The organism is Pseudomonas sp. ACN5, assembly GCF_002303975.1.
GTDB classification, from domain to species: domain Bacteria; phylum Pseudomonadota; class Gammaproteobacteria; order Pseudomonadales; family Pseudomonadaceae; genus Aquipseudomonas; species Aquipseudomonas laurylsulfatiphila.
This window is the reverse complement of the sequence record NZ_MRCP01000008.1, coordinates 1-112,898: the sequence shown is the minus strand read 5'-3', so window position 1 is coordinate 112,898 and position 112,898 is coordinate 1. Positions and strand designations below refer to the sequence as shown.

105 protein-coding genes and 1 pseudogene are annotated in these 112,898 nt (G+C 60.6%); 66 read left to right on the top strand and 40 right to left on the bottom strand.

What is annotated here, in order from left to right; all coding sequences use genetic code 11:
• Window positions 1–59: 59 nt before the first annotated feature.
• From folX to BSF40_RS16475, 4 genes are all read right to left on the bottom strand, one after another.
• Window positions 60–431 carry a dihydroneopterin triphosphate 2'-epimerase gene (gene folX / locus BSF40_RS16490; RefSeq protein WP_007970304.1) on the bottom strand — a complete coding sequence of 124 codons (372 nt, stop codon included), beginning with the start codon at window positions 429–431 and terminating at the stop codon, window positions 60–62.
• 2 nt (window positions 432–433) lie between these two features.
• Window positions 434–994: a GTP cyclohydrolase I FolE gene (gene folE / locus BSF40_RS16485; protein ID WP_095965870.1), complete on the bottom strand. Its 561-nt coding sequence runs from the start codon at window positions 992–994 to the stop codon at window positions 434–436.
• A 20-nt stretch (window positions 995–1,014) separates the two neighbouring features.
• Window positions 1,015–1,725 (bottom strand): dihydromonapterin reductase, encoded by a 711-nt coding sequence (folM, locus tag BSF40_RS16480; RefSeq protein WP_095965869.1) that lies wholly within the window; start codon window positions 1,723–1,725, stop codon window positions 1,015–1,017.
• A 188-nt stretch (window positions 1,726–1,913) separates the two neighbouring features.
• On the bottom strand, window positions 1,914–2,483 hold the full coding sequence (locus BSF40_RS16475) for an antibiotic biosynthesis monooxygenase (RefSeq protein ID WP_095965868.1): 570 nt from the start codon (window positions 2,481–2,483) through the stop codon (window positions 1,914–1,916).
• 223 nt (window positions 2,484–2,706) lie between these two features.
• Between BSF40_RS16475 and BSF40_RS16470 the strand changes: the two genes are divergently transcribed.
• A complete protein-coding gene (locus BSF40_RS16470) occupies window positions 2,707–3,666 on the top strand; it encodes a MerR family transcriptional regulator (protein WP_095965867.1) in 960 nt (319 codons plus the stop codon).
• Window positions 3,667–3,669: 3 nt separating this feature from the next.
• On the opposite strand, the gene BSF40_RS16465 is transcribed toward BSF40_RS16470, so the two are convergent.
• A complete protein-coding gene (locus tag BSF40_RS16465; protein ID WP_095965866.1) occupies window positions 3,670–4,275 on the bottom strand; it encodes a hypothetical protein in 606 nt (201 codons plus the stop codon).
• Between the two features lie 54 nt (window positions 4,276–4,329).
• On the bottom strand, window positions 4,330–4,806 hold the full coding sequence (locus BSF40_RS16460) for a PAS domain S-box protein (RefSeq protein ID WP_095965865.1): 477 nt from the start codon (window positions 4,804–4,806) through the stop codon (window positions 4,330–4,332).
• A 102-nt stretch (window positions 4,807–4,908) separates the two neighbouring features.
• Here BSF40_RS16460 and BSF40_RS16455 point away from each other — a divergent pair, with 102 nt between their 5' ends.
• The 4 genes from BSF40_RS16455 to BSF40_RS16440 all read left to right on the top strand — a co-directional run bounded on the left by BSF40_RS16455 (window position 4,909) and on the right by BSF40_RS16440 (window position 8,466).
• Complete coding sequence (locus BSF40_RS16455) at window positions 4,909–5,364, top strand: flavodoxin (protein WP_095965864.1); 456 nt, start codon at window positions 4,909–4,911, stop codon at window positions 5,362–5,364.
• A 226-nt stretch (window positions 5,365–5,590) separates the two neighbouring features.
• Entirely contained in the window at window positions 5,591–6,373 is a 783-nt protein-coding gene (locus BSF40_RS16450; RefSeq protein ID WP_095965863.1) for a class II aldolase/adducin family protein, read from the top strand.
• The gene (locus BSF40_RS16445; protein WP_095965862.1) at window positions 6,373–7,275 is read left to right on the top strand and encodes an alpha/beta fold hydrolase; all 903 of its coding nucleotides are present in this window, start codon (window positions 6,373–6,375) and stop codon (window positions 7,273–7,275) included. Before BSF40_RS16450 ends, BSF40_RS16445 begins: the two co-directional genes overlap by 1 nt.
• 279 nt (window positions 7,276–7,554) lie before the next feature.
• Entirely contained in the window at window positions 7,555–8,466 is a 912-nt protein-coding gene (locus BSF40_RS16440) for an SDR family oxidoreductase (RefSeq protein ID WP_095965861.1), read from the top strand.
• A gap of 74 nt (window positions 8,467–8,540) precedes the next feature.
• Here BSF40_RS16440 and BSF40_RS16435 read toward each other — a convergent pair whose 3' ends face one another.
• On the bottom strand, window positions 8,541–9,311 hold the full coding sequence (locus tag BSF40_RS16435; protein WP_095965860.1) for an N-acetylmuramoyl-L-alanine amidase: 771 nt from the start codon (window positions 9,309–9,311) through the stop codon (window positions 8,541–8,543).
• A 772-nt stretch (window positions 9,312–10,083) separates the two neighbouring features.
• Between BSF40_RS16435 and BSF40_RS16425 the strand changes: the two genes are divergently transcribed.
• The 3 genes from BSF40_RS16425 (at window position 10,084) to BSF40_RS16415 (ending at window position 15,956) form a co-directional block, all read left to right on the top strand.
• Window positions 10,084–11,877: a DUF1302 domain-containing protein gene (locus BSF40_RS16425; RefSeq protein WP_095965859.1), complete on the top strand. Its 1,794-nt coding sequence runs from the start codon at window positions 10,084–10,086 to the stop codon at window positions 11,875–11,877.
• A 23-nt stretch (window positions 11,878–11,900) separates the two neighbouring features.
• The gene (locus BSF40_RS16420) at window positions 11,901–13,268 is read left to right on the top strand and encodes a DUF1329 domain-containing protein (protein ID WP_095965858.1); all 1,368 of its coding nucleotides are present in this window, start codon (window positions 11,901–11,903) and stop codon (window positions 13,266–13,268) included.
• Window positions 13,269–13,409: 141 nt separating this feature from the next.
• Window positions 13,410–15,956, top strand: a complete 2,547-nt coding sequence (locus BSF40_RS16415; RefSeq protein WP_095965857.1) for a LuxR C-terminal-related transcriptional regulator — start codon at window positions 13,410–13,412, stop codon at window positions 15,954–15,956.
• A gap of 69 nt (window positions 15,957–16,025) precedes the next feature.
• Here the strand turns inward: BSF40_RS16415 and BSF40_RS16410 are convergent, their stop codons facing one another.
• Window positions 16,026–16,823, bottom strand: coding sequence for an IclR family transcriptional regulator (locus BSF40_RS16410; RefSeq protein ID WP_095965856.1), 798 nt, complete (start codon window positions 16,821–16,823; stop codon window positions 16,026–16,028).
• 163 nt (window positions 16,824–16,986) lie between these two features.
• Here BSF40_RS16410 and hmgA point away from each other — a divergent pair, with 163 nt between their 5' ends.
• From hmgA to maiA, 3 genes are read left to right on the top strand one after another with little or no spacing between them, the layout of a single operon-like run.
• Window positions 16,987–18,291 carry a homogentisate 1,2-dioxygenase gene (hmgA, locus tag BSF40_RS16405; RefSeq protein WP_095965855.1) on the top strand — a complete coding sequence of 435 codons (1,305 nt, stop codon included), beginning with the start codon at window positions 16,987–16,989 and terminating at the stop codon, window positions 18,289–18,291.
• Window positions 18,292–18,294: 3 nt separating this feature from the next.
• Window positions 18,295–19,599: a fumarylacetoacetase gene (gene fahA, locus BSF40_RS16400; RefSeq protein WP_095965854.1), complete on the top strand. Its 1,305-nt coding sequence runs from the start codon at window positions 18,295–18,297 to the stop codon at window positions 19,597–19,599.
• Between the two features lie 12 nt (window positions 19,600–19,611).
• Window positions 19,612–20,247 (top strand): maleylacetoacetate isomerase, encoded by a 636-nt coding sequence (gene maiA / locus BSF40_RS16395; protein ID WP_095965853.1) that lies wholly within the window; start codon window positions 19,612–19,614, stop codon window positions 20,245–20,247.
• Between the two features lie 120 nt (window positions 20,248–20,367).
• Here the strand turns inward: maiA and BSF40_RS16390 are convergent, their stop codons facing one another.
• Complete coding sequence (locus BSF40_RS16390) at window positions 20,368–21,171, bottom strand: SirB1 family protein (RefSeq protein ID WP_095965852.1); 804 nt, start codon at window positions 21,169–21,171, stop codon at window positions 20,368–20,370.
• Window positions 21,172–21,354: 183 nt separating this feature from the next.
• Between BSF40_RS16390 and BSF40_RS16385 the strand changes: the two genes are divergently transcribed.
• Complete coding sequence (locus BSF40_RS16385; RefSeq protein WP_007970336.1) at window positions 21,355–22,374, top strand: Glu/Leu/Phe/Val dehydrogenase dimerization domain-containing protein; 1,020 nt, start codon at window positions 21,355–21,357, stop codon at window positions 22,372–22,374.
• A gap of 260 nt (window positions 22,375–22,634) precedes the next feature.
• Here BSF40_RS16385 and BSF40_RS16380 read toward each other — a convergent pair.
• Window positions 22,635–22,874, bottom strand: a pseudogene (locus tag BSF40_RS16380) (YebG family protein); the annotation flags it as partial.
• Window positions 22,875–23,150: 276 nt separating this feature from the next.
• On the opposite strand from BSF40_RS16380, the gene BSF40_RS16375 reads away from it, so the two are divergent.
• Entirely contained in the window at window positions 23,151–23,651 is a 501-nt protein-coding gene (locus BSF40_RS16375; protein ID WP_015093539.1) for a phosphate-starvation-inducible protein PsiE, read from the top strand.
• On the opposite strand, the gene BSF40_RS16370 is transcribed toward BSF40_RS16375, so the two are convergent.
• Both BSF40_RS16370 and BSF40_RS16365 read right to left on the bottom strand, forming a co-directional pair.
• Window positions 23,648–23,965, bottom strand: a complete 318-nt coding sequence (locus BSF40_RS16370) for a DUF3509 domain-containing protein (RefSeq protein ID WP_095965850.1) — start codon at window positions 23,963–23,965, stop codon at window positions 23,648–23,650. The genes BSF40_RS16375 and BSF40_RS16370 overlap by 4 nt on opposite strands.
• Window positions 23,966–24,276: 311 nt before the next feature.
• Complete coding sequence (locus tag BSF40_RS16365) at window positions 24,277–25,653, bottom strand: L-serine ammonia-lyase (RefSeq protein ID WP_095965849.1); 1,377 nt, start codon at window positions 25,651–25,653, stop codon at window positions 24,277–24,279.
• Window positions 25,654–25,788: 135 nt separating this feature from the next.
• On the opposite strand from BSF40_RS16365, the gene BSF40_RS16360 reads away from it, so the two are divergent.
• The 5 genes from BSF40_RS16360 to BSF40_RS16340 all read left to right on the top strand — a co-directional run bounded on the left by BSF40_RS16360 (window position 25,789) and on the right by BSF40_RS16340 (window position 31,820).
• Window positions 25,789–26,736 carry a LysR substrate-binding domain-containing protein gene (locus tag BSF40_RS16360; protein WP_007970343.1) on the top strand — a complete coding sequence of 316 codons (948 nt, stop codon included), beginning with the start codon at window positions 25,789–25,791 and terminating at the stop codon, window positions 26,734–26,736.
• Window positions 26,737–26,950: 214 nt separating this feature from the next.
• Window positions 26,951–27,358 (top strand): HPF/RaiA family ribosome-associated protein, encoded by a 408-nt coding sequence (locus BSF40_RS16355; protein ID WP_007970346.1) that lies wholly within the window; start codon window positions 26,951–26,953, stop codon window positions 27,356–27,358.
• Window positions 27,359–27,593: 235 nt separating this feature from the next.
• Window positions 27,594–28,166 carry an RNA polymerase sigma factor gene (locus BSF40_RS16350; RefSeq protein WP_095965848.1) on the top strand — a complete coding sequence of 191 codons (573 nt, stop codon included), beginning with the start codon at window positions 27,594–27,596 and terminating at the stop codon, window positions 28,164–28,166.
• Window positions 28,163–29,152: a FecR family protein gene (locus BSF40_RS16345; protein ID WP_095965847.1), complete on the top strand. Its 990-nt coding sequence runs from the start codon at window positions 28,163–28,165 to the stop codon at window positions 29,150–29,152. The genes BSF40_RS16350 and BSF40_RS16345 overlap by 4 nt, the downstream gene beginning before the upstream one ends.
• A 238-nt stretch (window positions 29,153–29,390) precedes the next feature.
• Window positions 29,391–31,820, top strand: a complete 2,430-nt coding sequence (locus BSF40_RS16340; protein WP_095965846.1) for a TonB-dependent receptor — start codon at window positions 29,391–29,393, stop codon at window positions 31,818–31,820.
• Between the two features lie 156 nt (window positions 31,821–31,976).
• On the opposite strand, the gene BSF40_RS16335 is transcribed toward BSF40_RS16340, so the two are convergent.
• Window positions 31,977–32,852 carry a helix-turn-helix domain-containing protein gene (locus BSF40_RS16335; protein ID WP_095965845.1) on the bottom strand — a complete coding sequence of 292 codons (876 nt, stop codon included), beginning with the start codon at window positions 32,850–32,852 and terminating at the stop codon, window positions 31,977–31,979.
• A 151-nt stretch (window positions 32,853–33,003) separates the two neighbouring features.
• Between BSF40_RS16335 and BSF40_RS16330 the strand changes: the two genes are divergently transcribed.
• Entirely contained in the window at window positions 33,004–33,906 is a 903-nt protein-coding gene (locus tag BSF40_RS16330; protein ID WP_095965844.1) for a DMT family transporter, read from the top strand.
• Window positions 33,907–33,912: 6 nt separating this feature from the next.
• Here the strand turns inward: BSF40_RS16330 and BSF40_RS16325 are convergent, their stop codons facing one another.
• Together BSF40_RS16325 and BSF40_RS16320 are read right to left on the bottom strand one after the other, a co-directional pair.
• Complete coding sequence (locus BSF40_RS16325; protein ID WP_095965843.1) at window positions 33,913–34,422, bottom strand: DUF2165 family protein; 510 nt, start codon at window positions 34,420–34,422, stop codon at window positions 33,913–33,915.
• A 193-nt stretch (window positions 34,423–34,615) separates the two neighbouring features.
• Window positions 34,616–35,590 (bottom strand): D-glycerate dehydrogenase, encoded by a 975-nt coding sequence (locus BSF40_RS16320; protein WP_095965842.1) that lies wholly within the window; start codon window positions 35,588–35,590, stop codon window positions 34,616–34,618.
• 213 nt (window positions 35,591–35,803) lie between these two features.
• On the opposite strand from BSF40_RS16320, the gene BSF40_RS16315 reads away from it, so the two are divergent.
• Complete coding sequence (locus BSF40_RS16315; protein WP_095965841.1) at window positions 35,804–36,061, top strand: hypothetical protein; 258 nt, start codon at window positions 35,804–35,806, stop codon at window positions 36,059–36,061.
• A gap of 93 nt (window positions 36,062–36,154) precedes the next feature.
• On the opposite strand, the gene BSF40_RS16310 is transcribed toward BSF40_RS16315, so the two are convergent.
• From BSF40_RS16310 to norR, 4 genes are all read right to left on the bottom strand, one after another.
• The gene (locus BSF40_RS16310) at window positions 36,155–36,481 is read right to left on the bottom strand and encodes a hypothetical protein (protein WP_095965840.1); all 327 of its coding nucleotides are present in this window, start codon (window positions 36,479–36,481) and stop codon (window positions 36,155–36,157) included.
• Window positions 36,482–36,656: 175 nt separating this feature from the next.
• Window positions 36,657–37,115 carry an N-acetyltransferase gene (locus BSF40_RS16305; RefSeq protein ID WP_015093552.1) on the bottom strand — a complete coding sequence of 153 codons (459 nt, stop codon included), beginning with the start codon at window positions 37,113–37,115 and terminating at the stop codon, window positions 36,657–36,659.
• Between the two features lie 27 nt (window positions 37,116–37,142).
• Entirely contained in the window at window positions 37,143–38,045 is a 903-nt protein-coding gene (locus BSF40_RS16300; protein WP_095965839.1) for a chemotaxis protein CheV, read from the bottom strand.
• Between the two features lie 187 nt (window positions 38,046–38,232).
• Window positions 38,233–39,783: a nitric oxide reductase transcriptional regulator NorR gene (norR, locus tag BSF40_RS16295; RefSeq protein WP_095965838.1), complete on the bottom strand. Its 1,551-nt coding sequence runs from the start codon at window positions 39,781–39,783 to the stop codon at window positions 38,233–38,235.
• Window positions 39,784–39,939: 156 nt separating this feature from the next.
• Between norR and hmpA the strand changes: the two genes are divergently transcribed.
• Both hmpA and BSF40_RS16285 read left to right on the top strand, forming a co-directional pair.
• Window positions 39,940–41,121 carry an NO-inducible flavohemoprotein gene (hmpA, locus tag BSF40_RS16290; protein ID WP_095965837.1) on the top strand — a complete coding sequence of 394 codons (1,182 nt, stop codon included), beginning with the start codon at window positions 39,940–39,942 and terminating at the stop codon, window positions 41,119–41,121.
• Between the two features lie 271 nt (window positions 41,122–41,392).
• On the top strand, window positions 41,393–41,902 hold the full coding sequence (locus tag BSF40_RS16285) for a disulfide bond formation protein B (RefSeq protein WP_007970367.1): 510 nt from the start codon (window positions 41,393–41,395) through the stop codon (window positions 41,900–41,902).
• Window positions 41,903–42,453: 551 nt separating this feature from the next.
• Here the strand turns inward: BSF40_RS16285 and BSF40_RS16280 are convergent.
• Window positions 42,454–42,714 (bottom strand): hypothetical protein, encoded by a 261-nt coding sequence (locus BSF40_RS16280; RefSeq protein WP_041474780.1) that lies wholly within the window; start codon window positions 42,712–42,714, stop codon window positions 42,454–42,456.
• A 27-nt stretch (window positions 42,715–42,741) separates the two neighbouring features.
• Between BSF40_RS16280 and cyoA the strand changes: the two genes are divergently transcribed.
• The 7 genes from cyoA (at window position 42,742) to BSF40_RS16245 (ending at window position 48,890) form a co-directional block, all read left to right on the top strand.
• Entirely contained in the window at window positions 42,742–43,686 is a 945-nt protein-coding gene (gene cyoA, locus BSF40_RS16275) for a ubiquinol oxidase subunit II (protein WP_095965836.1), read from the top strand.
• Window positions 43,687–43,689: 3 nt separating this feature from the next.
• A complete protein-coding gene (cyoB, locus tag BSF40_RS16270; RefSeq protein WP_015093557.1) occupies window positions 43,690–45,720 on the top strand; it encodes a cytochrome o ubiquinol oxidase subunit I in 2,031 nt (676 codons plus the stop codon).
• Between the two features lie 3 nt (window positions 45,721–45,723).
• On the top strand, window positions 45,724–46,350 hold the full coding sequence (locus tag BSF40_RS16265) for a cytochrome o ubiquinol oxidase subunit III (protein ID WP_015093558.1): 627 nt from the start codon (window positions 45,724–45,726) through the stop codon (window positions 46,348–46,350).
• Window positions 46,351–46,686: a cytochrome o ubiquinol oxidase subunit IV gene (gene cyoD / locus BSF40_RS16260; RefSeq protein ID WP_015093559.1), complete on the top strand. Its 336-nt coding sequence runs from the start codon at window positions 46,351–46,353 to the stop codon at window positions 46,684–46,686.
• 11 nt (window positions 46,687–46,697) lie between these two features.
• On the top strand, window positions 46,698–47,585 hold the full coding sequence (cyoE, locus tag BSF40_RS16255) for a heme o synthase (protein WP_095965835.1): 888 nt from the start codon (window positions 46,698–46,700) through the stop codon (window positions 47,583–47,585).
• Between the two features lie 230 nt (window positions 47,586–47,815).
• Window positions 47,816–48,454 carry a DUF6036 family nucleotidyltransferase gene (locus BSF40_RS16250; RefSeq protein WP_172435719.1) on the top strand — a complete coding sequence of 213 codons (639 nt, stop codon included), beginning with the start codon at window positions 47,816–47,818 and terminating at the stop codon, window positions 48,452–48,454.
• Window positions 48,438–48,890 carry a hypothetical protein gene (locus BSF40_RS16245; protein WP_095965834.1) on the top strand — a complete coding sequence of 151 codons (453 nt, stop codon included), beginning with the start codon at window positions 48,438–48,440 and terminating at the stop codon, window positions 48,888–48,890. The genes BSF40_RS16250 and BSF40_RS16245 overlap by 17 nt, the downstream gene beginning before the upstream one ends.
• A gap of 100 nt (window positions 48,891–48,990) precedes the next feature.
• On the opposite strand, the gene BSF40_RS16240 is transcribed toward BSF40_RS16245, so the two are convergent.
• Entirely contained in the window at window positions 48,991–49,269 is a 279-nt protein-coding gene (locus tag BSF40_RS16240; protein ID WP_095965833.1) for a DUF3077 domain-containing protein, read from the bottom strand.
• A gap of 622 nt (window positions 49,270–49,891) precedes the next feature.
• Window positions 49,892–51,310 carry a PLP-dependent aminotransferase family protein gene (locus tag BSF40_RS16235; protein WP_095965832.1) on the bottom strand — a complete coding sequence of 473 codons (1,419 nt, stop codon included), beginning with the start codon at window positions 51,308–51,310 and terminating at the stop codon, window positions 49,892–49,894.
• Window positions 51,311–51,458: 148 nt separating this feature from the next.
• On the opposite strand from BSF40_RS16235, the gene BSF40_RS16230 reads away from it, so the two are divergent.
• The 10 genes from BSF40_RS16230 (at window position 51,459) to BSF40_RS16185 (ending at window position 60,771) form a co-directional block, all read left to right on the top strand.
• The gene (locus BSF40_RS16230) at window positions 51,459–52,559 is read left to right on the top strand and encodes a hypothetical protein (protein ID WP_095965831.1); all 1,101 of its coding nucleotides are present in this window, start codon (window positions 51,459–51,461) and stop codon (window positions 52,557–52,559) included.
• A 42-nt stretch (window positions 52,560–52,601) separates the two neighbouring features.
• A complete protein-coding gene (locus BSF40_RS16225; protein ID WP_095965830.1) occupies window positions 52,602–53,882 on the top strand; it encodes an acetyl-CoA carboxylase biotin carboxylase subunit family protein in 1,281 nt (426 codons plus the stop codon).
• 48 nt (window positions 53,883–53,930) lie between these two features.
• Window positions 53,931–54,425, top strand: coding sequence for a RidA family protein (locus BSF40_RS16220; protein WP_046040191.1), 495 nt, complete (start codon window positions 53,931–53,933; stop codon window positions 54,423–54,425).
• Between the two features lie 84 nt (window positions 54,426–54,509).
• Window positions 54,510–54,995 carry a cupin domain-containing protein gene (locus tag BSF40_RS16215; RefSeq protein ID WP_095965829.1) on the top strand — a complete coding sequence of 162 codons (486 nt, stop codon included), beginning with the start codon at window positions 54,510–54,512 and terminating at the stop codon, window positions 54,993–54,995.
• A 232-nt stretch (window positions 54,996–55,227) separates the two neighbouring features.
• Window positions 55,228–55,872: a glutathione transferase gene (gene yfcF / locus BSF40_RS16210; protein ID WP_095965828.1), complete on the top strand. Its 645-nt coding sequence runs from the start codon at window positions 55,228–55,230 to the stop codon at window positions 55,870–55,872.
• 32 nt (window positions 55,873–55,904) lie between these two features.
• The gene (locus tag BSF40_RS16205; protein ID WP_095965827.1) at window positions 55,905–57,245 is read left to right on the top strand and encodes a KamA family radical SAM protein; all 1,341 of its coding nucleotides are present in this window, start codon (window positions 55,905–55,907) and stop codon (window positions 57,243–57,245) included.
• Window positions 57,246–57,276: 31 nt separating this feature from the next.
• Window positions 57,277–58,149 carry a branched-chain amino acid aminotransferase gene (locus BSF40_RS16200; RefSeq protein WP_095965989.1) on the top strand — a complete coding sequence of 291 codons (873 nt, stop codon included), beginning with the start codon at window positions 57,277–57,279 and terminating at the stop codon, window positions 58,147–58,149.
• 21 nt (window positions 58,150–58,170) lie between these two features.
• Complete coding sequence (locus tag BSF40_RS16195; RefSeq protein WP_095965826.1) at window positions 58,171–58,929, top strand: TauD/TfdA family dioxygenase; 759 nt, start codon at window positions 58,171–58,173, stop codon at window positions 58,927–58,929.
• A 67-nt stretch (window positions 58,930–58,996) separates the two neighbouring features.
• Window positions 58,997–59,956: a diiron oxygenase gene (locus BSF40_RS16190; RefSeq protein ID WP_095965825.1), complete on the top strand. Its 960-nt coding sequence runs from the start codon at window positions 58,997–58,999 to the stop codon at window positions 59,954–59,956.
• 14 nt (window positions 59,957–59,970) lie between these two features.
• Complete coding sequence (locus tag BSF40_RS16185) at window positions 59,971–60,771, top strand: N-acyl homoserine lactonase family protein (RefSeq protein ID WP_095965824.1); 801 nt, start codon at window positions 59,971–59,973, stop codon at window positions 60,769–60,771.
• Window positions 60,772–60,885: 114 nt separating this feature from the next.
• Here BSF40_RS16185 and BSF40_RS16180 read toward each other — a convergent pair whose 3' ends face one another.
• Complete coding sequence (locus BSF40_RS16180) at window positions 60,886–62,316, bottom strand: PLP-dependent aminotransferase family protein (protein ID WP_095965823.1); 1,431 nt, start codon at window positions 62,314–62,316, stop codon at window positions 60,886–60,888.
• 400 nt (window positions 62,317–62,716) lie between these two features.
• The gene (locus BSF40_RS16175; protein WP_007970398.1) at window positions 62,717–63,421 is read right to left on the bottom strand and encodes a hypothetical protein; all 705 of its coding nucleotides are present in this window, start codon (window positions 63,419–63,421) and stop codon (window positions 62,717–62,719) included.
• Window positions 63,422–63,537: 116 nt separating this feature from the next.
• On the opposite strand from BSF40_RS16175, the gene BSF40_RS33070 reads away from it, so the two are divergent.
• Window positions 63,538–63,669: a hypothetical protein gene (locus tag BSF40_RS33070; protein WP_256589533.1), complete on the top strand. Its 132-nt coding sequence runs from the start codon at window positions 63,538–63,540 to the stop codon at window positions 63,667–63,669.
• Window positions 63,670–63,723: 54 nt separating this feature from the next.
• Here the strand turns inward: BSF40_RS33070 and BSF40_RS16170 are convergent, their stop codons facing one another.
• From BSF40_RS16170 to BSF40_RS16150, 5 genes are all read right to left on the bottom strand, one after another.
• Window positions 63,724–64,551, bottom strand: coding sequence for an ABC transporter permease (locus tag BSF40_RS16170; protein WP_095965822.1), 828 nt, complete (start codon window positions 64,549–64,551; stop codon window positions 63,724–63,726).
• Window positions 64,552–64,558: 7 nt separating this feature from the next.
• Window positions 64,559–65,431 (bottom strand): ABC transporter permease, encoded by an 873-nt coding sequence (locus tag BSF40_RS16165; protein ID WP_095965821.1) that lies wholly within the window; start codon window positions 65,429–65,431, stop codon window positions 64,559–64,561.
• Window positions 65,432–65,441: 10 nt separating this feature from the next.
• A complete protein-coding gene (locus BSF40_RS16160) occupies window positions 65,442–66,554 on the bottom strand; it encodes an ABC transporter substrate-binding protein (protein ID WP_095965820.1) in 1,113 nt (370 codons plus the stop codon).
• An 89-nt stretch (window positions 66,555–66,643) separates the two neighbouring features.
• Window positions 66,644–67,735: an ABC transporter ATP-binding protein gene (locus tag BSF40_RS16155; protein WP_095965819.1), complete on the bottom strand. Its 1,092-nt coding sequence runs from the start codon at window positions 67,733–67,735 to the stop codon at window positions 66,644–66,646.
• A 263-nt stretch (window positions 67,736–67,998) separates the two neighbouring features.
• Window positions 67,999–68,904, bottom strand: a complete 906-nt coding sequence (locus BSF40_RS16150; RefSeq protein ID WP_095965818.1) for a LysR substrate-binding domain-containing protein — start codon at window positions 68,902–68,904, stop codon at window positions 67,999–68,001.
• A gap of 279 nt (window positions 68,905–69,183) precedes the next feature.
• Between BSF40_RS16150 and BSF40_RS16145 the strand changes: the two genes are divergently transcribed.
• The 4 genes from BSF40_RS16145 to BSF40_RS16130 all read left to right on the top strand — a co-directional run bounded on the left by BSF40_RS16145 (window position 69,184) and on the right by BSF40_RS16130 (window position 74,317).
• Entirely contained in the window at window positions 69,184–70,788 is a 1,605-nt protein-coding gene (locus tag BSF40_RS16145) for a 5-guanidino-2-oxopentanoate decarboxylase (protein WP_095965817.1), read from the top strand.
• A gap of 81 nt (window positions 70,789–70,869) precedes the next feature.
• The gene (locus BSF40_RS16140; protein WP_095965816.1) at window positions 70,870–72,618 is read left to right on the top strand and encodes an amidohydrolase; all 1,749 of its coding nucleotides are present in this window, start codon (window positions 70,870–70,872) and stop codon (window positions 72,616–72,618) included.
• Window positions 72,615–73,565 carry a GTP-binding protein gene (locus BSF40_RS16135; RefSeq protein ID WP_095965815.1) on the top strand — a complete coding sequence of 317 codons (951 nt, stop codon included), beginning with the start codon at window positions 72,615–72,617 and terminating at the stop codon, window positions 73,563–73,565. The genes BSF40_RS16140 and BSF40_RS16135 overlap by 4 nt, the downstream gene beginning before the upstream one ends.
• Window positions 73,562–74,317, top strand: coding sequence for a class II aldolase/adducin family protein (locus tag BSF40_RS16130; RefSeq protein WP_095965814.1), 756 nt, complete (start codon window positions 73,562–73,564; stop codon window positions 74,315–74,317). Before BSF40_RS16135 ends, BSF40_RS16130 begins: the two co-directional genes overlap by 4 nt.
• Window positions 74,318–74,444: 127 nt before the next feature.
• Here the strand turns inward: BSF40_RS16130 and BSF40_RS16125 are convergent, their stop codons facing one another.
• Both BSF40_RS16125 and BSF40_RS16120 read right to left on the bottom strand, forming a co-directional pair.
• The gene (locus BSF40_RS16125; RefSeq protein ID WP_095965813.1) at window positions 74,445–75,965 is read right to left on the bottom strand and encodes a HAMP domain-containing sensor histidine kinase; all 1,521 of its coding nucleotides are present in this window, start codon (window positions 75,963–75,965) and stop codon (window positions 74,445–74,447) included.
• Window positions 75,962–76,681, bottom strand: a complete 720-nt coding sequence (locus BSF40_RS16120; RefSeq protein WP_095965812.1) for a response regulator transcription factor — start codon at window positions 76,679–76,681, stop codon at window positions 75,962–75,964. The genes BSF40_RS16125 and BSF40_RS16120 overlap by 4 nt, the downstream gene beginning before the upstream one ends.
• 284 nt (window positions 76,682–76,965) lie before the next feature.
• On the opposite strand from BSF40_RS16120, the gene msrB reads away from it, so the two are divergent.
• Window positions 76,966–77,484, top strand: coding sequence for a peptide-methionine (R)-S-oxide reductase MsrB (gene msrB, locus BSF40_RS16110; protein WP_095965810.1), 519 nt, complete (start codon window positions 76,966–76,968; stop codon window positions 77,482–77,484).
• A gap of 43 nt (window positions 77,485–77,527) precedes the next feature.
• A complete protein-coding gene (msrA, locus tag BSF40_RS16105; protein WP_095965809.1) occupies window positions 77,528–78,235 on the top strand; it encodes a peptide-methionine (S)-S-oxide reductase MsrA in 708 nt (235 codons plus the stop codon).
• Window positions 78,236–78,269: 34 nt separating this feature from the next.
• Here the strand turns inward: msrA and BSF40_RS16100 are convergent, their stop codons facing one another.
• Window positions 78,270–79,175, bottom strand: coding sequence for a LysR family transcriptional regulator (locus BSF40_RS16100; protein ID WP_095965808.1), 906 nt, complete (start codon window positions 79,173–79,175; stop codon window positions 78,270–78,272).
• A 102-nt stretch (window positions 79,176–79,277) separates the two neighbouring features.
• On the opposite strand from BSF40_RS16100, the gene BSF40_RS16095 reads away from it, so the two are divergent.
• Window positions 79,278–80,468, top strand: a complete 1,191-nt coding sequence (locus BSF40_RS16095; protein WP_095965807.1) for an aspartate aminotransferase family protein — start codon at window positions 79,278–79,280, stop codon at window positions 80,466–80,468.
• A 223-nt stretch (window positions 80,469–80,691) separates the two neighbouring features.
• Here BSF40_RS16095 and BSF40_RS16090 read toward each other — a convergent pair whose 3' ends face one another.
• Window positions 80,692–81,186 carry an adenylate kinase gene (locus BSF40_RS16090; RefSeq protein WP_095965806.1) on the bottom strand — a complete coding sequence of 165 codons (495 nt, stop codon included), beginning with the start codon at window positions 81,184–81,186 and terminating at the stop codon, window positions 80,692–80,694.
• A gap of 441 nt (window positions 81,187–81,627) precedes the next feature.
• On the opposite strand from BSF40_RS16090, the gene BSF40_RS16085 reads away from it, so the two are divergent.
• Entirely contained in the window at window positions 81,628–81,984 is a 357-nt protein-coding gene (locus BSF40_RS16085; protein WP_141249748.1) for a hypothetical protein, read from the top strand.
• A 667-nt stretch (window positions 81,985–82,651) separates the two neighbouring features.
• Here the strand turns inward: BSF40_RS16085 and BSF40_RS16075 are convergent.
• On the bottom strand, window positions 82,652–84,571 hold the full coding sequence (locus tag BSF40_RS16075) for an alkaline phosphatase D family protein (protein ID WP_095965804.1): 1,920 nt from the start codon (window positions 84,569–84,571) through the stop codon (window positions 82,652–82,654).
• 173 nt (window positions 84,572–84,744) lie between these two features.
• Between BSF40_RS16075 and BSF40_RS16070 the strand changes: the two genes are divergently transcribed.
• The 10 genes from BSF40_RS16070 to BSF40_RS31950 all read left to right on the top strand — a co-directional run bounded on the left by BSF40_RS16070 (window position 84,745) and on the right by BSF40_RS31950 (window position 93,206).
• Window positions 84,745–85,323, top strand: a complete 579-nt coding sequence (locus BSF40_RS16070; RefSeq protein ID WP_141249747.1) for a hypothetical protein — start codon at window positions 84,745–84,747, stop codon at window positions 85,321–85,323.
• Between the two features lie 113 nt (window positions 85,324–85,436).
• Window positions 85,437–85,700, top strand: a complete 264-nt coding sequence (locus tag BSF40_RS16065) for a hypothetical protein (protein ID WP_095965802.1) — start codon at window positions 85,437–85,439, stop codon at window positions 85,698–85,700.
• Between the two features lie 107 nt (window positions 85,701–85,807).
• On the top strand, window positions 85,808–86,788 hold the full coding sequence (locus tag BSF40_RS16060; RefSeq protein ID WP_015093595.1) for a quinone oxidoreductase: 981 nt from the start codon (window positions 85,808–85,810) through the stop codon (window positions 86,786–86,788).
• A gap of 13 nt (window positions 86,789–86,801) precedes the next feature.
• Window positions 86,802–87,650, top strand: a complete 849-nt coding sequence (locus BSF40_RS16055) for a TauD/TfdA family dioxygenase (RefSeq protein WP_007979208.1) — start codon at window positions 86,802–86,804, stop codon at window positions 87,648–87,650.
• A gap of 88 nt (window positions 87,651–87,738) precedes the next feature.
• The gene (locus tag BSF40_RS16050; RefSeq protein WP_095965801.1) at window positions 87,739–88,791 is read left to right on the top strand and encodes a 3-keto-5-aminohexanoate cleavage protein; all 1,053 of its coding nucleotides are present in this window, start codon (window positions 87,739–87,741) and stop codon (window positions 88,789–88,791) included.
• A 92-nt stretch (window positions 88,792–88,883) separates the two neighbouring features.
• Window positions 88,884–90,215 (top strand): MFS transporter, encoded by a 1,332-nt coding sequence (locus tag BSF40_RS16045; RefSeq protein ID WP_095965800.1) that lies wholly within the window; start codon window positions 88,884–88,886, stop codon window positions 90,213–90,215.
• Entirely contained in the window at window positions 90,212–90,874 is a 663-nt protein-coding gene (locus BSF40_RS16040) for a DsbA family oxidoreductase (RefSeq protein WP_095965799.1), read from the top strand. The genes BSF40_RS16045 and BSF40_RS16040 overlap by 4 nt, the downstream gene beginning before the upstream one ends.
• Window positions 90,871–91,197, top strand: a complete 327-nt coding sequence (locus BSF40_RS16035) for a Rieske 2Fe-2S domain-containing protein (RefSeq protein ID WP_095965798.1) — start codon at window positions 90,871–90,873, stop codon at window positions 91,195–91,197. Before BSF40_RS16040 ends, BSF40_RS16035 begins: the two co-directional genes overlap by 4 nt.
• Window positions 91,194–92,204 (top strand): YeiH family protein, encoded by a 1,011-nt coding sequence (locus BSF40_RS16030; RefSeq protein ID WP_095965797.1) that lies wholly within the window; start codon window positions 91,194–91,196, stop codon window positions 92,202–92,204. Before BSF40_RS16035 ends, BSF40_RS16030 begins: the two co-directional genes overlap by 4 nt.
• A 183-nt stretch (window positions 92,205–92,387) precedes the next feature.
• A complete protein-coding gene (locus BSF40_RS31950; RefSeq protein ID WP_256589547.1) occupies window positions 92,388–93,206 on the top strand; it encodes a hypothetical protein in 819 nt (272 codons plus the stop codon).
• Between the two features lie 23 nt (window positions 93,207–93,229).
• On the opposite strand, the gene BSF40_RS16020 is transcribed toward BSF40_RS31950, so the two are convergent.
• Window positions 93,230–94,264 carry an AraC family transcriptional regulator gene (locus BSF40_RS16020; RefSeq protein WP_015093601.1) on the bottom strand — a complete coding sequence of 345 codons (1,035 nt, stop codon included), beginning with the start codon at window positions 94,262–94,264 and terminating at the stop codon, window positions 93,230–93,232.
• Between the two features lie 356 nt (window positions 94,265–94,620).
• Between BSF40_RS16020 and BSF40_RS16015 the strand changes: the two genes are divergently transcribed.
• From BSF40_RS16015 to BSF40_RS15980, 8 genes are all read left to right on the top strand, one after another.
• Window positions 94,621–95,187, top strand: coding sequence for an alpha/beta hydrolase (locus BSF40_RS16015; protein ID WP_015093602.1), 567 nt, complete (start codon window positions 94,621–94,623; stop codon window positions 95,185–95,187).
• A 123-nt stretch (window positions 95,188–95,310) separates the two neighbouring features.
• Window positions 95,311–97,314, top strand: coding sequence for a DUF1302 domain-containing protein (locus BSF40_RS16010; RefSeq protein ID WP_095965796.1), 2,004 nt, complete (start codon window positions 95,311–95,313; stop codon window positions 97,312–97,314).
• A gap of 41 nt (window positions 97,315–97,355) precedes the next feature.
• Entirely contained in the window at window positions 97,356–98,714 is a 1,359-nt protein-coding gene (locus BSF40_RS16005; RefSeq protein WP_095965795.1) for a DUF1329 domain-containing protein, read from the top strand.
• Window positions 98,715–98,906: 192 nt separating this feature from the next.
• On the top strand, window positions 98,907–99,998 hold the full coding sequence (locus tag BSF40_RS16000) for a YCF48-related protein (protein WP_095965794.1): 1,092 nt from the start codon (window positions 98,907–98,909) through the stop codon (window positions 99,996–99,998).
• A gap of 16 nt (window positions 99,999–100,014) precedes the next feature.
• Window positions 100,015–102,534: an RND family transporter gene (locus BSF40_RS15995; RefSeq protein ID WP_095965793.1), complete on the top strand. Its 2,520-nt coding sequence runs from the start codon at window positions 100,015–100,017 to the stop codon at window positions 102,532–102,534.
• A 6-nt stretch (window positions 102,535–102,540) separates the two neighbouring features.
• Window positions 102,541–104,319, top strand: coding sequence for an acyl-CoA dehydrogenase C-terminal domain-containing protein (locus BSF40_RS15990; protein WP_095965792.1), 1,779 nt, complete (start codon window positions 102,541–102,543; stop codon window positions 104,317–104,319).
• A 23-nt stretch (window positions 104,320–104,342) separates the two neighbouring features.
• Window positions 104,343–105,986, top strand: coding sequence for a fatty acid--CoA ligase (locus BSF40_RS15985; protein ID WP_095965791.1), 1,644 nt, complete (start codon window positions 104,343–104,345; stop codon window positions 105,984–105,986).
• A 285-nt stretch (window positions 105,987–106,271) separates the two neighbouring features.
• On the top strand, window positions 106,272–106,616 hold the full coding sequence (locus BSF40_RS15980; RefSeq protein ID WP_095965790.1) for a potassium channel family protein: 345 nt from the start codon (window positions 106,272–106,274) through the stop codon (window positions 106,614–106,616).
• 136 nt (window positions 106,617–106,752) lie between these two features.
• Here BSF40_RS15980 and BSF40_RS15975 read toward each other — a convergent pair whose 3' ends face one another.
• The 5 genes from BSF40_RS15975 to BSF40_RS15955 form a co-directional block, all read right to left on the bottom strand.
• Window positions 106,753–106,974, bottom strand: a complete 222-nt coding sequence (locus BSF40_RS15975; RefSeq protein ID WP_095965789.1) for a formate dehydrogenase subunit delta — start codon at window positions 106,972–106,974, stop codon at window positions 106,753–106,755.
• Window positions 106,971–109,847: a formate dehydrogenase subunit alpha gene (gene fdhF, locus BSF40_RS15970; protein ID WP_095965788.1), complete on the bottom strand. Its 2,877-nt coding sequence runs from the start codon at window positions 109,845–109,847 to the stop codon at window positions 106,971–106,973. Before fdhF ends, BSF40_RS15975 begins: the two co-directional genes overlap by 4 nt.
• Window positions 109,844–111,403, bottom strand: a complete 1,560-nt coding sequence (locus BSF40_RS15965) for an NADH-quinone oxidoreductase subunit NuoF (protein WP_095965787.1) — start codon at window positions 111,401–111,403, stop codon at window positions 109,844–109,846. Before BSF40_RS15965 ends, fdhF begins: the two co-directional genes overlap by 4 nt.
• A complete protein-coding gene (locus BSF40_RS15960) occupies window positions 111,403–111,879 on the bottom strand; it encodes a formate dehydrogenase subunit gamma (protein WP_056855147.1) in 477 nt (158 codons plus the stop codon). Before BSF40_RS15960 ends, BSF40_RS15965 begins: the two co-directional genes overlap by 1 nt.
• 399 nt (window positions 111,880–112,278) lie before the next feature.
• Window positions 112,279–112,563 (bottom strand): DUF3077 domain-containing protein, encoded by a 285-nt coding sequence (locus BSF40_RS15955; protein WP_095965786.1) that lies wholly within the window; start codon window positions 112,561–112,563, stop codon window positions 112,279–112,281.
• Between the last annotated feature and the right edge of the window lie 335 nt (window positions 112,564–112,898).

Genomic DNA, 112,898 nt, shown 5'->3' with positions numbered 1-112,898 from the left:
AGCTGCAAGATGGATTGCGGTGGCTTCTAGCTTACCGCTTGAAGCTTCAAGCTTGAAGCTTAGCGGCTTGCCGCGAGCGTTATCGACACCGACTCGGCGAATCGCAGCGCGTGGGGCTTGTCGACCTCGACTTCGGCGTAGAGCACCGATGCATTGGCCATCACCAGGTCGAGAATTTCCTGGGTCAGGCGTTCGAGCAGCGCAAAGCGGTTGCCTTCCACGTGGGCGATGATCGCCTTGGTGATCGTGCGGTAGTTCAGCGCGTGATCGATGTCGTTGTCACGTACCGCTTCCTGGGCCGCGTACAGAATGGTGAGGTTGATCAGCACATCCTGCTTGTTGAGGATTTCATCCTCATTGATGCCGATGAAGGTACGCAGGCACAGGTCTTTGACCCGGATACGTGCCATGCCTGGCTGAAGTTGTGGCATTGCTACTTGCTCCGTCCAATCAATTGCAGGAACTCCTGGCGGGTGTTACTCGACTCGCGGAAGGCGCCGAGCATCACGGAGGTGTTCATGGTCGAATTCTGTTTCTCGACGCCGCGCATCATCATGCACATGTGCTGCGCTTCGATGACCACTGCGACGCCTGCCGCACCGGTCACCTGTTGCACGGCGTCGGCGATTTGCCGGGTGAGGTTTTCCTGGATTTGCAGGCGCCGGGCGAACATGTCCACCAGCCGCGCAATCTTCGACAGCCCCAGCACCTTGCCGGTTGGAATATAAGCCACATGCGCCTTGCCGATGAAGGGCAGCATGTGGTGTTCGCAAAGCGAATACAGCTCGATGTTGTCGACGATCACCATTTCATCGTTGTCGGAGGCGAACAGCGCGCCATTGACGATCTCTTCGACACTTTGTTCGTAGCCATGGCAAAGGTACTGCATGGCTTTGGCTGCGCGCACCGGGGTGTCGAGCAGGCCTTCGCGGTCTGGATTTTCACCGAGTCCGATGAGGATCTGTCGATAATTCTGGGGCAGGGATAACGTCATGTAAAATCCTCGCGGGACACTTACTTGATGTGCCTTCCGCCGTTGACGGTCAGGGTGGTGCCGGTGACATAAGGGTTGTCGAGCAGATAGCGCAGGCTCTGGTAGATCACTTCGCAGCCGGGTTCGATGCCCAGCGCGGACTTGGCCAGTGCCTTGGCGCGGTAGGTCGCGTCGTCTTCAGGGTTGAACAGTAGCAGGGCGGGCGCAATCCCGTTGACCTTGATGTCCGGCGCGTACCTGGCGGCGAAGGACAGGGTCAGGCTGTCGAGTCCGGCTTTGCTGGCGCAATAGCCGATGTGTTTGCTGCTGCCCTTGCGGGTCACGTCATCGCTGATGTGCACGATGTCGGCGGGGCTTGAGCGTTGCAGCAGATCGGCGCAATGCAGGTTGATCAGGTAGGGCGCCAGCATGTGCACGCTGAACATGCGGGTGAATGCGGCGGCGTCAGTGTCCGGTGTTTCGGCCAGCCATTCGGAGGCGTTGTGGACAATCGCCCGCAAACAGTCGGTGTGGGTTTTCAGTTCACTGATGAAGGCAAGGATCCCGGCCTCGCTGGCGAAGTCCGCGAACACGGCGGTGGCCCCCAGGTCGCGCAGGGCTTGTACGCCGGGCCGCTCGCTGCGGTAACTGAAAATCACGCGATGGCCGTCTTCCAGCAATCGCCGGGCGCAGTGCAGGCCGACACGCTGGCCGGCGCCGGTAATCAGGATAGGGGCTGCGGAAGAAGTCATGAACGGCTCGCGTCGCGGTGAGAGTAAAACTATACCAGCGACGGCAGCGCTCTACCTATTATGCAAAACGGGCCTGTGTGGGAGCGGGCTTGCTCGCGAAAGCGTTGTGTCAGCCGGAACAAATGTTGACTGACATACCGTCTTCGCGAGCAAGTCGGATCGCCGCACCGCCGCTCCCACAAGGGTTGTCAGTGGTTTTGGGTAGTGGGTTGTGCGGGCAAGGGCCGCGTAGAGGCACTGTTCAGCCAGGTGGCAAGCAGTCGAGTGGACAAAGGGATGAAGAAATAAACCATCAACGGCGTCAGGCACAGGGTGCTGACGAGCACGCGGGGCAGTAGCGCCATCTCGCCCAGCAGCGGCCCCAGCACAAAGTTGAACAGCAGCGAGACCGGAAAGAACGCCAGCCAGATCGCCACGGCCTGTTTCCAGCGCGGCGGGCGTTGGCCGGCGACGCCAAACCAGCCTTCGATGCCGCTGACCCGGTGTTCTGTCGGGTGGGCGAACAGGTCGCTGCCGCGTCCGAGCCAGGCGCTGCGAGAGACGGAATGTTCCCAGGCGTGCAAGGTCTGCTCGTCGGCGAAGCGGAAGATGATCTGGAATTCGTCGTCCTCGGGTGGCGGAGCGAGCACACCGGAGCCGAGGTAGCCGGGAAAATCGGTGGCCAGTTGTTCGCCTTCGCGCAGCCAGGCGATCAGGTCCTGATAACGTCCATTGGCAACGCGGCGCGCAACCATCAGCGTGACGGGTGAGGTAGACATTGTGTATCTCCATAAGGCATTTGCGTCGCTCCGGATAGGGGCTTCGCCAGACGCAGCGCCGGGGTGGTGGGCTGCGACTTGAAACAAGCAAGGATTATTCCTGATTCTGCCCGTGGCGTCTGTGACGTTTATCCGCTCATTCGCAGTATCGATTTTTTACGGAAACTTAACGGGGCGGGGGCGTTAGAATATCGGACGGACGATACAGGGATGTTTCAACAGGATGCCGATACATACAGACATTGCTTCAAGATCCACGCAGGCCGTCGCTCTTGAACAGGAAGAGCTGTTCCCCATTCGCGAGGTGGCGCGACTGACAGGTGTCAACCCGGTCACGCTTCGCGCCTGGGAGCGACGTTATGGCCTGATTGTTCCAACACGCACCGATAGCGGGCATCGACTGTATTCGCTGTCCGATATTGAGCGCGTTCGCAGCATCCTCGGCTGGATCGAACGCGGTGTTGCGGTCAGCAGGATCGGCAAGATCCTGGCCAGGACCGAGCAACACCAGGCATTGTCGCACATCATCCCCAACAGCCTCGTGGAAGCCGATTACGCGCAGTGGCAGCAGCAGGTTCTTGCGGCGGTCAACGGGTTTGACGACCTTCAGCTGGAGCAGGTCTACGGGCAAATCTTTTCCAGTTACGCCCTGCCGGTGGTGTTTCAGGACATTCTGATCCCCGTCTGGAAGCAGTTGTTGCAACGCCAGGACCAGTTCGGCGTAACCAGCGAGTGGCTGTTCCTGGATGGTTTTCTACGTTCCCGGGTCGTGCAGCGCTTGCTGTTGACGCGCGAGAAGCAACCGCATCACGTGGTCATCTGTGCCCTGGATGGTCACTGTCGGGAGCTGGAGCTGTTGGTCGCCGCCCTGTTCCTGAGTTCCGGGCCATCAACCATTCGCGTATTGAACATAGGTCAGCCATTCGAGGAGCTGGCGCTGATGTGTGAAAGGATCAAGCCCGTGGCACTGGTGCTGTTTTCCAATCATGTACCGAATGCCGAGTTGCCGCGTCGCTTGAATCGCCTGGCCATGGGCCTGGAGTGTCGATTGTTGTTGGCCGGTGATGCCTCTGACCTGGCGCAGGACAGCCTGGCCGGGTCATCGATCGGTTGCCTGGGCAATGAAGGGAAGGTCATGAGCCAGCGTCTGAAGCAGTTCCTGGCGGGAAATCTGGATACTTAAAGTTCAGAGATGCAGCGTTGGATGAGTCAAACGATGCTGTTGCAGGATGAACTGACGCAGACGCTCGGTTTCGTCCGTATCGCTCTGGTTCAGTTGATAGGCGTAGAAGCCCTGTTCGTTTTCTTTCTCGAAGGTGCCGCGCACGGCAATCCGCTCATAGCCTGAGGGGCTGAACCACAAGGCGAAATGCTTCGGTGGCTTGGTCTTGTTGCGAACCTCCAGCAAAACCCCTTTGCACGACACTTCGTGTACCCACAGGGTGCCGGGTTGACCCTGGGCGTTTTCCAGCGCTACCGGCTCGTCCAGTACCAGACGCCAAGGCCGGACCATGGGCCCGTCTTCATAGATGCTCGGCACGCCGAGACGCAAATGCATCGCATGAAACTCGTCTTCCACCAGGTGCAGGGGGAAGGTTATTTGCTGGTTTTCGAAGCTGGCTTGAATGGTGACCTGCTCATGGGCCGCCAGGCGGGTGAGCAGGTCACGGATTTGCGATCCACCGTTGACGAGCAGGCTCGACGTCGCATCCCGCACATTGAGTTGCGGGTTGTGTTGCATGGTCTGGATGAAATCCAGCTCATCCTGGGTCAGGAGTGCGTCACGTTGCATGGCCAGCTCGAAAGATATAATTACAAAGTCATTGGTGATTGTAATTACTGACCATTAATTCTGAGTTTCGTTTGCGCCGTTCGTCGCCTTGAGCGCAGCAAGCTCAGCCTGGAGTTCAGCCACCCGTCCCTCCAGTTGTGCCACGCGCTGTTGCGCCTTGACCTGCACGGTGACGTCTTTCTGCACACCGACAAAGTAGGTTTGCCCGTCCGCCGGATTTTTCACCGTTGAAAGGGACAGCTCATTCCAGAACGGTGTGCCGTCCTTGCGGTAGTTGCGCAGTATTTCCCGGCAGGAACCTTCTCGGTTCAAGGCGTCGCGAATCAATGGCAGGGCTTCCTGGTCGCGGTCCCCCGACTGCAGGAAGCGACAATCCTGATAGAGGATCTCTTCGCTGGAGTACCCCGTCAGGCGTTCGAACGCGGGGTTGACGTAAATGAGGATTTTGTCCTGATCGCCTTCCTTTTCGGCAATCACGATGCCGTCGTTGGAGGCATTGATCACCATTTGCAGCAGTTGAGCATTAATCATCGGAGCATCCTTTCCTGATTGATTGTCAATTGCATTCTAAAAGAATAATCACGACTGTGGTGTTAATATCCGGGTCTTTTACTCGGATTCAGGATCAGATTGATGAAAGTCGCCATCATTTCCGGCTCGGTGTACGGCACGGCCGAAGAAGTTGCCCGCCACGCCGCCAGCCTGTTGAAAGCCGCCGGTTTCGAAACCTGGCATAACCCGCGTGCGACCCTCGCCGACGTCCAGGCGTTTGGCCCAGAAGCCTTTCTGGCGGTGACCTCGACCACCGGCATGGGTGAGCTGCCGGACAATCTGCAACCACTGTATTCGACCATTCGTGACCAATTGCCAGCTGCCTGGCGCGGTTTGCCGGGGGCGGTGATCGGATTGGGCGATGCGAGTTATGGCGATACTTTTTGTGGCGGCGGCGAGCTGATGCGCGAATTGTTCGGTGAACTGGGCATTCGCGAAGTGCTGCCGATGCTGCGCCTGGATGCCAGCGAGAGCGTGACCCCAGAGACGGACGCCGAGCCCTGGCTGGCGGACCTGATCAGCGCACTGCGCACCTGACGTTACTCCGATATCCATGCCAGTCAGGGTTCTGACAGTACGGTAAAAAACTGCCTGTCAGACCATCGCGGGCGCCGGTCGTTTGACAGGGATCCATGGGTGGCAGGGCGACTGACTCGTAGGGTCACCAAGCTGGCTGCCAATGCAACTACACGAACCCCAAGGGCTGACTAGACTCGGTGAACATAGGAAACACTCCATAATAAAAACACCGAGGCTTCTTGCCGTGACTGTCGCTCCCATCCAATCGCCACACAGTGTCAAAGACCAGGTCAGTGCTGCCGAGTGGCAGACCCGCGTCGACCTGGCCGCCTGTTATCGTCTGGTTGCCCAACATGGTTGGGATGACCTGATCTTTACCCACATCTCCGCCAAGGTGCCCGGCACCGAAGATTTCCTGATCAACCCGTTCGGGCTGATGTTTCACGAAATGACCGCGTCGAGCCTGGTCAAGGTGGATCAGGCCGGCAACAAGCTGATGGACAGTCCTTACGAGATCAATCCGGCGGGTTACACCATCCACAGCGCCGTGCATGAAGTGCGTCACGATGTCGTTTGTGTGCTGCACACCCACACGGCTTCAGGGGTGGCGGTCTCGGCACAGAAGCAGGGCGTGCTGCCGATCAGCCAACAGTCGTTGTTCGTGCTTTCCAGCCTGGCCTACCACGCCTACGAAGGTGTGGCGCTCAACCATGAAGAGAAGGTGCGGCTGCAGGCCGATCTCGGTGAAAACAATTTCCTGATGCTGCATAACCACGGTCTGCTGACCTGCGGCAGCACCATCGCCGATACGTTCCTGATGATGTTTACCTTTCAGCGTGCCTGCGACATTCAGGTCATGGCACAAAACGGTGCGGCTGAACTGATTGCAATCGAACCACAGATTCTGGCCGGCGCCAAAGCCATGATCGCGGGTGTCACCAGAAGTGCTCAAGGAATGGGCGGAGCGCTGGCGTGGCCGGCGCTGCTGCGCAAGCTCGATAAACTGGACCCGGGTTATAAACTCTGATGGCACTTGCCGAGATTCCTCTGTGTGTCTGGCGCAAACGCAGCCAGACGTTCGTGTTCCGTGGCCACAGCATCCGTTACTGGACGGCGGGTCAGGGTGAGCCGCTGTTGCTGATTCACGGTTTTCCGTCCGCCAGCTGGGACTGGCATTACCTGTGGCAGCCATTGACCCAGCGCTTTCGCGTGATCGCTTGCGACATGCTGGGCTTCGGCGACTCGGCCAAACCGGCGAACCACGAATACAGCCTGCTGGAGCAAGCGGATCTGCAACAGGCACTGCTTGAGCACCTGAATGTCGAGCAGCCGGTGCACCTGTTCGCCCACGACTATGGCGATAGCGTGGCCCAGGAACTGCTGGCCCGGCATTACGAGTCGCGGGTGGAGCTGGCCAGTTGTGTGTTTCTCAACGGCGGGTTGTTTCCGGAAACCCACCGCCCGGTATTGATGCAAAAGCTCTTGCTCAGCCCTTTGGGCTGGATGATTGGCCGCGCCTTCAGCCGTGATGGCCTGGTGAGAAGCTTTCGGCAGATTTTCGGCCCGCAAACCCGTCCCAGTGAAAGCCAGATGGATGACTTCTGGAGCCTGGTCGAATGCCAGCGTGGGCCAAGGATCATGCACAAGTTGATCGCCTACATCCCGGAGCGACGCGTCTGGCGCAACCGGTGGGTGAGCGCGATGCAGCGCGGTGAAGTGCCGCTGCGAGTGATCGATGGCGGGGTCGATCCGATCTCCGGTGTGCATATGGTCGAGCGTTACCGGGAACTGATCCCGGATGCGGACACCGTGGTGTTGCCCGACATCGGTCACTACCCGCAGATCGAGGCACCTTGCGAGGTCCTCAGGCACTACCTGGCGTTTCGCGATCAACTGCTTTCCCCTCCGCGCAAAGTCGCCTGCTCCTGATTCGCAGCGTGAACCTGCTCTGCTTCTGTGGCGAGGGGGCTTGCCCCCGTTCGGCTGCGAAGCAGTCGTAAAACCTGTGTCCCGGATTGAATGCCTCAGGGCCGCTTCGCGACCCGACGGGAGCAAGCTCCCTCGCCACAAGGGCCGCGCAACCTGTTGACGCGATCATCATCCCCCAGCCTTATCGCGCACCATTCAGCCTCCCCCGTATTGATTGTGACCCGCTGCGCCGTGCCGGACACTCGGACTCATCGTCCCTTGGCCTGCTGGAGTCCCCCCATGAATGAGCCTGTGCGCTTCGAAGATAAAGTCGTGATCATTACCGGTGCCGGTGGCGGCCTGGGACGGGCGCATGCGCTGCTGTTCGCCAAACAGGGCGCCAGGGTTCTGGTCAACGACCTGGGCGGCTCGACCCAGGGCGAAGGCGCCAGCGCCTCGGCCGCCGCCCGCGTGGTAGCGGACATTCGCGAGGCCGGCGGCATCGCCGAGGCCAACCACGATTCGGTCACTGACGGTGACAAACTGGTCCAGCACGCCCTGGACGTCTTCGGTCGCGTCGACGTGGTGGTCAACAACGCCGGGATCCTGCGTGACAAGACCTTCCACAAAATGGAAGACGCCGACTGGGATCTGGTTTACCGCGTCCACGTCGAAGGTGCCTACAAAGTCACCCGTGCCGCCTGGCCACATATGCGCGAGCAGAACTACGGCCGGGTGATTTTCACCGCGTCGACCTCGGGTATCTATGGCAATTTCGGCCAGTCCAACTACGGCATGGCCAAGCTCGGTCTCTACGGCCTGACCCGCACCCTGGCCATCGAAGGCCGCAAGAACAATATCCTGGTCAACGCCATCGCCCCCACCGGCGGCACACGCATGACCGAAGGCCTGATCCCGCCGCAAGTCTTCGAACAGCTCAAGCCGGAACTGGTCAGCCCGTTGGTGGTGTACCTGGCCAGCGAGAACTGCCAGGAAACCTCCGGTTTGTTCGAGGTCGGCGGTGGCTGGATGGGCAAGGTCCGCTGGGAACGCAGCCTCGGTGTCGGGTTCGATCCACGGGCCGGCTTCTCACCGGAAGACGTGGCGGCGCACTGGCAGCAGATTTGCGACTTCGAAGGTGCGGCGCATCCGAAGGACAACATCGAAGCGCTGAAGGAAATGATGGGGAATTTGCAGAAGTATTCGCTCTGACATTGCCGGCAAGGTCACATTGACTGACCTTGCCGGTGGCTGCATCTGTCGGTTGGAAAATTGTTTGCCATCGATCAGCCGGAAAAGTATTTGAATACCAGTGCCTTCAGATTGGCGGCTGTCTGCGCATCCATTTTCCCGTCAAATTTTTCCGGGCGAAAATGCATCTGGAATGCCCGTACCAACTGTTGAAAACCACCTTCCGACGAGGCGCCCGAAACATCGTATCCATAGGACTTGAACAGCCCCAGCAATTCGCTTCGGCCTGGAACACCCGATGTGGTGTATTGGCTCAGATACTGGTCCCGAGTGGCTTCATCGAACCAGGCGCCGACGCCTTTCAGGTACAGCGCCTGCCAGGGAAACATTGGCCCCGGGTCGCTCTTGCGGCCGATTGAAATATCGGAGTGGCCCAACACCTGCGTCGGCGTGATATCCGGGTTGCGCTTGAGGATGTTCAGCGCCAGTAGTTCAATCGCGGCAATCTGCTCGGGGTGATACGGCGGGAAGGTGAATTGGCCTTTGTTGTCAGTCGCCAGGTTGACCACCTCAATGCCGATTGACGTGTCATTTAGATTGCTACGGTTACCCCACTGACTGACGCCCGCATGCCAAGCGCGATGGGTTTCATCCACCAGGTTGAACACTTCCTGCCCGGTATAACCGGCTTTCAGGTAGCTGGGGTCGGTGATATCCGGAACCAGATAGTGCGCGCTGACATTCGGGCCGGTCAGGGCACTGACAGAATTTGAGAAGTTAGCGGCGGTGTAATGAAGAATCAGAAAGCGTATTCGGCTGTTGAAGCTTCTGGCTGAGCGATACTTGTTGTAGTCGATGGGCTTCATGGTTGCACTCGCAATAAGTAAGTTTGCAGTCGGACGAAGATCAAGGTTGTTCGCCGACTTGCTGGTCAACTTAATGGCCCGAGTGCGATAGATGTTTACCTATGCTTGTAGTTGCTTTCTGAAAGAAATGTAGGAGCCAGCTTGCTGGCGATGGACTCCAGTGCGCCGCGTTTATCCGGTTCACACGCGTTATCGTTAACGACCATCGCTGGCAAGCCAGCTCCCACAAGGGACCGCGTCCGCGTCGTTTTTCACGCAATACCTGTAGGAGCCAGCTTGCTGGCGATGGACTCCAGTGCGCCGCGTGTATCCGGTTCACACGCGTTATCGTTAACGACCATCGCTGCGATGCGGCGACCCGACAAGCCAGTTCCTGCTGGGGACCGTGCCCGCGCTGAAAATGAGGCCCATAAAAAAGGCCGCTGCAAACGCAGCGGCCAAAGTAAGACGTTGGATCAGGAGCTACAAATCAACGTCAGTGAACACGGAGTGATGAACCGAATCCTCGATTCATCTGAAATCTTTCAGTCACGGCGCAGGCTCCGTGGCAGCCAGGTAAGAATAAGCCCTCGTTGCTGTAGGAAAAATACCAATTCCCGACATGCACTGTTGCAGCCCCGGCAACAGTCAGGATTCGGCTGCTCGACGTCCGGGTGATGACCCTGTGCCAGTCATCCTTTAGAGGTACACCACGAATACCTCCTTGGTGCGCTTATCGATCCCGATGCCCGGCAGTAGGGTGACGCCTTCTGTCACTCACCGGGGAAGACGCATGACAAAAACAACAATGCGCGCCATCTTCACACCGCAGGCGCTGGCGGCCGCGGTCGCATTGGGCTGCTGTGCCCAGGCTCAGGCCATTTCGTTCAGCATCGGGGAAATCGAGGGGACGTTCGACTCCTCATTGTCGGTCGGCGCGAGTTGGGGCATGCGGGATGCGGATGATGCTCTGGTAGGCACCGTCAATGGCGGTTCCGGTCAGTCTTCGACCGGTGACGACGGGCGCCTGAACTTCAAGAAAGGTGAAACCTTCTCGAAGATCTTCAAGGGTATTCACGACCTCGAACTGAAGTACGGCGACACCGGCGCGTTTGTGCGTGGCAAGTACTGGTACGACTTCGAGCTGAAGGATGAAAGCCGCCCATTCAAGGACATCAGCGATCACAATCGCAAAGAAGGCGCCAAGTCTTCAGGCGGACAAATCCTCGACGCATTCGTCTATCACAACTACTCCCTCGCCGATTTGCCGGGCACGGTGCGTGCCGGCAAGCAGGTGGTCAGTTGGGGGGAGAGCACCTTCATCGGCAACTCGATCAACAGCATCAATCCGGTCGACGTGTCCGCGTTCCGTCGTCCTGGAGCCGAGATCAAGGAGGGCCTGATCCCGGTCAACATGCTGTTCGCCTCCCAGGGCCTGACGGAGAAGTTGACCGTGGAAGGCTTCTATCAACTGGAATGGGATCAGACGGTCGTCGATAACTGCGGCACCTTCTTTGGTGTCGATGTGGTGGCCGATGGCTGCAACAAGGGCTACACCGTCGCCAGCCCGGCCATTGCACCCTTGCAGCCGATTGCGGCTGCCTTTGGCCAGGGCTTCGAGGTCAGCAAAGAGGGCGTGATCGTTCCCCGTGGCGGCGACCGTGATGCCCGGGATTCCGGACAGTGGGGTACGGCGTTGCGCTGGCTGGGGGACGACACTGAGTACGGCCTGTACTTCATGAATTATCACAGCCGCAGCCCCAACGTCGGGACCACCACCGCCGGGCTCAGCACGCTGGCAAGCCTTCCGGGAATCGTCGCCGCCGCCAACCGAATCGCCCCCGGCAGCGGTTCAGCCCTGGCCCAGAGTGTGATGCTCGGTCGCGGCCAGTATTACCTCGAATACCCGGAGGACATCCGCCTCTACGGCGCCAGCTTCGCCACCACCTTATCGACCGGCACTGCGTGGAGCGGGGAAATCAGCTACCGCCCCAACCTCCCGGTGCAGGTCAACACCAATGACCTGACCCTGGCCATGCTCAATCCGATTGCAGGCGGTGCGGCGTCGCCCATCGCCACGTCACCGGGGGCTGACAACACAGGTTACCGCCGCAAGGAGGTGACGCAGATCCAGAGCACCCTGACGCACTTCATCGATCAGGTCGCCGGTGCCGATCGCCTGACGCTGGTGGGTGAGGCGGCGGTGGTTCGGGTCGGTGGCCTGGAAGCACGTACGAAGTTGCGCTACGGCCGCGACTCGGTGTATGGCCAATATGGTTTCGGCGGCGATACCGACGGCTTCGTGACCTCGACTTCATGGGGTTATCGCGCTCGGGCCATCCTCGACTACAACAACCTCATCGCCGGGATCAACGTCAGGCCCAATCTCTCGTGGTCCCACGACGTCTCCGGCTATGGCCCCAACGGCCTGTTCAACGAAGGCGCCAAGGCCATCAGCCTCGGTGTCGATGCGGACTATCGCAACACCTATACCGCAAGCCTCAGTTACACCGATTTTTTCGGCGGGGACTACAACGTCCTCACCGACCGTGACTTCGTGGCGTTGAGCTTTGGTATGAACTTCTGACCCGGCTGATAAGGATGATTTCGATGCGCAAGATGATGTTGCAATTGGGCGTGCTGACCCTCGGGTTGCTGGCCGCCAACGTGATGGCCGCGGTGTCGCCAGAGGAAGCCAGCAAGCTCGGCACCAGCCTTACACCGCTCGGAGCCGAGAAGGCCGGCAATGCCGATGGTTCGATTCCGGCCTGGACCGGTGGCATCCCGAAAAACGCTGGCGCGGTGGACAGCAAAGGTTTCCTGGCCGACCCGTTCGCCAACGAAAAGCCATTGTTCGTGATCACCGCAGCGACCGTCGACCAGTACAAGGACAAGCTTTCCGACGGCCAGATAGCGATGTTCAAGCGCTACCCCGAGACTTACAAGATCCCGGTCTATCCCAGCCACCGCACCGTGGCGTTACCGGCAGAAATCTATGAGTCGGCCAAGCGCAGTGCACTGAACGTAACGCCGATCAACGACGGTAACGGTCTGGCCAACTTCACCGGCAATCGCTACTACGCGTTCCCGATTCCGAAGAATGGCGTGGAAGTGATCTGGAACCACGTCACCCGTTTCCACGGCGGCAATCTGCGTCGCACCATCACCCAGGCGACGCCGCAATCCAATGGTGACTTCACGGTGATCCGCTTCAAGGACGAAGTTGCCGTACCGTCGTTGCTCAGCGATCTGAAACCGGGCAGCGACGATAACGTGCTCAACTACTTCAAGCAGGAGGTGACCGCACCGGCGCGGCTGGCGGGCAACGTGCTGCTGGTTCACGAGACGCTCGATCAGGTCAAGGAACCGCGCAAGGCCTGGATCTACAACGCCGGCCAGCGTCGGGTACGGCGTGCGCCACAGGTCGCCTATGACGGTGTCGGCACCTCATCCGATGGCCTGCGCACCACCGACAACTTCGACATGTTTTCCGGCGCGCCGGATCGCTACGACTGGAAGCTGATTGGCAAGAAGGAAATGTACATCCCCTACAACAGCTACAAGCTCGACTCGCCAGACCTCAAGTACACCGATGTGATCAAGGCCGGGCACATCAACCAGGACCTGACCCGCTATGAGTTGCACCGGGTCTGGGAAGTCGTCGCCACGGTCAAGCCGAACGAGCGGCACGTGTACGCCAAGCGCCACATGTACATCGACGAAGACAGCTGGCAAGTGGCGCTGGCCGACCATTACGACGGGCGTGGACAGCTCTGGCGCGTCGCCGAAGGGCATGCCCAGTTCTACTACGATCACCAGGTGCCGGCCTACACCGTCGAAGCGCTGTATGACCTGATTGCCGGTCGCTATATCGCACTGGGAATGAAGAACGAAGAAAAGCGCAGCTTCGAATTCAACATCGATGCAAAAGCGGGGGACTACACACCAGCAGCCTTGCGTAGCACGGGGGTCAGGTAGGTTTCCTACAGGCTCCTACACAAAAGGGTGACTTTGCGGTCACCTTTTTTATAGGGGACGATCAGTGTGTTGAATACTTCTTCAACAAGCGCTCGGGAGAGGTCTAGGGTGGCGCCAGAATTATAAAAAAGGCGCATCACAATGACTGCAATGACGCACTGTCTGGACCGCCCAGGCCTTGTGCCCCGACTGTCGTCTCATCATCTGTCCCGCGAGCGGCTGATCGAGCCCATGCTGGTGTCGACCGCGAGGGTGAAGTTGCTTTGCGCACCGCCCGGCAGTGGCAAGAGCGCGTTGCTCAGCGAATGCCTGCTGCGGGCGCCGAAGCACTGTCGGGTCTGTTGGCTGCCGCTGGCGGGGGAGTCGTTGAGTGCTGCCGATTTTCTATTGCGACTGACGCAAGCGCTGGATCTGCCCTCGGCGGATGAGCCCGGGCTGCTGGCGCATCTGGCCCGATTACAGACCCCGACCTGGCTGTTTCTGGATGATTACTGCCGTGCACCCAACCCGGAACTCGACCGGATGCTCGATCGCCTGTTGGCCGTCGCCAGCCCGGCGCTGACCTGGTTGCTGGGCTCCCGTCGTCGACCCTCCTGCAACTGGCCGCGGCTGCTGCTTGATGATGAGTTGTACGAGTGCGAAGGCCGGGCGCTGGCGTTTACCGAGGCCGAGGTCGGGCAGTTGCTCGGTCATGTCGAGCCGACCCTGGCGGCCCAGACCGCCAAAAGGGTGGTTGAGCGCAGCGGTGGTTGGTGCGCCGGTGTGCGGATTGCGTTGCTCAATGGTTGCCCGTGGCCGGTTGAGCAGGAGCGTTCGGCAACGTTGCTCGATTATCTGCAGCACGAGTTGTTCAACACCTTGCCACCGGAGTTGGTTGAGGTCTGGCAGGTGTTGGTTCATCTGCCACGCTTCAACGCCAGCCTGTGCGAGCATCTTTTCGGTACGGGTGAGGGCGCGCAGTGGCTGCACGCGTTGCAGGACATGGGCTGCTTCATTGAGCCTTGGGAAGACTCCGTCGAGTGGTTGCGGATCTTCGAGCCACTGGCCCGGGCAATGGCGGAAGAGCCGACCCCGGCCGGGCGATCCTGGCATCGCCGCGCGTGCCAATGGTTCAGCGCCGAAGAGGACTGGCAAGGTGCGTTCGAGCAGGCGCTGTTGGCGCAGGAGTTCGAAGTGGCGGTCAGTCTGTTGCAGCACTTCAGCCTCGAACATTTGTTCCGGCGCGAAAATGTCTGCCTGTTGTTGAAACTCCACGAGCGTCAACAGGCTGAGCTGACCCTTGTTACGCCGCAATTGGTCGGGCTGGTCAGCGCGGCGTTGTTGTTTGCCGGACGTTTCGATCCTGCCGCCGCGTGCATCGAGCAACTGGCACGATTTACCCCGCAGCCTACGCAGGCGCAGCAACGGCAACTGTTGGCACGCTGGCAGGCGCAAAAAGGCTGGCTGCTGCATTTGCAAGGCCGTATGGAGGCGGCTCGCGGACACTTTCTCGAAGCGCTGGCCGAGTTGAGCGTCGATGCCTGGCCGGCGCGAGTGTTGTGCCTGTCAGGACTGACCCAGCAAGCGTTGCTCAACGCCGAACTCGATGTGGCGCAGACGTTCAATCGCGAGGCACTGTGCCTGGCGCGCGCCCAAGGCTCGCTATTGTTCGAAGGGCTGCTTGAACTCGATCACGCGCAGTTGCTGGAGATGCGCAGAGCGCCCCGACGCGCCGAGAGCTTGTTGGCTGATACGGTTGCGCTGTTGTCTCGAGAGGCTGATCGACCGACGCCGCTATTGGGGCGAATTGCCCTGCGCCGAGGACGACTGGCCCTCTGTCAGGGACAAGATGAGCTGGCCGCCGGTTTCTTCCAGTCCGGCCTGCAGGACTGCCTGCAAAGCCAGGACAAGCACGCGTTGTATGGCTTTCTCGGGCAAGCGCAGATGGCCGCCAACCAGCGCGATTATGCCCAAGCGTTTGATCGTCTGCGCGAAGCCGAACGGTTGATGCAGCAACGGCAGATCCCCGACACGGTTTATCGCAGCGTACTGCTGCAAATCAGCAGTCATTTCTGGCTGCAACAAGGGCGCCCGGAGTTGGCCCGGGAAGCGCTGACCCGAGTCTTGCGTCATTATCGCGGGGCCCATGCCCGCCAGGCACCACCCGCCACGCTGCAACTGATTGCGCGTATCGAATACCAGTTGGTGTTGGCCGAGACTCAACTTCAATTGGCGCAAAGTCCATTGAATCGTCTCAAGGCGTTACTCAAGCAGGCGCAACAACAGGCCATGCTGGCGCTGGAAACGGAGTTGCAATTGGCAATCTGTGAAGTGGCGGACCTGACGGATGAGCCGGACATGGCCCATGCAGCGCTGGAGGCCGGCCTGGCCTTGGTGAAGCGTAGTCATGGGCAACAGGCATTGCGTGATTTGAATTTGCGCCAGCCGGGACTGATCTGTCGTCTACAGGGGACGGCGTCAGTGGTCGATACGGACACCGATGTCTGTTTGCTGAGCGGGCGAGAGCTTGAAGTACTGGACCTGATTGCCCAAGGCAACTCCAATCAGCAAATCGCCGAACAACTGTTCATTTCGTTGCATACGGTGAAAACCCATGCCCGGCGCATTCACAGCAAGTTGGGTGTGGAGCGACGCACACAGGCAGTTGCCATGGCGAAGAAGCTGGGATTGATAATGCAGGTTTGGTAAGTGTTGGTTTTTGGTTTTGGAATGAATTAAAGGCATGCCAACCCTGCCTGGTTGGCACAGGTGTGGCAGTCAGGTCGCGGAGGCGGCGGGTTCATGACCCATGCGCCAACTGACCGCACGGCTGGCAGATAACAGGCGCTGCGCCGCCGGTCCGTTTTCATCGGCATGGAACAAGGATGTCGGCCCCACCACGGTCAGCACGGCAACCACTCTGCCCATCGCGTTGAACACCGGTGCCGACAAGGCATCCACCCCTGGCAGCAGCAAACCATGTACATGGTGCAAACCGCGTGCGCGGATTTGTTCGCACTGGGCCGCGTAGGCCTGATCGTCTGCCAGCACATGGGCTGCGTGGGACTGCAATTCCTGCGCGCGCAAATCCTCGGTCTCGCGCTTCGGCAGGTAGGCGCCAAATACCAGTCCCGTAGAAGAGCTGAGCAGCGGCAGCACCGAGCCCAGCTGGGTCACCACCGTCACCGCACGCACTGCCGGCTCGATGTGCACCACGGTCGCGCCCTGATTGCCCCATACCGCCAGAAAGCAGGTTTCGTTCAAGTCATCACGCAGCTCGGCCAGGGGCAGGGCGGCGACTTTCAGCACGTCCATACTGTTGAGTGCTGCCAACCCTACGCGCAAGGCTTCACGGCCCAGGCCGTAATGGTTGGTCGCTGCGTTCTGTTCGGCAAATCCGCTGGCGATCAGCGCCTGTAAATAGCGGTGGACCTTGCTCGCCGGCATCTGCACGTGCTCGGCCAGGCGCGACAGCGAGGTCGAAGGCGACAACTCGGCCAGAGCCTTGAGGATGTCGGTGCCAACCTCGGCCGAGCGGACTTTCTGTTTACCGTTGTTGTCGCTGGTTTTTTCCATGGTGGCTGGGATCCCGGGACGAATGGGCGTCTTTATAGCTTGACGGTCAATACCAATCAAATTACGTTATGCGTAATCAAATTACGATAAAAATAACCCAGGCGTGCCTCGACCTCTGCAACAGAGTGAGCGGCCACTGCCGACTCCCTGTTCAGGAGGCTCCATGAACCCCGATTCAACGATGCCAGCGCTGGCCTACCTGTCAGGCTTTGGCAACGAATTCAGCAGTGAAGCCTTGCCCGGCGCACTGCCTGTCGGCCAGAACTCCCCGCAAAAAGCCCCGTACGGTCTCTACACCGAGCTGTTTTCCGGCACAGCGTTCACCATGCCGCGCAGCGAGGCGCGGCGGACGTGGATGTACCGCATTCAGCCGTCGGCCAATCATCCGGCGTTCATCAAACTCGATCGGCAACTGGCTGGCGGCCCGCTGGGTGAGGTGACCCCCAACCGCCTGCGCTGGAACCCGCTGGACATTCCCGCCGAACCGACCGACTTCATCGACGGCCTGGTGAGCATGGCCGCCAACTCGGGCGCAGAAAAGCCGGCCGGTATCAGCATCTACAACTACCGCGCGAACCGTTCCATGGAGCGCGTGTTCTTCAACGCCGACGGCGAGATGTTGCTGGTGCCTGAACTGGGGCGCCTGCGCATTGCCACCGAACTGGGCGTGCTTGAACTGGAGCCGCTGGAAATTGCCGTGCTGCCACGCGGTCTTAAATTCCGCATCGAACTGCTCGACCCGCAGGCCCGTGGTTATGTCGCCGAAAACCATGGCGCGCCGTTGCGTCTGCCGGACCTGGGGCCGATTGGCAGCAATGGCCTGGCCAATCCGCGGGACTTCCTGACCCCGGTGGCGGCCTACGAGAACCTGCAACAACCCACCACGCTGGTACAGAAATTCCTCGGCCAGCTGTGGGCGTGCGAGCTCAATCATTCGCCGCTCAACGTGGTTGCCTGGCACGGTAACAACGTGCCATACAAATATGACCTGCGCCGTTTCAACACCATCGGCACCGTCAGTTTCGATCACCCCGATCCGTCGATCTTCACCGTCCTGACCTCGCCGACCAGCGTTCATGGCCTGGCCAACCTCGATTTCGTGATTTTCCCGCCGCGCTGGATGGTGGCCGAGAAAACCTTCCGTCCGCCGTGGTTCCACCGCAACCTGATGAACGAATTCATGGGGTTGATCCAGGGCGAATACGACGCCAAGGCCGAAGGCTTTGTGCCCGGCGGTGCTTCGCTGCACAGCTGCATGAGCGCCCATGGTCCCGACGGAGAGACGTGCACCAAAGCGATCAACGCTGACCTCAAACCGGCGAAAATCGACAACACCATGGCATTCATGTTCGAGACCAGCCAGGTATTGCGTCCGAGCCGTTTCGCCCTCGATTGCCCGCAACTGCAAAACACTTACGATGCCTGCTGGGCTACGCTGCCCGCCACTTTCGACCCGACCCGGAGATAACCCATGACGCAGACTTCCATCACTCGCAGCTGGGTTGCATCCGCTAACGGCCATGCGGATTTCCCCCTGCAAAACCTGCCGCTGGGCGTGTTCAGCCTCAACGGCTCGGCACCGCGCAGTGGCGTGGCCATCGGCGAACACATCTTTGACCTGCAAGCGGCCCTTGAGGCCGGGTTGTTCGATGGCGCTGCGAAAGCCGCGGTCGAAGCGACCCTTGGCGGTCAGTTGAATGCCTTCTTCGAACTGGGGCGTGAGGCTCGCGTCGCGTTGCGCGAGCGTTTGCTGGAACTGTTCGCCGAGGGCAGCACCCTGCACGGCAAGATCGAAGCCCTGGGCGCAAAACTGCTGCCGCTGGCGGCGGATTGCGAGATGCACCTGCCGGCGAAAATCAATGATTACACCGACTTCTACGTCGGCATCGAGCACGCGCAGAACGTCGGCAAATTGTTTCGTCCCGACAACCCGTTGCTGCCGAACTACAAGTACGTGCCAATCGGCTACCACGGTCGTGCGTCGACCATTCGCCCGTCCGGTACCGACGTCCGTCGTCCGAAAGGCCAGACGTTGCCGGCCGGTCAGAGCGAACCGACGTTCGGCCCTTGTGCGCGCCTGGACTACGAACTGGAGCTGGGCATCTGGATCGGCCAGGGCAACGACATGGGCGACTCGATTGCCATCGGCGACGCCGCCGATCACATCGCCGGTTTCTGCCTGCTCAACGACTGGTCGGCACGGGATATCCAGGCCTGGGAATACCAGCCTTTGGGGCCGTTCCTGTCGAAAAGCTTCATCACCAGCATCTCACCGTGGGTCGTCACCGCCGAAGCACTGGAGCCATTCCGCCGTGCCCAGCCTGCACGTCCGCAAGGTGATCCGCAGCCGCTGCCGTACCTGCTCGACAAGCGCGATCAGGCCGCTGGCGGGTTCGACATCGAACTGGAAGTGCTGCTGCTCACCGAGGCCATGCGCGAGCAGAACCTGCCGGCCCATCGCCTGACCCTGAGCAACACACAGCACATGTACTGGACCGTGGCGCAAATGGTCGCGCACCACAGCGTCAACGGCTGCCAGTTGCAGGCCGGTGACCTGTTCGGTTCGGGCACCTTGTCGGGGCCGGAGAACGGTCAGTTCGGCAGTCTGCTGGAAATTACCGAAGGTGGTAAAAAACCGATCGAACTGGCCTCGGGCGAGGTGCGCAAGTTCCTTGAGGACGGTGACGAAGTCATCCTGCGTGGCCGTTGCCGCCGCGACGGTTTCGCCTCCATCGGTTTCGGTGAGTGCCGCGGCAAAGTGCTGCCGGCGCGCTGAGAGGAGCGGGGCATGGAACTCTATACCTACTACCGTTCGACGTCGTCGTACCGGGTGCGTATCGCGTTGGCGCTCAAGGGCCTGGATTATCAATCCCTGCCAGTCAACCTGATCGCACCCCAGGGCGGTGAACATCGACAGCCGCCTTATCTGGGCATCAACCCACAGGGCCGCGTGCCGGCCTTGCGTACCGATGAAGGCGAGTTGCTGATCCAGTCTCCCGCGATCATCGAATACCTGGAGGAACGTTATCCACAGGTGCCGCTGCTGTCCAGGGACCTCGCCACCCGCGCACATGAGCGTGGCGTGGCGGCAGTGATCGGCTGCGATGTGCACCCGCTGCACAACGTCAGCGTGCTCAACCGGCTGCGCCAGTCGGGTCACGACGAACCGCAGGTGGTGGAGTGGATCGGCCACTGGGTCGGCCAGGGGCTGGCCACGGTAGAGCAGTTGATCGGTGATGACGGTTACTGCTTCGGCCCCGAGCCGGGGCTGGCGGACGTCTACTTGATTCCGCAGCTGTACGCGGCCGAGCGCTTCAATGTTTCTCTTGAGGCTTATCCACGCATCCGGCGAGTGGCGGCATTGGCGGCGACGCACCCGGCGTTCATCCAGGCGCATCCGGCGAATCAGCCAGATACGCCATAACGGTTCACACCGACCCAATGTGGGAGCGAGCTTGCTCGCGAAAGCGGTGTGTCAGCCACATAATTGGTGACTGACACGACCTCTTCGCGAGCAAGCCCGCTCCCACAGGGGGGTGTGTGATTAATGAACGATGGCATTCGGCGGTAGATGCCCCAGCCGGTCCGTGAGGCGAATCCGCTGGATGGGATCGTCGCTGAGCAGCAGTGCGTGCTCCAGATCAAAACGCTCGGCGTTCGGGCAGTCCAGCCGTTGGTACAGGCTGGCCCGGGCCAGATAGTCGGCGGTACCGGCATTGCCCAGTTCCAGGACGCGCCCGGCGTCGATCAGGGCATTGATGAAGTCGTCGTGGGAGAGGTACAACTGGCGCAGGTTGCGCGACAGCCGTTGCAGCATCTGCACTGGCTCGGCGGTGACCAGATGGTCGGCGCTGAGCTTCATGTCCGGGCCATACTGGCGATGCAACAACTCTCGGCAATCGTTCGGATAAAGGCGACGGCCGCCGCAGGGATCGAGCAAATGATCGGAGCCCGGCACCCGCAGCAGGAAATGCCCGGGAAAGTTGACCCCGACCATGGGGATCTCCAGGCCCCTGGCCAACTCCAGCGCAATCAACCCCAGCGTCAAGGGTTGCCCTCGTCGGCGCTCCAGCACTTTGTCGAGCAGTGCCACTTGCGGGCGCAAGGGTGTGAAGTCGTCCTGGGCGAAGCCCAGGTCGTTCATGCGCCGCAATAGCGGTTGCGCCAGTTCACTGACCGGCAGCATCGGCAAGCCACCGCTGACCCGTTGCTGCAATTCCTGGAAGTCGGCCAGTACCGCCTGGGGCTTTACTTCACCGTCATGCTCGACCGCAATCCATAGCGCCGCCTCGAACAGCGCGGGCGGTGAACGTTGCAGGCAGGCGAAGAACGATTGGCGCGGGGTCATCAAAATCTCCGGGCAATGCCTCGTTTTAGTCCCCTCTCCGGCATTCGTCCAGTGCTGCGCAAGAGCGAATTCCGGTTATTTCCGAAAGCCTGCATCGCAGCCGTGCTTATTCCGGTGCGCTTCTGCAATTTTCGGGCGCAAGCCTATACTGGCGTCTACAAGAAGTGATTCGGGAGCCTGACGATGTTCGCTCTCATGCAAAGTACTCGCCTTGAATCGCTGCATCTGAGCGTTGACCCGGTCACCGGGTTAAAGGCGGTCATTGCCATTCATAACAGCCGACTGGGGCCTGCCCTGGGTGGTTGTCGTTATCTTGCCTATCCCAGCGACGAATCTGCGGTCGAGGATGCGGTGCGCCTCGCCCAAGGCATGAGTTACAAGGCGGCACTGGCCGGCCTGGCCCAGGGCGGCGGCGTCGCGGTGATCATTCGCCCCGTTCATGTGGCCAACCGCGCCGCGCTGTTCGAAGCCTTCGGGCGCTGTATCAATCAGCTGGACGGGCGCTACATCACAGCCATCGACAGCGGCACCTCAGTGGCGGACATGGATTGCATCGCCCAACAGACCCAACACGTCACCAGCACCACCTCGGCGGGTGACCCCGCGCCGCACGCGGCGATGGGCGTATTCACCGGCATTCGCGCCACTGCGATGGCGCGACTGGGCAGCGATAACCTCGAAGGTCTGCGCGTCGCCATTCAGGGCTTGGGCAACGTCGGTTATGCCCTGGCAGAACAGTTACATGCCGCCGGTGCCGAACTGCTGGTCAGCGATATCGATCACGGCAAGGTGCAACTGGCGATGGAGCAACTCGGGGCTCACCCCATCGCCAACGACGCACTGCTCAGCACGCCTTGCGATATTCTTGCGCCATGCGGTTTGGGCGGGGTGCTGAACAGCCACAGCGTGACGCAACTGCGCTGCTCGGCAGTGGCCGGCTCGGCGAACAATCAGCTGACGCATCTGGATGTCGCCGATCAACTGGAACGTCGCGGTATCCTGTACGCACCGGATTACGTGATCAACGCTGGCGGGTTGATCTATGTGTCGCTCAAGCACCGTGGTGAAGAACTGTCGACCATCACCGCACACCTGTCGAAAATCAGCTCGCGCCTGACCGAGGTGTTTGCCCACGCCCAGGCGGAAAAACGTTCGCCGGCCCGGGTGGCGGACGAGTTGGCGGAAAAGGTGCTGTATCGATAATAAGATCAAAAGATCGCAGCCTTCGGCAGCTCCTACAAGTTGAACGTTATCCCGTGTAGGAGCTGCCGAAGGCTGCGATCTTTTGATCTTCGGACATGAAAAAGGCCCTGACTCCATCGGACTCAGGGCCTGTTCAATTTGGGCCTTGCTTACTTGGCGGCTTTGGGGGCCTTGGCAGGCTTGGCCGGGGTGATCGGCTCAGCGGCTTCAACCACCTCAGGCGCTACAACCGGTTCCACGACTTCAACAGGTGCCGCAAGCAGTTCGGACAGGGCGTCCGGCTGGCTCTTGAACGCCTTGGCGAACACATCGCGATTCTTCGCCATGTAGATCCCGGCTTCTTCCACTTGCTGCTCGGTCAGGGACGGAACGGCTTTTTGCAACACTTCAGCCAGCAACTCGGCCAGTTCGAGCATTTTGTCATGACGGTCAGCTTCGGCTTTATCCATGAACAAGCGCTCCAGATCTCGGCTGCTGCGGTATACCACTTCGACGGCCATTCACCACCTCACATGCCTTCACATTGGTTGTCGGTTTCGACTACTGTATCTATATACAGCGAAAGGATAAGCGAAACCCTGTCGTTTGGGTAGTGGCTTTTTAATGTAGTCCGGTTTCGGCATTTGTCAGGCGAGGCCCTGCACAGGTGCGACCAAACGCCACGGCGCGCAATCCGGGACGCCTCGCCATCATGGGCTGGCCTTTTTTCTGCATACAGAAAAACCGTCACGTCCAACCCGCATCATCCGGTCGAACCGACCTAAGGAAGCATCATCGTGAAAATCAACTGGGCCGAGAAACTGCGGCAGAGCGTGCATGAACTGGCCGAGTCCCTGGGCAATCTGTTCGTCGAGACCTTTCATTACCTGGCGCTGTTCGCCATCGGTGCGGTGACCGCGTGGGCGGCGGTGATGGAGTTTCTCGGGATGATCGAAGAGGGGCACATCAAGATCGATGACATCCTGCTGCTGTTCATCTACCTGGAACTGGGGGCGATGGTCGGGATTTACTTCAAGACCAACCACATGCCCGTGCGCTTCCTGATCTACGTGGCGATTACCGCGCTGACGCGACTGCTGATTTCCAACGTATCGCACCACAACCCGCCGGACCTGGGGATCATTTACCTGTGCGGCGGGATCCTGCTGTTGGCGTTTGCGATTCTGGTGGTGCGTTACGCTTCGTCGCAATTTCCCTCGGTGAAGATTGAAAATCCGCATCGCAAGACCGGCGCGGGCTCCAGTGAACATCCAGAGGTCGAGAAGGGCGAAATCTAGAGCCCGAGCGTGGGGCGCAGCCGCCCTTTGACGGGAGGGGGCGGCAAGTTCCGTCCGCTGCCGGTGGTCATGGCTTCGAGGATGGCCACGGCGCTGTGGCCCTGTTCGATGGCAATGCCGAATTGAATGCTTTGAACCAATCGCTTGAGGCGTTGGGGGTCATTGCGTTGTTCGGCGCTGATCATGCGTTTGGCCACTACGCGCCCACTGTTGGAAAGGGTCAGCATGATGCTGCCGTCCAGGCCCTGAATGCTCAGGTTGATCTGGTAATCCGCTGCAAAGGCATCGGTAATGAGCTGGAAAGGGTTGTCCATGATGCGTCACCGCCTGATTGAACGTGCAGTTGTTGACCGGCCGATATCGGGATTAGTTCGCAACACCAGACCATCGGCCATCTCGCCATCATTGTTCCAATAGGGAAGTAGCAAGGCCCATGCCGGAAAAATTGTCGGACAAAGAACAGGTTCTGCAGGAGCGAGCTTGCTCGCGATGGTCGTCAACGATAACGCGTAAACCCAGACACCCCATGGTGCGTTTTGGTTTTTCGCGAGCAAGCTCGCTCCTACAGGGGGCCGCGTTTTCTGCACGTTTCAGGGCAATAACGGCGGGCGTGCAACCAAAACGGTCAGCACTCCACCCAGTTCACCGCCAGTCCGCCCCGTGACGTCTCCTTGTACTTGTCGTGCATGTCGGCTCCGGTGTCGCGCATGGTGCGGATCACCCGGTCCAGGGAAATGAAGTGCTTGCCGTCACCGCGCAGGGCCATTTGTGTGGCGTTGATGGCTTTCACGGCGGCGATTGCGTTGCGTTCGATGCACGGCACTTGCACCAGACCGCCAACCGGGTCGCAGGTGAGGCCGAGGTTGTGTTCCAGGCCGATTTCGGCGGCGTTTTCCAACTGTTCCGGGCTTGCGCCCAGCACCTCTGCCAACCCCGCGGCGGCCATGGCGCAGGCAGAGCCGACTTCGCCCTGGCAGCCGACTTCGGCCCCGGAGATCGATGCGTTTTTCTTGCACAGGATGCCAACGGCGGCTGCGCCCAGGAAGAACGCGACCACGTCGTCGTCAGACGCATCGGCATTGAATTTCATGTAGTAATGCAGCACCGCCGGGATGATGCCCGCTGCGCCGTTGGTCGGCGCCGTGACCATGCGCCCGCCTGCCGCGTTTTCTTCGTTCACGGCAAGGGCGTACAGGTTGACCCATTCCATCGCTGACAAGGTGGAGGTGATGACATTCGGCTTGCCGATTTCCTGCAGGCTGCGATGCAGTTTTGCCGCTCGGCGTGGAACATTCAGACCGCCGGGCAGGATGCCTTCGTGACGCAAGCCCTGCTCGACGCATTCGCGCATCACCGACCAGATATGCAACAGGCCCTCGCGGATCTCGGTATCACCACGCCACGCCCGCTCGTTGGCCATCATCAGTTCACTGACCCGCAGCCCGTGCTCGTTGCACAGCCTGAGCAATTCGGCGGCGCTGGAGAAATCGTAAGGCAGCACCACATCTCCGGCCGGTGCGATCCCGGACTCGGCTTCGGCGGCTTCGATGATGAAACCGCCGCCCACCGAGTAATAGGTTTGCTCGAACAGTTCGCCGGTTTCACCGAAAGCCGTCATGGACATGGCATTGGGGTGGTAGGGCAGGCTTTCGTCACGCAGCAGGAGATCGTGTTGCCAGTCGAAGGCAATGTCCGCAACGCCTGCCAGACGCAATTTGCCGGTTTCGCGCAGGGTGTGAATACGGCTGTCGATGGTGGTGGGATCGATGCTGTCGGGCCATTCGCCCATCAGGCCCATGACGCAGGCGCGGTCCGTCGCATGACCGACGCCGGTCGCCGACAGGGAACCGTAAAGGCGAATCTCCACGCGTCGCACGTCCGTCAGAAAACCCTGTTCGAGCAGTTGTTGAGCGAAGGTCGCGGCGGCGCGCATCGGACCGACGGTATGGGAACTGGACGGGCCGATGCCAACTTTGAAGAGATCGAAAACACTGATAGCCATGCTAAAGCCTGTACAAGCAATGGAAGAGGAATCGCCGCCATTTTTGTAGGACAAGCGCTATGTCGGCGATACTGCCCGCCAAGGTCCTACGTGACCAACGAAATTTCCTAAGACATCCTTTAGCAGGACTAAACGATGAGCCGTCAATTACATGCCCAGACCTATGTCTGGCTGAACGTGTTTGCCTGTGCCGCGCGGCACCTGTCGTTCACCCGTTGCGCCGAAGAACTGCACATCACACCGGGAGCCGTCAGCCAGCAGATCCGCCAGCTGGAAGAACGCCTGGGCTTTCGCTTGTTTCACCGCCGTGCCCGTGGCGTGGAACTGAGCGCTGAGGGCCAGCGCCTGGCCATTACCGTCAACGAGGCTTTTGGCAGTATTGACGCGGAATTGCGACGACTGGATGCGGGCATGATCAGCGGGATTCTGCGGGTGCGTTCGATTCCGTCGTTCCTGAGCAAATGGCTGACGCCGCGCCTGCCGCGTTTGCAGCAGCGTTTTCCGGACATCCAGTTGCGCCTGGTGGCCGAGGACAGCAGCGTGCCGTTGCATGAAGGTGACTTCGATCTGGCGATCGACCTGAACGATGGCAGCTACCCGGGCCTGTTATCCACAGCCTTGCTCGATGAGCAGATTTTTCCGGTGTGCGCGCCGAGCCTGTTGCGGGGGCGTCCGCCGCTGCACGGTCCGGCAGACCTGATGCACTTTCCCTTGCTGCACGACATCACTGCCTGGCGCGGCAGCTACGAATATGCGGAATGGGAGTTTTACCTCAACGCCATCGGCTTCGAAGGGGCGGATGTGCGGCGCGGGCATACCTTCAATCGCAATCACCTGACCATCGAAGCGGCCATCGCCGGGATGGGCGTGGCAATTGCCCGACGAACCTTGCTCAATGATGAGCTGGAACGCGGGGCGTTGATCGTGCCGTTTGGCCTGGCGGTGCCCAATCACAAGCGCTACATGCTGCTTTACGCACCGGGGGCATTGAGCCATCCGGGTGTGCGCGCGGTGCACGATTGGTTGGTGGAGGAGGCGGGGGTTTTTCGCAGTCTGCATCCGTTGGGGGAGCAGCAAATGTGAGCAATTGTTACGCAAGAGCAGGGCGACCCAACTCCCGACCTTAACAGCGCTTTTACCGGTTGTCCGGCTTTTTTTGCGATTGAACATTTATCTTTTTTTAGGGGTTGAATTGTTCAGCGTACAGACCGATTGTGTAACCAAGAGGTCACGGTGATGACGCCCAAGGGCTTAGCTGACCGGCCTCTCGCGAGCTAGCTGAAATAAGGGATGAACTATGCAAATCCAAGTCAATAGCGATAACCATATTCAAGGCAGTAAACGACTGGAGGAGTGGGTACGTACGACCATTGAGAGCACGCTCGAACGCTACGAAGAGGACCTGACACGCGTCGAGGTTCACCTGCGGGACGAGAACGGCGACAAGCCGGGTCCCCACGACATGCGCTGCCAGCTGGAGGCGCGGCCAAAAGGCCATCAACCGGTTTCCGTCACCCATAAAGCCTCCACCATGGAGCAGGCGATCGACGGAGCAGCCACCAAACTTGAACATGCGCTGGAGCATATGTTCGGCAAATTACGCGGCAAACGAGCAAATGTGGTGCCCATCGAGAGTGGCGCCCATGCCGACCAGCTGCTGGAAGAAGAGTTTCTGGAAAACGAACAGGCGGCGCTTAACGGCTGACACCTGATTCACTTTTTACCTTCCCATGAGAACGGGCCTGCATTGCAGGCCCGTTCTCGTTTCGGTGGCTTTTGGATTCCATGGTCATTGGCATGGGCTGTAGTGAATCAACGGGCGAGATAGAGGGCTGCACCCGATCTTTTTGCATATGAGAATATTTATCATTAATATTGCGGCCTTGCCGGGCCCCTGACGCTGTCGTGGCCTCCCCGGTTTCCAGGTCGAAACATGAACGATGATGACTCTCCCACCCGACCCCCACGATATCGAGCGTGATCAACCGCGCGGCGACCGTGCACATTTTCTCCAGGTGTTTCTCTCCCAGCGTTCGCAAATGGAAGCGCTGGTGAGTCGGCGTGTCGGTTGCAAGGCGACGGCAGCGGACCTGGTTCAGGATTTGTTCCTGCGGTTCTGGCGGCGGCCGCTGGTGCAAGTCGAGGAGCTCAGTACCTACCTGTTGCGCTGCGCCGGCAACATCGCCATCGATCATTTGCGCAGTGAAGGCACGCGGGTGCGGGCCAGCGAAGGCATGCTGGTGGATTCACCGGACAGCCATGGCAGCGGACCGCAAGCGGCGCTGGAGGCGGGCAACGATCTGCGTCACGTCGAAGCCGCATTGCGCGCGTTACCGCAGCGCACGCGGCAGATCTTTCTGCTCAATCGCATTCACGGCCGTAAATACGCCGAGATCGCCAAGGCCATGGGCTTGTCCCAAAGTGCCGTGGAAAAACATATGATGCGCGCCCTCGAAGCCTGCAAGGCCAGCCTTCGGGAACCCGAACCGCGTACGCCAGGGAAAGCACCGTGAACCACTTCGAACGCGTCACCCCGACGCCCGCTCAGGAGCAGCAAGCGCTGGCCTGGCTGAGTCTGTTGCATGACCAGCCCGGCAGTGCTGATCAGGCGACTTTCAGTCATTGGTTGCAGGCCGATCCCGCTCATGCCGAGGCCTATGCCCGGGCGCAGGTCTTGTGGGAGCTGAGCGAAGGGCCGGCGCGCACGCTCGCCGATGAAGATGCCCTGGCCTTGCAGAGGTATCTCAACGCCATGGACAAGCCTCGGCGCAGCACGGTCGGGCGTTGGTCCGGTTCGCTGGCGATGGCGGCGTGTCTGCTGCTGATGGTCAGTCTCGGTACAGGCTGGCAGCCCTCGCGCTGGATCGATGACCTGGGTGCGGACTTCGTCTCGGCACCGGGGGAAATCCGCACCGTCACCCTGGCTGATCAGTCACAGGTGACACTGGATGCCGACAGTGCCATCGCCGTGGATTTCAGTCGCGGCGAGCGGCATGTGCAACTGCGCCGCGGCGCCGGGTTTTTCAGCGTTACTCACACCGGTGAGCCGTTTGTGGTGGACGCCGAGAAAGGCCAGGCACGGGTGCTGGGCACGCAGTTCGAAGTCCGCTTGCAACCTCGGGGAGCGCAGGTCACGGTGTTGTCCGGGCGAGTCGGGGTGACGGCGGACCAGGATGCCGAACAGCAAATCCTCACCGCCGGCCAGCAAGTCGCCTACGGCGAAGGCTCGGCGCAAAATCTCCACGCGGTGGACAGCGAGGCGCAGTTGGCCTGGCGCCAGGGCTGGCTCAATTACTACAAGGCGACGCTGGCCGATGTGGTGCGGGATCTGGGGCGCTATTACCCGGGACGGATTGTGTTGCTCAACGATGAACTGGCGGCACGCCGGGTCAGTGGCAGCTTCCCGAGCAGGAATCCGCAGGCGGTGTTGAGTTCGTTGCAGGGGGTGTTGGGGTTTGAGCAGCATCAGGTGTTGGGGCATCTGATTATTTTGCGTTGAAGCTGGCGGCCCCTTCGCGGGCAAGCCCGCTCCCACAGGTACTGAGTCGGTCACACGATTAGGGCAACACACAACCCTGTGGGAGCGGGCTTGCCCGCGAAGGGGCCAGTTCAAACACCACATCACCCGGAATAAAAATATTTTCACATTGTGATGAGGTAAACCCGATCGCCATCCGTGTAGTGACTGAAACTGCGAGTCATTCGCATCCGTTGCGGTTCTACACAGGTCATGAGTCATGAAGTCCAGGGCAAAATCGGGTTCGGTCAAACAATGGTTGGGTGTGTCTGCGTTGAGCTTTTCGGCATCGGCGTTGTTGCCGCTTGGCCTGGCGCTGGCGGCAGAGACGGGCAGCAGTCAACCGCGTGCGCAGTTCAGTTTCTCGCTGGCCGCCAAACCGCTGCCCCAGGCACTGAGTGATTTCAGCCGGGTAACCGGCATCAGCGTCGTTTATACCGATGAAGCGCCGTACGGCCTCAATGCACCGGCGGTCAATGGACAGATGAGTGCCGAACAGGCCCTGCAACGTCTGCTCACCGGCTCGGGATTGACGTTCCGCCGCACCGACGGCCATACCATGGCCCTGGAGCCGCAGCCGACTGAGGGGGCGTTGACACTGGGTGCGACCACCATCACCTCGGTGATGGATGAGTCCATGAGCTACCAGCCGCCACCGACCTCTTCGGTGATGCGCTCTTCGGCCCCGATTCAGGACATCCCGCAGACCATCAACGTCGTCCCGGCCCAGGTGATCCGCGATCAGGCACCGCGCTATCTCGATGACGCCCTGGCCAACGTCAGCGGAATCACCCAGGCCAACACCCTGGGCAGCACCCAGGACTCGGTGATGGTTCGCGGTTTTGGGGACAACCGTAACGGCTCGATCATGCGCGACGGCATGCCGATCGTGCAGGGCCGCGGTCTCAACGCCAGCGTGGACCGGGTCGAAGTGCTCAAGGGCCCGGCCTCGTTGCTCTACGGCATCCAGGATCCGGGCGGCGTGGTCAACATGGTCAGCAAGAAGCCCGAACTTGAGCAGTACAACGCGCTGACTGCGCGCGGTTCGAGCTATGACGACGGCAAGAACGGCAGCGGCGGCACTCTCGACAGCACCGGCGCCCTCGGCAATTCCGGGCTGGCCTACCGCATGGTGCTGGACTACGAAGACGAAGATTACTGGCGCAACTTCGGCGTGCATCGCGAAAGCCTGATTGCGCCGTCGCTGGCCTGGTACGGCGAAAGCACCCAGCTGCTGTTCGCCTATGAGCACCGCGAATTCCTCACGCCGTTCGACCGCGGTACGCTGATCGACCCGCGGACCAACCACCCGCTGGACATCTCGCGCAACGAGCGTCTCGACGAGCCGTTCAACAACATGGAAGGGCGTTCGGACCTCTATCACTTCGAGGCCGATCACGAACTCAACGACAACTGGAAAGCCCATTTCGGCTATAGCTGGAACCGCGAAACCTACGACGCCAGCCAGGTGCGAGTGACCGCCATCGACACAAAAAAGGGCACCCTGACCCGCAACATGGACGGCACGCAGAACGCGATCAGCACCGACCGATTCACCACCGCCAGCCTCGAAGGCAATGTGAATGTGCTCGGTATGCAGCACGACCTGCTGTTCGGCATCGATGACGAGTACCGCAAGATCTACCGCGAAGACCTGATCCGCCAGAAAAGCCTGACCACGTTCAGTTATGTCAATCCGGTCTATGGTCGGGAAGTGGCGGGCACCACCGTCAGTGCGCCCGACAGTGCGCAGACCGATGAACTGCGCAGCGATTCGGCCTTCCTGCAGGATTCCATCCACCTCAACGAGCAATGGATTCTGGTGGCCGGCGCGCGTTTCCAGGTTTATGACCAGTACGCCGGCAAAGGCGTGCCGTTCCACGCCAACACCGACAGCAACGGGCAGCAATGGGTGCCGCGCGCGGGCCTTGTGTACAAGTACACCGATGCCTTGTCGTTCTACGGCAGCTACACCGAATCGTTCAAACCCAACTCGACAATCGCGCCGTTGAGCGGCAGCAGTACCGTGCTTGACGGCGGCATCGCGCCGGAAGAAGCCAAGTCCTGGGAGTTGGGTGCCAAGCTTGATCTGCCGGGCCGCGTCACCGGCAACATCGCGCTGTTCGACATCAAGAAGCGCAATGTGCTGGTGGCCAACGCCGAAGGCCCGACCACGATCTACAGCGCCGCTGGCGAAGTGCGCTCCCGTGGCCTGGAAGTGGACTTGAGCGGTCAGCTCACCGATCGCTGGAGCATGATCGGCAGCTACGCCTATACCGATGCCGAAGTCACCGAAGACCCGGTTTACAAGGGTAATCAACTGCAAAACGTGGCGAAGAACAGCGGTTCGTTGTCGGCGGTCTATGACTTCGGCAGCGTCATTGGCGCTGATCAACTGCGGGTCGGCGCCGGGGCGCGTTATGTGGGTGAGCGCGCGGGCAACGCGGTGAACGATTTCGACCTGCCGAGCTACACCGTGGCCGATGCGTTCGCCACCTACGACACCCGGCTCGACGGGCAGAGGGTCAAGTTTCAGCTCAACGTGAAGAACCTGTTCGACCGCACCTACTACACCTCGGCGGCGAGCCGGTTCTTTGTTTCCATGGGGGATTCGCGGCAGGTGACGTTGTCGAGCACCTTGGAGTTCTGACGACAGACCGCGTCATCGTTCATCGTCGGAACGCCGCCCGGAGCAAGCTCGCTCCCACAGGTTCAGAGGTTGCCTCAAAATCTGAGAGCAGCGCCAATTCCTGTGGGAGCGGGCTTGCCCGCGAAGACGGTAATTGAGGCGCCGAAAATCCCGGGCCTAGCGCAAAAACGCCTGTCGATATTCACCGGGCGTTCCACCCAATGCCTGGCGAAAGCGGTTGGTGAAGTGGCTGGCACTGGAGAAGCCGCAAGCCAGCGCAATCTCCCCCAGTGGCTGCGCTGTCGTGCGCAGCAATTCCCGCGCCCGGTTCAGGCGCCGCGCCAGCAGGTACTGGTGGGGTGGCAAGCCGAAGCTTTCGCGGAACATCCGCGCGAAGTGGTACTCCGACAACGCGCACAACGCCGCCAACTGACCGAGGCTGATGGCCTCGTCCAGATGGCTGTCGATGTACTCCACCAGATGCCGGCGCTGATGCGCGGCCAATCCACCTTTAAGGCGCAGGCCTTGTCGGGCGTTGACCTGGCTGAGCAGGGCATGGCTGAGCAGTTCGTGGGCCAGACTGCTGGTCAGCAGGCGCTCGCCCGGCTCGTCCCAGTTCAAACTGATCAATTGCCGAAAGCGCAGCGCCTGCTGCGGGTCATCGAGAAAGGTCTGCTCGCGCAGCTGCATTTCCCGTGGCTCGCGATCAAGCAGGGTGACGCAGCCGAGGGCAAATTGTTCGGGGCTGAAATACAGGTGTGCCAGGCGGATGTCGCCGTTGATCACCCAGCCTGACTGGTGGTCGGCGGGCAGGATGCACAGTTTGTCCGGGCCGCCCTTGTTGCCGGGCTGGTCGCGACGGAAGGTGCCGGTGCCGCCGGCTATGTAACAGGACAACGTGTGGTGGCTGGGCGCTTCGTATTCCTGGGCGTCGTGGTGATTGCTCCACAAGGCTGCAGACAAGCCGTCACCCAGCTCGGCGCTGTGCTCCAGACGAGCATTCGGCGAGCGGTTGAGGGCTTGAAAGACTTGTAGGGTATCCAGTGCAGCCATGATCGTTGCTCTCTAACACCTGCATCCAACGCCCTGCATCCTACTCCGTAGACGTGCGCCTGCCAGCCGGTCGCCAGACAAAAGCGCAAGTTTATGCAAGTGCGTCCAGGCGTGGCGCCGGACACTGGGCACCTATCGAGGAGCCTTTGTCATGAACCTTTCTTTGTACCTGCTGACCGTGCTGATCTGGGGCACCACCTGGATTGCCCTGAAATGGCAGCTGGGCGTGGTGGCGATTCCCGTGTCGATCGTCTATCGCTTCGGCCTCGCCGCGCTGGTGCTGTTCGTGATCCTGTTGCTCAGTCGGCGCCTGCAAGTGATGAACCGTCGCGGACACCTGATTTGCCTGGCTCAGGGCTTGTGCCTGTTCTGCGTCAACTTCATGTGCTTCCTCACCGCGAGCCAGTGGATCCCCAGCGGTCTGGTGGCCGTCGTGTTTTCCACCGCCACCTTGTGGAATGCCCTCAACGCGCGGGTGTTCTTCGGTCAGAGAATCGCCCGCAACGTGCTGATGGGCGGTGCGCTGGGCCTGCTTGGGCTGGGCCTTCTGTTCTGGCCGGAACTGGCCGGGCATACCGCCAGTCCGGAAACCTTGCTCGGCCTTGGTCTGGCCCTGTGCGGCACCTTGTGTTTCTCGGCGGGCAACATGCTCTCAAGCCTGCAACAGAAGGCCGGTCTCAAGCCGCTGACCACCAATGCCTGGGGCATGGCCTACGGGGCGGCGATGCTCTCGGTGTGGTGTCTGGTCAAAGGCATTCCCTTCGACCTGGAAATGAGCGCGCGTTATATCGGCTCACTGTTGTACCTGGTGATTCCCGGGTCGGTGATCGGTTTCACCGCCTACCTGACGCTGGTCGGCCGCATGGGGCCGGAACGTGCTGCCTACTGCACTGTGCTGTTCCCTGTGGTGGCGCTAAATGTCTCGGCGTTCGCCGAGGGTTACCAGTGGACCGCTCCGGCAATGGCGGGGCTGGTGATGGTCATGTTGGGTAATGTGCTGGTGTTTCGCAAGCCCAAGGCAAGTGCCAGTCCGGTGGCGGGAAAGCTGGCCTGAAACTATTCAGGAATCCTTTGCCGCCAACAGATAAATAATACCGAAGAACATGTATTGAATGTGGGTTTGTGCCCATTCAAAGGCGTTGGCCTGTTTGGAGTACTCTAAGTCAAACCATTCGTTCAGTATGATGATGTAGATGGTCTGATACGCAAAAATGGCTGTAATAAAGCCGCTTATTGCGAATTTTTTGGCTTCGTGGAACTCGCTGAGTGGTGCGTTGAGTTTACGGTAGAGTTGATAGACTCCAACTATGCAGCTGCATGTGAATATGGTCTCGAGTGTGATCAGTGTCCAGTAAAAGCGGTGGTGAAACAGGGTTGAGCTGATGGCGCGGTAACGGCGGGAATCATTGCCGGTGGTGTCGCTCATGCTGATGATTCGCCCGATATACTCGGCGTATGCAGTGTAGTCGGTAATATTGTTGAGAAGGGTCGTTATACCGAATAATGCCGCCATGAAGACAACTATTAATTTGCTCCGCCTTACCAGGCAGGCTGTGGTGAAATAGCTCATGCAGGATGCTCTCCGAATGTACGGTTGATGCGTTATTGTTTTTCGGAGTTTATAGGTGTTTAGATAGTGTTGGGGGGGGAGTGCTTTGCGAGTTGTGTCGCTTGTTGTATGGGTTGGGTGGTAAGTTATTTAAGGGGATGTTTTCCAGGCTTTATGTAGAGTGGCACGCCGATTATGACGTGCCATTGTTTAATCAGGCCTTCCACACCTGCGGATTGACCAGATCCTGTGGCCGTTCGCCCAACAGGGCACTGCGCAAGTTGGACAAGGCACGGTTGGCCATGGCATCGCGAGTCTCATGGGTGGCCGAGCCGATGTGCGGCAGGGTCACGGCGTTGTTCAGCTGGAACAGCGGTGACTCGGCCAGTGGTTCTTTTTCGTACACGTCCAGCCCGGCACCACGAATGCGCTTGTTTTGCAGGGCCTCGATCAGCGCCGGTTCATCCACCACCGGGCCACGAGAGATGTTCACCAGTATCGCGCTCGGCTTCATCAGCGCCAGTTCGCGATGACTGATCAGGTGCCTGGTTTTTTCGCTGAGCGGTACCACCAGGCAGACGAAATCAGCTTCGGCCAGCAACTGATCGAGGCTGCGAAACTGCGCGCCGAGTTCCTGTTCCAGCCCGGTCTTGCGACTGTTGCCGCTGTAGATGACCGGCATGTTGAACCCCAGGCGACCACGTCGGGCGATGGCCGCACCGATATTGCCCATGCCGACGATCCCCAGGGTCTTGCCATGCACATCGCAACCGAACAGCTGCGCACCGACAGTGGCCTGCCATTGCCCGGCTTTGGTCCAGGCATCCAGTTCGGCGACGCGACGCGCGCTGCTCATCAACAGCGCGAACGCCAGGTCGGCGGTGCTTTCGGTGAGCACGTCCGGTGTGTTGGTCAGCATGATTCCGCGTTCGTTGAAGTAGGCCAGGTCATAGTTGTCGTAGCCCACCGAGACGCTGGACACCACTTCCAGCCTGGCGGCGTTTTCCAGTTGGGCGCGGCCGAGTTTGCGCCCAACGCCGATCAGGCCGTGAGCGTGGGGCAGGGCTTCGTTGAACTGGGCGTTGATGTCGCCGTTTTTCGGATTCGGCACGATGACGTCGAAATCCTGTTGCAGGCGTTCGACCATTGCCGGAGTGACGCGGCTGAAGGCCAGGACAGTCTTTTTCATGAGAGGCGGGCTCGTCGGGCGGTGAAGAATGCTTAGCAAGCTACAAGTTTCAAGCGGCAAGCTGCAAGTTTAAAAGTCGCTCCCATCGTTTTTAACTTGAAGCTTGCCGTTTGAAGCTTGTCGCTGCCGTTCCGGTATACTGCCGCACTTCTTATACTGTGGCATGCGGCTCGCTCACCGGGCCCGACATTTCATGCATCACCCGGAGCTTTCATGACTTCCCCGAAACAACCGCCGGTCGCCGACGCCCAGAGCGACGTGCAGGCCGAGCTGCCAGTCAGCGTTGACTCCAGCACCGACAGCGAAGCCAAAGCCGAGATCCCGGCATTCAAGTTCCCGTTCAAGCCGGGCGAACTGGCGGCAGCCAAAGGCTCGAACCAGCCGTGGTACAAGAACGGCGCCAAGAACGGCCACACCAAGACGCCGGGCATGGCGCCGCCGGGGACTCGTCGGTCGATGGGTAAACGCTGAAATTTCCAGTGCCTGGCCTGCCGTCTTCGCGAGCTGGCCAATGCCGGTAGCACAAGTTATTGATCAAACTGCCCGTAACGAAATGTGCGCCACTCAATTGACCTTGGCGGCCGGGCGGATGGAGTCCCATTCGGTGACGTACGCGGTTTTGCTCTTTTTGTTGTAAAGGCACAGCTCGGCGCCTTGTGCACCTTTCATGTGTTTTTGCGGGTACTGGCCCTGGAGCAGGAGCGCGGTATAGCCAACCCGGTCATCGAACTGCGCGGCGTTGCCCACGGGTTTGGCGTCTTTCAGGCCGCTGGCCTTGGTGCAACTGGCGAGTACGGCCTTGTCGTAGGCGGCCCAGGCGTCGGGGCTGGAGGCGTAGGCCTGAGAGGTGAGGGCGGTGAGGCAGAGAAAAGTCAGGGTGGCTGCTTTCATGGTTCAGGCGTCCTTGGATGTACAATGGCCAAGGATGGAGTATGCCTGAAGGTTTTGAGGCGGTTTTGCCGGCCTCTTCGCGGGCAAGCCCGCTCCCACCGTGACCGAGTACGACCACAAATTCTGTGCATGACACATAACCCTGTGGGAGCAGCCCGCTCGCGATTGCGGCGTATCAGTCTGGAACCGGCTCCCGGCGAACGGCACGCATCCCGACACTTTCATACAATCGCCGCGCCCGGTGGTTGTCTTCCAGCACCTTCAAATCCACATATCCTTCGCGCCGTTGCTGGAACACCTTGAACGCCTGCAACAACAAGGCACGCCCCAATCCTCGGCCTTGGAACCGTGGATGCACTACCAGGTTCTTGATGTAAGCGCTGGTCCAGCACTGGCACACACCAACAATGCCTTCGGCATCCCGGGCGATGAAGCACAGCGCCGGGTCATATTCCGGGTCGCTTTCGAACTGCCATTGCCACATCTCCAGCGCTGCCACGCGACCGCCACCTTCGAGGTAACCGAACTCCATCAACCGGTGCACGGCTGCGCCGATTTCGGGATGGTATTCGCTCAGTTGCAGGCCGGCTGGCCAATCGGGTGACGGCACGACTTCAGTGAGGTCGCGCCGCATCAGCCAGCAAAAGTCCTCGGCCAAGGCTCAATATCCCTGTTCGGCGACAGCTTTGGCCGCAGCGATCAGGCACTGGGTCAATTCCGGCGAAGAGAACTTGGTCAGCACCGCGTTTGCCCCTGCCAGTCGTGCTTTCTCGGCGTTCATCGCACTGTCCAGCGACGTGTGCAGCAAGACATAAAGATGTGCGAAGTCCGGGGTTTCCCGCAGGGTGCGGGTGAAGGCGTAGCCGTCCATCTCGGACATTTCGATGTCCGAGACGATCAGGTTGATCTGCTGCGTGGTGCCTTGCAGATCCAGCAGGCAATCGATGGCTTCCTTGGCGCTGCGGGCGGTATGGCATTGCAGGCCAAGGTTGCGCAAGGTGTGCACCGATTGCTGCAAGGCGACCTGGCTGTCGTCGACCACCAGGATGCGCGCGTTGCCGAGCAGTTCGGCGTCTTCCATGCTCAGTTCGGTCGGCGCCATTTCGATTTGTGCCGGTGCGATGCCGTGGATGACCTTTTCGATGTCCAGTACCTGCACCAGGGTGCCATCGACCGACGTCACGCCGGTGATGTAGGCGCGCAAACCACCGGAGCCGAAGGGCGGCGGGCGGATGTCGGTGGTCAGGCAATGGACGATCTTGCTCACGGCCTGCACGTGCAGGCCCTGCTTGGAGCGGCTGACATCGGTGACGATCAGGCAGCCGCCGTTCGGGTCTTCCAGCGGACGCTCGCCAATGGCGCGGCTGAGGTCGATCACCGACAGCGATGCACCACGCAGGGTGGCGATGCCTTTGACGTGGGGGTGTGACTCCGGCAACCGGGTCAGCGGCGGGCAGGGAATGATCTCACTGACCTTGAGCAGGTTGATCGCCATCAGTTTGCCGCTGCGCAGGGTAAACAGCAGAAGCGAAAGTGAATCTGCGCGGGCTTTGGTGGAGGACATAGGAACCTTCTCTGGAAAAAGGTGACGGGCAATCGCGGAATCGCCCTGACTTCGATGCCGGGTTATCGACTTGTTTGCAGCAGGCTTTAACTATTGCGGCGAACAGTAAGACGCCATCGCGAGCAAGCTCGCTCCCACAGGGATTGTCGCTGCCTTTGTGAGAGCGAGCCTGCTCGCGAAGCGGCCATCACTTCATGCCGAGCCTTTTGGCCATCCGCCCCAGGTTCGCCCGATCCAAGCCTAGCTCACGGGCCGCGCTTGCCCAGTTGTTGTTGTGCCGTTCCAGGCAGGCACCGATCATTTGACGCTGATAACGCTCGGTGGCCTCACGCAAATCGCCGGTCGGCGCTTGGGTGACGGTGGCGACAGGTTGTTCTGCAGCGGTTTCAACGCTGGCGTTGGGCAAGTCCAGGTCGGCGGCGCTCAGGCTGAGAATCTTCGGCCGTTCCTTGCAGTTGCCCAGGGCTTTCAAGGCGCTGCGGCCGATCAAATGTTCAAGCTCGCGCACATTGCCGGGCCAGTCGTAGGCCAATAACGCGGCCTGGGCGTCACTGTTCAGGCGCAGGCTGTTGAGGCCCATCCGCGAGCGGTTCTGCTCGAGGAAGTAACCGCTGAGCAGCAGCACATCGCGCCCGCGATCGCGCAGGGCCGGCACCAGCAGCGGATAAACGCTGAGGCGATGGTAGAAGTCGGCACGGTAACGACCGCTGCGCACTTCCTCGGCGAGGTCGCGGTTGGTCGCCGCGATCAGGCGCACGTCGACCTGATGCTCCTGGTCCGAACCCAGTCGCTGCAATTGACCGCTCTGCAACACGCGCAACAGCTTGGCCTGCACGGTCAGCGACAACTCACCGACTTCATCGAGAAACAGCGTGCCGCCATTGGCCAGCTCGAACTTGCCGCGGCGGTCGTTCATCGCCCCGGTAAAGGCGCCGCGGACATGGCCGAACAACTCGCTTTCCACCAAGGTATCGGGCAATGCGGCGCAGTTGAGGCTGATGATCGGCTTGTCGGCGCGGGGCGAGGCAGCATGGATGGCCTGGGCCACCAACTCCTTGCCGACCCCGGTTTCGCCGGTGATCAGCACGGTCAGGTCGCTGCCACCGACCAGGTTGATTTCTTCCACCAGTCTTTTATGGGCTTTGCTCTGGCCAATCATCTCGCGATTCTGCTGGCCACTGGCCTGGCGGTAGACCTCGGCGCGTTGATGCTCATCTTCGACCCGGTTATTCAATCGCTCGATGCGCTCGGCGGCGTTGACCGTGGCGGCCGCGAGGCTGGCGAAGGCTTGCAGGGCATCCAGTTCGATCGGTTCGAAGCGCTCCGGATCGAGGGCGTCGAGGGTCAGCAGACCCCAGGGGCGCTCGTCGATGAACAAGGGGCAACCCATGCAGTCGTGGACTTCCAGATGATCATCCAGGCCATCGACCAGGCCGTCATAGGGGTCGGGCAAGTCGCTGTCGGCAGCGAAACGGGTCGGGCCGGGGCTGCCGAGCAGCGCTGCGAAGCGCGGGTGCTCACTGACCTTGAAGCGTCGACCGAGGGTGTCGGTACTCAAGCCGTCGACGGCCAGTGGCACCAGCCATTCACCATCGAGGCGCAGCAGGGCGGCGGCATCGCATGGGAGCAAGGCGCGCATGGCTTCCAGCAGGCGGCGATAACGCTCGCCCTCGGGCAGTTCGCGGGACAGGTCGGAGACCAGGGGCAGCAAAGCGGTGAGCAGTGGTTTTGCAGTCATAGTGACTCCGTGTAGTCGGTATGACTATAAATCAGGCAGTGTCGAAATGACTATAGCGTTCTTAACTTATTGATTTTTAACGATTAAATAGTTGGCACGAAAGCTGATATGCATAGGGTAATCCGTTAGCAACCCAAGAAGACCGGGAGTCACCTTATGCTGAGCGCTCAAGACCGTGCCATCGTCAAATCCACTGTACCGCTGCTCGAAAGCGGTGGTGAGGCGCTGATCACGCACTTCTACCGCATGATGCTTTCCGAATACCCGCAAGTCCGCCCGCTGTTCAACCAGGCCCACCAGGCCAGCGGTGACCAGCCGCGTGCCTTGGCCAACGGCGTATTGATGTATGCGCGCCATATCGATCAGCTCGACCAGTTGGGCGACCTGGTGGCCAAGATCATCAACAAGCACGTGGCCCTGCAGATCCTGCCTGAGCACTATCCGATTGTCGGCAGCTGCCTGCTGCGGGCCATCGCCGAAGTACTGGGCGAAGAGATCGCCACCCCTGAAGTGATCGCGGCCTGGGGCGCGGCCTACGGCCAACTGGCGGACATCCTGATCGGTGCCGAAGCCAGCGTTTACGACCAAAAAGAACAGGCCCACGGCGGCTGGCGCGGGGCGCGGGAATTCATCGTGGTGGACAAGGTCAAGGAGAGCGCCGAGATCACTTCGTTCTACTTCGAACCTGCGGACAAAGGTCCGATCCTCGCGGCAGAACCCGGCCAGTACATCGGCATGAAACTGATCCTCGACGGTGAAGAGATCCGTCGTAACTACTCGCTGTCGGCGCTGGCGAACAAAGGCCAGTACCGCATCAGCGTCAAGCGTGAAGCCGGTGGTCGCGCTTCCAACTACCTGCATGACCAGATGCATGTCGGCGACAGCATCCAGTTGTTCCCGCCATCGGGCGAGTTCACCCTGACCGCCAGCGACAAACCATTGGTACTGATCAGCGGCGGCGTTGGCATCACCCCGACCCTGGCGATGCTCGAAGCGGCGCTGGAGACTCGGCGGCCGGTGCATTTCATCCACTGCGCGCGCAACGGCAGCGTGCATGCCTTCCGCGACTGGATCGATGGCCTGGCCGAGCGTCACCCGCAACTCAAGCGCTTCTACTGCTATTCCGAGGACGATGGCGTGAGCCCGGCGGCGCACAAGGTCGGTTTGTTGAGCCAGCAGCAGTTGAATGCATGGCTGCCGGAGCAGCGTGACCTGGATGTTTACTTCCTGGGGCCGAAAGGTTTCATGGCGTCCATCAAGCGCCATCTCAAGGCACTGGGTGTGCCGGAGAAGCAAAGCCGCTATGAGTTCTTCGGGCCGGCAGCGGCGCTGGAGTAAGTGGTTGCGGCGACTCGGGGGACCGAGTCGCCTGCTTCGCGAGCAAGCCCGCTCCCACAATTTGATCTGCATACGACGCGGACCAATGTGGGAGCGGGCTTGCTCGCGAATGCCGCACTGCGGTCCTGAATTGAAAAAAACGCTCGAAAGTTAATCCCTTCTTAACCGCCCTGTCGTCTATTTCCCCGAATCCCCCTCACATGCCCCAGACTCTCAAAGGTCCGGGCCAGCGTGTAGACTGGCGGGCACTCGAATCTTGAAGGGAAACGCGATGAGCGATGAATCCATGCGGTTGGGGCGTGAACGGCGCTACCTGGTGTTGTTGGGCATCATTTGCCTGGCGTTGATCGGCGGCGCGCTGTACATGCAAATTGTCCTGGGCGAGGCGCCTTGCCCGCTGTGCATCCTGCAACGTTATGCGCTGCTGCTGATCGCGATCTTCGCCTTCATCGGCGCGGCCATGCGCAACCGTCGCAGCATCACGGTGTTCGAAACCCTGGTGGTGATCTGCGCGTTGGCAGGTGCAGGCGTTGCCGGGCATCACGTCTATACGCAGTTCTATCCGGCGGTCAGCTGCGGTATCGATGTGTTGCAACCGATTGTCGATGATTTGCCGCTGGCGAAGATCTTCCCGCTGGGTTTCCAGGTCGATGGTTTCTGCTCCACGCCATACCCGCCGATCCTCGGTTTGTCGCTGGCGCAGTGGGCGCTGGTGGCGTTCGTACTGATCGTGGTGCTGGTGCCGCTGCTGACGTCGCGTAACCGCAAAGCGCTGCGCTGAGATCATCTGCCGCTACGTATTGTCGGACAAAAAAGCCCCGTTCCTTGCACAGAGGAGCGGGGCTTTTTTTGTGTTGAGCAGCGCATTCCAGAGACCAGGTAAAAAGACCCTGATGTGGGGCAGCCAGGGGTGCGACACATGTGCGACATGTTGTCACAGAGTCGGTGTCGCAGGGCGTTCATGGAAGCCGGATTGGCACATGGAATGGTAACGAAATTGGGCTGTTTTGCAGGCTCCCGGTTTTTTCCGTTCCGAACCCGAACAGGCAGTTTTAACAGGGGCTTACGAATGGCCAGAGTCCCCGTCATATCGGGCCTCTGGCAGGGTCAAGGGCACCAGGGAGGCACCTGATACTGTCTGAACTGTGGGCGGAAGACCTACTTATTTTGGTGTTTTTGTTGAGAATCAATTTCGATAAGATGCGCCACTTTTGCGAAAACAGTGAATGATTGTTGCCGGTTCGGATAAAAATTATTTCGGGATGAGACATGGTTTATAAAACGCTACATATCTACAATCGCCCGCACTGAATTCCCGACGCTGCTCAAATCTTAACCAGGTATGTGCAGGAACAGGGTGTCGAGAGGTCTGGTGGCTTCATGCGATGCCCAGGTGTCGGAGCCTCCAACTACCCGCACCAAATGGAATTGGTCTGTAACAAGGCCTTTGACCACGAATTCGAATAAGAACTCACCGCAGGCCCGGGATTTGTCGTACAGCGTCTGACGCACGACGGGCATGCCCTTATTCAATCCAAGAAAAATGCCAACCCTTGGCAGGGTGAAGTGTTGGCGATCAAAACCCAACTGCATTGCGCAAGCTGCTTTAGAGGTCGTGAGATGAGTAAAAACAGGTACCCCAGACTACTAGGCTTATTGCCGCTGATCGGCACGTTGTTGCTGTCAGGCTGCAACATGACCTTGCTCAATCCCAAGGGCCAGGTCGGTCTGGACGAGCGAAACCTGATCATCACCGCAACGCTGCTGATGCTGTTGGTCGTGGTTCCGGTCATCGTCATGACCTTCCTGTTCGCCTGGAAATACCGCGCGTCCAACACCAGCGCCACCTACACCCCGAAATGGAACCACTCCACCAAGATCGAGATCGCGGTGTGGGCCGTTCCGGTGCTGATCATCATTGCCCTGGGTTACGTCACCTACAAGTCGACCCACGCTCTGGACCCGTACAAGCCACTGGAATCGGACGTGAAGCCGGTGACCATCGAAGTGGTCGCGCTGGATTGGAAGTGGCTGTTCATCTACCCGGAACAAGGCATCGCCACGGTCAACAAGATCGTGTTCCCGGCGCACACCCCGATCAACTTCCGCATTACCTCTGACGCCGTGATGAACTCGTTCTTCATCCCTGCGCTGGGTGGCCAGATCTACGCGATGGCGGGCATGCAGACCAAGCTGCACCTGATCGCCAACGAAAACGCTGAGATGGACGGTATCTCCGCCAACTACAGCGGTGCTGGTTTCACCGGCATGAAATTCAAAGCGATCGCCACTTCCCAGGAAGAATTCGACGCCTGGGTAAGTGAAGTCAAAAAGGCACCTAAACAGCTTGAACAAGCTGAATACGCCGCCCTTGCCAAGCAGAGCCAGAACAACCCAGTCGAGCTCTACTCCTCGGTGACGCCGAACCTGTTCCAGACCATCGTCGACAAGTACGAAGGCATGAAACCGGGTCCGAAAGTGAAGCACGAGAAAGAAGAGAAAGAAGTGGCCGCTACGCAAGGAATGGACATGAACGCGCATTCAGCTGCCGGGGCAGAGGAGTAAACGATGTTTGGTAAATTAAGTTGGGAAGCGGTCCCGTTCCACGAGCCGATCGTGATGGTGACCATCGCCATGATCGCGCTCGGTGGTCTGGCGCTGTTCGCTGCAATCACCTACTTCAAGAAGTGGACCTACCTGTGGACCGAGTGGCTGACGTCCGTCGACCACAAGAAAATCGGCGTGATGTACATCATCGTCGCCATGGTCATGCTGCTGCGCGGTTTTGCCGACGCCATCATGATGCGTACCCAACTGGCCATGGCCACCGAGGGTTCGCCTGGCTACCTGCCACCTGAACACTATGACCAGATCTTCACCGCCCACGGTGTGATCATGATCATCTTCATGGCGATGCCATTCTTCACCGGCCTGATGAACCTTGCAGTGCCGCTGCAGATCGGCGCGCGTGACGTTGCCTATCCGTTCCTGAACTCCCTGAGCTTCTGGCTGCTGGTTTCCGGCGTGGTGCTGATCAACCTGTCCCTGGGCGTCGGCGAGTTCGCCAAGACCGGTTGGGTTGCCTATCCGCCGCTGTCGGGCCTGCAATACAGCCCTGGCGTGGGTATGGACTACTACATCTGGGCGCTACAGCTATCGGGTCTGGGGACAACGCTGACGGGGGTCAACTTCCTGGCCACCGTGCTGAAAATGCGTACCCCTGGCATGAAGCTGATGGACATGCCGATCTTCACCTGGACCTGCACCTGGGCCAACGTCCTGATCGTGGCTTCGTTCCCGATCCTGACCGCTACCCTGGCACTGCTGACGCTTGACCGTTACATGGATTTCCACATTTTCACCAACGAACTTGGTGGCAATCCGATGATGTACGTGAACCTGTTCTGGGCATGGGGTCACCCTGAGGTGTACATCCTGATCCTGCCAGCGTTCGGTATCTTCTCCGAAGTCATCTCGACCTTCACCGGCAAGAAACTGTTCGGCCACCACTCGATGGTCTACGCATCGGGTGCGATCTCGATCCTGGGCTTCATGGTTTGGCTGCACCACTTCTTCACCATGGGTTCGGGTGCCAGCGTCAACGCTTTCTTCGGTCTGGCGACGATGCTGATTTCCATCCCGACGGGTGTGAAACTGTTCAACTGGCTGTTCACCATCTACCAGGGCCGTCTGCGTTTCACCAGCCAGGTGCTGTGGACCCTGGGCTTCATGGTGACCTTCGCCATCGGTGGCATGACCGGCGTACTGCTGGCCATCCCGGGTGCCGACTTCGTTCTGCACAACAGCCTGTTCGTGATCGCGCACTTCCACAACGTGATCATCGGCGGTGCGGTATTCGGTTACATCGCAGGTTTCGCGTTCTACTTCCCTAAAGCGTTCGGCTTCAAGCTGCACGAAGGCTGGGGCAAGGCAGCGTTCTGGTTCTGGATCTCGGGCTTCTTCGTCGCATTCATGCCGCTCTACGCTCTGGGCTTCATGGGTATGACCCGTCGCCTGAACGCCACCACCAACCCTGAGTGGGTGCCGTACCTGTACGTCGCCATGTTCGGTGCGGTGATGATCGCCGTGGGTATCGCTTGCCAGCTGATCCAGCTGTACGTCAGCGTGCGTGACCGCAACAAGCCGGAAAACATGTGCGAACACGGTGACCCGTGGAATGCCCACACCCTGGAATGGTCGACTTCGTCGCCACCACCGTTCTACAACTTCGCCGTGCTGCCGAAAGCCGACTGCATCGACCCGTTCACCGAAGCCAAGGAAAACGGCACCGCTTACAAGGCTCCGGCCAAGTACCAGCCGATCCACATGCCTAACAACACCGCCACCGGTGTGGTCATGGGTGCTCTGTTGACCGTGTTCGGTTTCGCGATGATCTGGCACATCTGGTGGCTGGCAATCGCTAGCCTGGCCGGCACCGTGATCTACTTCGTGATCCACGCGGCCCGTGATGATCAAGGCTATATGGTGCCGGTCGATGTGATCGAGCGCATCGAAGCCGAGCAGCACAAGCGTCTGGTAGCGGCAGGGAAAATTCCGGCCACCGCCACCCGTGTTGAAACCTCGTTGGAACAGGCTTAAACCATGTCGAATTTAGTGACCAATGCTGGACACACCCATGTCGATGGACATGGGCATGATGACCACCACCACGACTCGGGCGAGATGACCGTATACGGTTTCTGGCTCTACCTGATGACCGACTGCATTCTGTTTGCGTCGATCTTCGCGGTGTACGCGGTACTGGTTAACAACGTAGCGGGTGGCCCGTCGGGTCACGACATCTTCGAACTGCCATACGTACTGGGCGAAACCGCTCTTCTGTTGTTCAGTTCGATCACCTACGGCTTCGCCATGCTGGCGTTGTACAAGGGTAACAAGAAGGCGGTGCTGGGCTGGCTGGGCATGACCTTCCTGTTAGGTGCAGGCTTTATCGCCATGGAGATCAATGAATTCCACATTTTGATCTCCGAAGGCTACGGCCCTAGCCGCTCAGGCTTCCTGTCTGCGTTCTTCACCCTGGTTGGTACCCACGGTCTGCACGTGACCGCCGGTCTGATCTGGATGGGCATCATGATGTACCAGGTGCAGAAAAACGGCCTGACGGCGACCAACAAGACCCGTCTGAGCTGCCTGAGCCTGTTCTGGCACTTCCTGGACGTTGTCTGGATCTGCGTATTCACCGTTGTTTATCTGATGGGGACTATGTAAATGGCTAACCCAGCTCATTCCCACCACGACGACGCCGGTCACGGCAGCTACAAGTCGTACGCCATCGGCTTCATCCTGTCGGTGATCCTGACCGTCATTCCATTCGGTCTGGTGATGTACCCGACGCTGCCGAAGTCGATCACCCTGTTGATCGTCCTGGCGTTCGCGATCGTCCAGGTGCTGGTGCACCTGGTGTACTTCCTGCACCTGGACCGTTCGGCCGCGCAGCGTAACAACGTGATTGCGTTTGTCTTCGCCGCGATCGTGATTGTCCTGCTGGTTGGCTTGTCGCTGTGGATCATGTTCAGCATCCACACGTTCATGATGGCGAAGTGAGGTAGATCCGCATGTCCCTTAAGCACTTTATCCAAATCACCAAACCGGGGATCATTTTCGGTAACGTGCTTTCTGTGGCAGGCGGATTTTTCCTGGCCTCCAAAGGGCATGTCGATCTGGCCATCTTCCTGGCCGCCATGATCGGCACGTCCCTGGTGGTTGCCTCCGGTTGCGTGTTCAACAACTGCATCGACCGCGACATCGACCTGAAGATGGAACGCACCAAGAACCGGGTGCTGGTCCAGGGCTTGATCTCCCTGAAACTGGCGCTGGTTTATGCAACTGTCCTGGGTGTCGCCGGCGTTGCGCTGTTGTACAAGGTGGCCAACCCGTTGGCCGCGTTGTTCGCGGTCATCGGCTTCGTGATCTACGTCGGCTTCTACAGCCTGTACCTCAAGCGCAAGTCGGTTCACGGCACGCTGGTGGGCAGCCTGTCGGGCGCCATGCCGCCGGTCATCGGCTACGTCGCGGTGAGCAACACCTTCGACATGGCCGCGCTGACCCTGCTGGTGATGTTCAGCCTGTGGCAGATGCCGCACTCCTACGCCATCGCGATCTTCCGCTTCAACGATTACCTGGCCGCATCGATTCCGGTGCTGCCAGTGAAGCGCGGTATCCAGGTGGCCAAGAAGCACATCCTGATCTACATCCTGGCCTTCCTCGTGGCGACCTTGATGCTGACCTTCAGCGGCTACGCCGGCATGAGCTACCTCGCTGTCGCCGCGGCCATGGGCATGTACTGGCTGTACATGGCCTGGACCGGCTACAAGGCAGTGGATGACACGGTCTGGGCACGCAAGCTGTTCGTGTTCTCGATCTTCACCATTACCGCGTTGAGCGTGATGATGTCCCTGGACTTCAAAGTGCCGAGCGAGTTGCTGCTGACGTACGCGCCTTAAGCGTCGGATGCTGTAAAAAAAGCCCCGCCTTCGAGAGAAGAGCGGGGCTTTTTGTTGGGGTTTTTCTGGTGCCGCCGCCGCGAGCAGGCTCGCTGACCATGGGGCGAACGGACAGGCGAAAATGCTTACGAATGTACCAGCACTGTCCTACGGGGCTTTCAGGTTGAGGGTCGGAAGTCGTATCTCTAGCCTCGGAATGCTGTCATCACAAGCATCCCAGAGGCTCTACGATGGAACTGCCAGAGGTAATCACCCCGCGCGTTAATACGAATACAGCGTTAGGGCAGGCTTTGATTTCGATGTTCAAATCTGTCGAAGCGGAGTTGGAACTTGAGAACGCAGGACCCGGGGCGGTCAAAATCATCGTCTTCGGTGGCTGCGCTGTTCACCTTTACACCCATCATCGCGTTTCCACCGACGTCGATGCCGAGATTTATGAGGCTCATGTCCCCGACGGTTTGCACCTGCAAACCATGCTTGCAGAGATACCCGAACAATATGTCGATGAGCGATCAGGTCGTTTGATGGAGCTGAACTACGACCTTCAATACAACACCAGTTTTGGCCCGATTCACGAGGACTATTGGGAGCGGAGCCTTCCCTTTGAGGAATTTCCGGTTGAATCCCCGCTGCACGTTCATATTGCAGCACCTGTCGACATTGCCATCTCCAAACTGGGCAGAGCGACTGATCAGGACATTGGTGATATCAAGGCACTTCTCAGGGCGGGCTTCATACTGACCAGCGAATTCCGTCGACTGGCGTTGCAGGCAATTGATGTATATGTTGGCAATAAAGAGCCACCCATCTCCGTTCTTACGAGTATTTTGCACGATTACCTGGAGAACCCAGATGACGAAGCCCCTTAACGGCCACGTCCTCTCATCCGCATTGGACACGCTGGTAACAAGACCTTTGAATCAAGCGGATGACGCAGCGCTCGTGAGCGCCGCCAAAGCGGTCTGGTACTCGAATTCAAACCTGGAAAGCGAGATAACCGCTTTTTTGAATCGTCACACTGACGAAGTTGAGGTTCGGCGCGCGGGCTATCTGCTCGAGCGATTCACTCGATTTACTTGCTTATCGGATCTCCGGGTGTCGGAGACCCTAAATGTCCTCGAGCTATTTGCACATTCGACTTCCAGGCAAGTTGCGACGCTACAAGCCGTCACGCCATTACGTCGACGTCGTGATGAGCTCGCTGTCTCTTGGGGATTGAGTGAGGGCCTCGGCCTGAAAGCCCAAACCCTCATGCCTTTCCAGACCCGGCACTACGAAGCTGAGCAGCGGGCAATGTTTTCCTGAACCCAGCTTGCAACAAAACGACTGCCTCGTTCCGCCCTGAAGTGACAACAATCGTCAGCTTGTAAGCCCCACCCTTCGAGAGGAGGGTGGGGTTTTTTGTTTATGCGCGGTTGTTACACGGCGCATCGAGCACCTTCACCACGTCATCGATGATCGCCTTGCTCATGTCCTGCAAAAAGTGCGACGCCCAGGCGTGCCGGTCGGAGTCGCGAACCGTGGCGGCGTCTGAGGCGAGCAGTTTGGCGAGGTGGAGCGGGTCGGAGGCGTGGTAGAGGGCTTCGATCACCGGGACACCGGCGTTGATGCGGAACAGTGGTTCGTTGGCGTGGTAGGAGAAGGGGGTGAGGCCGATGGTTTTCAGGTCTTGGGGGTTGGTCATTGGGCTTCACCTCCTGTTGGGCTGGAGGTGGAGGGGCATGACTGGTGTAGCAGACGGATCGATAGCGTTCATTTGTAACTCCTGCATAAGTGAAGCTGTCCCGTTCGTTCTCAGGCGAATGGGTGGCAGCTGTGCGCAGGCTGAGAAACCGGAGATGCAGGACCCGGCAGACCCTAAGGTCTCCCACACACAGCCGCCATAGCACGAAAATTCAGGCGTAAAAAAACGCCAACAATCGTGGGGCGTAGCTGCGTGGCATCTTACTCGGGTTCTCAGGCCCGGTCGCTGAATTGGCAGCGACGGGGGGGGCGAAGTTAGCCGGCAAGGATGAGGTCGGCAATCGTAGCGATCTGCTGGCCGGGGATGGCCGGGACACCACAACCCCTGTGGGAGCGGGCTTGCTCGCGAAGGCGGTGTGCCAGGCAACATTGATGCTGGATGTGACGGCCTCTTCGCGAGCAAGCCCGCTCCCACATTGGATTGGTGGTGCCGTCACTTTTATGTACGACGCTGACCCCCTGTGGGAGCGGGCTTGCCCGCGAAGGCGGTGCGTCAGGCGACATTGATGCTGGATGTGACGGCCTCTTCGCGAGCCCGCTCCCACAGGATTGAGAGCAGTCAGTTATTTATGGGGTTTATCCAGCAAGCGGAAAAACCGCTCACGCACCTGCAGACTATCGCTGTGCGCCACGTTGAAGCGCAGGAACTGACTGGCATTCGGCCCTTTGCTCAGCAAGGTACCCGGTGCCAATACCATGTTATTTTCCAGGCCTTGGCGAGCCAGATTCTCGGCATGCAATCCATCCGGCAATCGCGCCCAGATAAACACGCCTTCGCCGGGCAACGAGGAAAGCGAACACCCGGCCTGAGCCAACCAACCGGCCACTCGGCTGTTGGATTCATACAGCCGATCCACCGTGCGCCGCGCATGCTTGGCGTAGCTGCCGTCGCTGAGCATGGTGCAGGTAATCTGCTCCGCCAGTTCCGAGGTCACGCCACCACAGGCCATTTTCAGGGCGACCATCCGTGCCGCCAGTTGTGGCGAGAGCACGGTGTAGCTGACGCGGCTGTTGGCGGTCAGGGTCTTGGAGAAGCCGGACACATAACTCACATTGTCCAGCCCGCTGGCCGCCAGGCGCGGGGTGCGGCGTTGCTGGATATCGCAATACAGATCGTCTTCGACGATGTGGAAGCCATGGCGGTGGCTCAGTTCCAGCAAGCGGTAGACCTGGGCCGGGGTGAACGAGTGGCCGGTGGGGTTGTGCAGTGTGCTGTTGGTCATGTACAGCACGGGTTTGTGGGCGATCAGCAGTTGCTCGAGCGCGTCGAGGTCCATGCCGTCGCAATCCCGGGCGATGGTGATGACTTTGGCCCCGTGCAGCGCCAGGTTGGCGTGCATGTTGAAGTAGCAGGGGTCATCGAGCAGTACGGTGTCGCCGGGTTTGACCAGCAGGCGCATCAGCAGGTCGATGGCCTGCATGGTGTTGGCGGTGGTGATGATCTGGTCCACCGGCGCTTCGATGCCGAAGGTCGCCAGTTTGACCCGCAGAGCCTGGCGCAATGGCAAGTAACCGCCGGCCACGCCGTACTCGCCCATGCGCAACGATGTCGCTCGCAGGGTACTGCGCACGGCTTTCTGCAATTCTTCGGCGGGTAGCCACGAGGTCGGCAGGAAACCGCAGCCGGGGCGCAGCGCACCGTTGTCCAACAGCAGTGCGCGGCGAATTACGCTGAGGGTGTCCTGGGGTTGCAGGTCCGGGCCGGTACCACTTTTCAGCGCCGCTTCGGAGCGATGCACGTAATGCCCCGAGCCCTGGCGCGACACCACCAGCCCCTTGGCCCGCATCCGGTCCAGGGCATCGACCACCGTGGACTTGCCCACGTTCATCAAGTCGGAGAGTTCGCGAATCGGCGGCAGCTTGGCGCCGTGGGGCAGGCCTCCGGTGCTGATGGCTTGCGTCAGCTGATCGACGATCTGCTGCACCAACGGCGCGCCGGGTTGGAATTCAATGGCGGCAATGACTGCACGTTGAACCTGCATTTTACTGGTCTCTCCGGCAGTAAAGTTCGTTGGATTCTATACGAACTTGCCCTGATCAGGACAAGCCTCTCTCTCTACCATGCCCTTACAGACTTTTCTGAATGTCGGCCTTGGTTGGCGGGCGTTCATCCGGTTCCTGAGGTGCTGCATGAGTGTCGAAACAACGGTCGCGGTGGCCAAGCCGGTCATTAACCTGCGGTTATTCACGATCCGGATCATCACGGCTGTTTCGCTGTTCGCGGTGCTGGGCAAGGCCAACGTCTGGCTCGACACGGCCACCAACAGCATCCTGGCCCTTGGATATCGTGCCTTGTTGCTGTTGTTGCCCCTGACTTTACTGGTGCTTGGCCGCCGCTCCCTGAGCGTCACGCTGCTGTGTGCCGGCCTGGGCCTGGTGCTGCTGGCGCTGACCAGCAATCAAGGCATGGTGATGTTTGCCGCCGCACTTTTTGCCTATGGCATTGCCATTGCCGGTTACCTGATCAAGAGCGAAGCGGCCCAGACCAAGGAAGGCGCGGCCTACAACCGCGTGGCCATGAACATGGGTAGCCTGGTGGCCGGTTTGATCCTGCTGTCGCCGCTGCTCACCCCAACGATGTTTTTCCTCGGTGCGGCGGCCTTTGTGTTGCTGTGCCTGCCGATCGCCCTCGGCGCAACCTTCACCAGCGAGCCGGTGCTGGCCCGTCCGGCCAGTCAGGTCGGCAGCAGTTGGGGCAACAAACTGCCGTGGGTGATCGCCGGGATCATCATGGGCATCAAACTGTTCGGAGTGTTCTCGATCCTGCCACAGGCGATCCTGCTCAAGACCGGCGAGCTGCCGGCCTGGTACGGCCTGATGCTGATCCTCAACAGCGCCGTGGTGGTGTTCGCCCAGATGCCGGTGATGAAGCTGATCGAGCGCACCGGGCGCTTCAAGGTCGTGGCGGTGATCGGGATCATAGTCGGCGGTTTTGCCGTGCTGTCTTCGCCAGCTGTGTTCCACGTCGAAACCCTTGCCGGGGCGCTGATCTGGGTGGCGTTGCTGTCGATCGCCGAATGCGCCTTCAGCTACCTCGATTACTTCTCGGTCAAGCAAAACAACATGTTCGTCAAGGAAGTGTCTCTGGGTGTGGGGGCCGGGCTGACCGTGTTGATCATGCGAGTGGTGCCGGCGCCGTACAACGCGCTGGTCCTCGCCGCCATCGGCGCCGGCGGGATCCTGGCCTGGTACTGGCTCAACCGTAAATCCAATGCGTCGCTGCATGACTGAGTCATCGCCGTTGCGGTTTTCACTTTGCGGGTCGGGGGCATTATGAATACGACTTCATGCGTGGTAGTGGTCGGTTACAACGGCAATCGGGTTCACGACATCCAGAAATTGCGCGAGCTGTGCAAGTCGCTCTACAACGCCAGGCTCATCCTGCTGGTCGAGAAGATTCAGCCCCATGACGACCAGGTGGCCGATCACGTCTGCAGCACTTCACTGGCCGAGAAAGACGTGGCGGCGTCCCTTGAACTGGTGGTGGGGTGCCTGAATGCCGACAACTGGAAGCTGATCGGCGTACTGCCGTTCTCCGATCGCGGCGTGCTGCTCGGTGCAGCACTGGCCACTCACTTCGGCCTGCCGGGCATTACCCCGGACGAAGCACGGGCGGGCTTGGACAAGCAGATCTTTCGCCGGCTTGAAGCCACGGCCAGCCGTTCCCCCGAAGAATACCGGCCGGTGTTTTCCGTGCGGATCGAAAGCCTGCCGGAATTGCGCCAGAGCGTCGTCGAACTGGGTGGCAAGGCCTTCATCAAGCCAGCCTGCGAAGGGGCGAGCCGAGGCTGTCGCGTGATCCATCACCCTTCGGAATGCGATGACGCCTGGCTCGCACTCAAGCCCTACCGCGAAGGCGGCATCGTCCTTGAAGAACTGGTGCAGAACGCCCGCGAATACAGCTGGGACTATGTGGCCGGCAGCACCTGGGTGACTGAAAAAACCACCACCGAAGGCGCCTACCGCGCCGAGATCCAGCAAGTCGTCCCTGCACCGCTTGCGGCGCAGGTTCAGGCACGCTTGATGGCTGCCGGTCGGCATATGGCGGGTCTGGTGTCCGGGGACAACGGTGCCTGGCACAACGAAGTGTTCCTGCGCCGCGACAACCTGACCAGCGCCGTGGAAACCAACATGCGCCCTGGCGGCATGCACATCTGGGACCTGGCCAAGCACGCCTTCGTCAATTTCGATCCGTGGGAACGCTGGGTGCGCTGGGCGGTGGAAGGCAAGACCGAGCAGCATGAGCCAGTGGCTCGCGGCTACTGCGGCATTCGCCTGCTAAGAGCGCCAGCCGGCGGCATCCTGCGGGCAACACCAAACATCGAGGCCCTGGCCCGCGCACTGCGTATCGACCTGGTGGAAGGGCAGTACGCCAAACGTATCGGCGACTCGGTCAGCGCACTGGTCAAAGACAATTTCTCATTCATCGGCCACATCGTGTTGTTCAACGAGCACTACGGACAACTGAGCAACGACCTGTTGCGTCTGGCCGAGTCGATTGAGTCACGCATCGAGGTGACTTGCCTGGCACCGGCCACCCGCGCCGTGTGCTGAGCCCGCAAGCACCAGGTTTTTGCATTACTGATTAAGAGGGTTCGATCAATGATCCAGCACATGACCTGCGATGAACGCTTCATCGCCCTGGCCAAAGAGTTTGGTTATGACATCTACGGCGAAAACACCGCCGGCGGGCATTACGCACCGCTGATCCGTCATCACGATGAGCTGTACATCAGCGGCCTGGTGCCACGCATGAACGGCAAGATCCATTACCCCGGCCGCGTCGGGCTGGACCTCAGCATGGCCGATGCGCAAGCGGCCGCCAGCATCAGTGCGATGCGCGGACTGGCGTTGATCGTCGATGCCATCGGTTCGCTGGACAAGATCAAGTCATTGATCCGGGTAACGGTCTATGTGAAGTCCACGGCGGATTTTGTCGACTTGAGCGAAGTGGCCAACGGCGCCTCGGATGTGTTCAGCCACGTGTTGGGCGATGCCGGTAAACATACGCGCACTACAGTCGGTGTTTATCAATTACCCAAGAATGCCGCGATAGAAGTGGACATGATTGCCGCCTTGCGTCCATCGGTTTTGTAAATTAATTCCAGACTTTACAGCGCTGAACCCTATAACTTAAGGTTTAGCGCTAAAGTGTGGGAAATAAAAAGAAAGGGCGTGCGAATGGATAACTTTCAAGGTGCGTTTTTTTCATATAAGGACTTTCGTCAGAGCCTGCATCATCGACCGCAAAGTGCCAAGGTGTGGAAAGGCACTGAGTTGGCGGGAATGCGTCAGACCCTTGAGGCCAGCGACGTGGATATTGTCGCCTTGGCTCACGACAAGAGCATTGACGGCTGTGCAGTGACGCCCGGGATGGCGATCGCCATGCAATGGCTGAACCCCGGTGTGACGCTCAACGGTCACGCCCATTCCTGGTGGCATCTGTTCGTTATCCAGTGTGGCAGTGGCGTGCTGAGCCTCGGCGATGCCGATGGGGTCAACATCAGCAGCGGCGACGTGCTGCTGGTGCCGGCCTGGACCCGGCATGGCTTCGTCAACACCAGCAAACACGAGCCTCTGGCGATGCTGAACATGAGCAACATGCCACAAATGGCACTGCTCTCGAACTTTGCCGACAGCCATGGCCTGATCACCACCCAGCCGTAATTACCCAACGAATCAACCCAGGGAGCCAACCTTCGTTGGCTCCCTTTTTTTGTTTTACAGGCCTGCCCCTGTATCTCCATTTGCAGCGCTTTTGGCGGCGTGTTTGCCGGTAAAGAGCCACTTTCTGTATCGATTGAAACGGACAAATTCTGTATCTATTCAGCCTTCATTCAACTAACTACGATCACTTCCAATGCACGTTAATCCCTGCAGTCAGTCAATGGAGTGCTCTATGGAAAACAGGAAGCTAAAACTGTATGTCGGCGCCGATCATGTCAGCGCTTTCGCGATGTCGGCTTTTGTCGCGCTCAAGGAAAAGCAACTTTCATTTGAACTTGTCACGGTTGATCTGAAATCACGCGAAAACTATGGGGCGAGTTATCGCGATCTTTCGCTGACCTGCAAAATTCCAACGTTAGTTCACGACGATTTTGCCTTGTCGGAATCCTCGGCGATTGCCGAGTACCTCGATGAACTCTGCCCGGGGCATAAAAAACTCTATCCGCAAGGCCTCCAGCAGCGTGCCCGCGCCCGTCAATTGCAGGCCTGGCTGCGCAGTGACTTGCTGGTGGTGCGCAAGGAGCGCCCGTTTGACCTGGTGTACTTCGGCAAGAAAAACACCGCGCTGTCCGACGAGGCCCAAGCCGCCGTCGAACGCCTGTCGTTCGTCGCCGACCATTTGCTGGAGGAGGGCGCCGAGCATCTGTTCGGTGACTGGAGCATTGCCGACACCGACCTGGCAATCATGCTCAACCGCCTGGTTGCCAACGGCGATCCGGTGCCGGCACGGCTCCAAGCCTATGTGCGTCGCCAGTGGGACCGCGACAGCGTTCGGGCGTGGATGGACATAGAGCGCAAAGCGCCGGCCATCGCCTAACAACACTCAGGGCAACCACCAGGAGCGCGGCCATGCAAGGACTGTCGGAGCACGAACGCTACAAACCCTATAACTCACGCACCATCCGCGACACACCTTACTGGCACAAGCTGACGCCGGCGTTGCAGGAGGCCATGACTGTGGTGGCCCGGGTCATGCCGTTTCGCACCAACGAATACGTGCTGGGCACGCTGATCGACTGGAACAACATTCCGGACGATCCGGTTTTTCGCATGACCTTCCCCCACAAGGACATGTTGCTGCCAGAGGAATACGCCTCGCTCAAACAACTGATCGAGCTGGATGACAGCGCGGCGATCAAGCGTCGGATCGAGGCGATCTGGCTGCGCATGAACCCGCATCCGGCCGGACAGTTGACCCACAACGGCGTCACGCTCAACGGCAAAGTCCTACCGGGCATCCAGCACAAGTACCGCGAGACCGTGCTGTTTTTCCCCGGTGCCGGTCAGACCTGTCACGCGTACTGCACCTTCTGTTTCCGCTGGGCGCAGTTCATCGGCGAGGAAGAACTCAAATTCAACGCCCGAGAGTCCCAGGAGCTGGTCAGTTACCTGCGGGTGCATACCGAAGTCACGGACGTGCTGATTACCGGCGGCGACCCGATGATCATGAACACCCGCTCGCTGGCCGGTTACATCGAGCCGCTGCTGGATTTGCCACACCTGAAGAGCATCCGCATCGGCACCAAATCCGTGGCGTACTGGCCGCAGCGTTTTGTCAGCGACAAGGATGCGCCTGAGTTGCTGGAGCTGTTCCGGCGCATCGTCGCGGCGGGAAAAAACCTGTCGATCATGGGCCACTACAACCACCCGGTGGAGATCCGCCAGGCCATCGCCCGCCAGGCCATCGAGCGCATTCGCTCGACGGGCGCGACGGTGCGCATGCAGGCGCCGGTGATCCGCCACATCAACGAAAACCCCGCCGATTGGGCCGCGCTGTGGACCGAAGGTGTGCGGCTCGGGGCCGTGCCTTATTACATGTTCGTCGAGCGTGACACCGGTCCCAGCCACTACTTCGCGATGCCGCTGGCCCGGGCCTTCGAGATCTTCCAGGCCGCGTACCGCACGGTGTCCGGGCTGGCGCGCACAGTGCGCGGGCCGTCCATGAGCACCTTCTACGGCAAGGTGTTGATCAACGGCATCGAGACTGTCGCCGGGGAAAAAGTCTTTGTCCTGCAGTTCCTCCAGGCACGCAATCCGCAATGGGTGTTGCGCACGTTCTACGCGCGCTTCGATCCGCAGGTGACCTGGTTCGACGACTTGCAACCGGCCTTCGGCGAGCGCTCGTTCTTCTTTCAGACCGAGCTCGCCACCGTGCCGGAATTGATACCGGTGTTGCTGGAAACGGCGTAGGAACATTCATGAACAATGGGGAGATATGGAGATGAGCAGTATCCCGTTCGATCAGCGCGAGGGTGTCATCTGGCTCGACGGCGAGTTCGTCGAGTGGTCCCGGGCGCAGTTGCATGTACTGACCCATGGCCTGCATTACGCGAGCACCGTGTATGAAGGCGAGCGGGTCTACAACGGTAAAATTTTCAAGCTGCGAGAGCACAGCGAGCGGCTGTACCGCTCGGCGCACCTGATGGATTTTGCCATTCCCTATGAGCTGGCCGAACTGGAAGCGGCGAGCCATGAACTGCTGCAACGCAACAAGGTGGTCGAGGGTTATCTGCGCCCGGTGGCCTGGCGCGGCAGTGAAATGATCTCCACCTCGGCGCGCTACAACCGTGTGCACGTGGCCATTGCCTGCTGGCAGTGGCCGAGCTATTTCGACCCGGCGGCGCGCATGGCCGGCATCCGCTTGAAAACCGCGAGCTGGCGCCGCCCGCCACCCTGCAGCAGCCCGTTCGAGGCCAAGGCCTCCGGGCATTACCAGATCGCCACGCTGAGCAAGCACGACGCCGAGAACACGGGTTACCACGATGCGTTGATGCTCGACTGGCGCGGCCACGTCGCCGAAGCCACCAGCGCCAATGTGTTCTTCGTCAAAGGCCGGACGCTGCATACGCCGCTGCCGGATTGTTTCCTCAACGGCATTACCCGGCAAACCGTGATCGAACTGGCCAGGGCGCTGGATTATCAGGTGGTCGAACGGACGATTTTGCCTACGGAGCTCGGCGACTTCGACGAGTGTTTTCTCACCGGCACCGCCGCCGAAATCACCCCGGTGCAGAGCATCGATGAGCGGTGCTATCGACCGGGCGACGCCTGCCGCGACTTCATTGCCGCCTACACCTCAACCGTAAACGTCTGATCACCTGCCAGGAATCTCACCATGTCGGATCAAGGGATTGTTGCGTCTCAACCTTACATTTTGCTTGGCCATCGCCATGAAGAACTGTCGACGCTGGGCTGGACTGTGCTGACTGCAGACGAATTTGCCGATGATGTCACCGGCACCTTGCAGGCGTTCGGTCGGATCATTCCGCAGTTCAACGGCCAGACGGCCTTTGCCATTACCCGCAAGCCAGGCTACGAAGACTTGCCCTATTCCCAGAGCATGAACGGCATTGGCCCGCACACTGAGGCGCCGGTGTACGGCCCGCCGCCCCGTTACCTGGCGTTGCATTGCCATAAGCAGGCCACGTGCGGGGGCGGGCACACCGGGCTGGTGGATGGTTACGCGTTCCTGCGCTCACTGGAGCGTAGCGACCCGCCACTGCGTGAATGGCTGGATGAGACGCCGGTAGAATTTGTCGCCACCGCCAAACCGGGTGAACCGGGCCAACGGCGGGTCAAGGAGTACATCCTCACGCCCACGGAGGACGGGGATATTTTCCGCTTCAGTTACAACCAGTTTCACTACGGCGATGTAAACCCGTCCAGGGACGCTCTACAACAATCCCTGGTCGCCAACAGCACCTCGCCGCTGGCCAGGTTTGCCGCGCTCGGCGAGGCGTACTTCGTCGAGCACAACATTCCGGTGCTGATTCCCGACGGATGCCTGCTGATTTGGGACAACTGGCGGATGATTCACGCCCGCAGTCGTTACACTGATCCGGCGCGCAACCTGACCCGCTATTGGCTGGCCTGATTTTTCCGGCGCCTTTCATTCTTTTGGCGTACCCCTTGGCGGGTACGCGTCTTACAGGTATCGCGTCATGCAAACAGCAATCGAGATCGCCCAGGTCGATCATCAACTGATCGTGCGGCTCAACCAGGCCTGGACCAGGCGCGCCTCCGTCTGTGCGCCGGACAGGGCCCAGATCATTGAAGCGTTCGACCCGCTGCGCCCGGATTACCCGGAGTGCATGGTGCCGTTTTTCCATCACCCGACATTCCAGGCCTTGAGTGACGAGCTCAAAAGCAGCGTGGTGACCTGGGGCTGGATCGGCTACAACCTGCGCACCGTCACCGCCGAAGAACACATTGTCAATCCGGCCCTCAGCGTCATTGCCAATCAGTACCTGGGCAAGGACGACTGGCATTTTCGCGAGGCCATGCAACAGACCCTGATCGACGAGCACTACCACACACTGATGCACCTGCGCGCCATCGAACGGACCAGACTGGAGCGGGCGCTGGATCAGAATCTGGATCTGCCGCCGTCCGTCACTTACCTGCGCCTGAAGGCCTTGCAGGCAGAGCTGACCGAGCCATGGCAGCGGGATCTGGCGGCGATCACCTTTGCGGTGGTGGCCGAAATCAGCGTCAACGCCTATCTGGATCTGCTGGCGGATGACCAGACCATCCAGCCGCAGAACCGCCAGGTGGCCGAGCAGCACAACCGCGACGAATACGCCCACAGCAAGGTGCTGGCTGAAGTGGCGAAGGTCATGTACGCGAACATGCAGCCGACCCAGCGGGAGTTTTTCGCTCGCAACCTGTCGGTGGCGCTGAGTGCTTTTATCGCTCAGGACTACTCGATGTGGGAGGCGATTCTGACGCAACTCGGGGTCGAGGAGGCGGTGTTGATCATTGCCGACGCCCGCGAGAGCAACAAGAACGCGACCATCATGCGCGACTACAGCGGCCTGCATAAGCTGGCACAGGACCTGGGCATCAGCGACCAGATCGATTTCGACTTCCGTCCGACCCTCAAAACCACGGCGGCCGCCTGAGCCCGGAGGTGTCTATGTCCATGCCTGTGTACGAAGTGTTCGCCATCCGTGTCGGCGCAAACGCCCAGCGCACCGCCAGGGAGAATTTTCTCTACGACGCCTGTTGCGGTGATCCGAATGCGCCGATGCCGCTGGATTACTACTTCTGGGTCATCCGCAACGAGCAGCAGGTGATCGTGGTCGACACCTGTTTCCAACCGGCCACGGCGGATCGGCGCAATCGCCAGATGTACCGCCTGCCGGAGGAATCCCTGCGACAGCTGGACATCGATCCGGCCCGGGTCGAACACCTGATTCTGACCCATTTGCATTGGGACCATGCCGGCAACCTCGGGCTGTTTCCGAAGGCGACCGTGCATTTGCAGGAAGCGGAACTGCGTTTTTGCACCGGGCCGAAAATGGCCCATCGCACGGTGAACAAAACCTACGAGGTCGAGGACGTGATGTCGGCGCTGCCGCCGCTGTTCGAAGGGCGGATGCGTTTGCACAGCGGCACGGTCGAAGTGTTGCCAGGTGTGACCCTGCACCCCGTGGGCGGACACACGCCGGGCAGCCAGGTGGTGCGCGTGAACACTGAGCGCGGCTGGATTGTACTGGCCTCGGATGCCGCGCACCTGTGGGTGAATATTCGTGAGCGCAGTCCGTTCCCGATCCTCGATGACCTGGCGCAAACCCTCGAAGCCTTCACCGAGATAGACCGCCTGGCCGATGGCGAAGACCACGTCATCCCCGGCCACGACCCGCTGATCGCCGAACGCTTCGCGCACTGGAATGACGATCCGCATATCATTTGCCTGCACCAACCCCCGATCTGAAGATCACCTCAAACCCTGTGGGAGCGGGCTTGCTCGCGAAAGCGGTGTGTCAGACACATCGATTTTGAACGTACAGACGCCTTCGCGAGCAAGCCCGCTCCCACAGTACCGGTGTTAACCCTGAGCTTTCAGGATACGTCCCAACGTCTGCAGTGCCTCATCAATCCGTGGCGAATACGGCGCACCGCAGCCAATGCGCACAAAGTGATCGAAACGCTCGGTGTTGGAAAAGATATCCCCAGGGGAAATCTGGATGCCGACCTTCAGCGCTTCGTGAAAAAACGCCATGGATGAATGCCGGCGAGGCAATTCCACCCATAACAGCGTGCCGCCTTGCGGGTGGGTCATGCTGGTGCCGATGGGAAAATAGCGGGCGATTGCCGTGCTCATCTGCGCGCGTTGTACGGTCAGGGTTTTCCTCAACCGTCGCAGGTAACGTTCATAAGAGGGTGTGCGCATGAATTCGCTGACCGCCAGTTGCGATAACAGCTCGCACCCCCGCGACTGCGTGTGCTTGAGCATCTCCACACGGTCGTGCCATTTGCCAGCGCTGATCCAGCCCAGGCGCATGCCCGGTGCCAGGGTTTTGTTCAGCGAGGCGCAATAGATCACGTTGTCGGTGCGGTCCCAATGTTTGAGTGTGGACAGCGGCTGCTCGGTGTCCACCAGGTCGCCGTAGGTGTCGTCTTCGATCAGCACGGTGTTGTGCTCGGCGCACAGTTTCACCAGCCGTGCCTTGTTGGCGTCGGGCATGATGCTGCCCAGCGGGTTTTGCAGGTTGGGAATGACGATCAACGCCGTGACCCGTTCAGGGCCTTGCAGCAGCAGTTCCAGGGCCGCCAGATTGAGCCCGGTGTGGGCCGAGGCCGGGACTTCCAGTACTCGCAGGCTCAGGCTTTCGATAATTTGCAGCAGACCGTAGAAGGTCGGCGACTCCACGGCCACGGTGTCGCCGGGGCGGGTGATTGCACGCAAGGCCAGGTTGATCGCTTCGGTGGCGCCGTTGGTGATCACGATCCGCTCGGGGGCCAGGTGGGTCTTGCTGACTAGCGCCCGCCGCGCCAGGAGGTGGCGCAATGCGCTGTTTCCGCAGGTCGAGCCCGCGACGCCGAGCAGGCGGGTGTCGTAGCGCAGCGACTTGATCATGTTGTCTTGCAAGGTCTTCAGCGGATAAAGCTCCGGCGCGCAGTAGGCGCTGGCAAAATTGACCTTGATCGTTGCGCGCTGACTGGCCTTGAGCACCGTTGAAACCTGTTGATGAATGCCGACATAGGCGCTGGTATCCAGCGCTGGCGCCGAAGCAACCGGGGCGGGCCTGGGCAGGGCGTCGGGCTGGCGAATGTAGTTGCCGGAACGCGGTCGGGCTTCCAGCACGCCGCAGTCTTCCAGTTCCCGGCACACCTGCACCGCGGTCGACAGGCTGACGGCGTGTTTTTCCATCATCAAGCGGATCGAGGGCAAGCGCTCACCGGTTTTCAAGGTGCCGCTGCGGATAGCGTCCAGATAGTGATTGGCCAGTTGGCGATACAAAGGGGTCGTGTTCATGATGACCTCAGCAGTTGCACCACCGAGGTCTGGGCTGGAAAGTGAGTTGACGCTCCCCGCAGGCGGACCCGTGGTGCTCATGGGTGAAGGGAAGGGTTGTTCAGCGTCGATACTGGAAGAGTAATCGCGGTTTTGCCCGAATCACGGGCAATAAAAAAGCCCCGCACGGATGGCGGGGCTCTTGAGTCAGTCGCTGAGGACCTTGTGGTGAAGGGGGTTGCCTGTGGCGAGGGGGCTTGCCCCCGTTCGGCGGCGAAGCCGTCGTAAACTCGGTGAATGCGGTTTTCCTGAAAGACTCAAATAGGTTGATTGGGGTGGCTGCGCCACCCAACGGGGGCAAGCCCCCTCGCCACAGGCAAGCTCCTCAGCACAGGCACGCCCCTGACCACAACTGCCGCGATTACTGCGCGGCGATGCTATACCCATCGAACGCCGTCTGCTGTTGCAGGGCGGTGATGATGTTCTTGCGGTTGACCGCTTGCTCGGCGCCGCTGTTGTCCAGGAACGTCTCGCTTTCCAGTTCCGCCTCATCGCCTTCGCCAACGAAGGTGAAACCGAGGAACTCCAGGGCTTCACGGTCGACGTTCAGGCGCGAGCGCGGGGTGCGCAGCGGCAGGGTGACGCTGATGCCGTCCTTGCTGATGGTGAACACTTCGACTTCTTTCTTGGCCTTGGCGGCCTTGCTCTTGCCGCCGCTCGGGTTGCTGATGGCCTGGTGCGTCTGGTTCAGCACCTTCAGGGCCAGGCCGTAGACGATCTCCTGGAACGCCGGGTCGTCCTTGAAGCTGGAGAGGATGCGGCTGATCGGAAACTTGCTGCTCAGGTCTTCCAGCGCGGCGATGTCGGCGGCTTCGGCGTCCTTGAGTTGCTTGAGCTGGCCCATCAGTTCATAGGCCTTGTCGTCGTCGAAGCTGTCGTGGGCCTGCCGAATGGCGGCGCGCAGTTCGCGGATCTGGTCACTTTCGCGGGTGGACTGGAAAGCGTCCAGCACCATCTCGCTGATGGTTTTCGCCTGGGGTACGTGTTGTGAAAGATTGATGGAGTTTTCGTATTCCGCTTTGGACGACAAGGTGACTACGGATTCAGCGGTGTTGGAATCGGACATTGAAATTTCACTACTTCTTTGAACTTGAATAGGGGCGAGAAAGCCCGGGGGCTTTTTCAGGCCGCCTAATCTATTGGACCGGGACGGCGTTGTCACGGATGAACAGGCGGCTGGTCATGATTTCGCTTTCTGTAGGAGCGAGCTTGCTCGCGATGGACGTTAACGATGACGCGTTCATTCTGGATGAGCGCGGTGCCTTTGCGATCATCGCGAGCAAGCTCGCTCCTACAGGGATTGCGGCGTCTTAACGAAAAAAGCCCCGCGCTTGTATGGCAAGCGCGGGGCTTTTTCGTGTGAAGCACTTACGAGTGCTGCAGTTTCTGCGCGCGTTTATCCGCCAGATGCTGAACCACCAACCGTCCGATCAGCACCAGCAACGTCAGCGAGATCAACAACACCGAGATCGCCGCGACGCTCGGGTCGACGTTATCGCGCAAGCCGCTCCAGATGCGCTTGGGCAGGGTGTCGACGTTGACACTGGTGATGAACAGCGTCACCGCCACTTCTTCCCAGGACAGGGCGAAACCCAACAGCGCGGTGGAGGCCAGACCCAGTTTCAGGTTCGGCAGGATCACCATGAACGTGGTCTGCATCAGGCTGGCGCCAAGGTTGCGCGAGGCCAGTTCGATGCGCCGGTCGATCTGGCTGAGGGCCACCAGCATGGTCACTACACCGTACGGCACCACCATGATCACGTGGGCAATCACCACGCCGGTCAGGGTGTCGTAGCCCATGCCCGGCGCGAAGCGACCGAGCTTGGTCTCCATGAAGTACAGCACCAGTGCGGAAATCACCGGCGGGATCGCCATCGGCAACAGCACCAGGCCGATCAGGGCCGTGGCCCATTTGGAGCGCATGTACCAGATGCCGAGGCTGAAACTGGCGGCCAGCAGGGTGGCGATGAGGCTGGTGGCGAAGGCGATGCTCAGGCTCTGGCTGATGGCGTGGAACCAGTCCGGGTTGCTCACCAGCGCTTCGTAGTGGCGCAGCGACCAGTTGCCTTCGGGCATCGACAGGAAGCGCTTGCTGGTGAACGACACCGGAATGACCGTCAGCAGCGGGAACAGCATGAAGGCCATGGCGACCACGGCCAACAGCCGCGTACTCAGGCTTGTGCGATGGGTATTCATAGTGATCTCAGCCTACCAGTCGGTTGACGCGGGTCATTTTCAACAGCACCCAGATCAGCGCGCTGACCAGGGCCAGCAACACCACGCTCAGTGCCGCGCCCAGGCCCCAGTTGCTGGTCTGGAACATTTGCAGGAACACATACTCGGCGATCATCACCGTTTGCCCGCCACCCAACAGCACCGGGGTGATGAAGAAGCCCAGGCAGAACACGAAGACCATGATGAACGCGCCCAGAATGCCCGGCAGGGTCTGCGGCAGCAGCACTTGCCAGAAGGTGCGCAAGGCACCGGCCCCCAGGCCGCGCGAGGCCATGAGCACACGCTGGTCGAGTTGACGCATGGTCGACAACAGCGGGAACACCGCGTACGGGATCATCACGTGGAGCATGCCAATGACCACGCCTATCTCATTGCGGCTCAGTTGCAGCGGCTGGTCGATCAGCCCCATGCCCATCAGGCCGTTGTTGAGCACGCCGTTGCTGCGCAGGGCGATCAACCAGCCGAAGGCCCGCACCAGCACGGAAATCCAGAACGGAATGAAGATGCAGATCTCCACCACGCGCTGCCAGAACGGCGGGCTGAACACCCAGCAGTAGGCCAGCAGGTAACCGATCATCAAGGCCAGGCCACTGACGGTCAGGCACAGGCGCAACGTGCGCCAGAGCATTTCGTGGATCGCCGGGTCGGTGGCGATGCGCTGGTACTGCTCGATGCCCGGCGTCGGCAGCGAGAAGCTCCAGCCGACCACGCCGAGGAATGGCAGCACGTAGAAGACCAGCAGCAACACCGGCAGCGGAAACAGCAACAGGCCGCGCTCCAGGCCCGGCGAGCTGAAGCGGGGCTTGGGGGCGGTCAGGGTCGAGGTCAGGGTGGTGGTCATGGTCACAGGCTCACTTGGACAACCGCGTCAGGTACTCTTCCAGGGCTTTGGAGTAGTTGTCGGCGTACCACTGGGCGTTGAGAGCGATCTGCTTTTTCAGGTTTTCTTCGGAGGCGCAGTTGGCTTCCAGTTGCTTGGCCGACATCAGCTTTTCCGTGGCGCTGTTGGAAGGCCCGTTGCCCAGCAGTTCGAACAGCTTGAGCTGGCCTTCAGGCTGCAAGGCTTGCTGGATGAACTGCATGGTCGGTTGAGTGCCGCCGGGGTTGCCGTTCAATACCGCCCAACTGCTGGAGTTGATGAAACCGTTGTCGAAGCTCCAGCGCACGCGGTTGTCGGTGTCTTCGCTGAGCAGCTTGGCGCGGGTGTGCCAGATCGCACCCACCGACACCTCGCCGTCGACCATCAGTTGCTGGCTCTCGGCCCCCGAACTCCAGAACGACAAGACGTGCGGCTTGATCTCGTCGATCTTCTTCATCGCCCTCGGCACGTCCAGCGGGTACAGCTGATCGGCCGGAACTCCGTCGGCCAGGAGCGCCGCTTCGAGCATGCCGTTCATCCATTTGTACAGCGTGCGCTTGCCGGGGAATTTCTTCACGTCCCAGAAATCGGCCCAGGTCTTGGGCCCGTTTTCACCGAATTTTTCGCTGTCCCAGGCCATCACGTAGCTGAACTGGTAGCTGGCGATGCCGTAATCGGAAGAGAGCGCCGGGGCCACCTGATCGCGCTTGATGGTGTTGTAGTCCAGTGGCTGCAGGATCTTTTCCCGGCCCAGCACGATGGCGCTGTAGCTCTCGACGTCGACCACGTCCCAGCTCGGTTGGCCGCTGGCCAGTTGCGAGCGGATGGCGCCTTCGGTCGGGCCGGCTCCGTCGATGCGCACCTGGATGCCGGTGTTCTTGGTGAAGGTGTCGGTCCACGCCGAGCGGAACGCGTTCAGGGCGTCGCCGCCCCAGTTGACCACCACCAGCGGCTTGTCCGCCGACCAGCTGATGCCGCTGCGCAGCGCCAATGGCACCGCGGCCAGCAGGCCCATGGCCTGGATGAAGGTGCGGCGGTTGATCTGACCGTCGCGGGCCTTTTCGATAAGCACTTCGATGCAGTCTTGTTGGTGATCCTGGCGCATGGGCAAGTCCTCAGTTGGCGGGTGCCTGCATGGGCACCGGCCTTTTTGTTGTCATTGGAAGAGAGCTTTGTGACGCAGTTTTTTGCGGTTCAGGCCTGTAGCAGGAAGCTTTGCTGCACCGGCCAGCTCAGCCACACCGGCGCGCCGCCGGGCATCGACGCCCCCGGGTGATTGCCGGGTACGGACAGGTTGATCGGTAGCGTGTCGCCGCCGACCTTGAGCGCCAGATGGGTGCTGGAGCCTTGATAAACCTTGTCGGTGAGTTGCGCGGGCATCACGTTGTAGCCCTCCCGGGTCGGGCACTCGCTGTGCAGCTCCATGTGCTCGGGGCGCACGGCCAGCACGATCGGTGCCGCACTCAGTGCGTTCGGCGCCTGGGCATGCAATACGCTGGTGCCGCAGCGGCCGCTGGCGGTCTGGCCGTTGCGGGTCAGGTTGTCCAGCGGGAACAGGTTCATCTTGCCCAGGAACTCGGCGACGAAACGGCTCTCGGGGCGGTTGTAGATGTTCTCCGGGGTGTCGACCTGGGTCAGCTTGCCGTGGTTGAAAATCGCGATGCGCGAGGACAGCGCCAGCGCTTCGTTCTGGTCGTGGGTGACGAACACGAAACTGGTACCGACCTGACGGTGGATGCGTTGCAGCTCGGTTTGCAGTTGTTCGCGCAGGTTCTTGTCCAGCGCCGACAGTGGCTCGTCGAGCAGCAGAAGTTCCGGCTCGAACACCAGCGCCCGGGCAATCGCCACGCGCTGCTGCTGGCCGCCGGACATTTCGGCGGGTTTCTTGTGCATGTGTGCACCGAGGCCGACCACTTCAAGGATGTGCTTGACCCGGCGATTGCGTTCTTCAACGGGGACTTTGCGGATGCGCAGCGGGTAGGCCACGTTGTCGGCCACGCTCATGTGCGGGAACAGCGCATAACCCTGGAACACCATGCCGTAGTTCCGCTTCTCGGCGGAACGCCGGATGATGTCGACGCCTTGCTCCATCAGCTTGCCCGAGGTCGGGCTGAGGAAACCGGCCAGAATCATCAGCAAGGTGGTTTTGCCCGAGCCGGACGGACCCAGCAGGGTAAGAAATTCACCTTGGCGAACGTCGAGATCGACGTTATCCAGCGCCGCGAAACGGCCGTAATACTGGCTGATACCTTGAGCGCTGAGCTGAATCGCTGAACGGCTGGACACTATGGAGTTCCTCTTTTTATTGCCCATAAGACGTACGAGGACGGATGCGAATCCGAAATGGGCTTTGGGCTTATTATTGTTAAAAATATCGCTACATCAATGGAATTATTTTGCTCGTATTGGTTAGTTTTTTTACCCAATTTGAGGGCCTGTAGGAGCGAGCTTGCTCGCGATGGTCGCCAACGATTACGCGCCCAAACTGACACCCAACGGTGTTCTCTGGTTTTTCGCGAGCAAGCTCGCTCCTACAGGGGAATGGGGTGTCAGAGGGTGTCCTGCCAGGTCTGGCGGGACGATTGCAGCTGGGTCTTGACCCAGTTGCTGAAGGCCTGGACCACGGCGCGGTCGGCCTTTTGCGGGTCTGCCGCCAGGTAGTAGCCACGGTGCAAATCGATGGTGATGTCGAACGGGCGCACCAGCAAACCCTTGGATAACGCATCACCGCTGATCAGGTTGTCACCGATGGCGATGCCCTGGCCGGCAATGCACGCGGACTGGGCGCAGTGCGCATCGGAGAACAGGATGCCGCTCGTCGCATTGACCCCGGAAGCCCCCGCAGCGGTCAGCCACACGCGCCAGTCCGAGTAGTCGGTCATGTGCAGCAGGGGGTAGCTGCTCAGTTCCTGCGGGCTTTTCAGACCGCCCAAGGCGTTGATCAGGCGCGGGCTGCACACCGGGAAGAAACGCAATGCCACGATCTCCTCGACGATCATTTCCGGCCAGTCGCCAATCCCGTAGGCGATGCACAGGTCGGCAGCCGGGTTATTTACGTCATCCGGCGTGCGGGGCGAAATCAGCTGCAGTTGCACTTGCGGGTACTGGCGCAGAAACGCACCGATGTGGTGGCACAACCAATAGGTGGCGAACCCCGGCGCGCAACTGACGCACAGCCGCCCGGAGATTTCCTGGTCGTCGACCAACTGTCCGGCGTCGAGCAGGTTCAACAGAATCCCGTGCACTTCCCGCGCATAGCGTTCGCCCTGATACGTCAGGCCGATGCCTCGGCCAATGCGCTCGGTCAGGGCGAAACCGACACACTCCTCAAGCTTGCTGATCTGGTGGCTGATGGCGCTGCGGGTCAGGTTCAGTTCACGGGCTGCGATCGACACGCTGCCCAGACGGGCAACCGCATCCAGCGCACGAAGGGCTGTCATCGAAGGAAGACGCATAAATCATCCCGCTGAAAGTTGAAAGAAACAGGCAATCGCTGAACCCCTGTGGCGAGGGAGCTTGCTCCCGCTCGACTGCGCAGCAGTCGCTGGTAATGGGGCCCTACGCGACCCAGCGGGAGCAAGCTCCCTCGCCACAAGGTTAGCGCTTGCTCTTCTGTATGGTGACGTAAATCGAACAGTCAGGCCAAAAAAAATCGATTGTTGTATCGGTTGATTCAACAATACTAGCCCCATTCGTCGTTGGGCCGAGCTGGCCCCTTATCCAAGAGGTGCTGCATGACCCGTTGTGCCGAGGCGCTCGTTCAGTTGCTGGAAGGCTATGGTGTTGAAACCGTCTTCGGTATTCCCGGCGTGCACACCGTCGAGTTGTACCGTGGCCTGCACGGCAGTCGCCTGAAGCACATCAGCCCGCGCCACGAGCAGGGCGCCGGGTTCATGGCGGACGGTTATGCCCGTGCCAGCGGCAAGCCCGGGGTGTGCTTCATCATCACCGGACCGGGCATGACCAACATCATCACCGCCATGGGCCAGGCCTATGCCGACTCGGTGCCGATGCTGGTGATTTCCACCTGCAACCGTCGCGAACACCTGCGCCTGGGCCATGGCCACCTGCATGAATTGCCGGATCAGCGCGCGCTGGTCGCCGGGGTCTGTGCTTTCAGCCATACGCTGCAACACCCGTCGCAATTGCCGGAAGTGCTGGCACGGGCCTTTGCCTTGTTTGGCTGTACGCGGCCGCGACCGGTGCACATCGAAATTCCGCTGGATGTGCTGGAGATGTCTGCCGACGGCCTGGACTTGCGTGCGCGTTCATTGCCGGCCGCGCCAGCCCCGGCGCCGGAAGCCATCGATGACGCCGTGGCCCTGATCAACAACGCCAAGCGTCCGTTGATTCTCGCCGGTGGTGGCGCACGCCGGGCCAGTGAGGTCCTGACCGCACTCGCCGAACGCCTGCAGGCCCCTGTGGCGCTGACCACCAACGCCCGCGGTTTGCTGGCCCCAGAGCATCCTTTGCTGCTCGACGGTGTGCAGTCCTCGGCCCATGGTCGCGAACTGTTTGCCGAGGCCGACCTGGTGCTGGCCGTCGGCACCGAGTTGGGGGAAACCGACTACGACTTTTTCGGTCTTGGCCCTGTGCAGTTCAAGGCACCACTGATTCGACTGGATATCGATCCCATGCAAATACTCGGCGTACAAGCGGCCGCGGTCGGCTTGCTGGGCGATGCCGGGCAAGGCTTGCTTTTGTTGCTCGATCGCCTGCCGCAGCGCCAGGCCGATCCAGCCTGGGCGGCTGAACGAGTGACCCAGGTCAACGCCCTCGAACACGCCGGCTGGAGCGCCAGACAATCCCGTATGCAAGCGCTGCTCGATACCCTGCGCGATCACTTGCCGCAGCCTCTGATCGTCGGCGATTCGACCCAACCGGTGTACCAGGGCGCGCTCGGCTACCGGGCGCCAACCCCCAATAGCTGGTTCAACGCCGGCAGCGGCTACGGCACCCTCGGCTACGGTTTGCCCGCCGCCATCGGCGCCAAGCTGGCCCAACCTTTGCGCCCGGTGGTGGCGTTGGTCGGCGACGGTGGCTTGCAGTTTTCCAGTGCCGAACTGATCGCCGCCAAAGAGGCCGGCGTCGGCGTGATCCTGCTGCTGTGGAACAACAGCAGCTACGCCGAGATTCGCGACTACATGAACGCCAAGGCGGTGCCGTTGCTAGGGGTGGACATCCTCACGCCGGACTTCGCTGCGCTGGCGCAAAGCTGCCACGTCAGCCATCACCGAGCACGTGATTTGGACGGCTTGCGCGAGCTGCTGGGGCAACTCGGCAGTAGCGATGAGCCGGTGATGATCGAGGTCGACGCCGCCATGTTTTTGGCTGACTAAAACAACAACAATTTTTTCAGGTCGCCGAAACGTAGATCGTCCGGCAGACCTTTCAATCTCCTGAACTCAAAGGTGGCTTACATGGCTGAGTCCGATAACTTTTCCTCTACCCATTCCGTGCAGGGGACCTACGCCGACCTGATCCTGGCCAACGGTCGTATCTACACCCAGGACCCGGCCAACCCGTGGGCCGAGGCCGTGGCCATCCGCGACGGCAAGTTGATCGCAGTCGCCAGCCTCGGCCAGATCGAGATGTTCAAGGGCCCGAACACCCGCGTGCACGACCTGCAAGGCGCATTCTGCATGCCGGGCCTGCACGACATGCACACGCACCCCGACCTCGCATTGGCGCCGCGCTACGCCGATGACCTCGACGTCGGCATCGAAGACCCGACCCCGGAGCAGTTGCGCGAAAGCATCCTCGCCTATGCCGACAGTCATCCCGGCGACGGCTGGATCTACGGTCAGTACTGGGTGCGCTACACCTTCCGCGAGGCCGGCCTGACCCCGGGCCGCGAGTGGCTCGACAGCGTCATGCCGGACCGTCCGGTGGCTCTGCTCGACCGCATGTGGGGCACCATGATGGTCAACTCCAAGGCCCTGGAGCTGGCCGGCATCGATCGCCACACGTCCGACCCGCGTAACGGTTATTTCGAGCGTGACGAGCTGAGCGGCGAACCTACCGGCCTGATGATCGACGGTGCCTACGCGATGATCCACGCCGCCATGCCACCGACACCGGTCAGCGTGCTGCGTCGCGCCTACCGCGATGGCGTGCACTTCCAGAGCTCGCGCGGCGTCACGGCGAGCAAATACGTGCACGTCTGCGAACAGCGTTTGCAGGCCCTCAAGGAACTCGACGACTGCGGCGAACTGACGGTGCGCATCGAAGCGGCGATCAGTTGGCAGGACGACATCTTCCCGGTGCGTCGTCGCTGGGAGCTGCTGGCCGGCGAACGTCACTACTACCGCAGCGCGCGCCTGAGCGCCAACGCGGTGAAGTTTCACTTCGACGGCACCGTGGAGCCGAAGTCTTCGTACCTGCTGACCCCGTGGCCGCAGGAGTCGAGCTGGCGCGGCAAGCTCAACCTGACCCCGGAACACATCACCGACATGGTGGTGGACATGGACCGCAAGGGCATCCGCGTGATCGCCCACTGCACCGGTGACGGCGCGTCCGATGTGTTCCTCGATGCCGTGGCCGAGGCCCGTCGTCGCAACGGTTTCAGCGGTGTGCGCCACCAGTGCGCCCACAGCACCTTGCTGCACCCCGGCAACCTGCCGCGCTTCAAGGAGCTGAATGTCATCGCCGAATTTTCCCCGGCCGCCTGGTACCCGACGCCGTTTGCCAGCGGCGCGCGTTCCGGTTACGGCCAGGAACGCCTCAAGCGCATCTACGATTTCAAAGGCGTGCTCGCCGCCGGTGGCACTGCGGTGATGGGCACCGACTGGCCGGTGGCGTCCATCGACCCGTGGCTGGCGCTGGAAACCATGATCACCCGGCAGAACCCATGGAACGACGACCCGGCGTGCTTCGGCGACCCGATCAGCCTCGAACAGGCGCTGACCGTGATCACCAGCAACGGCGCCGTGGCCATGGGCCTGGAACACAGCACCGGCAGCCTGCAAGTGGGCAAGTCGGCGGACCTGATCGTCATCGACCGCGACCTGTTCGCTGCACCGGCACGCAACTACATCCACAAGACCCAGGTGCTGCTGACCTTCGTTGAAGGGCAGCTGGTCTACGACCGCCACTCAACCCTGGAAACCGTCGGCCTCAAAGCCGTCTGGCAAGGCGAACCACCGGTGCTGGAGGGCAAGGCAGAATGACTTCCCCACGTATCGCCGTGACCGTGGTGTCGGGTTTTCTCGGCGCCGGTAAAACCACACTACTCAACCGCATGGTGCGCCGTGCCGAAGGCAGTCGGCTGGCGGTGATCGTCAACGATTTCGGCGAGCTGAACATCGATGCGGCCATCGTTTCCGAAGTCACCGACGCGGTGTACAGCCTGCAAAACGGCTGCATCTGCTGTACGGTGCAGGAAGACCTGCTGGCGCAACTCGCCAGCCTGGCGCAGCTTGAACCAAGGTTGGAGCGTATCGTCATCGAGTGCAGCGGTGTGTCCGATCCGCAGCGCATCGTGCAAACCCTGGCCTACCCGCAACTGCGCAGCCAGATGCAACTGGACATGGTGATTACGGTGGTCGACGTCACCCGCCATCTGCAACTCGACGGTGAATACGCGCGCCTGGCTCGGGCGCAGGTGGCCGCTGCCGACCTGCTGTTGCTGAACAAGACCGACCTGGTCGACGAGGCGCAGTTGCAGGCGTTGCGCAATGCACTGGGCGCCAGGACGCGTGTGCATGAAAGTGTGCAAGCCGAGTTGCCCGATGCGTTGTGGCTGGATACCGATCTGGACCTTGAGCCTCGGGCGCAGAAACCGCTGACCCGGGTGTCCGATGGCGATCACGGCGAGATGTTCAGCAGCTGGTTGTGGCAGAGCAACGCGGCCCTCGATGTCGAGTGCTTGCGTGGCTGGTTGAGGGCGCTGCCCAGTGATGTATTCCGGGTCAAAGGCCTGGTGTTGCTGACGCCGGGCAGCACGGCGCACTGGCTGCAACATGTCGGCACCCGCAGTCAGTTTCTGCCGGCGCTGGATGACGCCCAGGCCAACACCACACGCCTGGTGTTCATCGCTCGCCGGGGCTTCGATGGCTGGGAGGCCTTGGGGCAAGGGCTGGAAGATTGCACTGTGAAAGAGGTAGCCGGGGTATGACATCGACAGAGCAACGTCTGCGTGAAGAGTTGGCCGCCTGCTACCGCTTGATTGCGCACTTTCGCATGACCGATTTGATCTTCACCCACATCTCGGTGCGCATTCCGGGGCCGGAGCATCACTTTCTGATCAACCCCTACGGGCTGATGTTCGACGAAATCACCGCGTCCAATCTGGTCAAGATCGACCTCGATGGCCACGCTGTGGAGTCGTCGCCGTACCCGGTGAACCCGGCCGGTTTCGTGATCCACAGTGCCATCCATGGTGCCCGTGACGATGCGCAATGTGTGCTGCACACCCACACCAAATCCGGGTGTGCGGTGGCGGCGTTGAAGTGCGGGTTGTTGCCGGTCAATCAGATTTCCATGGAGTTCTACGGTCGCGTCGCTTATCACGATTACGAAGGGGTGGCGCTGGACCTGAGTGAGCAGCAACGGCTGGTGGCGGACCTGGGTGACAAGCCGGTGTTGATGCTGCGCAACCATGGCTTGCTGACGGTGGGCGAAACGGTGAGCCAGGCGTTCCTGCGCATGTACTACCTGGAAAAAGCCTGCGAAATCCAGTTGGCCGCGCAAGCGGCCGGTGAAGTTGTTCTGCCGTCGCACGAGGTCTGCGCGCACACCGAGCGGCAGTTCAATGATCCGGGGCGGCCGTTGGATGAGGGCGAGTTCGATGACCCGGATGCCATGCAACTGGCCTGGGCGGCCTTGTTGCGGATGCTGGATCGAGTGGCGCCGGGTTATCGCGACTGATCCAGATCCTGTGTTGTTTGAGCCGGCCTCTTCGCGAGCAAGTCGGATCGCCGCACCGCCGCTCCCACAGGGGAATGCATTCCAAATGTGGGAGCGGGCTTGCTCGCGAAGCAGGCGCCGCGGTCTGTCAGGCCTGCCTCGGCGTATTGAGGTTCATCGACCGCACCGCCAGCGCCGACGCTGTCTCTTCATCGATCGGCAACGAAAAACGAAAGGTCGCCCCCCGTCCCGGCACATCGATCAACTGAATCTCGCGCCCGTGCAATTGCAGGATGCGATGCACGATCCGCAGCCCCAGCCCGCCATCACGCCGTGCGCCGCCGATATTGAACGGGCGCAGGAACAAACCTTCGCGCAGCTCCGGGGCAATGCCCGGGCCGGTGTCGCTGACCGTGACTTCGATGAATGAACCTTGCGGGCGCAGGCCCAGTTCGATGTCTCCACCTGGCGGTGTATGGCGCAGGGCATTGTCGAACAGGTTGGTCAGCACCCGCTCGATCAAGCCGAGATCCGCGCAGGCCGCCGAGGCGTTTGGCGCGAACCTGGCCTTGAGTTCGACCTGGCGCGCTTCGGCGGTGAGTTCGAATTTCTGGAAGATGTCCTGGGCCAGGTCGGTCAGGGAAAAGCGTTCCAGCACTGGCTGCACGAAGCCGTGTTCCAGCCGCACCAGTTCCAGCAACGACTGCGCCAGACCTCCGACCTTGCGGCTCTGGTCCAGTGCGATGCCGAGGTAGCGACGGCGGTCGGCAGGGGACAGCGTGGCGTCCTTGAGCGACAGGGTTTCCAGATAACCGTGCAGCGAGGCCAGCGGCGTGCGCAAGTCGTGGGAGATGTTCGCCACCAGTTCGCGGCGCTCCTGGTCCTGGCGGGTCAACGAGCGCCATTGTTCGCCCAGGCGGGCCTGCATCTGCCGGAACGCGGCATCGAGCACGGCGATTTCATCGTGGCTGGCGGCTTTTTCCACCGCGACGGGCAGGGCCGGTGTGACTGGTACGCCGTCGATGTCGAACTGGCTGACGGTTTCGGTCAGGCGGCGCAACGGCCGGGTGATCAGGGCAAACGCGGTGAGGCCGGCAATCAGGCACAGCAATGCCACAAGGCCAATGGACAGCAGCGCTGTGTTGAGCGCCGCGCTGGTTGCACCGCGTTCGGCCAGGCGGTCGTGATCCTCACCGAGCAGCACCACGTAGAGATAGCCCACCGGCTTGCCATCCACCTTCAGCGGTGCTGCGCTGAACACCTTGCGCGCATCGACGCTGCGCGGGTCGTCGCCGGGAATGGGCAGCGGATCGCCCCGCAGCAGGCGCTGGATCGGCGCGAGGTCGACCCGCTCCCGACGGATCCGGCCTTCGGGCGCGGCACTGCCGATAAGCTTGCCCTCGGTGTCGAGCAGGTACACCTCGACACTGGGGTTGACCTGCATCAGCTTGCTGAACAAATCACGCACGGCATTGGGCATCAGGCCCTGGGTGTCCATCAGCACCGTGTCGCTGGCGATGTGCTGCGCCAGGTCCCGGGACAAGCCTTGCACCACTTCCTGTTCATGCAACTTGTTGGAGCGCACCTGCATCCACGCCGACGTGCCGCAGCACACCAGCAGCAGCACGGCGAACACCAGGGACAGGCGTTGCGTCAGGGTCAGCCTCATGGCCGCGGCTCCTCCCCGGTGGCGAATTTGTAGCCGCGGCCCCAGACAGTGAGGATGCGTACAGGCTGCGCCGGATCGGTCTCGATCTTGGCGCGCAGGCGGTTGATGTGGGTGTTGACCGTGTGCTCGTAGCCTTCGTGGCTGTAGCCCCACACGGCGTTGAGCAGGTCCATGCGCGAAAACACCTTGCCGGGCTGGCGGGCGAAGAAGTACAGCAAGTCGAACTCCCGGGGCGTGAGGTCCAGGCGTCGTCCGTCGAGGGCCACCTCGCGGGTGATCGGGTCGATCGCCAGGCCGTCGGTGAGCAGGCTGCCGGCGTCCATCTTCAGGTTGCGCGCCATGGCATCGACCCGGCGCAGCAGCGCCTTGACCCGGGCCACCAGCTCGAGCATGGAAAAGGGCTTGGCCAGATAGTCGTCGGCACCCAGTTCGAGGCCGAGAATCCGGTGCACTTCGCTGGAGCGCGCGCTGGTGATGATGATCGGCGTGTAGCGCGCCATGGCCCGGGCGCGGCGGCAGATTTCCAGGCCGTCGACACCGGGCAGCATCAGGTCGAGGACCAGTGCGTCCCAGTTGCCTTGCTGCAGCAGGCGCATGCCTTCATCGCCATCGGCGCTGTGCACCACCTCGAACTGCTCATCGCGAAGATGCAGGCAGATCAGGTCGGCGATGTGCTGGTCGTCCTCGACCACGAGGACGCGTTTGGTCTGTTCCATCCAGGTCAATCCTTCGGTGCAATGAGCGCATTGTGCGAAATGCAACCACTGTAGGAGCGAGCTTGCTCGCGAAAAACTTGAGGGCACCGTGGGGTATCAGGTATCCCGCGTCATCGTTGGCCTCCATCGCGAGCAAGCTCGCTCCTACAGGTGGGGCTTAGGCATTGTGCGGGTTTTTCAGCGCCCGAGTTATCACGAATTGTTTAACTTCCCGTGAGGATTTGGCGATCACCCAAAGCCTAGGCTGTGTTCCATGAAACACCCCTGGATTTTTGGAGGCGAGCATGTTTTCACGACGGAAATTTCTTCTGGCGAGCGGCGGGTTGGGCGTTGCAGCCTTGGCGATCGGCCTGTTGCCGAAGTTTTCCACAGGCTCGGCCTTGATCAGTGAGGCCAGCGCAGCGGAAACATTCGAAGTGACCCACAGCGACAGCGAATGGCACGCGATCCTGAGTGACGAGCAGTACGAGATCCTGCGCGAGGAGGGCACCGAGCGGGCCTACAGCAGCCCGCTGAACAACGAGCACCGCGACGGTACTTTCGTCTGTGCCGGTTGCGATCTGCCACTGTTTTCCTCGGCCACCAAGTTCGACAGCCGTACCGGCTGGCCGAGTTTCTGGGCACCGCTGGACAAGGCCGTGGCCACCCGTCAGGACCGTGCGTTCGGCATGGTCCGCGAAGAGGTGCACTGCCGGCGCTGTGGCGGGCATCTGGGCCATGTCTTCGATGACGGCCCGAAACCCACCGGCCTGCGCTATTGCATGAACGGCCTGGCGATGAAGTTCGAGCCCCGAACCGTCTGATTTTTGACTGCCTGTCCCCTTGGATCATTCAGGAGTTCCTTACATGAAAAACCTGCTCACCTGGCGCCGTACGCTGTTGGCACTGGCCACCGTTGGCGTTATCGGGTCATGCTCGGCATTCTCTCTCAGTGGTGCTGAAGAAGCCGTCGTTATTCCGCCGCCGGCCCTCGACGAAACCACCCACGCTCAAAGCGCAACGGCAGTGTTCGCCGGCGGTTGTTTCTGGGGCGTGCAAGGGGTGTTTCAGCACGTCAAAGGTGTGAAAAATGCGGTTTCCGGTTACGCCGGTGGCGCGGCCAACACGGCGCAATACGAGCGTGTCAGCAACGGCAATACCGGCCATGCGGAGTCTGTCGAAGTGACTTTCGATCCGAGCCAGGTCAGCTACGGCACCTTGCTGCAAATCTACTTCTCGGTGGCGCACAACCCGACAGAGCTCAATCGCCAGGGACCGGACACCGGCACCCAGTATCGTTCGGCGATCTTTACCAAAAGTGCCGAGCAGCAACGGGTCGCACAGGCCTACATCGCTCAGCTCGACGCCGCCCATGCCTTCGACAAGCCGATTGTCACCAAACTTGAAACCTTCAACGGTTTCTACCCGGCGGAGGAGGAACATCAGGATTTCCTGACCGAGCATCCGACCTATCCGTATATCGTGATCAATGATTTGCCGAAGGTTGCGCAGTTGAAGCAGCTGTACCCGAATCGTTATCAGGAACAGCCGGTGCTGGTGAAGGCGGGGAGGTAAATGGCGATCAGCGACTGCATGCCTGTTCGGCCGATTAGTGCTTGCCCCACATCTGTACGGCGAATTCGACGAAACGGCGCAGTTTCGGCAAACGGTGGCGATCCTGGGCATAGACCAGGTGCATCGGCCGGCTGGGCGGGCAGTAATCGGGCATCAAGGCCAACAGCTTTCCGTCCTTGAGGTCCTGCTCGACCAGGGCGTCGGGCATCATCACGATGCCCATGCCGGTCCGCGCCGCCTGATGCAAACCGGCCGAACTGTTGATCAGCATCGGCCCGCTGACCCCCACGCTGACTTCGCCTTCGGGACCGGCCAGGCGCCATTCCTTTTGCACCGATTGCCAGTCATCCCCGGCCGGATAGGCAAAGGACAGGCAGTCGTGGTGTCGCAGGTCTTCAGGCGTTTGCGGTGTGCCGCGACGGGCCAGATAGTCCGGTGAAGCGCACATGGTCAGGGTGTAGTCGATCAGCGGGCGGGCGATCAGGTTGGAGGGCTCCAGCGCGCCGAGGCGAAACGCTACGTCCAGTCCATTTTCCAGCAGATCCGGGCGCCGGTTGGTCAGTACCACGTCAAGTTTCACCCGCGGGTTTTGCCGGCTGAACTCACTCAGTGCCGGTGCCAGGCGTTCGGTGCCGAAGGTCAGGGGCGCGGTAATGCGCAGCGTCCCGCTCGGTTCGTCGAGGGCCTGCTCGGCCAGACGCTCGGAATCGGCCACCAGCCCCAGCACTTCCAGGCAACGCTGGTAATACGCGACGCCGAACTCGGTCAGCCGCTGACGCCGCGTCGTGCGGTTGAGCAGGCGCACACCCAGCCGCTGCTCCAGGGCCTTGAGGTGGTTGCCGACCATGGTCGTGGACATGTCGCACTGAAAAGCGGCGGCGGTCATGCTGCCGGTCTCCACCACTTTCACGTAAACGCTCATTGCCTGGAACAGATCCATTATCAAGCTCAGCTTTTAAATGATTGAAGTTTTACAGCGTTTATCCAGCTCAGGTGGCTAACCATACTGCAAAAACACCGACCCTTGCTGGAGCTTGACGTCATGACCGCCGCCTGCCTGATGAGCACTTACCAACCCCTGGCCTTGAGTTTCGACAAGGGCCTGGGCACTCGCCTGTGGGATCAGGCCGGTCGCGAATACCTGGATGCGGTCGCCGGCGTGGCGGTGACCAACGTCGGCCACTCCCACCCGAAAATCGTCGCCGCCATCACCGAGCAGGCCGGGTTGCTGCTGCACACGTCGAACCTCTACAGCATCGACTGGCAACAACGGCTGGCGCAGAAATTGACACGGCTGGCGGGCATGGACCGGGCTTTTTTCAACAACTCCGGGGCCGAAGCCAACGAAACCGCACTGAAAATCGCCCGGCTGCATGGCTGGCACAAAGGTATCGAACAGCCGCTGGTGGTGGTCATGGAGAACGCGTTCCATGGCCGCACCCTCGGCACCTTGTCGGCCAGCGACGGCCCGGCGGTGCGCCTGGGGTTCAACCAGCTGCCGGGGGATTTCGTCAAAGTGCCGTTCGGCGACCTCGACGCACTGGACAAGGTGCAAGAGATTTACGGCTCGCGGATCGTGGCGGTGCTGATGGAGCCGATCCAGGGCGAAAGCGGCGTGCAACTGGCGCCACCGGGGTATCTCAAGGCCGTGCGCGAACTGTGCAACCGGCGCTCCTGGCTGTTGATGCTCGATGAAATCCAGACCGGCATCGGCCGCACCGGCCAGTGGTTCGCCTTCCAGCATGAAGGCATCGTTCCGGACGTCATGACCCTGGCCAAAGGCTTGGGCAACGGCGTGCCCATCGGCGCTTGCCTGGCCCGTGCCAAGGCGTCCGAACTGTTCACGCCGGGCAGCCACGGCAGCACTTTCGGTGGTAATCCATTGGCCTGCCGGGTCGGGTGCACCGTGCTGGATATCGTTGAAGAACAAGGGCTGCTGGAAAACGCCCGGCTTCAGGGCGCGCGGCTGCTCGACAGATTGCGCACCGAGTTGGCGGGCAACCCGAACGTGATGGCGATCCGTGGTCAGGGGCTGATGATCGGCATCGAACTCAAGCAACCGATCCGCGACCTGAGCCTGATCGCTGCGCGGGATCATGGCTTGCTGATCAACGTCACGCGGGGCAAAACCATTCGCCTGTTACCGCCGTTGACTCTGGATGAGCGGGAGGTGGAGATGATTGTCAGGGGGGTGAGTCGGGCGATTTCGCAAGTTCTCGATCGACCGGAGTAATCGTTCAGTGTTGGCTTTGGATCGTAGTAGGTAAGCGGTTTCATCAGACACGTCGATGGCATCCGGCGTGTCTTGTTTCATCCTGCGACGACTCAGCAGGCATCGGATAAATCGCATTGTCTTCTCCGCCTCTGGATAGATGTTGAGTATCCATTGGCGTTTCAAAAGACGTTTCCGCAAGTGTTGTAGTCCGGATCCGAATTGAAAGGGTTAGTTTCAGTGGTTAACCGGTGCCTGGCATCACACTGGCAAACGCAGTGATTTCAGTTCGATTCATCAACTGAATGTTTGATCCGCTAAAGCCTTCGAACAACCGCTGGTGCGCAGCAAATCCACTTGAATCATCTCGCTTGCGGTAGCTGCCAGCCCACTCCAGCAATGCCACCAACCGTTCGTCATCCTGTGTCTCTCGCTGGCGAATGTTGGTCACGCATTCCTCGTCGCCGATGCTCAGCCAGATCAGCGCTGTGGCCCGATGGAGGATTTCGCTGATGATCCAGCCGTAAACTCCTTCGATCACCCAGCGCTGCTCGTCGGCCGCGATCCGTGCCATGGCCAATGCTTCGGCGCGGGGGCGGGGGATGCTGTGTTCGTCGGACAGCCAGTGAATCCGGTCGAGATCGGTCCAGGGCTCACGCAATTGCTGGGCTAGCTGCTGTGCCAGCCAGCTTTTGCCGGAGCCGGAGTTGCCGATGATCAGGGTGCGGGTGAGGTCCATGAGCGACTCTGGGCTGATTTGGGTTCTTTCACAGGTTTGGAGGCCACTTCATTTTCGACTCGGACGCGGTCTCTTGTGAGCTGGCTTGCCAGCGATGGCTGTTGACGATAACGCGTGTGAACCGGAAAAAACGCGGCGTATTTGAGTCCATCGCCGGCAATCGAGCGTCGACCGGCTGCTCCTACAGTTTCCCGGCTCTTGGCGCATAGGGTGGTGATGATAACGCAGGTGGTTACGGTTGCCTGTTAAGCATTATGCGTCTCGCGTATGCCCAGACCGAGTCGAATATATTTGAAATGGCGTGACATAGATGGTGGGGGAGAAAAGAGCGTAAATTGATAGAAGGATGATCTATTTGGTTTTAGGCTCTGAGTGGGTATCGAACTTAATTTTAAGTTTGAAAAAATATAGTGTTTAAAGCGTTTGTTGGGGTGGTTAAAAGTGATCATTAATATTTCGTCGCCTTCGCTAGTGACTTCTAGTAAAGAAGCCGACCATAATTTGAAAATATTCAAATTTATGGAAAATGTGAGAGAGGTACAACAAAGTTCCTCCAGGTTAATCAAAGATGTGAAAAATGAGCAACTGTCGGGAGCCGGGAATACCTCCTTCATAAAGGAAGTTGCCCCGCAGCTTGACAAGTTGGCTAATAGCTTGGCGTTGGTAGGAGCTCATAAATTCAGTTTGCAAGAGAGTAACTTTATAAGTTCCCGTGCAAATATTCAGGTGCTGGACCGTATGGCCCAGATTATGAAATCGAACTACGATGATTTGAAGAATCTAAGTGCTAAGCATTAAATAAAAAACGTGCACTCTTCTTCTGATGCGAAAGTAGAGGGCAGAGTGCGGATGTAGAAAGCTAGAGAATGGCAGTAATTAGCTGATATAAGCTACTTGGTGATCGCTTTGGCGGTCACCAAGTTCTACCCCATGACAGGGCAGCAAGCTGAGTCTTGCTGCAATCCCAATTCGATACGCGTCAGTTGTAATGCTGGCCCCCCCCCCCTTTCAAGCATTCCTCGGCAGGCCGCAAGCAACTCGAGCAATCGGGCTGCGCACAGGTCAGCGAGTTGCAAGGCTGCGATACCCACAAGAGCAAGGCTGAAAATGCCAAGGCCGGATTCACTAACCCCGCAGTAGACAGCACAAACACCCAGACGCCGTATGCCGGGCAATGGGTCGTCACGAGCGCTGCCGGAGCGACCGTTGCCACCATCCGTATCGATACCCAAGAGCAGGTTTGGGTGAATGAACGACTCCGATCTGATTTGGGTTCTTTCACAGGTTTGGAGGTCACTTCATTTTCGACTCGGACGCGGTCTATTGAGCTGGCTTGCCAGCGATGGCTGTTACCGATAACGCGTGTGAACCGGAACAACACGGTACATTTGAATCCATCGTCGGCAATCGAGCGGCGACCGCGGCTCCTACAGTTTCCCGGGAATGCCTAAGGCTGTCTTCATACTCAATCATCGTCTTGCGGGGCAATCATCCGGGTCTTCGGGGAGCCGTTGGCGTTGTGCTGATAGATCATCTGCGGTTGTCCCAGGTCATTGAAGAACACCTGCCCGATCCCCGCCGAGTTCCATAGGCGCTCTCCGGCTTCGGCGTGTTCCGGGACATGCGGCACGATGCGCATGCGTCGACGTTTGGTCAGCCAGTTCAGTGGCGAGCGTGGTGAGTACAGCCAGCGGTTGATGCGGTCGAACCATTCGAGCAGGGTGGGGGGGAATTCGTTCTTGATGCCGCTGCTGGTGATCTGCCAGATGCGTGGCCCGGCCTTGCGATGGCGGATCAGCACTTCGTAGACGAAGGAGTAGTGCACATCGCCCGACAGCACCACGTAGTTACCCGGCGTGCGCGAGTGGCGGAAAATGTTCAGGATCACCTGGGCTGCGCCGCGATGGGCCATCCAGTTTTCCGCGTCCACCAGCAGTGGGTAGCCGCACCAGCTGAAGACCCGCTGCACGGTTTCAATCAGTTTGACGCCGAAGATCGGCGCCGGCGAAACGATGATCGCGCTCGGGTGGTCCAGCAGTTCCTGTTGCAGTTCGCTCAGGGCTTCCCAGTCGAGCAGGCCGGAAGGCTGCTTGAGGTTCATTTCACTGCGCCAGCGCCGGGTGCGGGTGTCGATCACGACCATGGCCGGGGTGGTCGGCAGCACGTAATGCCAGTGCTGGAATTTCAGCAGATCATTGATCAAGTCGTCCTGGACCGCGCTGTCGAGGTAGCGGTCATCGCCACTGGCGCTCAACGCGGCGGCCTTCTCCAGCACGGCAGCGAAGGCACCCGGGTTGTTGCCCCAGCCCTGGCACAGCATGTACGCCAGCAGCGCGTTGCCGATGATGCGTCGGGAGAACGGATGGCCGTAGGCCGTTTCCTCCCATTGCGCGGACAGGTTCCAGTCATCGGTGATGTCGTGGTCGTCGAAAATCATCAGCGTCGGCAGATGCGCCAGTGCCCGCGCGACGTTGCCAAGGCCGGCCGTGAAGGCATCGATGCGCGTCTGTTCAAGGGCGTAGCGCTTGAGCCGTTCCGGTGTCAGCGTCGGTGCCTGGGGCGCGATCAGGGTCCAGGGCACTGGGGACCAGACCAGCAAGTACATGGCCATGACCTCGGCGAAGGTCACCAGGTGATTGTCGGCACTGCTGCTGGTGAAGATCGGCTTGCGTGCGCCACCGAAGAAACGCTCGCGCAGGGTTTCATTGCTTTGCAGCGCCGGCAACAGATCCGCACGGTGGTAGTAACTGGCCGGATGCTCGTAGAGCCTGGCGCTGTCGCTGACCACAGCGCCTTCGAGGTGCTCGCCGAACAGGCCCAGGCGCTCGATCAAGGCGTGAATCGCCCGCAGCATCGGCCCCGCGACATCGTCGGCGTAGACCTGATCGCCGGTCATCATCAGCAGTGCCGGGCGGTCCTCGGCTGCATGCTCCTGCGCCAGCAACCGGTCGACGCAGAGCAAGCCGTCTGCCGCCGGGTGGTGAGGCTTGCGGCAAGAACCGTGCAGCAACTGATCGACCCGTGCGCGCAGGACGAAGTTCGGGCAACCCGCATCGCCATACAGCAGGTGCGGCGCCCATTCGGCGATACCTTTGCCGTCTTCCAGCAGCAGGTCGTATTCGATACGTTCGTCACAGGGCAGAGCGGCGTCCAGCGACACATCGATCAAATGCACGAAGGCATGGCTGCCTATCGCAATGACCGTGCACTGCCCGGTATCCAGTCGGATGTCGGCGCTGCCCTGCAAGCGCAGGCTCAACTCCAGTGCGCGCGATCCCACCAGCCATAACACCAGGCGCGTTGGCTCCAGCCGCCGCAGCAGCGGGCCGGCGAGGACCGGTGGCAATGAGGTTTGATGTTCAGGTAATTGCAAGGGTACGGACATCCGGGGTCAAGGCTCTTGGCGCACAGGCGGGCGATGATACCGCAGATGGTTTCTGTTGCCTGTTAAGCATTACATGCTGTTTGGGGAAGGGTATGCCTGAATCAGAAGATGAATGATGTAAAGAAATGAGCGTTTTTTTACAGATGAATATTGTGTGGTGACATAGGTTTAAGTTGTCTGGCTATTTTAATAGTGGTGAAGGCATAATTTTAAATTTCTCAAAGGTGATGAGTTTTATGGGGATATCAAATGTTAATGGATCTTTGTCAGGAGGACGTGTAACTCTCAGTGATGATCAACACGTTGCGCTGGCAAATAAAATGTTTGAGGAATTCAAGTCTGCTAGACAGGGTTACGAAAAGTTAATCGTGGCGTTTGAAAAAACCACACTGTCGAGCTCGTTGGAGTTGCCGAAGTTTTCGAAGTTGTCGAGCTCGGAGAAAGAAAAGCTCGTAGCGGACTCAAATCTGATCCTTGCCAAAATGGCAGATAATCTGGTGTTAGCCGGCGCTAATAAGGACCTCGCGATCAATAGTTCTTGCGAAAGTAAGGATTTGATCATAAAAGGGATTGATTCTTATGTCAAAGATGCAAAGTTTGATGCTAATACGCTTAAAACCTTACGCAATACATATGTGGCAAGCCTGCGGCCCGATTCGAGAGTAACTGAATTGGCTGAAAATATTAATAAGTCCGGTGAAGGTGCGGAAGGAAAGTCCGTAAAATTCTCAGATACGGTTTTGGTGAAGTAATAAAAACGCTTCAATAGCCAAGTTTGGTGGCTGCTTTTGCAGCCACCAAACTTGGCGCGATGGCTGATCCACTATAATTACCCATGTCTCCCCAGCCCCTCGAGCCGCGTGAAATGAACAAAATCTTCCTGCCAGCCCTGGCCATTTTGCTGTTAGCCCAATCCCCGGCCCATGCCATCAACGACAAGTACCGCAAACAGCTTGAGCAGTCCGGTTGCACCCAGGTCAGCGAACTGGAGGGGTGCGATATCCACAAGAGCAAGGCCGAAAACGCCAAGGCCGGATTCGGCAGCCCGCAAGCACCGGCCGCTGGCGAAAAAAACAGTGACCAGCCGAGCGACGGCAAGGAGGGAGCGGCCCCGCCTGTCATGAAATGAAAAGCCATTGTCGCCTGATGAGAAGCGTCACAACAGGCCTCGTCCTACAGTCCAATCAGCGCAATTCGATGCAACACGCCCATATTGCAGATTGGAGAATAAGAAAAATGGCCAAAGCCGTACGCTTTTATGAAACCGGTGGTCCCGAAGTTCTACGTTACGAGGACGTCGAAGTCGGCGAACCCGGTCCAGGCCAGGTTCGTCTGCGTCATGTGGCGGTTGGCTTGAACTACGCCGACACCTATTTCCGTAACGGTACCTATCCGATTCCCATGCCTAATGGCATGGGCGTCGAGGCTTCCGGCGTGGTCCAGGCCGTTGGTGAAGGGGTCACCAACGTCGAAGTCGGTGACCGCGTCACCTACACCGGTTTTCTCAATACCCTCGGCGCCTACAGCACCGAGCGCCTGATCCCGGCCGCGCCGCTGATCAAGCTGCCGGAAACCATCAGCTTCGAAACCGCCGCCGCCATGACCATGCGCGGTTTGACGTCTTCGTACCTGATGCGCCGCATCTACGACTTCAAGGCTGGCGACAGCATCCTGCTGCACGCTGCTGCCGGCGGTGTCGGCCTGATCGTTTCGCAGTGGGCCAAGTTGCTGGGCCTGAACGTGATCGGCACGGTTTCGACCGAGCAAAAGGCGGAAATTGCCCGGGCTCACGGTTGCGACCATACGATCAATTACAGCCATGAAGACGTCGCCGCTCGCGTTCGCGAACTGACCGACGGCGTGGGCGTCAACGTGGTGTTCGACAGTGTTGGCAAGAACACCTTCATGGGTTCGCTGGATTCGTTGAAACCCCGTGGCCTGATGGTTTGCGTGGGTACCGCATCCGGACCGATCCCGGCGTTCGACCCGGTGATGCTGGCGATGAAAGGTTCGCTGTACCTGACCCGTCCTGCCTTGGCCAACTACATCAGCGACCCGGCCGAAAAAGCCGCGCTGGCCGGTGAGTTGTTCGACCACGTCGGCAGCGGCCGGATCAAGATCGAGATCAACCAGCACTACGCCTTGCAGGACGCGGTGCAGGCCCATCGCGACCTTGAATCGCGCAAGACGACCGGCTCTTCGATTTTCGTCGTTTAAGGAGCGGCCAGCCATGAAAGTCGAACAATTGACCTGCAGCATTGGCGCCGAACTGATCGGCGTCAACCTGGCCGACGCGGTGCATGACGACGGTCTGTTTGCCGAGATTCGTGCCCAGTTGCTCAAGCACCGCGTGGTGTTCCTGCGCGATCAGGACATCACCCGCGCCGAGCACGTGGCCTTCGCCCGACGCTTCGGCGAGCTGGAAGATCATCCGGTGGCCGGCAGTGATCCGGATCATCCTGGGCTGGTGCGGATCTACAAGAATCCGGACCAGCCGATGGACCGCTATGAAAACGCCTGGCACACCGACGCCACCTGGCGCGAAGCACCGCCGATGGGCTGCGTGCTGCGTTGCGTGGAATGCCCGCCAGTGGGCGGCGACACCATGTGGACCAACATGGTCCAGGCCTATGCGAACTTGCCGGAAGACGTAAAGGTCAAGATCGCCGACCTGCGTGCCCGCCACAGCATCGAAGCGAGCTTCGGTGCGGCGATGCCGATTGAAAAACGCCTGGCGCTCAAGGCGATGTACCCGGACGCCGAGCATCCGGTGGTGCGCACCCATCCGGAAACTGGCGAGAAAGTGCTGTTCGTCAACGCGTTCACCACCCACTTCAGCAACTACCACACCCCTGAGCGGGTGCGCTTCGGCCAGGACGCCAACCCCGGCGCCGGCGAGTTGCTGCGCTACCTGATCAGTCAGGCGTACATCCCCGAGTATCAGGTGCGCTGGCGCTGGAAGCCGAACAGCATTGCCATCTGGGACAACCGCAGTACCCAGCATTACGCCGTCATGGATTACCCGCCGTGCCATCGCAAGATGGAACGTGCCGGGATCATCGGCGACAAGACGTTCTGATCGAACGCCACCTGCATTCGCACTCGTAAACACGCCTGCCCGGCTCGACCCCGGGTGGGCGGGACAATCATAAGAACTGGAGTAGACCATGCAATTCTTCGACGATTCGCTGCACCCGGAAAACATGGAAAAGGTAGTCATCACCGTGGCCCCGTACGGCCCGGAGTGGATGCCGGAAGATTTCCCGGAAGACATCCCGCTGACCATGGACGAGCAAGTCCAGAAAGCGGTCGAATGCTATGAAGCCGGCGCCACGGTTCTGCACTTGCACGTGCGTGAACTGGACGGCAAGGGCTCCAAGCGCCTGTCGAAATTCAACGAGCTGATCGCCGGTGTGCGTGAAGCCGTGCCGGACATGATCATCCAGGTCGGCGGTTCGATTTCCTTCGCCCCGGAAAGCGATGGCGAAGCGGCCAAGTGGCTGTCCGACGACACCCGCCACATGCTGGCCGAGCTGACCCCCAAGCCGGATCAGGTCACCGTGGCGATCAACACCACCCAGATGAACATCATGGAGCTGCTGTATCCGGAATACCTGGAAGGCACTTCCCTGGCCAATCCGCTGACCCAGGCTGCCTACAGCGAAATGACCGTCCCTGCAGGTCCGGCCTGGGTTGCCGAGCACCTCAAGCGCCTGATGGACAACGGCATCCAGCCGCACTTCCAGTTGACCGGCATGCACGCCATGGAAACCCTCGAGCGCCTGGTGCGCAGGGGCATCTACAAGGGCCCGCTGAACCTGACCTGGATCGGCATCGGCGGCGGCTTCGACGGCCCGAACCCGTTCAACTTCTTCAACTTCATCCACCGCGCGCCGGACGGTTGCACCCTGACCTCCGAATCGCTGCTCAAGAACGTCATGCCGTTCAACACCATGTCGATGGCCATGGGCATGCACCCGCGCGTGGGCAATGAAGACACTATCATTGATCACAAGGGCGATCGTTTCGGCTCGGTGGCGCAGATCCGGCAAACCGTGCGCATCGCCCACGAACTGGGCCGCGAAATCGCCACCGGCAAAGAAGCCCGCGAGATCTACCGCATCGGCGTGCAGTACGAAACCATCGAAGAAACCCTGTTGGCCAACGGCATGGCCCCCAACCGCAAGGCTGGGCAAAAAGGTGTACCGCAACGCGGTTGACCGAGGGTCGGGACGAGAGGCCGTGACCTCTCGTCCGCCTGACCGTTACACGCTTGATAACAAAAATAAAACAAAGCTCTTGAGGAGGCTGCATGGCCTTTCACCCAATAGCCGCTGACGATGACGACTCCAGTGGAGTCGGCGTTGCGCGCAAATATGCCTGGATCGTCTTTGCCTTGACGTTCGGCCTGTTGATTTCCGATTACATGTCGCGTCAGGTACTGAACGCGGTATTCCCCCTGCTCAAGACTGAGTGGGCGTTGAGCGACGGACAGCTGGGTCTGCTCAGTGGCATCGTCGCCCTGATGGTCGGCCTGCTGACGTTTCCCCTGTCGTTGATGGCCGACCGCTTCGGCCGGGTCAAGAGCCTGGCGCTGATGGCGTTCCTGTGGAGTGTGGCGACCCTGGGTTGCGCGCTGGCGCAGGACTACCAGCAGATGTTCATCGCGCGGTTCATGGTCGGTGTCGGCGAAGCCGCCTACGGCAGCGTGGGCATTGCGGTGGTGATTTCGGTGTTCCCCAAACACATGCGGGCCACCCTGGCCAGTGCCTTCATGGCTGGCGGTATGTTCGGTTCGGTGTTGGGCATGGCGTTGGGTGGTGCGATTGCCGCCAAGCTGGGCTGGCGCTGGTCGTTTGCCGGCATGTCGTTGTTTGGCCTGGTGCTGGCGATGCTTTATCCGCTCATCGTCAAGGAAGCGCGCATTGCGCCACAACGTGCCGCGCAGATTGCGAACAAGACGGCTGCCGCGGTCAAGCGTCCGCTGCGCACGCTGTGGTCCAGCCGTTCGGTGGTGTCGACCTACATCGCCAGCGGCTTGCAGTTGTTCGTCGGCGGCACGGTGATGGTGTGGATTCCCAGCTACCTCAACCGCTACTACGACATGCCCACCGACAAGGCTGGCGGCATGGCGGCGGTCATCGTGTTGTGCAGCGGTGCGGGCATGATCCTGTGCGGCATGCTCAGTGATCGCCTGTGTCGCAACTCGCCGGAGCGCAAGGTCAGCCTGGCCATCGGCTTCTGCTTGGGCAGTTGCCTGCTGTTGTCGGCGGCGTTTGCCTTGCAGGCAGGGCCAGTGCAACTGCTGCTGATCTGCCTGGGCATGGCGATTGCCACAGGCACCACCGGCCCCGCCGGTGCGATGGTTGCCAACCTGACCCATTACTCGGTGCACGGTACGGCGTTCGCCACGCTGACCCTGGCCAACAACATGCTGGGGCTGGCACCGGGGCCGTTCATCACCGGCCGGGTGTCCGACCTCATCGGTCTGCATGCCGCGTTTCAACTGGTGCCACTGGTCAGCCTCGCGGCGGCGGCGGTGTTCTTTTATGCCAAGTGTCATTACCACAGAGATATTGCCCGGCTTCAGGGTCAGAGCGTGCCTGACCCTGTCGGTGAAGCGGGTTTAGAGGTGAAGTTGTGAGTCGTCGTTTACGTATTGATGTGTTTTTCGATTTTATCTGCCCCTGGTGCCTGATCGGCAAACGCCAACTGGAGCATGCGCAGGTGCAGTTTCGCAGTCGCCACCCGGACGTGCAGATCACCACGGTGTGGCATGGCGTGCAGTTGTTGCCTCAGATACCGGTAGAGGGTGAACCCTTCGCCGATTTCTACCGCAAGCGTCTGGGCAATGCCGACGCCATGACCATGCGCCAGAAGCAGGTCCAGCAGGCGGCCAGTGCGGTTGGCCTGGCCATCGACCTCAGCCGTATCGAGACGATGCCCAACACCGCAGACGCCCATCGTTTGTTCGAGCGTGTCAGCGAACTGGGCAATGCCAGTCAGCGTGAAATGTTGCTCGAACGACTGTTCGCCGCTTATTTCCTGAGACGCGAAAACCTCGGTTGCCGCGAGACCTTGCTGGCCATTGCCCGCTCCTGCGGCGTCGCTCCGGACGGGCTGCTCGATTGCCTGAAGGGCGATGCCACGCCGTTTGAAGGGTCTCCCGGCGCGACCAGTGGCGTGCCGAGCTTCAAGTTCGACAACCGCATGACGGTGATCGGTGCACAACCTGCTCAGGCGCTGCTCGGGGCCATGAACGAGGCCCTCAAGGAAAGTGATCGCGAGCGGCAGCCCGCATGACCCGGCGCATTCCCGTGCCTGCCGGCAAACACCCGCAGGCCGGTGGCCGGGCGCTGTTCGAATTCGAGGACAAAAGCCTGGCGTTGTTCAACGTCGACGGGCAGCTGTTTGCCATCGACGACAGCTGCCCGCACCAGGGCGCTTCGCTGTGTGGCGGGCGCCTTGAGGGCCGGGTGATTCAATGCTGCGCCCATGGCCTGCGCTTCGATTTGCACAGCGGCTACATGCTCAACTCCAGGCAAGTCAAAGTCACCAACTACCCGGTCGAGATCATCGACGGCCAGGCGTTTATCGTCATCGTTTCCGAGGAGGCCGCGCCATGAGCGCCATTGCTCTCACCCGCATCCACAGTCGCACGCGCGAACTGGCACCGGGGTTTATCGTCAGCCTGATCGTGGCGGCCGCCGCGTCGTTCCTGTCCGAGCATTACGGTGCACCGGTCATGCTGTTCGCCTTGCTGCTGGGCATGGCCTTGAATTTTCTCGCCGATGACGGCCCGTGCAAGGCCGGTATCGAGTTCACTGCCCGCACGGTGCTGCGTATTGGCGTGGCGCTGCTGGGCATGCGCATCACCCTGGAGCAAATGGCCGCGCTGGGCTGGAAGCCGATTGCGCTGGTGGTGATCCTGGTGGTGGTGACCATCAGTGTCTCGGTGGTCGCGGCCAAGGCCCTGGGTTTCCAGCGCCTGTTCGGCATGCTCACCGGTGGCGCGACCGCCATCTGCGGCGCCTCGGCGGCCCTGGCACTGGCAGCGGCGCTGCCGAACCATCCGCAGAAAGAGCGGGCCACACTGTTTACCGTCATCGGCGTCTCGGCGCTGTCGACCCTGGCGATGATCGTCTACCCGATGATCGCCAACTGGCTAGAGTTATCGCCGCAGGTGGCGGGCGTGTTCCTCGGCGCCACGATCCACGACGTGGCCCAGGTGGTCGGCGCCGGCTACAGCATGTCGACCGAGACCGGCGACACGGCCACGGTGGTCAAGCTGATGCGTGTTGCCATGCTGCTGCCGGTGATCGTCACCGCCGCCATGATCACCCGCATGCAAGGCGCCGACCCCACCGGCAAGCGCCCGCCGCTGTTGCCGTGGTTCGCCGTCGGCTTTCTGATCCTGGCCTGCATCAACAGCACCGGTTGGGTAGCGCCGGCGGTGCAAGGCACGGTCAACGAACTGTCGCGCTGGTGCCTGGTGATTTCCATCAGTGCCCTGGGCATGAAGACCCGCTTGCGCGAGCTGGCGGCGGTCGGGATCAAGCCGATCCTGCTGATGGTGGGGGAGACGGTGTTCCTGGTCGTGCTGGTGTTGTTGCTGCTGCGCTGGGGGCTCTGAACGCCTCGACACGCACAGGTTTTATGGCAGGGCCACACGGCGTTGACTCCTCATGCCGTGGGGCTCTCGACCGGTGTCACAAACACCGGTCTTTCGCGGCGACTGTACCAGCAGTCGCCGTTTTTTTTGCTTTCACTGGTTTGGACTCGGACTTGGTCGCTTGCAGGCGCTGTCTTGCCTGCGATGGTCGTTAACGATGACGCGGGTGAACTGGATGAACGCGGCGCACTGGAGTCCATCGCCAGCAAGCTGGCTCCTACAGTTTCAGCGTGGGCACGGTCCTTTGTGGGAGCTGGCTTGCCAGCGATGGTCGTTAACGATGACGCGGGTGAACTGGATGAACGCGGCGTGCTGGAGTCCATCGCCAGCAGGCTGGCTCCTACAGGTTCAGCGTGGGTACGGTCCTTTGTGGGAGCTGGCCTGCCAGCGATGGTCGTTAACGATGACGCGTGTGAACTGGATGAACGCGGCGCACTGGAGTCCATCGCCAGCAGGCTGGCTCCTACAGGTTCAGCGTGGGCATGGTCCCTTGTGGGAGCTGGCTTGCCAGCGATGGTCGTTAACGATGACGCGGGTGAACTGGATGAACGCGGCGTGCTGGAGTCCATCGCCAGCAGGCTGGCTCCTACAGGTTCAGCGTGGGTACGGTCCTTTGTGGGAGCTGGCCTGCCAGCGATGGTCGTTAACGATGACGCGTGTGAACTGGATGAACGCGGCGCACTGGAGTCCATCGCCAGCAGGCTGGCTCCTACAGGTTCAGCGTGGGCACGGTCCTTTGTGGGAGCTGGCTTGCCAGCGATGGTCGTTAACTATAACGCGGGTGAACCGGATGAACGCGGCGTACTTGAGTCCATCGCCAGCAGGCTGGCTCCTACAGTTTCAGCGTGGGCGCGGTTCTTTGTGGGAGCTGGCTTGCCTGCGATGGTCGTTAACGATAACGCGGGTGAACTGGATGAACGCGGCCCACTGGAGTCCATCGCCAGCAAGCTGGCTCCTGCATGAAGAACCTATTTTGTGCGCTCGACTCAGGACTCTTTCGGGCCTGCGCCAGGTTTTGCTGTGGATTGTTTTTGCGCACGCCATGAAGCCGGCGGCATCCCGAACTGACTGATAAACCACCGCGTAAACGAACTCGCCATCGAATACCCAAGCATGTCGGCAATCCGACTCAGCGAGTAGTTCGGGTTGTCCAGATAACGCAGCACCAGATCTCGACGCACGTCGTTGATCACGTCGTTGAAGGCGCAGCCATCGTCCTTGAGGCGGCGTTGCAGGGTGCGTACGTTCATGCCCTGGCTCTGGGCGACCTGTTCGATGGTGGCGCGCCCCATGGGCAGCAGCAGGTAGATCGCCTTGCGTACTTCGAACAGCATCGAGGTGCCTTCGTGGCCCTGCAGCGAGTCGAGGTAGCTCTGGGCGTAGCGGGCCATGGCCGGGTCGGCGTTGGGGTTGGTCATGTCGAGGCTGATGTCGGGGCAGACGATGCCGTTGAACTCGCTGCCGAACTCCAGTTTGCAACCAAACAGCCGGCGGTGCAGGTGCAGGTTGTCCGGTGCCTGGTGCATGAAGTTGACGCTGTAGGGGTGCCAGTGTGAGCCCAGCAGGGCCGAGCACAGCCGGAACATCACGCCGATGGCCAACTCCGTGGCCTGGCGGCTGGGCATGGGCGTTTCGGTGACCACCTCTTCGCGAATGATCACCATCTTGCCGGCCTCTTCGATGAAGATGGCCAGCGAGTCGTTCATCAGGTGTCGGTAATCCACCACGACCTGCAAGGCATCGCGCAGGGTGCGCTGGTGGCTGAGCAGCAGGCTGACCACGCCGAAGTCCGAGAGCTGGCGTGACTCGGCCATGCTCAGGCCGAAGGTCTGGCAACCGCTGGCGGTGGCGGAGTCTTCCAGCAGGCGTACGGCGGCATCGATCTGGATGCGGTGTTCAGGGGCTTGCAGTTGGGCCCTGCTCAGGCCGACAGCGGCCAGCACGTCGCGCGGGTTGAAACCCAGGTACTGGGTGACCTCAAGGTAGTTGGTCAAGACGGCGGCGCGAACAAGCTTGGTCATGCGAGGGGCTTCCCTGTGCCGATGGCGATTGGCGTGAGCGTGGCGACTATATCCAGCGTATCAACAGTTGAACAGTTGTCATGTCGTTGATGGTTTTCATGCTGTGCGCTCACCCATCTTCTACGCTGCAGGGAGCCATCAGCGCTCATCCGTTGATTACAGTGACCTTGCGCCAACCTGCTGGGTTTTTTAGACCGACGGTCACGCGTCTGAGTGTCGGACAATTTGTCATCAAAAGAAAAGTGCCTGACGTCCAATGTAAAGCGCTTCGGGTGGGCGCTCTTTAATGTCGACCCTACAAAAAGCCCCTGGCGCAAACAGCCAGTCGAGTTATCGAGAAAGCGAAGGTGTTCACCGTGGACAAACTGCAAACTGCCGCCACCGTTCTGATTGTTCCAGGTCTGCGCGAGCACGTGGCCGAACATTGGCAAACGTTGCTGCAAGCCAGGCTGAGCAACGTGCGTAGCGTCCCGCCGCTGGAGACCGACAAGCTCGATTGCATGGCTCGCGTGCGGGCCATCCAGCACGAACTCGAGCAGATCGACGGGCCGGTGATTCTGGTGGCCCACAGTGCCGGCGTACTGATGGTCGCGCACTGGGCTGCGCATTACAGCCGTCCGATCAAGGGCGCTTTGCTGGCCGCGCCACCGGACCTCGATGCGGTCTGGCCGGCAAACTATCCATCTTCCGAAACCCTGCGTAGCCAGGGCTGGAATCCACTGCCACAAGGTCCGCTGCCATTTCGCAGCATCGTGGCCGGCAGCACCAACGATCACCTTGCCACGCTGCCTGCGGTCACCCGCATGGCAGAAGGCTGGGGCGCCGAATTGCTCAATCTGGGCGATGTCGGTCACCTCAATCCGGCCGCAGGATTTGGCCACTGGCCGCAAGCCGAAGCACTCATCCTGGAGCTGGACCGCTAGTACAAGGAGCTGGACTGGCAGTACGCCACCGGCATTTGCCCTCATTCCTTAAACGCAAACCCGAAGAGGTTTGCGTGAGGGCGGCTGCGCTAAAAACAAATACAAAAAGGCGGAGACAACGCAATGCACAACAACAAGAGTCACGGCTTCACCGCTCCACGCTGCACCTTGCTGGCCTCGGCCATTCTCGCGGCAACCGTACCGGTGGCCCATGGGGCCGAAATCGAGACGGGGAATCCGGACTGGAACGTACGCGTGGATAACACCATCAAGTACAACTATGGCGTGCGCACCGAAAGCGCCGACAAACGCATGTTGGGAACGCCGAACAACAACGACGGCGACTACAACTTCCGCAAGGCCGGCACCAACATCACCAACCGTATCGACCTGTTGACCGAAATGGACGTGGTCTACAAGAACGCCATGGGTTTTCGCGTCAGCGCCGCCAGCTGGTACGACAAGGCCTATGACAACACCGGCTCCAACTCCAACCCGTTCGTCAACGGCAACGATGCGCGTTCGGGCCTGATTGCCAACGACCCGCGCCTGGCCGGGGTCACTCGTGACAACGTCGGCAACGGCAGCCCCCACCTGAGCAACTATGCCCAGCGCTACTACAGCGGTCCTTCGGGCGAAATCCTCGATGCCTTCGTGTTCTACAGCACCGAAGTGGGCGAGGAGTCGATGTTCAGCGCCAAGGCCGGTCAGCACAACGTGTTCTGGGGCGAGACCATTCTCAACCCGGTGCACTCGGTCAGCTATGGCCAGTCCGGCCTCGATCTGGCCAAGCTTGCCGCGTCGCCGGGTACCGAGGCCAAGGAACTGTTCGTTCCGCGTAACCAGCTGTCGATGACGTTCACCGTCAATCCCGAGCTGACCGTGGGTGCCCAGTACTTCCTCAATTGGGATGCCGCGCGCCTGCCGGAAGCGGGCACCTATTACGGTGGTTCCGACCTGGTCGGCTTCGGCGCGCAATCGTTCCTGTTGGGCAACACCAACGCCGTGGTACCGGGCAGCCCGCTGGGTTGTGGCCTGGCGCCGTGCAACGCCTTGACCAATGTGCGTCGCGGCAAGGACCTGACACCGCATGACAGCGGCGACTGGGGCGTCATGGCCAAGTGGTCGCCGGCGTGGCTGGATGGCACCCTCGGCGTTTACTACCGCGAAACCTCGGAAATCCTGCCGCAAGCCTATCTGGACGCCAGGGGCATTACCTCGGCCAACCCGAACGGCACCCGTCCGGCGGGGCAAGTGCCTGCGGTGATCAACACCCTCAATTCGCTGGACACCGCCACCTATCAACTGGCCTATGCCGACAACATCAAGATCCTTGGCCTGAGCCTGTCCAAGGATGTCGGCGGGATCAGCGTCGGTTCGGACCTGAACGTTCGCCACAACATGCCGCTGGCCAGTATCCCGGCGATCGTCAGTACCCGCAGCCCGCTGGGCCTGGGTCAAGGTCTGGGTCTGCTGCCTGCCCGTACGGACGCCACCGGTGTGGTCTACGACACCCCGAGCCGTGGCGACAGCATGAGCGCCACAGGCGACACCTTGCACTGGACGCTCAACGGTCTGATGACCCTGCCGAAAACACCGGTGTTCGATCAGGCCACCGTGCTGGCCGAGCTGTACTACAGCAACCTGCTCAAGCTCGATAGCAAGAACGAGGCGCTTTACAAGGGCAAGGACAGCTATCGCGGCATCGACGCGCCGACCCGTGACAACTGGGGCCTGGCAGTCAACTTCACACCGACCTGGTACCAGGTGTTCCCCGGTGTCGACCTCAACGCACCCATGTCCGTCAACGTCGGTCTCGACGGTGTGTCGCCGGTCTCCGGTGGCGGGGCCAAGGACACCGGCAACTATGCCGTGGGCGTGGGCGCCATTGTCTACAACAAATACTTTATCGACCTGAAGTACGTGGACTCCTTCGGCCAGACCGACAAGTGCAACGTCAGCGGTGTGAGCACCGGCCCGAACGGCGGCGACGGCTCCACCCCGAATGCCTTCAGCGGCAACGAAAACTACGCCTGCTACGCCGGCGGCTACTCGTCCTTCTCCGGAGGGGGGGCCACGACCGAGGACCGTGGCGCCCTGTACCTGACGATGAAAACAACATTCTGATTCACCACTGATTTGCTCAATGCAAGCAGGAGAATAACAAGATGAAATTTGTACAAACCGTGTTGGCCGCTTCGCTGGCCATGGTCTTCGCCGCCCAGGCACAGGCTGCTGTTTCAACTCAGGAAGCTGCCAAACTGGGCACCAGCCTGACGCTGGTGGGCGCCGAAAAAGCCGGGAACGCCGATGGCTCCATCCCCGCCTACAACGGTGGCCTGACCAGCGCGCCGGCCGGCTTCAAAGCTGGCGACAGCATGCGCCCGGATCCTTTTGCCAGCGAAAAGCCGCTGTTGGTGATCGACGGCAAGAACGTCGATCAATACAAGGGCCTGCTCACGGCAACCACGGTAGAACTGGCCAAGCGTTTCCCGACGTTCCGTGTCGACGTGTTCCCGACGCACCGCACCGTTTCACTGCCTCAAGCGATTCTGGACAACGGCGTGAAGAACGCCAGCGGCGCCAAGTCCCTGGAAGGTGGCCTGGCCATCGACAACGTGCTGCCGGGCATTCCGTTCCCGATTCCGCAGTCGGGCAACGAAGCGATGTGGAACTTCCTGTTGCGCTACCAGGGCGTCAGCATCAGCTCCAAGTACGACTCCTGGAACGTCGACTCCGCCGGTGTGCCGAGCCTGGCGACCACCGGGCAAGCGAACATCTCCTACCCGATCTATGAAAACCTCTCGCAGCCGATCAGCAGCGCCGACGTGTACTACCAGATGAAGCTGGCGTACACCGGCCCTGCGCGTCGTGCCGGCGAGGCGATCATGCTCAAGGACGCCGCCAACCCGTTGCAGCAGCCGCGTCGTGCCTGGCAGTACTTGCCGGGTCAGCGTCGGGTGAAACTGGCGCCGAGCCTGGCGTACGACACGCCTAACCCGGGTACCGCCGGTGCGGGCACCTATGATGACGTGTTCGTGTTCAACGGTGCGCTGGACCGCTACGACTGGAAGCTGGTGGGCAAGCAGGAAATGATCGTGCCCTACAACACCTACAAGCTGACTTACGTCCAGGATCCGAAGTCGCTGACCACTGCCAATCACCTGTCGCCTGACTTCGTGCGTTGGGAAAAACACCGCGTGTGGGTTGTCGAAGGCAACCTCAAGGCCGGTGCCCGTCACATCTACGCCAAGCGCCGCTTCTACCTCGACGAAGACAGCTGGACCGCTCTGGCCTCGGATCAATATGACGCCCGTGGTCAGCTCTATCGCGGTTCCTTCGCCTTCCTCAGCCAGAGCTATGACAAGCAGGTTCCGGACTCGACGCCCTTCATGATCTACGACCTGGTGGGTGGTTCGTACAACATCAACGGTGTGGTCGGTCCTTACGGCGGCATCAAGTACATCGAGCCGCTCTCCAAGGCGCAGTGGTCTTCGGAATCGCTGGCAGGCGCCGGCATTCGCTAAGTCAACCGAAAGCAAACGCTCACCCTGTAGGAGCGAGCTTGCTCGCGATGGACCAGAGGGCGACGCGGGCATCCATACAGCACGCGTCATCGTTCACGACCATCGCGAGCAAGCTCGCTCCTACAAGGGCATGACCTGCACGTCTGGTACACGCAAGTGTGCCTCGACGCGGTTTTCCGAAGAGGACGCAGCATGTGTTCGTATAAAAATAATATTGTGCGTTTGGCGTTAGGCGTTGTGCTCGGCCTGTCGCAGGGCATCACCCAGGCGGCCGATTACGTCGATGTGCTGGACCTGCCCGCCAGGGTCAGTGCCTTGGCGATCAACAGCCCGTTGTCCGGCATGACCCGCGCCGGCGGGCGCGTGATTACCGTCGGCCAGCGTGGCCATATTCTGTTTTCCGATGATTCGGGAAACCACTGGCAGCAGGCCGTCGTACCGGCCAGTGCCGACCTCACTGCGGTGAATTTTCCGACCGCCACCCAAGGCTGGGCGGTGGGCAATGACGGCGTGGTGCTGCACAGCAGCGACGCCGGCGCGACCTGGAAGAAGCAACTCGACGGTCGCCAGATCGGCGAATTGCTGATCAAGCATTACTCGGCGCTGGCCAAGGCCGAGCCGGGCAACGAGCAATGGCCCCAGTTGGCTATGGAAGGCCAACGACTACTGGATCAGGGCGCGGACAAACCGCTGCTGGACGTCTGGTTCGCCAATGAAAAAACCGGCTATGTGGTCGGCGTGTTCAACCTGATCCTGCGCACCGACGACGGCGGTCAGACCTGGACGCCATTCCAGGACCGCACCGACAACCCGCAGGGCTTCCACCTCAATGCCATCGCCTCCACTGGCAATGCGTTGTACATAGCCGGCGAGCAAGGCCTGTTGCTCAAGTGGGACGACAGCGCCCAACGCTTCAATGCCGTGCCGACGCCGTATCAGGGCAGCTTCTTCGGCGTGCTCGGCAAGCCCGGCGAAGTGCTGGTCTACGGCCTGCGCGGCAACGTGCTGCGCAGCACCGATGGCGGCCAGAACTGGACTGCGCTGGACAGCGGCCTGCACGTCAGCATCACCGCGGGCCTGATCGATGCCCGTGGCAATTATCGCTTGTTCACCCAGGGCGGGCAGATGCTGGTCAGCCAGGGGACGGGCGCGCAGATGCATCTGGTGCGGCAACCGGCACCGACGCCGGTCGCCGGCGCTGCCCAGTCCACCGACGGCGCACTGGTGCTGGCGGGAAGCCGTGGTGCCCGGACGCTGTCCGCCGATCCAGCCCTCGAACCCTAAGAGCGAGAACCCAGACATGGGCAACATCAAACAAGACGCCATGCCGGTGATCCGCGATCTGCGTGATTTCGACCACCGCTCCGGCAACCGCCTGGAACGCCTGGTGTTCAACTTCCGTCCGCTGTTCATGCTGCTGATGGCCCTGGCCACCGTGGTGCTCGGCTACATGGCGGCGACGCGCCTGGAGCTGCGCCCCAGCTTCGAAAAGATGATTCCGCAGAGCCAGCCGTACATCCAGAACTTCCTGGAAAACCGCGCTTCCCTGCGCGGGTTGGGCAACTCGGTGCGCGTGGTGGTCGAGAACACCCAGGGCGATATTTTCGATCCCGAATACCTCGACGTACTCAAGCAGGTCAACGACCAACTGTTCCTTACCGAAGGCGTCGACCGCGCCTGGATGAAGTCGCTGTGGAGTCCGGCAGTGCGCTGGACCGAAGTCACCGAGGACGGTTTCCAGGGTGGCCCGGTGATGCCCGACACCTATTCAGGGCAGCCTGATCAGATCGAACAGCTGCGCCAGAACATTTCCCGCGCCGGCATTGTCGGCAGCCTGGTGGCCAGCGATTTCAAGTCGACCATGCTGGTCGTGCCACTGCTGGACAAAGCCGCCGCCGGTGGCCAGCGCATCAACTACCACGCGTTTTCGCAGATGCTCGAAGAGCAGTTGCGCGACAAGATCGAATACGCCGGCGACAGCGCTGCGCGTAAATCCGGGGTAGAAGGCTCCGGTCATTACAAGGTGCGGGTGATCGGCTTCGCCAAACTCATGGGCGACCTGATCGACGGCCTGATCCAGGTGATGATGTTCTTCGGTCTGGCGGTCGTCACTTCACTGGCCATCATCTACGCCTACACCCGTTGCGTGCGCAGCACCTTGCTGGTGGTTGGCTGCTCGCTGGTCGCGGTGGTCTGGCAACTGGGCATCGTCGCCTGGCTCGGTTACGCCATCGATCCGTACTCGGTGCTGGTGCCGTTTTTGATCTTCGCCATCGGCGTGTCCCACGCCGCGCAGAAGATGAACGGCATCATGCAGGACATCGCCCGCGGCACCCACAAGCTGATCGCTGCGCGCTACACCTTCCGCCGCCTGTTCATCGCCGGCGTCACCGCCTTGCTGGCCGATGCCGTGGGCTTTGCGGTGCTGATGCTGATCGACATCCCGGTGATCCAGGACCTGGCAATCACCGCCAGCATCGGCGTCGCGGTGCTGATCTTCACCTCGCTGTTGCTGATGCCGGTGGCGCTGTCCTATATCGGTGTTGGTGCCAAGGCCGCCGAGCGCGCGCTGAAAATCGACACCCGTGCCGAAAAGCACAAAGGCTTCGGCCGGTTGTGGGACGCGCTCGATCGCTTCACCACCGCCAAGTGGGCGACCGGTGCCGTGCTGGTCGCGGTGCTGATGGGCATTGGCGGCTACGTGGTCAGCCTCAACCTGAAGATCGGTGACCTGGAAAGCGGTGCGCCGGAGTTGCGCGCCGACTCGCGCTACAACCGCGACAACGCCTACATCACCCAGCACTACGCGCTGTCCAGCGACCTGTTCGCGGTGATGATCAAGACCGCGCCGGAAGGCTGCCTGAACTACAAGTCCCTGGTGCTCGCCGACCGCCTGGCCTGGGAGCTGCAACAGTATCCGGGCGTGCAGGCCACCGCGTCCTTGGTCAACGCGGTACGGCAGATCACTGCCGGCACCTACGAAGGCAACCCCAAGCTCAACAGCATCCAGCGCAACCAGGACGTGCTCAACTACGCCGCGCAGCAAGCCTCGGTCAACTCCCCGGAGCTGTTCAACACCGAGTGCTCGCTGATGCCGGTGATCGCGTTCCTCAAGGATCACAAGGCCGAAACCCTCGATGCCGTGGTCGCCATCGCCGACAAATTCGCCAAGGAAAACAGCACCGAGGATCGCCAGTTCCTGCTGGCTGCCGGCAGCGCCGGTATCGAGGCGGCGACCAACATCGTGGTGCGCGAGGCCAATCGCACCATGCTGCTGTACGTCTACGCGGCGGTGACGCTGTTCTGCCTGATCACCTTCCGCAGCTGGCGGGCCACGCTGGTGGCGTTGTTGCCCCTGGTGCTGACCTCGATCCTCTGTGAGGCCCTGATGGTGGCCATGGGCATCGGCGTGAAAGTCGCGACCCTGCCGGTGATCGCCCTCGGTGTCGGTATCGGCGTGGACTACGCCCTGTACCTGCTCAGCGTGCAACTGCACTTCCAGCGCCAGGGCCTGCCGTTGTCCCAGGCCTACCGCAACGCCGTGTCCTTCACAGGCCGCGTGGTCGGGCTGGTGGGCATCACCCTCGCCGCCGGCGTGGTGTGCTGGGTCTGGTCGCCGATCAAGTTCCAGGCCGACATGGGCATCCTGCTGACCTTCATGTTCCTGTGGAACATGCTCGGTGCGCTGATCCTGATTCCGGCCCTGTCGTATTTCCTGCTGCGCGAACGGGCCCCGCAGCCGGGCTCCGCTACCGCCGCCGAGAACACTGAATCCACTGAACGTCCGGGCATGCCCCATGCCCTGACCACTTCCGAGTAAGCCAAGATGTCTGAATACAAAGCTCCCCTGCGCGACATGCGCTTCGTACTCAACGAGGTTTTCCAGGTGTCCCGGCTCTGGGCCAGTTTGCCCGGCCTGGCCGACGTGATCGATGAAGAAACCGCCGCTGCCATCCTTGAAGAGGCCGGCAAGATCACCGGCGAAGTCATCGCACCCTTGAACCGCGTCACCGACGAACAGGGTTGTACCTGGAGCAATGGTTCGGTCACCGCGCCAGAGGGTTTTGCCGGGGCCTATCAAGCTTTCGCCGAGGGCGGTTGGGTCGGTGTCGGCGGTGATCCGCAGTACGGCGGCATGGGCATGCCCAAGGCGATTTCGGCGCAGGTCGAAGAGATGGTCAACTCGGCCAGCCTGTCGTTCGGCCTGTACCCGATGCTGACCGCCGGTGCCTGCCTGTCGATCAAGGCCCACGCCAGCGAAGAGCTCAAGCAACGCTATCTGCCGAACATGTACGCCGGCACCTGGACCGGTTCGATGTGCCTGACCGAAGCCCACGCCGGCACCGACCTGGGCCTGATTCGCACCAAGGCCGAACCCCAGGCCGATGGCAGCTACAAGGTCAGCGGCAGCAAGATTTTCATCACCGGCGGCGACCACGACCTGACCGAGAACATCATCCACCTGGTACTGGCGCGCCTGCCGGATGCACCGGCGGGGCCGAAGGGCATCTCGCTGTTCCTGGTGCCCAAGGTGCTGGTCAACGCCGACGGTTCGCTGGGTGAAAACAATGCGCTGTCGTGTGGCTCCATCGAACACAAGATGGGCATCAAGGCCTCCGCCACCTGCGTGATGAACTTCGATGGCGCCACCGGCTGGATCGTCGATGCGCCGAACAAAGGCCTGGCGGCGATGTTCACCATGATGAACTACGAGCGTCTGGGTGTGGGCATCCAGGGCCTGGCCCAGGGCGAGCGTTCCTATCAGAACGCCGTCGCCTACGCCCGCGACCGTCTGCAAAGCCGTGCGCCGACCGGTGCGCAGAACAAGGACAAGGCCGCCGACCCGATCATCGTGCACCCGGACGTGCGTCGCATGCTGTTGACCATGAAAGCCTTGAACGAAGGCGGCCGTGCGTTCTCCAGCTATGTCGCGTTGCAACTGGACACGGCCAGGTACAGCGAAGACGAAGTCACGCGCAATCGCGCGCAAGAACTGGTGGCACTGTTGACCCCGGTGGCCAAGGCGTTCCTCACCGACATGGGCCTGGAAACCACCTTGCACGGTCAGATGATCTTCGGCGGCCACGGCTACATCCGCGAGTGGGGCCAGGAGCAACTGGTGCGCGACGTGCGCATCACCCAGATCTACGAAGGCACCAACGGCATCCAGTCCCTGGACCTGGCCGGGCGCAAGATCGTCGGCAGCGGCGGGGCGCTCTACCGCTTGTTCGCCTCGGAAATCCGCAACTTTACCGCTAACGCCGCTGCGGACCTCGACGAGTTCACCAAGCCGCTGAATGCCGCCGTGGACACCCTCGACGAGCTGACCGCATGGCTGCTGGACCGGGCCCAGGGCAACCCGAATGAAATCGGCGCGGCCTCGGTCGAGTACCTACACGTGTTTGGCTACACCGCCTACGCCTACATGTGGGCGCGGATGGCCAAGGCCGTCATCAGCGGGGATGCCGAAGACGATTTCTACACCAGCAAACTGGCCACCGCGCGTTTCTACTTCGCCCGGTTGCTGCCGCGTATCCACTCGTTGAGCGCATCGGTCAAGGCCGGTAGTGACTGCCTCTACGAGCTGAAAGCCGATCAGTTCTGATCGAAGGACAAGGAACTCCAACCATGCTGAAAACAAAAATAATTCCGCCTGCCGACGGCGCTTATGCCTATCCCTTGCTGATCAAGCAATTGCTGCTGTCCGGCGTGCGTTACGAGCCGGGCCGGGAAATCGTCTACGCCGACAAACTGCGCTACAGCTACCAGACGCTGAACCAGCGCATTCGCCGCCTGGCCAATGCGCTGACGGCGGCCGGGGTCAAGGCCGGTGACACCGTGGCCTTGCTCGACTGGGACAGCCACCGCTACCTGGAATGCTTCTTCGCCGTGCCGATGATCGGCGCGGTGCTGCACACGGTGAACATTCGCCTGTCACCGGAGCAGGTGCTGTTCACCATGAACCACGCCGAGGATGACCTGGTGCTGGTGCATGACGACTTCCTGCCCTTGGTCGAACAGATCCACGGGCGGCTGGAAACGGTAAAAGGCTACCTGCAGCTCACCGATGACGAGGCGACCGCGACCTCGCTGCCGGTGCTCGGTGAGTACGAGCAGTTGCTGTCCCTGGCCCCGGACCAGTACGACTTCCCGGATTTCGACGAGAACTCGGTGGCCACGCTGTTCTACACCACCGGCACCACCGGCGACCCGAAAGGCGTGTACTTCAGCCATCGGCAACTGGTGCTGCACACCCTGAATGCCGTCGGCACCCTGGGCGTCTATCAGGGCCAGCCGCTGCTGCGTTCCGACGATGTGTACATGCCGATCACGCCGATGTTCCACGTGCATGCGTGGGGCGTGCCGTATGTCGCGACGCTGATGGGCATCAAGCAGGTCTACCCTGGCCGCTACGAACCCAACAGCCTGGTCAAGCTGTACCGTGAAGAGAAGGTGACCTTCTCCCACTGCGTGCCGACCATCCTGCAGATGATCCTCAACTGCGAGGAAGGCAAGGCGACCCGTTTCGACGGCTGGAAAATGCTCCTGGGCGGCAGTGCCCTGACGCTTGGCATCGCCAGTGAAGCCAGCGCCAAAGGCATGGTGGTGCACGCTGGCTACGGCATGTCGGAAACCTGCCCGTTGCTGTGCCTGACCTACCTGCGCGACGAGGACCTTCAGCTATCCGCCGAAGCGCAACTGCCGATCCGCATCAAGACTGGCACGCCGGTGCCGCTGGTCGACCTGAAGATCATCGACGCCGAGGGCAACGACGTGGCCCATGACGGCGAGTCCCTGGGCGAGATCGTGGTGCGCGCGCCGTGGCTGACCCAGGGCTATCTGAAAGCCCCGGACAAAGGCGCGGAGCTGTGGCACAACGGCTGGCTGCACACCGGCGACATGGCCTCGATTGACCAACAGGGCGGCGTGGAAATCAAGGACCGCATCAAGGACGTGATCAAGACCGGCGGCGAGTGGATCAGCTCCCTGGAACTGGAAAGCCTGATCAGCGAACACCCGGGCGTCATGTCCGTCGCGGTGGTGGGCATCGTCGATGAGCAGTGGGGCGAACGGCCCATGGCCATGGTGGTGTGCGAGCCGGGGCAATACCTGGACCGCAAGATCCTCGAGACGCACCTGCAAGCCTTCGTCGACGGCGGCCGCATCAACAAATGGGCGATCCCCAAGCAGTTCAAGTTCGTCGCCGAAATCCCCAAGACCAGTGTTGGCAAGATCAACAAGAAGCTGATTCGGGAAACGGAAGCGAACTGAGGGATAAACCTGGCGCTGTTGTTGTAGGAGCGAGCTTGCTCGCGATGGACTGGAGAGCGCTGCGTTTAACCAGTAAACACGCGTTATCGTTGACGACCATCGCGAGCGAGCTCGCTCCTACAGGAATCCGGCAGCAGGCGGTTTCCGGATAGCCCGGGGGGCGTCATCTTTGTCATAGTCCTGGCCAGAGATAACGCCCCGTTGGTCGCAGTTTTCAGCGCTTGTGCCAAGCTGAACGGGGTATTGAACCGCTGTGCATCAGTCAATCCCCAGGAAGCCCACGACATGAACCTCACCCGTGCATCAAACGTCCGCCACGAGTTCTACAAGGCCGTCTGGTTCTACTTCAAAGTGGTGTGGCCGATCTTCTCGATACTGCTGCTGGTAATCATTGCGTTCGGCCTCATCATCGCCCACCTGGAAGGGTGGAACCCCTATGACGGCGTCTACTTCGCCTTCGTGACCGGGCTGACCATCGGCTACGGAGAACTGGTGCCCAAACTGGGGGTGTCACGGGTACTGGCGATTCTGCTGGGGTTCAATGGGGTGCTGATGACGGCGACATTTGCGGCGATCAGTGTCCGGGCGATTGAAGTGACGGTGACGGCGTCACGCAAGGGCAAGGAATAGGGGCAACCAACACGCACTCTCCTGTGGGAGCGGGCTTGCTCGCGAAGGGGCCAGTACATTCAACATCAATGTCGCCTGGATTGACGCCTTCGCGAGCAAGCCCGCTCCCACAGTTATTCATCCGGGCTCCTTCAGACTAAGCCCCCCAACCCGCCCCACTCACCGCCGCCTGCACCAGCGGGTGCAGGTCCGCCCCTTTATGCTCCGTCTGCCAGGCCAGCAATTCCTTGCGCATGCTCGGTGCCCAGTACATCTGCAGATGATTGCGCACGCTGAGCACCGCCTGTTGCTGGTCCGGCTGGCTGGCGAAGTACTGGGCGATCTGGTTGGCCATCTTGATCAGGTTGTCCGTGCTCATCGGCGTACCTCCGCTTTGGCGCCACGGGCCCGGTCCTTGAGCAGACGATGCTGTTCATCGCTGAAGGCCTGGAAGCGCTTTTGCCACTCCGAAGGGTGATACACGCGGCTGACTTCCACGGCAGTGACCTTGTACTCCGGACAGTTGGTGGCCCAGTCGGAGTTGTCGGTGGTGATCACGTTGGCCCCCGATTCCGGGAAGTGGAAGGTGGTGTACACCACGCCCGGGGCGACCCGTTCGGTGATCCGCGCACGCAACACAGTCTGCCCGGCGCGGCTGCCGATGCCGACCCAGTCACCTTCGTTGATGCCACGGCTCTCGGCATCGGTCGGGTGGATTTCCAGGCGGTCTTCGTCGTGCCAGGCGACGTTGTCGGTGCGCCGGGTCTGGGCGCCGACGTTGTACTGGCTGAGGATGCGTCCGGTGGTCAGCAGCAGCGGGTAGCGAGTGTTGACCTTCTCCTCGGTGGGCACGTAGCCGGTGAGCATGAAGCGCCCCTTGCCGCGCACGAACTCCTCGATGTGCATGGTCGGCGTACCGTCCGGCGCCGCCGCGTTGCACGGCCATTGCAGGCTGCCGTGGCGATCCAGTTCGGTGTAGCTGACGTTGGTGAAGGTCGGTGTCAGGCTGGCGATTTCATCCATGATTTCCGATGGATGTTTGTAGTTCATCGGATAACCCAGGGCATTGGCCAGGGCCAGCGTGCCTTCCCAGTCGGCCTTGCCGCCCAGCGGGTCCATGACCTTGCGCACCCGGGAGATACGCCGTTCGGCGTTGGTGAAGGTGCCGTCCTTTTCCAGGAACGAGCTGCCCGGCAGGAACACGTGGGCGAACTTGGCGGTTTCGTTGAGGAAAATATCCTGCACCACCACGCACTCCATGGCCGACAAAGCGGCGGTGACGTGCTGGGTATTCGGATCGCTCTGGGCAATGTCTTCGCCCTGGCAATACAGGCCCTTGAAACTGCCGCCCAGCGCTGCTTCGAACATATTGGGGATGCGCAACCCCGGATCAGGTTGCAGAGTGACGTTCCACGCCTGTTCAAACTGCGCCCGCACCACCTCGTTGGAGATGTGCCGGTAACCGGGCAACTCATGGGGGAAAGAGCCCATGTCGCAGGAGCCCTGAACGTTGTTCTGCCCCCGCAGCGGGTTCACGCCCACGCCTTCGCGGCCGATATTGCCCGTGGCCATCGCGAGGTTGGCGATGCCCATGACCGCCGTGCTGCCCTGGCTGTGCTCGGTGACGCCGAGGCCGTAGTAGATCGCCGCATTGCCACCCGTGGCATACAGACGCGCCGCAGCACGGATGTCGGCCGCGGGCACGCCGCAGATGGCGCCAAGCACTTCCGGCGAGTTTTCCTCGCGGCTGACGAACTCACGCCAGCTGGCGAAATCGCTGCCCTCGCAACGGGCGTCGATAAAGGCCTGGTTGAGCAGCCCTTCAGTGACGATGACATGGGCCAAGGCGTTGAGCATGGCGACGTTGGTGCCCGGGCGCAGGGCCAAATGGTATTCGGCGCGGGCGTGCACCGAGTCCACCAGATCGATGCGCCGTGGGTCGATGACGATCAGCCGCGCGCCTTCACGCAGCCGGCGTTTGAGCTGGGAGGCGAACACCGGGTGGGCGTCGCTGGGGTTGGCGCCCATCACCAGGATCACGTCGGCCTGCATCACCGAGTCGAAACTCTGAGTGCCGGCGGACTCGCCCAGGGTTTGCTTCAAGCCATAACCGGTCGGCGAGTGGCAGACCCGTGCACAGGTGTCGACGTTGTTGTTGCCGAACGCGGCGCGCACCAGTTTTTGCACCAGATAGGTTTCTTCGTTGGTGCAGCGGCTGGAGGTGATGCCGCCAATGGAGTCGCGGCCATATTTCTGCTGCAACCGACGGAATTCGCTGGCGGCGTAGGTCACCGCTTCATCCCAGCTGACTTCCTGCCACTGGTCGTTGATGTGCTTGCGGATCATCGGCTTGGTGATGCGATCCGGGTGGGTGGCGTAGCCCCAGGCAAAGCGCCCCTTGACGCAAGAGTGGCCGTGGTTGGCCTGGCCGTTCTTGTCCGGAACCATGCGCACCAGTTGGTCGCCTTTCATCTCGGCGCGGAACGAGCAGCCCACACCGCAATAGGCGCAGGTGGTGATCACGCTGCGTTCGGGCTGGCCCAGTTCGACCACGCTTTTTTCCATCAGGGTCGCAGTCGGGCAGGCCTGCACGCAGGCGCCGCAGGACACGCATTCCGAGTCGAGGAAGTTATCCCCACCGGCGGCCGCCACCCGGGATTCAAAACCGCGCCCGGTGATGGTCAGGGCAAAGGTGCCCTGGGTTTCTTCGCAGGCGCGCACGCAGCGGTTGCAGACGATGCACTTGCTCGGGTCGTAGTCGAAGTAGGGGTTGGACGTGTCCTTCACGTCGGCCAGATGGTTGTCGCCTTCATAGCCGTAACGCACCTCCCGCAGGCCGACCTGACCGGCCACGGTTTGCAGTTCGCAGTTGCCGTTGGCCGAGCAGGTCAGGCAGTCCAGCGGGTGATCGGAAATGTACAGCTCCATGACGTTACGGCGCAGGGTCGCAAGCTTCGGCGTCTGGGTGTGCACGGTCATGCCTTCAGTGACCGGCGTGGTGCAGGACGCCGGGTAGCCGCGCATGCCGTCGATCTCCACCAGGCACATGCGGCAAGAGCCAAAGGCTTCCAGGCTGTCGGTGGCACAGAGTTTGGGAATGGTGGTGCCCAACAGCGCAGCGGCGCGCATCACCGAAGTGCCTTCGGGCACGCTGATGCTGCGGCCGTCGATGCTCAGGGTGACTTGCACCTGGCTCTCACGGGCAGGAGTGCCGAGGTCGATATCGGTGTTCGGGTCGAAGAGAGTGATCATTGCTCGGCCTCCGAGGGCTGCAAGCCGAAGTCGGCGGGGAAGTGCTTGAGGGCGCTGGCGACCGGAAAGGAAACCATGCCGCCCAATGCACACAGCGAACCGTATTGCAGGGTGTCGCACAGGTCCTTGAGGATGATCACCTGCTCATCGCGACCGTTCTGGTCAGGCGCTGCCAGCAAGCGGTCGATCACCTCCACGCCCCGAGTCGAGCCGATGCGGCATGGCGTGCATTTGCCACAGGATTCCTCGGCGCAGAACTCCATCGCGAAACGCGCCATGTGGGCCATGTCCAGGGTGTCGTCAGCCACCACGACACCGCCGTGACCGAGCATCGCGCCGATGGCGGCGAAGGCTTCATAATCCAGCGGCGTGTCGAATTGCGACGGCGGCACCCAGGCACCAAGGGGGCCGCCCACCTGCGCAGCCTTCAGCGGCCGGCCACTGGCAGTCCCGCCACCGTAGTCTTCCACCAGTTCCCGCAGGGTCAGGCCAAAGGCCCGTTCCACCAGCCCGCCCTGACGAATATTGCCCGCCAATTGGAAGGGCATGGTGCCCAGGGAGCGGCCCATGCCGTAATCGCGATAGAACTGCGCGCCCTTGGCCAGAATCTGCGGCACCGAGGCCAAAGTCAGCACGTTGTGCACCAGCGTCGGCTGGCCGAACAGCCCCTTCAAGGCAGGAATCGGCGGCTTGGCGCGCACGATCCCGCGTTTGCCTTCCAGAGAGTCCAGCAGCGCGGTTTCCTCACCGCAGATGTAAGCACCAGCACCGACACGCACTTCCATATCGAAGGCCTGACCGCTGCCGCCGACATTGGCGCCCAGGTAACCGTTCTTCCGAGCAATCTGCAGCGCGTTGCGCAGGATGATCACGGCATCCGGATATTCCGAGCGCACATAGATGTAGCCATAGGTGGCACCGACGCACAGGCCGGCAATGGCCATGCCTTCGATCAGCAGGAAGGGGTCGCCTTCCATCAGCATGCGGTCGGCAAAAGTGCCGGAGTCGCCTTCGTCGGCGTTGCACACGATGTACTTTTGCGCCGCTTCGGTCGCACGCACCGTGCGCCATTTGATCCCGGCGGGGAAGGCCGCGCCGCCACGGCCACGCAGGCCGGAATCGAATACTTCAGTTGCAGTCTGCTCGCCTCCGATGGCGATGGCTCTTTTCAAACCCTCGAAACCGCCGTGGGCCCGATAGTCGTCAAGCGACAGCGGCCGGGTAATGCCGGCGCGGGCGAACAGCAGGCGTTGTTGAGTCTTCAGATAAGGCAATTCTTCCACCAGGCCCAAGGCCAGTGGATGAGAAGACGGGTCGCCTTTGAGCGCTTCGAGCACAGACGGCACATCAGCATCTGTCAGCGGACCGAAGCCGAAACGGCCCTGCGGCGTGTCCACTTCCAGCAGTGGTTCCAGCCAGTAAAGGCCCCGCGAGCTGGTGCGTTTTATCTCCAGCGGCACAACGCGTCCCCGGGCATGGGTGATAAGGGCTACCACAACATCTTCTGCACCCACGGCACGGGCAACCGAATCACCAGACACATAGAAAGCTGGCATCACGCGTCCTCCCGGCAAGCGTCGAGCAAGGCATCCAGACGCTCGGCACTGAGCCGCGCATGCACCCGACCATCCAGTTCCAGAGCCGGCGAACAGGCACAAGCGCCAAGGCAATACACCGGCCGCAAACTGATGCTGCCATCGGCACTGCTGCCGTGGTCATCCAGTTGCAGACGCTCACGCAACTGCGCAGCCAACTGCTCGGCACCGCGACTCTTGCACGACTCGGCCCGGCACAGCCGCAGGATATGCCGCGCGGGCGGCGCGGTACGGAAGTCATGGTAAAAACTGATCACCCCACGAACCTCGGCCTGGCTCAGGTTCAGGGCATGGGCAATCTCGGGGACGGCGACATCGGGGACGTAACCGATACGCTCCTGAATATCATGAAGAATGGGCAACAGCGCACCCGCAGAGCCCTTGTGGCGCTCCAGCAAACTGTTGACCACAGGCAGGTGCAACATCTCATCAGGCATTCAGCAATCCTCACGGTCACGGACAAACCAGAAGGTCGTCGGTCGTCCGAAAGTGTCGGCTGCGGCACTCACACCACGTCACGGTATCGTGGCAATTTGGCCGTTGGCCAGGGCACCCTGAGCGGGCATCTTGTTGTGCCCGGCACGGTCTTCGCCGTACCTCGACTGGGCATAAAGGGCAGCTTGCCACGCCGCTATTGATCGACCTGCACCAAAGCGACGTGCTCGGTTCTGCCTACGACTATCCATTAAGTCTAGATGAGTGGTGCACGGGGCGTTCACACACTGGCCTAATGCCCGGAGGGCCTGTCGATGGCTGATGTATAGCAAGCATTACAGGTGAGAAGAAGCATCAGGACCGGGGGCGATTCTACGGAGCAGATGCGCTGAAGTACGCCGCTAACCCTGTGGGAGCGAGCCTGCTCGCGAAAGCGCCAGCCCATTATCCCGATCCCGAGTAAGCACCTTCACCGCATCATCCACCAACGCCTTACTCATCGAAGTCAGATAATCTGCAGCCCAGGCGTGTCGATCAGTGTCTCTGGCATAAGCGGCATCTTCAGTGTGCGTCTTGGCCAGGAACAGAAAATCGGAGGCCATGGACAACGCATCGCCGAGAGGAACGCCGCGAGTGACATGAAACAGCGCTTGATCCGCACAGTAGATCGCGGGTGCCAGGCCGATGGTTTTGAGTTCAGTAAGGGAAAAGAATTTCTAGACAGGGGTTGACCACGTATTTTAATGCTGTACTATTCGCCTCCCGCCAACGAGCAGCTTGATGCTGGTTTTGGTTTAAGTGGTTGATTTTATTATTAAAATCAGAAGCTTTTAAGGTTGCTGCTTAAAGGGGTTTGCTGTAGAGTGCACGCCTCGGTTGAGACGAAAGGTCTTGACCAACCGCTCTTTAACAACTGAATCAAGCAATTCGTGTGGGTGCTTGTGGAGTCAGACTGCTAGTCAACAGATTATCAGCATCACAAGTTACTCCGCGAGAAATCAAAGATGTAACCAACGATTGC

Excerpts from the sequence above, each read along its gene's own strand:
- BSF40_RS16200 (WP_095965989.1), top strand. The coding sequence starts at position 57,277 with ATGAGCAGTATCCCGTTCGATCAGCGCGAGGGTGTCATCTGGCTCGAC.
- BSF40_RS16470 (WP_095965867.1), top strand. The coding sequence starts at position 2,707 with ATGCCGATACATACAGACATTGCTTCAAGATCCACGCAGGCCGTCGCT.
- BSF40_RS16075 (WP_095965804.1), bottom strand. The coding sequence starts at position 84,571 with ATGTCCGTACCCTTGCAATTACCTGAACATCAAACCTCATTGCCACCG.
- BSF40_RS16325 (WP_095965843.1), bottom strand. The coding sequence starts at position 34,422 with ATGAGCTATTTCACCACAGCCTGCCTGGTAAGGCGGAGCAAATTAATA.
- maiA (WP_095965853.1), top strand. The coding sequence starts at position 19,612 with ATGGAACTCTATACCTACTACCGTTCGACGTCGTCGTACCGGGTGCGT.
- BSF40_RS16125 (WP_095965813.1), bottom strand. The coding sequence starts at position 75,965 with ATGAGGCTGACCCTGACGCAACGCCTGTCCCTGGTGTTCGCCGTGCTG.
- BSF40_RS15985 (WP_095965791.1), top strand. The coding sequence starts at position 104,343 with ATGCTGAAAACAAAAATAATTCCGCCTGCCGACGGCGCTTATGCCTAT.
- BSF40_RS16365 (WP_095965849.1), bottom strand. The coding sequence starts at position 25,653 with ATGGCTATCAGTGTTTTCGATCTCTTCAAAGTTGGCATCGGCCCGTCC.
- cyoA (WP_095965836.1), top strand. The coding sequence starts at position 42,742 with ATGAGTAAAAACAGGTACCCCAGACTACTAGGCTTATTGCCGCTGATC.
- hmgA (WP_095965855.1), top strand. The coding sequence starts at position 16,987 with ATGAACCCCGATTCAACGATGCCAGCGCTGGCCTACCTGTCAGGCTTT.
- BSF40_RS16050 (WP_095965801.1), top strand. The coding sequence starts at position 87,739 with ATGCAATTCTTCGACGATTCGCTGCACCCGGAAAACATGGAAAAGGTA.
- folM (WP_095965869.1), bottom strand. The coding sequence starts at position 1,725 with ATGACTTCTTCCGCAGCCCCTATCCTGATTACCGGCGCCGGCCAGCGT.
- BSF40_RS16455 (WP_095965864.1), top strand. The coding sequence starts at position 4,909 with ATGAAAGTCGCCATCATTTCCGGCTCGGTGTACGGCACGGCCGAAGAA.
- BSF40_RS16045 (WP_095965800.1), top strand. The coding sequence starts at position 88,884 with ATGGCCTTTCACCCAATAGCCGCTGACGATGACGACTCCAGTGGAGTC.
- BSF40_RS16140 (WP_095965816.1), top strand. The coding sequence starts at position 70,870 with ATGGCTGAGTCCGATAACTTTTCCTCTACCCATTCCGTGCAGGGGACC.
- BSF40_RS16095 (WP_095965807.1), top strand. The coding sequence starts at position 79,278 with ATGACCGCCGCCTGCCTGATGAGCACTTACCAACCCCTGGCCTTGAGT.
- BSF40_RS16090 (WP_095965806.1), bottom strand. The coding sequence starts at position 81,186 with ATGGACCTCACCCGCACCCTGATCATCGGCAACTCCGGCTCCGGCAAA.
- BSF40_RS16000 (WP_095965794.1), top strand. The coding sequence starts at position 98,907 with ATGTGTTCGTATAAAAATAATATTGTGCGTTTGGCGTTAGGCGTTGTG.
- msrB (WP_095965810.1), top strand. The coding sequence starts at position 76,966 with ATGTTTTCACGACGGAAATTTCTTCTGGCGAGCGGCGGGTTGGGCGTT.
- BSF40_RS16305 (WP_015093552.1), bottom strand. The coding sequence starts at position 37,115 with ATGCGGCGCGACCTCACTGAAGTCGTGCCGTCACCCGATTGGCCAGCC.
- BSF40_RS16120 (WP_095965812.1), bottom strand. The coding sequence starts at position 76,681 with ATGGAACAGACCAAACGCGTCCTCGTGGTCGAGGACGACCAGCACATC.
- BSF40_RS16340 (WP_095965846.1), top strand. The coding sequence starts at position 29,391 with ATGAAGTCCAGGGCAAAATCGGGTTCGGTCAAACAATGGTTGGGTGTG.
- BSF40_RS15990 (WP_095965792.1), top strand. The coding sequence starts at position 102,541 with ATGTCTGAATACAAAGCTCCCCTGCGCGACATGCGCTTCGTACTCAAC.
- folE (WP_095965870.1), bottom strand. The coding sequence starts at position 994 with ATGACGTTATCCCTGCCCCAGAATTATCGACAGATCCTCATCGGACTC.
- BSF40_RS16330 (WP_095965844.1), top strand. The coding sequence starts at position 33,004 with ATGAACCTTTCTTTGTACCTGCTGACCGTGCTGATCTGGGGCACCACC.
- yfcF (WP_095965828.1), top strand. The coding sequence starts at position 55,228 with ATGGAAAACAGGAAGCTAAAACTGTATGTCGGCGCCGATCATGTCAGC.
- BSF40_RS16135 (WP_095965815.1), top strand. The coding sequence starts at position 72,615 with ATGACTTCCCCACGTATCGCCGTGACCGTGGTGTCGGGTTTTCTCGGC.
- hmpA (WP_095965837.1), top strand. The coding sequence starts at position 39,940 with ATGCTGAGCGCTCAAGACCGTGCCATCGTCAAATCCACTGTACCGCTG.
- BSF40_RS16310 (WP_095965840.1), bottom strand. The coding sequence starts at position 36,481 with ATGAAAGCAGCCACCCTGACTTTTCTCTGCCTCACCGCCCTCACCTCT.
- BSF40_RS16410 (WP_095965856.1), bottom strand. The coding sequence starts at position 16,823 with ATGGAAAAAACCAGCGACAACAACGGTAAACAGAAAGTCCGCTCGGCC.
- BSF40_RS16350 (WP_095965848.1), top strand. The coding sequence starts at position 27,594 with ATGATGACTCTCCCACCCGACCCCCACGATATCGAGCGTGATCAACCG.
- BSF40_RS16385 (WP_007970336.1), top strand. The coding sequence starts at position 21,355 with ATGTTCGCTCTCATGCAAAGTACTCGCCTTGAATCGCTGCATCTGAGC.
- BSF40_RS16370 (WP_095965850.1), bottom strand. The coding sequence starts at position 23,965 with ATGGACAACCCTTTCCAGCTCATTACCGATGCCTTTGCAGCGGATTAC.
- BSF40_RS16230 (WP_095965831.1), top strand. The coding sequence starts at position 51,459 with ATGAGTGTCGAAACAACGGTCGCGGTGGCCAAGCCGGTCATTAACCTG.
- BSF40_RS16005 (WP_095965795.1), top strand. The coding sequence starts at position 97,356 with ATGAAATTTGTACAAACCGTGTTGGCCGCTTCGCTGGCCATGGTCTTC.
- BSF40_RS16055 (WP_007979208.1), top strand. The coding sequence starts at position 86,802 with ATGAAAGTCGAACAATTGACCTGCAGCATTGGCGCCGAACTGATCGGC.
- BSF40_RS16465 (WP_095965866.1), bottom strand. The coding sequence starts at position 4,275 with ATGCAACGTGACGCACTCCTGACCCAGGATGAGCTGGATTTCATCCAG.
- BSF40_RS16030 (WP_095965797.1), top strand. The coding sequence starts at position 91,194 with ATGAGCGCCATTGCTCTCACCCGCATCCACAGTCGCACGCGCGAACTG.
- BSF40_RS16315 (WP_095965841.1), top strand. The coding sequence starts at position 35,804 with ATGACTTCCCCGAAACAACCGCCGGTCGCCGACGCCCAGAGCGACGTG.
- BSF40_RS16235 (WP_095965832.1), bottom strand. The coding sequence starts at position 51,310 with ATGCAGGTTCAACGTGCAGTCATTGCCGCCATTGAATTCCAACCCGGC.
- BSF40_RS16020 (WP_015093601.1), bottom strand. The coding sequence starts at position 94,264 with ATGACCAAGCTTGTTCGCGCCGCCGTCTTGACCAACTACCTTGAGGTC.
- BSF40_RS16435 (WP_095965860.1), bottom strand. The coding sequence starts at position 9,311 with ATGAAGCCCATCGACTACAACAAGTATCGCTCAGCCAGAAGCTTCAAC.
- BSF40_RS16185 (WP_095965824.1), top strand. The coding sequence starts at position 59,971 with ATGTCCATGCCTGTGTACGAAGTGTTCGCCATCCGTGTCGGCGCAAAC.
- fdhF (WP_095965788.1), bottom strand. The coding sequence starts at position 109,847 with ATGATCACTCTCTTCGACCCGAACACCGATATCGACCTCGGCACTCCT.
- BSF40_RS16035 (WP_095965798.1), top strand. The coding sequence starts at position 90,871 with ATGACCCGGCGCATTCCCGTGCCTGCCGGCAAACACCCGCAGGCCGGT.
- folX (WP_007970304.1), bottom strand. The coding sequence starts at position 431 with ATGCCACAACTTCAGCCAGGCATGGCACGTATCCGGGTCAAAGACCTG.
- BSF40_RS16010 (WP_095965796.1), top strand. The coding sequence starts at position 95,311 with ATGCACAACAACAAGAGTCACGGCTTCACCGCTCCACGCTGCACCTTG.
- BSF40_RS16205 (WP_095965827.1), top strand. The coding sequence starts at position 55,905 with ATGCAAGGACTGTCGGAGCACGAACGCTACAAACCCTATAACTCACGC.
- BSF40_RS16100 (WP_095965808.1), bottom strand. The coding sequence starts at position 79,175 with ATGGATCTGTTCCAGGCAATGAGCGTTTACGTGAAAGTGGTGGAGACC.
- BSF40_RS16225 (WP_095965830.1), top strand. The coding sequence starts at position 52,602 with ATGAATACGACTTCATGCGTGGTAGTGGTCGGTTACAACGGCAATCGG.
- BSF40_RS16475 (WP_095965868.1), bottom strand. The coding sequence starts at position 2,483 with ATGTCTACCTCACCCGTCACGCTGATGGTTGCGCGCCGCGTTGCCAAT.
- BSF40_RS15975 (WP_095965789.1), bottom strand. The coding sequence starts at position 106,974 with ATGAGCACGGACAACCTGATCAAGATGGCCAACCAGATCGCCCAGTAC.
- BSF40_RS16145 (WP_095965817.1), top strand. The coding sequence starts at position 69,184 with ATGACCCGTTGTGCCGAGGCGCTCGTTCAGTTGCTGGAAGGCTATGGT.
- BSF40_RS16300 (WP_095965839.1), bottom strand. The coding sequence starts at position 38,045 with ATGTCCTCCACCAAAGCCCGCGCAGATTCACTTTCGCTTCTGCTGTTT.
- BSF40_RS16355 (WP_007970346.1), top strand. The coding sequence starts at position 26,951 with ATGCAAATCCAAGTCAATAGCGATAACCATATTCAAGGCAGTAAACGA.
- BSF40_RS16180 (WP_095965823.1), bottom strand. The coding sequence starts at position 62,316 with ATGAACACGACCCCTTTGTATCGCCAACTGGCCAATCACTATCTGGAC.
- BSF40_RS16415 (WP_095965857.1), top strand. The coding sequence starts at position 13,410 with ATGACTGCAATGACGCACTGTCTGGACCGCCCAGGCCTTGTGCCCCGA.
- cyoB (WP_015093557.1), top strand. The coding sequence starts at position 43,690 with ATGTTTGGTAAATTAAGTTGGGAAGCGGTCCCGTTCCACGAGCCGATC.
- BSF40_RS16130 (WP_095965814.1), top strand. The coding sequence starts at position 73,562 with ATGACATCGACAGAGCAACGTCTGCGTGAAGAGTTGGCCGCCTGCTAC.
- BSF40_RS16285 (WP_007970367.1), top strand. The coding sequence starts at position 41,393 with ATGAGCGATGAATCCATGCGGTTGGGGCGTGAACGGCGCTACCTGGTG.
- BSF40_RS15995 (WP_095965793.1), top strand. The coding sequence starts at position 100,015 with ATGGGCAACATCAAACAAGACGCCATGCCGGTGATCCGCGATCTGCGT.
- BSF40_RS16445 (WP_095965862.1), top strand. The coding sequence starts at position 6,373 with ATGGCACTTGCCGAGATTCCTCTGTGTGTCTGGCGCAAACGCAGCCAG.
- BSF40_RS16245 (WP_095965834.1), top strand. The coding sequence starts at position 48,438 with ATGACGAAGCCCCTTAACGGCCACGTCCTCTCATCCGCATTGGACACG.
- BSF40_RS16165 (WP_095965821.1), bottom strand. The coding sequence starts at position 65,431 with ATGACCACCACCCTGACCTCGACCCTGACCGCCCCCAAGCCCCGCTTC.
- BSF40_RS16320 (WP_095965842.1), bottom strand. The coding sequence starts at position 35,590 with ATGAAAAAGACTGTCCTGGCCTTCAGCCGCGTCACTCCGGCAATGGTC.
- BSF40_RS16335 (WP_095965845.1), bottom strand. The coding sequence starts at position 32,852 with ATGGCTGCACTGGATACCCTACAAGTCTTTCAAGCCCTCAACCGCTCG.
- BSF40_RS16425 (WP_095965859.1), top strand. The coding sequence starts at position 10,084 with ATGACAAAAACAACAATGCGCGCCATCTTCACACCGCAGGCGCTGGCG.
- BSF40_RS16390 (WP_095965852.1), bottom strand. The coding sequence starts at position 21,171 with ATGACCCCGCGCCAATCGTTCTTCGCCTGCCTGCAACGTTCACCGCCC.
- BSF40_RS16360 (WP_007970343.1), top strand. The coding sequence starts at position 25,789 with ATGAGCCGTCAATTACATGCCCAGACCTATGTCTGGCTGAACGTGTTT.
- BSF40_RS16195 (WP_095965826.1), top strand. The coding sequence starts at position 58,171 with ATGTCGGATCAAGGGATTGTTGCGTCTCAACCTTACATTTTGCTTGGC.
- cyoD (WP_015093559.1), top strand. The coding sequence starts at position 46,351 with ATGGCTAACCCAGCTCATTCCCACCACGACGACGCCGGTCACGGCAGC.
- BSF40_RS16215 (WP_095965829.1), top strand. The coding sequence starts at position 54,510 with ATGGATAACTTTCAAGGTGCGTTTTTTTCATATAAGGACTTTCGTCAG.
- BSF40_RS16170 (WP_095965822.1), bottom strand. The coding sequence starts at position 64,551 with ATGAATACCCATCGCACAAGCCTGAGTACGCGGCTGTTGGCCGTGGTC.
- BSF40_RS16190 (WP_095965825.1), top strand. The coding sequence starts at position 58,997 with ATGCAAACAGCAATCGAGATCGCCCAGGTCGATCATCAACTGATCGTG.
- norR (WP_095965838.1), bottom strand. The coding sequence starts at position 39,783 with ATGACTGCAAAACCACTGCTCACCGCTTTGCTGCCCCTGGTCTCCGAC.
- BSF40_RS16280 (WP_041474780.1), bottom strand. The coding sequence starts at position 42,714 with ATGCAGTTGGGTTTTGATCGCCAACACTTCACCCTGCCAAGGGTTGGC.
- BSF40_RS16175 (WP_007970398.1), bottom strand. The coding sequence starts at position 63,421 with ATGTCCGATTCCAACACCGCTGAATCCGTAGTCACCTTGTCGTCCAAA.
- BSF40_RS16460 (WP_095965865.1), bottom strand. The coding sequence starts at position 4,806 with ATGATTAATGCTCAACTGCTGCAAATGGTGATCAATGCCTCCAACGAC.
- BSF40_RS16440 (WP_095965861.1), top strand. The coding sequence starts at position 7,555 with ATGAATGAGCCTGTGCGCTTCGAAGATAAAGTCGTGATCATTACCGGT.
- fahA (WP_095965854.1), top strand. The coding sequence starts at position 18,295 with ATGACGCAGACTTCCATCACTCGCAGCTGGGTTGCATCCGCTAACGGC.
- BSF40_RS15980 (WP_095965790.1), top strand. The coding sequence starts at position 106,272 with ATGAACCTCACCCGTGCATCAAACGTCCGCCACGAGTTCTACAAGGCC.
- BSF40_RS31950 (WP_256589547.1), top strand. The coding sequence starts at position 92,388 with ATGGTCGTTAACGATGACGCGGGTGAACTGGATGAACGCGGCGCACTG.
- BSF40_RS16220 (WP_046040191.1), top strand. The coding sequence starts at position 53,931 with ATGATCCAGCACATGACCTGCGATGAACGCTTCATCGCCCTGGCCAAA.
- cyoE (WP_095965835.1), top strand. The coding sequence starts at position 46,698 with ATGTCCCTTAAGCACTTTATCCAAATCACCAAACCGGGGATCATTTTC.
- BSF40_RS16160 (WP_095965820.1), bottom strand. The coding sequence starts at position 66,554 with ATGCGCCAGGATCACCAACAAGACTGCATCGAAGTGCTTATCGAAAAG.
- BSF40_RS16265 (WP_015093558.1), top strand. The coding sequence starts at position 45,724 with ATGTCGAATTTAGTGACCAATGCTGGACACACCCATGTCGATGGACAT.
- BSF40_RS16150 (WP_095965818.1), bottom strand. The coding sequence starts at position 68,904 with ATGCGTCTTCCTTCGATGACAGCCCTTCGTGCGCTGGATGCGGTTGCC.
- BSF40_RS16250 (WP_172435719.1), top strand. The coding sequence starts at position 47,816 with ATGGAACTGCCAGAGGTAATCACCCCGCGCGTTAATACGAATACAGCG.
- BSF40_RS15965 (WP_095965787.1), bottom strand. The coding sequence starts at position 111,403 with ATGCCAGCTTTCTATGTGTCTGGTGATTCGGTTGCCCGTGCCGTGGGT.
- BSF40_RS16240 (WP_095965833.1), bottom strand. The coding sequence starts at position 49,269 with ATGACCAACCCCCAAGACCTGAAAACCATCGGCCTCACCCCCTTCTCC.
- BSF40_RS16420 (WP_095965858.1), top strand. The coding sequence starts at position 11,901 with ATGCGCAAGATGATGTTGCAATTGGGCGTGCTGACCCTCGGGTTGCTG.
- msrA (WP_095965809.1), top strand. The coding sequence starts at position 77,528 with ATGAAAAACCTGCTCACCTGGCGCCGTACGCTGTTGGCACTGGCCACC.
- BSF40_RS15960 (WP_056855147.1), bottom strand. The coding sequence starts at position 111,879 with ATGCCTGATGAGATGTTGCACCTGCCTGTGGTCAACAGTTTGCTGGAG.
- BSF40_RS16065 (WP_095965802.1), top strand. The coding sequence starts at position 85,437 with ATGAACAAAATCTTCCTGCCAGCCCTGGCCATTTTGCTGTTAGCCCAA.
- BSF40_RS33070 (WP_256589533.1), top strand. The coding sequence starts at position 63,538 with ATGATTTCGCTTTCTGTAGGAGCGAGCTTGCTCGCGATGGACGTTAAC.
- BSF40_RS16060 (WP_015093595.1), top strand. The coding sequence starts at position 85,808 with ATGGCCAAAGCCGTACGCTTTTATGAAACCGGTGGTCCCGAAGTTCTA.